Annotated in this window: 90 protein-coding genes and 2 tRNA genes (1 of these 92 cut by a window edge); 49 read left to right on the top strand and 43 right to left on the bottom strand. The window is 70.5% G+C overall.

The genetic code is table 11. From position 1 onward, the window contains the following. Positions 1-127: 127 nt before the first annotated feature. Positions 128-3,076, bottom strand: a complete 2,949-nt coding sequence (afsR, locus tag IE226_RS25215; protein ID WP_190083627.1) for an SARP-family global regulator AfsR — start codon at positions 3,074-3,076, stop codon at positions 128-130. A gap of 335 nt (positions 3,077-3,411) precedes the next feature. On the opposite strand from afsR, the gene IE226_RS25210 reads away from it, so the two are divergent. The 7 genes from IE226_RS25210 to IE226_RS25180 all read left to right on the top strand — a co-directional run bounded on the left by IE226_RS25210 (position 3,412) and on the right by IE226_RS25180 (position 12,940). Next, entirely contained in the window at positions 3,412-4,632 is a 1,221-nt protein-coding gene (locus IE226_RS25210) for an amidohydrolase family protein (protein WP_190083662.1), read from the top strand. Between the two features lie 152 nt (positions 4,633-4,784). After that, on the top strand, positions 4,785-5,744 hold the full coding sequence (locus tag IE226_RS25205; RefSeq protein WP_229871523.1) for a TIGR03619 family F420-dependent LLM class oxidoreductase: 960 nt from the start codon (positions 4,785-4,787) through the stop codon (positions 5,742-5,744). Between the two features lie 37 nt (positions 5,745-5,781). Further along, positions 5,782-6,567, top strand: coding sequence for an SDR family NAD(P)-dependent oxidoreductase (locus IE226_RS25200; RefSeq protein WP_190083626.1), 786 nt, complete (start codon positions 5,782-5,784; stop codon positions 6,565-6,567). A gap of 107 nt (positions 6,568-6,674) precedes the next feature. Beyond that, entirely contained in the window at positions 6,675-7,808 is a 1,134-nt protein-coding gene (locus IE226_RS25195) for an LLM class flavin-dependent oxidoreductase (RefSeq protein WP_190083625.1), read from the top strand. Between the two features lie 110 nt (positions 7,809-7,918). Then, positions 7,919-9,658, top strand: a complete 1,740-nt coding sequence (locus tag IE226_RS25190) for an N-acyl-D-amino-acid deacylase family protein (RefSeq protein WP_190083624.1) — start codon at positions 7,919-7,921, stop codon at positions 9,656-9,658. Further along, positions 9,655-11,133, top strand: coding sequence for an aldehyde dehydrogenase family protein (locus IE226_RS25185; protein WP_190083623.1), 1,479 nt, complete (start codon positions 9,655-9,657; stop codon positions 11,131-11,133). The genes IE226_RS25190 and IE226_RS25185 overlap by 4 nt, the downstream gene beginning before the upstream one ends. 247 nt (positions 11,134-11,380) lie before the next feature. After that, entirely contained in the window at positions 11,381-12,940 is a 1,560-nt protein-coding gene (locus tag IE226_RS25180) for an APC family permease (protein ID WP_190083622.1), read from the top strand. A 28-nt stretch (positions 12,941-12,968) separates the two neighbouring features. Here IE226_RS25180 and IE226_RS25175 read toward each other — a convergent pair whose 3' ends face one another. Together IE226_RS25175 and IE226_RS25170 are read right to left on the bottom strand one after the other, a co-directional pair. After that, positions 12,969-14,510: a CehA/McbA family metallohydrolase gene (locus IE226_RS25175; RefSeq protein WP_190083621.1), complete on the bottom strand. Its 1,542-nt coding sequence runs from the start codon at positions 14,508-14,510 to the stop codon at positions 12,969-12,971. Between the two features lie 132 nt (positions 14,511-14,642). Then, positions 14,643-14,963, bottom strand: a complete 321-nt coding sequence (locus IE226_RS25170; protein WP_190083620.1) for a hypothetical protein — start codon at positions 14,961-14,963, stop codon at positions 14,643-14,645. Positions 14,964-15,146: 183 nt separating this feature from the next. Between IE226_RS25170 and IE226_RS25165 the strand changes: the two genes are divergently transcribed. Together IE226_RS25165 and IE226_RS25160 are read left to right on the top strand one after the other, a co-directional pair. Then, the gene (locus IE226_RS25165) at positions 15,147-16,049 is read left to right on the top strand and encodes an LLM class F420-dependent oxidoreductase (RefSeq protein ID WP_190083619.1); all 903 of its coding nucleotides are present in this window, start codon (positions 15,147-15,149) and stop codon (positions 16,047-16,049) included. A 111-nt stretch (positions 16,050-16,160) separates the two neighbouring features. Then, on the top strand, positions 16,161-18,719 hold the full coding sequence (locus IE226_RS25160; protein ID WP_229871530.1) for a bifunctional FO biosynthesis protein CofGH: 2,559 nt from the start codon (positions 16,161-16,163) through the stop codon (positions 18,717-18,719). A gap of 46 nt (positions 18,720-18,765) precedes the next feature. Here IE226_RS25160 and IE226_RS25155 read toward each other — a convergent pair whose 3' ends face one another. Beyond that, the gene (locus IE226_RS25155; protein ID WP_229871522.1) at positions 18,766-20,169 is read right to left on the bottom strand and encodes an FG-GAP-like repeat-containing protein; all 1,404 of its coding nucleotides are present in this window, start codon (positions 20,167-20,169) and stop codon (positions 18,766-18,768) included. A gap of 380 nt (positions 20,170-20,549) precedes the next feature. Between IE226_RS25155 and IE226_RS25150 the strand changes: the two genes are divergently transcribed. After that, entirely contained in the window at positions 20,550-21,668 is a 1,119-nt protein-coding gene (locus IE226_RS25150; RefSeq protein WP_190083617.1) for an ADP-ribosylglycohydrolase family protein, read from the top strand. A 102-nt stretch (positions 21,669-21,770) separates the two neighbouring features. Here IE226_RS25150 and IE226_RS25145 read toward each other — a convergent pair whose 3' ends face one another. Both IE226_RS25145 and IE226_RS25140 read right to left on the bottom strand, forming a co-directional pair. Then, complete coding sequence (locus tag IE226_RS25145; protein ID WP_190083616.1) at positions 21,771-23,345, bottom strand: sodium:solute symporter family protein; 1,575 nt, start codon at positions 23,343-23,345, stop codon at positions 21,771-21,773. Positions 23,346-23,636: 291 nt separating this feature from the next. Then, positions 23,637-24,425: an SDR family oxidoreductase gene (locus IE226_RS25140; protein WP_190083615.1), complete on the bottom strand. Its 789-nt coding sequence runs from the start codon at positions 24,423-24,425 to the stop codon at positions 23,637-23,639. Positions 24,426-24,500: 75 nt separating this feature from the next. Here IE226_RS25140 and IE226_RS25135 point away from each other — a divergent pair, with 75 nt between their 5' ends. Beyond that, positions 24,501-25,340, top strand: a complete 840-nt coding sequence (locus IE226_RS25135; protein ID WP_190083614.1) for a hypothetical protein — start codon at positions 24,501-24,503, stop codon at positions 25,338-25,340. Positions 25,341-25,510: 170 nt separating this feature from the next. On the opposite strand, the gene IE226_RS25130 is transcribed toward IE226_RS25135, so the two are convergent. The 3 genes from IE226_RS25130 to IE226_RS25120 all read right to left on the bottom strand — a co-directional run bounded on the left by IE226_RS25130 (position 25,511) and on the right by IE226_RS25120 (position 27,995). Further along, complete coding sequence (locus tag IE226_RS25130; protein ID WP_190083613.1) at positions 25,511-25,720, bottom strand: DUF397 domain-containing protein; 210 nt, start codon at positions 25,718-25,720, stop codon at positions 25,511-25,513. A gap of 241 nt (positions 25,721-25,961) precedes the next feature. After that, positions 25,962-26,819 (bottom strand): helix-turn-helix domain-containing protein, encoded by an 858-nt coding sequence (locus IE226_RS25125; protein WP_190083612.1) that lies wholly within the window; start codon positions 26,817-26,819, stop codon positions 25,962-25,964. 384 nt (positions 26,820-27,203) lie between these two features. After that, on the bottom strand, positions 27,204-27,995 hold the full coding sequence (locus IE226_RS25120; protein WP_190083611.1) for a GOLPH3/VPS74 family protein: 792 nt from the start codon (positions 27,993-27,995) through the stop codon (positions 27,204-27,206). A gap of 199 nt (positions 27,996-28,194) precedes the next feature. On the opposite strand from IE226_RS25120, the gene IE226_RS44905 reads away from it, so the two are divergent. After that, complete coding sequence (locus IE226_RS44905) at positions 28,195-31,353, top strand: D-alanyl-D-alanine carboxypeptidase (RefSeq protein ID WP_190083610.1); 3,159 nt, start codon at positions 28,195-28,197, stop codon at positions 31,351-31,353. Positions 31,354-31,652: 299 nt separating this feature from the next. Further along, positions 31,653-33,512: a DUF8823 domain-containing protein gene (locus tag IE226_RS25110; protein ID WP_190083609.1), complete on the top strand. Its 1,860-nt coding sequence runs from the start codon at positions 31,653-31,655 to the stop codon at positions 33,510-33,512. A 123-nt stretch (positions 33,513-33,635) separates the two neighbouring features. Here IE226_RS25110 and IE226_RS25105 read toward each other — a convergent pair whose 3' ends face one another. The 8 genes from IE226_RS25105 to IE226_RS25065 all read right to left on the bottom strand — a co-directional run bounded on the left by IE226_RS25105 (position 33,636) and on the right by IE226_RS25065 (position 45,297). Next, positions 33,636-34,541 carry a MerR family transcriptional regulator gene (locus tag IE226_RS25105; protein WP_190083608.1) on the bottom strand — a complete coding sequence of 302 codons (906 nt, stop codon included), beginning with the start codon at positions 34,539-34,541 and terminating at the stop codon, positions 33,636-33,638. Between the two features lie 89 nt (positions 34,542-34,630). Next, positions 34,631-35,272 (bottom strand): FHA domain-containing protein, encoded by a 642-nt coding sequence (locus tag IE226_RS25100; RefSeq protein ID WP_190083607.1) that lies wholly within the window; start codon positions 35,270-35,272, stop codon positions 34,631-34,633. A gap of 52 nt (positions 35,273-35,324) precedes the next feature. After that, positions 35,325-37,379 (bottom strand): transglycosylase domain-containing protein, encoded by a 2,055-nt coding sequence (locus IE226_RS25095; RefSeq protein WP_190083606.1) that lies wholly within the window; start codon positions 37,377-37,379, stop codon positions 35,325-35,327. A gap of 405 nt (positions 37,380-37,784) precedes the next feature. Further along, positions 37,785-37,857, bottom strand: a tRNA-Arg gene (locus IE226_RS25090). A gap of 184 nt (positions 37,858-38,041) precedes the next feature. Beyond that, a complete protein-coding gene (locus IE226_RS25085; protein ID WP_190083605.1) occupies positions 38,042-40,132 on the bottom strand; it encodes a pectinesterase family protein in 2,091 nt (696 codons plus the stop codon). Between the two features lie 115 nt (positions 40,133-40,247). Further along, a complete protein-coding gene (locus IE226_RS44195; RefSeq protein ID WP_229871521.1) occupies positions 40,248-42,887 on the bottom strand; it encodes a GAF domain-containing protein in 2,640 nt (879 codons plus the stop codon). Positions 42,888-42,962: 75 nt separating this feature from the next. Further along, complete coding sequence (locus IE226_RS25070) at positions 42,963-44,408, bottom strand: MFS transporter (RefSeq protein ID WP_190083604.1); 1,446 nt, start codon at positions 44,406-44,408, stop codon at positions 42,963-42,965. 82 nt (positions 44,409-44,490) lie between these two features. Beyond that, the gene (locus IE226_RS25065; RefSeq protein WP_190083603.1) at positions 44,491-45,297 is read right to left on the bottom strand and encodes a 3-hydroxybutyrate dehydrogenase; all 807 of its coding nucleotides are present in this window, start codon (positions 45,295-45,297) and stop codon (positions 44,491-44,493) included. Positions 45,298-45,655: 358 nt separating this feature from the next. Between IE226_RS25065 and rho the strand changes: the two genes are divergently transcribed. Beyond that, on the top strand, positions 45,656-46,867 hold the full coding sequence (rho, locus tag IE226_RS25060) for a transcription termination factor Rho (protein ID WP_190083602.1): 1,212 nt from the start codon (positions 45,656-45,658) through the stop codon (positions 46,865-46,867). Positions 46,868-46,879: 12 nt separating this feature from the next. Here the strand turns inward: rho and IE226_RS25055 are convergent, their stop codons facing one another. Further along, a complete protein-coding gene (locus IE226_RS25055) occupies positions 46,880-48,163 on the bottom strand; it encodes a M6 family metalloprotease domain-containing protein (RefSeq protein WP_190083601.1) in 1,284 nt (427 codons plus the stop codon). 376 nt (positions 48,164-48,539) lie between these two features. Between IE226_RS25055 and IE226_RS25050 the strand changes: the two genes are divergently transcribed. Together IE226_RS25050 and IE226_RS25045 are read left to right on the top strand one after the other, a co-directional pair. Next, positions 48,540-49,196, top strand: coding sequence for a TetR/AcrR family transcriptional regulator (locus tag IE226_RS25050; protein ID WP_190083600.1), 657 nt, complete (start codon positions 48,540-48,542; stop codon positions 49,194-49,196). A 160-nt stretch (positions 49,197-49,356) separates the two neighbouring features. After that, positions 49,357-50,871 (top strand): MFS transporter, encoded by a 1,515-nt coding sequence (locus IE226_RS25045; RefSeq protein ID WP_190083599.1) that lies wholly within the window; start codon positions 49,357-49,359, stop codon positions 50,869-50,871. Between the two features lie 22 nt (positions 50,872-50,893). Here the strand turns inward: IE226_RS25045 and IE226_RS25040 are convergent, their stop codons facing one another. Beyond that, positions 50,894-51,418: a MarR family winged helix-turn-helix transcriptional regulator gene (locus tag IE226_RS25040; protein WP_190083598.1), complete on the bottom strand. Its 525-nt coding sequence runs from the start codon at positions 51,416-51,418 to the stop codon at positions 50,894-50,896. Positions 51,419-51,555: 137 nt separating this feature from the next. On the opposite strand from IE226_RS25040, the gene IE226_RS25035 reads away from it, so the two are divergent. After that, positions 51,556-52,338 carry a dioxygenase family protein gene (locus IE226_RS25035; protein WP_190083597.1) on the top strand — a complete coding sequence of 261 codons (783 nt, stop codon included), beginning with the start codon at positions 51,556-51,558 and terminating at the stop codon, positions 52,336-52,338. Positions 52,339-52,417: 79 nt separating this feature from the next. On the opposite strand, the gene IE226_RS25030 is transcribed toward IE226_RS25035, so the two are convergent. Further along, a complete protein-coding gene (locus IE226_RS25030; protein ID WP_190083596.1) occupies positions 52,418-53,524 on the bottom strand; it encodes a questin oxidase family protein in 1,107 nt (368 codons plus the stop codon). Positions 53,525-53,618: 94 nt separating this feature from the next. Then, on the bottom strand, positions 53,619-54,149 hold the full coding sequence (locus IE226_RS25025; protein WP_190083595.1) for a GNAT family N-acetyltransferase: 531 nt from the start codon (positions 54,147-54,149) through the stop codon (positions 53,619-53,621). 183 nt (positions 54,150-54,332) lie between these two features. Between IE226_RS25025 and IE226_RS25020 the strand changes: the two genes are divergently transcribed. Continuing rightward, positions 54,333-55,340 (top strand): sigma-70 family RNA polymerase sigma factor, encoded by a 1,008-nt coding sequence (locus IE226_RS25020; RefSeq protein WP_190083594.1) that lies wholly within the window; start codon positions 54,333-54,335, stop codon positions 55,338-55,340. Between the two features lie 242 nt (positions 55,341-55,582). Here the strand turns inward: IE226_RS25020 and IE226_RS25015 are convergent, their stop codons facing one another. Beyond that, positions 55,583-56,647 carry a helix-turn-helix transcriptional regulator gene (locus IE226_RS25015; protein WP_190083593.1) on the bottom strand — a complete coding sequence of 355 codons (1,065 nt, stop codon included), beginning with the start codon at positions 56,645-56,647 and terminating at the stop codon, positions 55,583-55,585. Positions 56,648-56,709: 62 nt separating this feature from the next. On the opposite strand from IE226_RS25015, the gene IE226_RS25010 reads away from it, so the two are divergent. The 5 genes from IE226_RS25010 to IE226_RS24990 all read left to right on the top strand — a co-directional run bounded on the left by IE226_RS25010 (position 56,710) and on the right by IE226_RS24990 (position 62,946). Then, a complete protein-coding gene (locus IE226_RS25010) occupies positions 56,710-58,290 on the top strand; it encodes an MFS transporter (protein WP_190083592.1) in 1,581 nt (526 codons plus the stop codon). A gap of 241 nt (positions 58,291-58,531) precedes the next feature. Next, positions 58,532-59,293, top strand: a complete 762-nt coding sequence (locus tag IE226_RS25005) for a DeoR/GlpR family DNA-binding transcription regulator (RefSeq protein ID WP_190083591.1) — start codon at positions 58,532-58,534, stop codon at positions 59,291-59,293. 71 nt (positions 59,294-59,364) lie between these two features. Then, positions 59,365-60,312, top strand: a complete 948-nt coding sequence (pfkB, locus tag IE226_RS25000) for a 1-phosphofructokinase (RefSeq protein ID WP_190083658.1) — start codon at positions 59,365-59,367, stop codon at positions 60,310-60,312. 127 nt (positions 60,313-60,439) lie between these two features. Continuing rightward, on the top strand, positions 60,440-62,557 hold the full coding sequence (locus IE226_RS24995) for a PTS fructose transporter subunit IIABC (protein WP_190083590.1): 2,118 nt from the start codon (positions 60,440-60,442) through the stop codon (positions 62,555-62,557). 131 nt (positions 62,558-62,688) lie between these two features. Next, a complete protein-coding gene (locus IE226_RS24990; protein WP_190083589.1) occupies positions 62,689-62,946 on the top strand; it encodes a hypothetical protein in 258 nt (85 codons plus the stop codon). A 46-nt stretch (positions 62,947-62,992) separates the two neighbouring features. On the opposite strand, the gene IE226_RS24985 is transcribed toward IE226_RS24990, so the two are convergent. The 4 genes from IE226_RS24985 to IE226_RS24970 form a co-directional block, all read right to left on the bottom strand. Next, a complete protein-coding gene (locus IE226_RS24985; RefSeq protein WP_190083588.1) occupies positions 62,993-63,784 on the bottom strand; it encodes a DUF6227 family protein in 792 nt (263 codons plus the stop codon). Between the two features lie 184 nt (positions 63,785-63,968). Continuing rightward, the gene (locus IE226_RS24980) at positions 63,969-65,198 is read right to left on the bottom strand and encodes a L,D-transpeptidase (protein ID WP_190083587.1); all 1,230 of its coding nucleotides are present in this window, start codon (positions 65,196-65,198) and stop codon (positions 63,969-63,971) included. A gap of 265 nt (positions 65,199-65,463) precedes the next feature. Beyond that, the gene (locus tag IE226_RS24975) at positions 65,464-66,528 is read right to left on the bottom strand and encodes a P1 family peptidase (protein WP_190083586.1); all 1,065 of its coding nucleotides are present in this window, start codon (positions 66,526-66,528) and stop codon (positions 65,464-65,466) included. 118 nt (positions 66,529-66,646) lie between these two features. Then, positions 66,647-66,910 carry a hypothetical protein gene (locus IE226_RS24970; RefSeq protein ID WP_308429529.1) on the bottom strand — a complete coding sequence of 88 codons (264 nt, stop codon included), beginning with the start codon at positions 66,908-66,910 and terminating at the stop codon, positions 66,647-66,649. Positions 66,911-67,117: 207 nt separating this feature from the next. Between IE226_RS24970 and IE226_RS24965 the strand changes: the two genes are divergently transcribed. The 4 genes from IE226_RS24965 (at position 67,118) to IE226_RS24950 (ending at position 72,203) form a co-directional block, all read left to right on the top strand. Further along, on the top strand, positions 67,118-68,551 hold the full coding sequence (locus tag IE226_RS24965; protein WP_190083585.1) for a NarK family nitrate/nitrite MFS transporter: 1,434 nt from the start codon (positions 67,118-67,120) through the stop codon (positions 68,549-68,551). 300 nt (positions 68,552-68,851) lie between these two features. Continuing rightward, entirely contained in the window at positions 68,852-71,119 is a 2,268-nt protein-coding gene (gene pflB, locus IE226_RS24960) for a formate C-acetyltransferase (RefSeq protein ID WP_190083584.1), read from the top strand. Between the two features lie 18 nt (positions 71,120-71,137). Then, positions 71,138-71,920, top strand: a complete 783-nt coding sequence (pflA, locus tag IE226_RS24955) for a pyruvate formate-lyase-activating protein (protein WP_190083583.1) — start codon at positions 71,138-71,140, stop codon at positions 71,918-71,920. A 37-nt stretch (positions 71,921-71,957) separates the two neighbouring features. Next, on the top strand, positions 71,958-72,203 hold the full coding sequence (locus tag IE226_RS24950) for a hypothetical protein (protein WP_190083582.1): 246 nt from the start codon (positions 71,958-71,960) through the stop codon (positions 72,201-72,203). Between the two features lie 7 nt (positions 72,204-72,210). On the opposite strand, the gene mscL is transcribed toward IE226_RS24950, so the two are convergent. From mscL to IE226_RS24920, 6 genes are all read right to left on the bottom strand, one after another. Next, positions 72,211-72,753 carry a large conductance mechanosensitive channel protein MscL gene (gene mscL, locus IE226_RS24945; protein WP_229871520.1) on the bottom strand — a complete coding sequence of 181 codons (543 nt, stop codon included), beginning with the start codon at positions 72,751-72,753 and terminating at the stop codon, positions 72,211-72,213. Positions 72,754-72,903: 150 nt separating this feature from the next. Further along, positions 72,904-73,485, bottom strand: a complete 582-nt coding sequence (locus tag IE226_RS24940) for a hypothetical protein (RefSeq protein ID WP_190083580.1) — start codon at positions 73,483-73,485, stop codon at positions 72,904-72,906. 180 nt (positions 73,486-73,665) lie between these two features. Then, complete coding sequence (locus IE226_RS24935) at positions 73,666-74,496, bottom strand: S-methyl-5'-thioadenosine phosphorylase (protein ID WP_190083657.1); 831 nt, start codon at positions 74,494-74,496, stop codon at positions 73,666-73,668. Positions 74,497-74,629: 133 nt separating this feature from the next. After that, positions 74,630-74,989, bottom strand: coding sequence for an FmdB family zinc ribbon protein (locus tag IE226_RS24930; RefSeq protein WP_190083579.1), 360 nt, complete (start codon positions 74,987-74,989; stop codon positions 74,630-74,632). 67 nt (positions 74,990-75,056) lie between these two features. Continuing rightward, positions 75,057-76,322 carry an MFS transporter gene (locus IE226_RS24925; RefSeq protein WP_190083578.1) on the bottom strand — a complete coding sequence of 422 codons (1,266 nt, stop codon included), beginning with the start codon at positions 76,320-76,322 and terminating at the stop codon, positions 75,057-75,059. A gap of 247 nt (positions 76,323-76,569) precedes the next feature. Then, positions 76,570-78,090: a potassium/proton antiporter gene (locus IE226_RS24920; protein WP_190083656.1), complete on the bottom strand. Its 1,521-nt coding sequence runs from the start codon at positions 78,088-78,090 to the stop codon at positions 76,570-76,572. Between the two features lie 231 nt (positions 78,091-78,321). Here IE226_RS24920 and IE226_RS24915 point away from each other — a divergent pair, with 231 nt between their 5' ends. Next, the gene (locus IE226_RS24915; RefSeq protein WP_190083577.1) at positions 78,322-81,078 is read left to right on the top strand and encodes a penicillin acylase family protein; all 2,757 of its coding nucleotides are present in this window, start codon (positions 78,322-78,324) and stop codon (positions 81,076-81,078) included. 70 nt (positions 81,079-81,148) lie between these two features. Here IE226_RS24915 and IE226_RS24910 read toward each other — a convergent pair whose 3' ends face one another. After that, positions 81,149-81,760 (bottom strand): 5-formyltetrahydrofolate cyclo-ligase, encoded by a 612-nt coding sequence (locus IE226_RS24910; RefSeq protein WP_190083576.1) that lies wholly within the window; start codon positions 81,758-81,760, stop codon positions 81,149-81,151. A gap of 94 nt (positions 81,761-81,854) precedes the next feature. Here IE226_RS24910 and galU point away from each other — a divergent pair, with 94 nt between their 5' ends. From galU to IE226_RS24875, 7 genes are all read left to right on the top strand, one after another. After that, positions 81,855-82,784, top strand: coding sequence for a UTP--glucose-1-phosphate uridylyltransferase GalU (galU, locus tag IE226_RS24905; protein ID WP_190083575.1), 930 nt, complete (start codon positions 81,855-81,857; stop codon positions 82,782-82,784). Between the two features lie 4 nt (positions 82,785-82,788). Beyond that, the gene (gene glp / locus IE226_RS24900) at positions 82,789-84,120 is read left to right on the top strand and encodes a molybdotransferase-like divisome protein Glp (RefSeq protein WP_229871519.1); all 1,332 of its coding nucleotides are present in this window, start codon (positions 82,789-82,791) and stop codon (positions 84,118-84,120) included. 86 nt (positions 84,121-84,206) lie between these two features. Next, complete coding sequence (gene moaC, locus IE226_RS24895; RefSeq protein WP_190083573.1) at positions 84,207-84,698, top strand: cyclic pyranopterin monophosphate synthase MoaC; 492 nt, start codon at positions 84,207-84,209, stop codon at positions 84,696-84,698. Then, entirely contained in the window at positions 84,695-85,195 is a 501-nt protein-coding gene (locus IE226_RS24890) for a MogA/MoaB family molybdenum cofactor biosynthesis protein (protein ID WP_190083572.1), read from the top strand. The genes moaC and IE226_RS24890 overlap by 4 nt, the downstream gene beginning before the upstream one ends. Then, complete coding sequence (locus tag IE226_RS24885; protein WP_268251292.1) at positions 85,192-85,815, top strand: GNAT family N-acetyltransferase; 624 nt, start codon at positions 85,192-85,194, stop codon at positions 85,813-85,815. The genes IE226_RS24890 and IE226_RS24885 overlap by 4 nt, the downstream gene beginning before the upstream one ends. 197 nt (positions 85,816-86,012) lie before the next feature. Next, positions 86,013-87,326: a divisome protein SepX/GlpR gene (sepX, locus tag IE226_RS24880; RefSeq protein WP_190083570.1), complete on the top strand. Its 1,314-nt coding sequence runs from the start codon at positions 86,013-86,015 to the stop codon at positions 87,324-87,326. Positions 87,327-87,393: 67 nt separating this feature from the next. Continuing rightward, a tRNA-Ala gene (locus IE226_RS24875) sits at positions 87,394-87,467 on the top strand. Positions 87,468-87,531: 64 nt separating this feature from the next. On the opposite strand, the gene IE226_RS24870 is transcribed toward IE226_RS24875, so the two are convergent. Further along, positions 87,532-88,044, bottom strand: coding sequence for a GNAT family N-acetyltransferase (locus tag IE226_RS24870; RefSeq protein ID WP_190083569.1), 513 nt, complete (start codon positions 88,042-88,044; stop codon positions 87,532-87,534). A 114-nt stretch (positions 88,045-88,158) separates the two neighbouring features. On the opposite strand from IE226_RS24870, the gene IE226_RS24865 reads away from it, so the two are divergent. Together IE226_RS24865 and IE226_RS24860 are read left to right on the top strand one after the other, a co-directional pair. Then, on the top strand, positions 88,159-88,959 hold the full coding sequence (locus tag IE226_RS24865) for an exodeoxyribonuclease III (protein WP_190083568.1): 801 nt from the start codon (positions 88,159-88,161) through the stop codon (positions 88,957-88,959). Between the two features lie 91 nt (positions 88,960-89,050). Then, positions 89,051-90,082, top strand: coding sequence for a DUF6528 family protein (locus tag IE226_RS24860; RefSeq protein WP_229871518.1), 1,032 nt, complete (start codon positions 89,051-89,053; stop codon positions 90,080-90,082). A 55-nt stretch (positions 90,083-90,137) separates the two neighbouring features. Here the strand turns inward: IE226_RS24860 and IE226_RS24855 are convergent, their stop codons facing one another. Beyond that, positions 90,138-90,782, bottom strand: coding sequence for a MerR family transcriptional regulator (locus IE226_RS24855; RefSeq protein ID WP_190083655.1), 645 nt, complete (start codon positions 90,780-90,782; stop codon positions 90,138-90,140). Between the two features lie 187 nt (positions 90,783-90,969). Here IE226_RS24855 and IE226_RS24850 point away from each other — a divergent pair, with 187 nt between their 5' ends. Genes IE226_RS24850 through IE226_RS24840 form a run of 3 tightly spaced genes read left to right on the top strand, consistent with a single transcriptional unit; the run spans position 90,970 to position 94,378 of the window. Beyond that, positions 90,970-92,553: a flavin-containing monooxygenase gene (locus IE226_RS24850; protein ID WP_190083566.1), complete on the top strand. Its 1,584-nt coding sequence runs from the start codon at positions 90,970-90,972 to the stop codon at positions 92,551-92,553. After that, positions 92,550-93,503 (top strand): alpha/beta fold hydrolase, encoded by a 954-nt coding sequence (locus IE226_RS24845; protein ID WP_190083565.1) that lies wholly within the window; start codon positions 92,550-92,552, stop codon positions 93,501-93,503. Before IE226_RS24850 ends, IE226_RS24845 begins: the two co-directional genes overlap by 4 nt. Beyond that, positions 93,500-94,378: an SDR family oxidoreductase gene (locus tag IE226_RS24840; RefSeq protein WP_190083564.1), complete on the top strand. Its 879-nt coding sequence runs from the start codon at positions 93,500-93,502 to the stop codon at positions 94,376-94,378. Before IE226_RS24845 ends, IE226_RS24840 begins: the two co-directional genes overlap by 4 nt. 84 nt (positions 94,379-94,462) lie before the next feature. Here IE226_RS24840 and IE226_RS24835 read toward each other — a convergent pair whose 3' ends face one another. Then, on the bottom strand, positions 94,463-94,669 hold the full coding sequence (locus IE226_RS24835) for a hypothetical protein (RefSeq protein ID WP_190083563.1): 207 nt from the start codon (positions 94,667-94,669) through the stop codon (positions 94,463-94,465). Between the two features lie 113 nt (positions 94,670-94,782). Continuing rightward, positions 94,783-98,073 (bottom strand): S41 family peptidase, encoded by a 3,291-nt coding sequence (locus tag IE226_RS24830; protein WP_190083562.1) that lies wholly within the window; start codon positions 98,071-98,073, stop codon positions 94,783-94,785. 223 nt (positions 98,074-98,296) lie between these two features. Between IE226_RS24830 and IE226_RS24825 the strand changes: the two genes are divergently transcribed. Both IE226_RS24825 and IE226_RS24820 read left to right on the top strand, forming a co-directional pair. After that, positions 98,297-98,869, top strand: a complete 573-nt coding sequence (locus tag IE226_RS24825) for a TetR/AcrR family transcriptional regulator (RefSeq protein ID WP_190083654.1) — start codon at positions 98,297-98,299, stop codon at positions 98,867-98,869. A 109-nt stretch (positions 98,870-98,978) separates the two neighbouring features. Continuing rightward, positions 98,979-101,225, top strand: a complete 2,247-nt coding sequence (locus IE226_RS24820; RefSeq protein WP_190083561.1) for an MMPL family transporter — start codon at positions 98,979-98,981, stop codon at positions 101,223-101,225. A gap of 33 nt (positions 101,226-101,258) precedes the next feature. On the opposite strand, the gene IE226_RS24815 is transcribed toward IE226_RS24820, so the two are convergent. Beyond that, positions 101,259-101,612, bottom strand: coding sequence for an SsgA family sporulation/cell division regulator (locus IE226_RS24815; protein WP_190083560.1), 354 nt, complete (start codon positions 101,610-101,612; stop codon positions 101,259-101,261). 256 nt (positions 101,613-101,868) lie between these two features. On the opposite strand from IE226_RS24815, the gene IE226_RS24810 reads away from it, so the two are divergent. Genes IE226_RS24810 through IE226_RS24795 form a run of 4 tightly spaced genes read left to right on the top strand, consistent with a single transcriptional unit; the run spans position 101,869 to position 105,656 of the window. Further along, positions 101,869-102,939, top strand: a complete 1,071-nt coding sequence (locus IE226_RS24810; protein WP_190083559.1) for an energy-coupling factor ABC transporter permease — start codon at positions 101,869-101,871, stop codon at positions 102,937-102,939. Position 102,940: 1 nt separating this feature from the next. Then, a complete protein-coding gene (gene cbiQ / locus IE226_RS24805) occupies positions 102,941-103,702 on the top strand; it encodes a cobalt ECF transporter T component CbiQ (protein ID WP_190083558.1) in 762 nt (253 codons plus the stop codon). Further along, complete coding sequence (locus IE226_RS24800; RefSeq protein ID WP_190083557.1) at positions 103,690-104,454, top strand: energy-coupling factor ABC transporter ATP-binding protein; 765 nt, start codon at positions 103,690-103,692, stop codon at positions 104,452-104,454. Before cbiQ ends, IE226_RS24800 begins: the two co-directional genes overlap by 13 nt. A 35-nt stretch (positions 104,455-104,489) precedes the next feature. Beyond that, positions 104,490-105,656: a serine hydrolase domain-containing protein gene (locus IE226_RS24795; RefSeq protein ID WP_190083556.1), complete on the top strand. Its 1,167-nt coding sequence runs from the start codon at positions 104,490-104,492 to the stop codon at positions 105,654-105,656. Between the two features lie 159 nt (positions 105,657-105,815). On the opposite strand, the gene IE226_RS24790 is transcribed toward IE226_RS24795, so the two are convergent. The 5 genes from IE226_RS24790 to IE226_RS24770 all read right to left on the bottom strand — a co-directional run bounded on the left by IE226_RS24790 (position 105,816) and on the right by IE226_RS24770 (position 112,925). Beyond that, positions 105,816-106,667, bottom strand: coding sequence for an EamA family transporter (locus tag IE226_RS24790; RefSeq protein WP_190083555.1), 852 nt, complete (start codon positions 106,665-106,667; stop codon positions 105,816-105,818). Continuing rightward, the gene (locus tag IE226_RS24785) at positions 106,664-107,215 is read right to left on the bottom strand and encodes a YbaK/EbsC family protein (RefSeq protein ID WP_190083554.1); all 552 of its coding nucleotides are present in this window, start codon (positions 107,213-107,215) and stop codon (positions 106,664-106,666) included. The genes IE226_RS24790 and IE226_RS24785 overlap by 4 nt, the downstream gene beginning before the upstream one ends. Before the next feature lie 301 nt (positions 107,216-107,516). Then, a complete protein-coding gene (locus IE226_RS24780; RefSeq protein WP_190083653.1) occupies positions 107,517-109,163 on the bottom strand; it encodes a penicillin-binding transpeptidase domain-containing protein in 1,647 nt (548 codons plus the stop codon). Between the two features lie 219 nt (positions 109,164-109,382). Continuing rightward, positions 109,383-111,023: a penicillin-binding transpeptidase domain-containing protein gene (locus IE226_RS24775; RefSeq protein WP_190083553.1), complete on the bottom strand. Its 1,641-nt coding sequence runs from the start codon at positions 111,021-111,023 to the stop codon at positions 109,383-109,385. Between the two features lie 162 nt (positions 111,024-111,185). Beyond that, positions 111,186-112,925, bottom strand: coding sequence for a dolichyl-phosphate-mannose--protein mannosyltransferase (locus IE226_RS24770; protein WP_190083552.1), 1,740 nt, complete (start codon positions 112,923-112,925; stop codon positions 111,186-111,188). A 62-nt stretch (positions 112,926-112,987) separates the two neighbouring features. Here IE226_RS24770 and rsmI point away from each other — a divergent pair, with 62 nt between their 5' ends. The 3 genes from rsmI to IE226_RS24755 form a co-directional block, all read left to right on the top strand. After that, the gene (rsmI, locus tag IE226_RS24765) at positions 112,988-113,914 is read left to right on the top strand and encodes a 16S rRNA (cytidine(1402)-2'-O)-methyltransferase (RefSeq protein WP_190083551.1); all 927 of its coding nucleotides are present in this window, start codon (positions 112,988-112,990) and stop codon (positions 113,912-113,914) included. 195 nt (positions 113,915-114,109) lie between these two features. Beyond that, positions 114,110-114,517, top strand: coding sequence for a hypothetical protein (locus tag IE226_RS24760; RefSeq protein ID WP_190083550.1), 408 nt, complete (start codon positions 114,110-114,112; stop codon positions 114,515-114,517). Positions 114,518-114,608: 91 nt separating this feature from the next. Further along, positions 114,609-115,343, top strand: the 5' portion of a protein-coding gene (locus IE226_RS24755) for a TatD family hydrolase (protein WP_190083549.1). Its footprint extends 156 nt past the window's final position; the window shows 735 of its 891 coding nt (coding positions 1-735); its start codon is at positions 114,609-114,611; its stop codon lies off the right edge, out of view.

The raw sequence follows: 115,343 nt of genomic DNA, 5'->3' as shown, positions 1-115,343 counted from the left end.
CGGGCGTATTGGGCCGCTTACCTTATCCGTAGGGCCCCTGCGACCCGTCTGCCCCCCGACGCGACGGATCGACTCCATGAGAGTGGCAGCCGCCCATAAACGTTCGATGAACGCCGCTCCGGGAAGTTCAGACAGCGCTGACGGGGGCCAGGAGCTTTCGCACCTGAGAGGCTTCCGGCGCCCCGGCTTCCTCGTGGATGGCGAGCGCCTCGCGCCAGCAGGCCTGTGCGCGGTCGACCTGCCCGAGTGCGACGAGGGACTCTCCCAGCAGGATCAGGACATTGGCCCGCATCCACTCCCCGCCCACGCATCCGATGGCGAGCGCCTGCTCGGAGTGCTGGGCTGCCCGGGCCGGATGACGGTCCGCGAGATACACCTGGGCGATGCGGTAGTGCGTCGTACCCTCCCACAGGCGCTGACGGTTCTCGGCGAAGATCTGCAGGGCGTCGTTCAGCTGATCGAGGGCTTCCGGGTGTCGGTCCGCACCGCTGAGGGCCAGCCCGAGCGTGTACTTCGCGTTGGCCAGGCGGAATGTGACCCCGAGGTCGCTGTAAATGGCGATCCCCTGCTTGGCGAGGTCGATGGACTTTGCGGTACGTCCCATCGCGAGAAGGGCCCGGGACAGGTTGCACAGGGCGCTCGCCTCGCTGGCGCGGTTGCCGTCGGCGCGGAAGACTTCGATCGCCTCGCGCAGGTGGATCTCGCTCACGGCAGGCCGGTTGATGCAGTTGTTGACGATTCCCTGCTCGTTGAGAGCGTTCCCGGTGGTCCACGGATCCCCGGAGTCCGCGGCGAGCGCCGAGGCGCGCTCCAGCTCGACGGCGGCGTCGTCGAAGCGCCCGAGTTTGTTGAGGACTTGGGCAAGGCTCACCCTCGCGCGCCCTTCGGCATGCGCGTCCCGCACGGCGGCGGCGGCATCGCAGGCGGCGCGCGTCGCCATCTCGTATCGGTACGAGATCGCCCCGGACTCCGCGAGATCCTTCGCGGCGAGCAGCATGTCCACCGCGCGTCGCAGACTGTCGGGGCTCAGCGAATGCTGGACGCACGCCAGGATGCAGGCGGCCTCAGCGTGCAACCAGTCGAAGGCCTTGGTGCTGTCCGTGAAGTCCAGGCCGGCCCGTTCGGTGACCTCCAAGTGGTCGGCCGTCCGGTCCCCGGGCCGCTCGATCGCATACACCCGAGCCGCGGATGCCAAGTAAAAGTCCAGCAACCGCGACATCGCCGCTTCCCGCTCACCCGGCGGCAACTCCCTCTCCGCGCACGCACGCGCGTAGAGCCGCACGAGGTCGTGGTAGCGGTAACGGCCAGGAGCCGCCGACTCGACCAGGGACGTGTCGACCAGCATTTCCAGCAGGTCTTCCGTCTCCTCGACCGGCAGGTCGAGGATCGCTGCCGCCGCCGCGAGGGAGAGGTCCGGGCCGTCTGCCAGGCCCAGCAGGCGGAACGCCCTCGCTTGCGCCGGCTCCAGCTGGCCGTAGCCCAGTTCGAACGTGGCCTTGACCGCGAGGTCGCCCGCCTGGAGTTCGTCCAGGCGGCGTCGCTCGTCCGCCAGCTTCGCGGCGAGGGTGGAGACCGTCCACGTGCGGCGCGCCGCCAGGCGCGAGGCCGCGATGCGGATCGCCAGGGGGAGGAAGCCGCACGCCGCGACCACGTCGAGCGCGGCCTTGCGCTCCGATGTCACCCTCTCCTCGCCGACGATCCGCGTGAAGAGAAGGAGGGCCTCCTCCGGCGACATCACGTCCAGGTCCACCAGGTGCGCGCCCGCCAGGTCCACCATCCGGATGCGGCTGGTGACCAGGGCCGCGCAGCCCTCCATGCCGGGGAGCAGCGGACGCACCTGCGCCGCGTCGCGCGCGTTGTCCAGGACCACCAGGACCCTGCGCCCGTCCAGCACGGAGCGGTACAGCGCCGCCCTCTCCTCCAGGGAGTCCGGGATCGCCGAATCGGGAGTTCCCAACGCCCGCAAGAACGCGCCGAGCACCGTTTCCGGCTCCGCCGCCCTCGCGCCCGCACCCTGCAGGTCGACGTACAGTTGACCGTCGGGGAAGTAGGCGCGGGCCACGTGCGCCACGTGGACCGCGAGCGTCGTCTTGCCCACGCCCCCGATGCCCGCGAGCGCCGAGACCGCCATCACGCGGCCCTCCGCCGCCGACAGGATCTCGCTCAGTTCCGATACGAAGGACGCCCGGCCCGTGAAGTCGGGGACTGTCGCCGGGAGCTGGGCAGGGCGTACCACCGCTGCCGCCGGTTCCGGGGCCGCCGCCGAGGGTTCGGCGAGGGCCGGGTCCGCCTGGAGAATCCGGTGCTGGAGTTCCTTCAGGCCGGGGCGCGGGTCCACCCCGAGTTCGTCCGCGAGCAGGCGGCGCGTGTCCGCGTACACCGCGAGGGCCTCCGCCTGGCGCCCGCTGCGGTACAGCGCCAGCATCAGCAGCTCCCGCAACCGCTCCCGCAGGGGGTGCGCCGCCGTGAGGGCCGTCAGCTCCGAGACCGCCTCCGCGTGGCAGCCGACCTCCAGGTCCATGTCAAGGCGGGACTCCAGGAGCTGCAGGCGCCACTCCTCCAGGCGCGTGCGCTCCGTTTCCGCGTACGGACCGGGGACGTTGGCCAGGGGCTCGCCGTCCCACAGGCCGAGCGCCTTGTTGACCAGGGAGCGCGCCTGGCATAGGTCGCCCACGCCGCGCGCCTTCTCCGCCTCCGTCCACAGGTCCTCCGCGAGCGCCAGGTCCAGGGCGCCGTCGGCCACCGCGATGGCGTAGCCGCCCGACTCGCTGACCAGGACACCGGCGGGCAGCACCTTGCGCAGCCGCGACGCGTACGTACGGACCGCGGCGAGCGCCTGCGAGGGCGGTTCGTCGCCCCAGAGGGCGTCGATCAGCTCATGCGCCGTCGCCGTGCGCCCGTCACGCAGCAGGAGCGCCGCCAGGAGCGCGCGCTGCTGCGGAGAGCCCATGGAGAGCTGCTCGGCGCCGTGCCACGCGCGTACGGGGCCGAGCACGCTGAAGTGTGGTCTCAGTTCCTCGGGGGCGTTCCCCGGGGCCGGACGCCGCTGGTCCGGTACTCGCGGTACAACGTCCATCGCTCCCCCTGCTGCCGTGCCCGGCCGTCACCGTGCCTGGTCGTGCGTCGCGGGTCTGCCCTGCCCGCGATTCTCGCTCTTTGCCTCGTTCGGTACTCCACCTGTCTCTTGCTCCCCGCCAGTTTGCCTTGTTCTTGGCGGATGCGTCAGCAGTGGGAGACGGCTCTCACAGGGTCCACGCACCAGTCGCCCGCTGTTGATCTGGGTACGGACGGCCGGCGGATCGCCGACCAGGCGTCGCCGTGCGGCCGGCGGATCGCCGTCGGATCGCCGACAGGGAGCTGACGGGTCGTCAGATCAGCGCTACCGTGGAGCACATGGAGACCACTGAGACCCTGCCGACGTTCCCGAGGATCATCTCGGTGGACGACCACACCGTTGAGCCGGCCAGCGTCTGGCGGGACCGGCTGCCGTCGAAGTACCGGGACAGCGGACCGCGCATCGTCCGGGCGCCCCTGAAGTCCATGAGCTTCATGGGCGGGAAATTCGCCCCGGTGATGGGCGCGAAGGGGGACGACGGGCCCATCGGCGACTGGTGGATCTACGAAGATCTGCACCGGCCCCTCACCCGCCTCGACACCGCCGTCGGGTACGACAGGGACGAGATCAAGCTGGAAGTCATCACGTACGAGCAGATGCGCCCGGGATCCTTCAGCGTGCCCGACCGCCTTGCCGACATGGACGTCAATCACGTCCAGTCCGCCCTCTGTTTCCCCACCTTCCCCCGTTTCTGCGGGCAGACGTTCACCGAGGCCAAGGACCGCGAGCTCGGCCTGCTCGGGGTGCGGGCGTACAACGACTGGATGGTGGAGGAGTGGTGCGGGCCCGAGGCGCGGGGCCGGCTCATCCCGCTCACGCTCATCCCGCTCTGGGACGCCGGACTAGCCGCCGCCGAGGTCCGCCGCAACGCCGCCCGCGGCGTACGCGCAGTCGCCTTCTCCGAGATACCGCCCCACCTGGGCCTCCCCTCCATCCACACGGACGAGTGGGACCCCTTCCTGCGGGCCTGCGACGAGACCGGCACCGTCATCGCCATGCACATCGGGTCGAGCAGCAAGATGCCGAGCACGTCCGCGGACGCGCCGCCCGCCGTGGGGTCCACGATCACCTTCGCCAACTGCTGCTTCTCGATGGTCGACTGGCTGATGAGCGGCAAGTTCGAGCGCTTCCCCCATCTGAAGATCATGTACGCGGAGGGGCAGATCGGCTGGATCCCGTACATCCTGGAGCGCGCCGACGTGGTCTGGGAGGAGAACCGCGGGTGGGGCGGGGTCGCCGACAAGGTGCACCGGCCGCCGTCCGAGCTCTTCGCCGAGCATGTCTACGGGTGCTTCTTCGACGACGCCTTCGGGCTGAAGAACCTCGACTCGATCGGCGTCGGGAACGTCCTGTACGAGACCGACTACCCGCACTCCGACTCGACCTGGCCCAAATCCAGGGAGGTCGGCGAGTCCCAGATGGGGCACCTGGCGCCGGATGTCGTCGACCGGATCGTGCGGGGCAACGCGATCGACCTGCTCGGCCTGACGGACGACGGGCTGTGGGCCGGGGCCTGACGCCACCGGGGAGCCCGGGTGCCCTGGAGGCGCCCGGGGCTCTTCTGTGCCCGACCGCCCCGACCCCTTGCCTGACGGCACGTCAGCTAAGACGATGAACCCCGTCGCCGTATATGACGGGCCGTCAGATCAAGGTGAGGGGTCGGGTTCCCATGGCTGCCAACGCGCTGGCGCACATCTTCCCGCAAGGGCGACTGGTCTACGGGATGCAGCTCCCGATCCAGTCGCAGAGCGTCATGTACGCGGAGGCGTGGGAGGCGGACGCCACCACCGAGGATCTCGCGGAGATCGCCCGCACCGCCGACCGGAGCGGCTTCGCCTACATCGCGAGCTGCGATCACGTGGCCATCCCGCGGCGGCTGGCCGACACCATGAGCACCGTCTGGTACGACCCGGTGGCCACCCTCTCCTTCCTCGCGGGGATCACCGGGAACGTACGGCTGATGAGCCATGTCGCCGTGGTCGGGCTCCGGCATCCGCTCGTCGTCGCCAAGCAGTACGCGACCCTGGACCGGCTCAGCGGCGGACGGTTGATCCTGGGGGTCGGGGCCGGGCACGTGCAGGAGGAGTTCGACGCGGTGGGGGCCGACTTCGAGCGGCGCGGGTCCGTGCTCGACGAGACCATGGACGCGCTCGGGGCCTCGCTCGGACCCGGGGAGTACCCCGAGCACCACGGCAAGCACTTCGACTTCGCGGGACTCGGGCAGAAACCGCGTCCCGCGCAGGAACGCGTGCCCCTCTGGGTGGGCGGATCGTCCCCCGCCGCCGTCCGCAGGGCCGCCGTCCGCGGTGACGGCTGGCTGCCGCAGGGCGACCCGCGCGACAAGCTGCCCGCGCAGATCGCCCGGCTCAAGCGGTTGCGCGAGGAGGCCGGGGTGGCCGAGCCGATCGTCGTGGGGGCGATCGCCGAGCCCCTGTACGTGGGGGAGCCCGGCTGGTCCGTGGGGCGGCGCACCCTCAGCGGTAAGCCGGAGGCCCTCGCGGAGTCGCTGCGCGCGTACGGGGCGATGGGGGTCCAGCAGCTACAGGTGCGCTTCCGCAGCCGCGACCGCGCCGAGCTCACCGATCAGATGGCCGCGTTCGCCGCCGAAGTCGCCCCGCACCTGAACTGACCGACTTCTCCCGGCGCCACCACTCAAGGAGTTTCGTATGGGCAAGCTGGACGGGCGCGTCGTCATCGTCACCGGTGGCGCGCGCGGGCAGGGCGAGCAGGAGGCGCGGCTCTTCGCCGCCGAGGGGGCGCGTGTCGTCATCGGCGACGTGCTCGACGAGCAGGGCGAGACCCTCGCCAAGGAGCTGGGCTCAGACGTGGCGAGGTACGTGCACCTCGACGTGAGCCAGGAGGCCGACTGGGACGCGGCGGTCTCCGCCGCCAAAGACGCTTTCGGGAAGATCGACGGGCTGGTCAACAACGCCGGGATCCTGCGCTTCAACGAGCTCGTCAGCACCCCGCTCGAAGAGTTCCAGAAGATCATCCAGGTCAACCAGGTCGGCTGCTTCCTCGGCATCCGCACCGTCGCGCCCGAGATCGCGGCCGCCGGCGGCGGGACCATCGTGAACACCGCCTCGTACACGGCGATGACGGGCATGGCCTACGTAGGCGCGTACGCAGCGACCAAGCACGCCATTCTCGGGCTCACCCGCGTCGCGGCCCTCGAACTCGCCGCGAAGAACATCCGCGTCAACGCCGTCTGCCCGGGCGCCGTCGACACCCCGATGACCAACCCCGCGCAGCTCGATCCGGGCGCCGATCCCGCCGCGGCGGGGGAGGCCGTCGCCGAGCTCTACAAGAAGCTCGTGCCGCTCGGGCGGATAGGCAGGCCCGAGGAGGTGGCCGCCCTCGCGCTGTTCCTGACCGGGGGCGACTCGGCCTACATCACCGGCCAGCCGTTCGTCATCGACGGTGGCTGGCTGGCGGGGGTCTCCATCGTCTGACGGCGCATCAGGTATTGACGCTCCACCCACCCGGTGGAACAGTCGACCCATCACGATCTGACGGTTCGTCAGAAACTCGCAGATACTCACGAGGATGGTGAACCTCCTTGGAATTCGGTCTCTTTGTACAGGGATACGTGCCCGCCAAGCGGGCCAAGGTCGACCCCGAAGCCGAGCACAAGGCGCTCATCGAGGAGACCGAGTACGTCATCCAGGCCGACAAGTCGGGCTTCAAGTACGCCTGGGCCTCCGAGCACCACTTCCTGGAGGAGTACTCGCACCTCTCCGCCAACGACGTCTTCCTCGGCTACCTCGCCCACGCCACCGACCGCATCCACCTCGGCTCCGGCATCTTCAACCCGCTCGCCCCGGTGAACCACCCGGTCAAGGTCGCCGAGAAGGTCGCCATGCTCGACCATCTCTCCGAAGGCCGCTTCGAGTTCGGGTCGGGACGCGGCGCCGGGTCGCACGAGATCCTGGGCTTCATGCCGGGCATCACCGACATGAACCACACCAAGGAACTCTGGGAAGAGACGATCGCCGAGTTCCCCAAGATGTGGCTCCAGGACGAGTACGTCGGCTTCCAGGGCAAACACTGGTCGCTGCCGCCCCGCAAGGTCCTGCCCAAGCCGTACGGGAAGTCGCACCCGCCGATGTGGTACGCCGCCGGGTCCCCGCCCTCGTACGCGATGGCCGGCAAGAAGGGGCTCGGAGTCCTCGGCTTCAGCGTGCAGAAGGTCTCCGACATGGAATGGGTCCTCGACTCGTACAAGACGGCCGTGAAGGAGGCCGAGCCGGTCGGTGACTTCGTCAACGACAACGTCATGGTGACCTCGACCGCGATCTGTGCCCAGACGCACAAGAAGGCCGTGGAGATAGCCGTCAGCGGCGGGCTCAACTATCTGCAGTCGCTGCTCTTCCGCTACCACGACACCTTCCCGCGCCCCGAGGGCATCCCCGAGTGGCCCGAGCTGCTCCCCGAGTACACCGAGGAGATCATCGAGCTGCTCATCGCCGAGGAGCTGATGATCTGCGGTGACCCGGACGAGGTGCTCACGCAGTGCAAGCGGTGGGAGCAGGCCGGAGCGGATCAGCTCAGCTTCGGTCTGCCGATCGGGGTCTCGCCCGAGGACACGAAGAACACGATCAAGCTGATCGGTGAGCATGTGATTCCGAAGATCGACACCGATCCCGTGCACCGCACCACTCGTATGCGGGGTACGGGGGCCTCCGGCGGTTGAGCCGGCATCTCTGACTGCCCCGGCTTCCTCTCCCGGACGGAAGCCGGGGTGCCCTTCTTCGCCCGATTCCGCGCACCGAAAAACACCGATCAAGGGGGCTGTCCACCGTCATGCTCGACCACCTCATCAAGGGCGCGACCGTAGTCGACGGGACCGGCGCCCCCGCGTACACCGCCGACGTCGGCATCCGGAACGGGCGCATAGCCGTCGTCGCCGAGCCCGGCACCGTCACCGAGTCCGCCGCGACCAGCGAAGACGCCGCGGGGCGCGTCCTCGCCCCCGGTTTCGTCGACCCGCACACGCACTACGACGCCCAGCTCTTCTGGGACCCCTACGCGACCCCGTCCCTGAATCACGGCGTCACCACCGTCGCGGGCGGCAACTGCGGTTTCACGCTCGCCCCGCTGAACCCCGACCGGCCCGAGGACGCCGACTACACGCGCCGGATGATGTCCAAGGTCGAGGGCATGTCCCTGGTGGCGCTCGAAGAGGGCGCGCCCTGGTCGTGGAGTTCGTTCGGCGAGTATCTGGACGCCCTGGAGGGGCGCGTCGCCGTCAACGCGGGCTTCATGGTGGGGCATTGCGCGCTGCGGCGGTACGTCATGGGCGCGGACGCGGTCGGCGGGCAGCCGACCCCCGGGCAGCTCGACGAGATGCTGCGGCTCTTCCACGAGGCGATGGACGCGGGCGCCTGGGGGCTCTCCACCACGCAGTCGTCCACGCACTCGGACGGCGACGGGAAGCCGGTGGCATCGCGGCACGCGAAGCCCGAGGAGCTGCTCGCGCTCAGCCGGGCCGTCGCCGAGCACGAGGGCACGCAGCTCGAAGCCATCGTCGCGGGCTGTCTCGACCAGTTCAGTGACGACGAGATCGACCTGTTCGTGGAGATGAGCGCCGCCGCCGGACGGCCCCTCAACTGGAACGTCCTCACCATCGACTCCGCCGTCCCCGAGCGCGTACCGCGCCAGCTGGTCGCCAGCGAGCGCGCCCGCAAGTCCGGCGGCCGGATCGTGGCCCTGACGATGCCGATCCTCACCCCCATGAACATGTCGCTGGGCACCTTCTGCGCCCTGAACCTGATCCCCGGCTGGGGCGACATCCTCGGCCTGCCCGTCCCCGAGCGCGTCGCCGAGCTGCGCGATCCGGACGTCAGGGCCGGGATGCTGCGGCACGCCGCGAGCAAGGAGGCCGGGGTCTTCAGGCGGCTCGCGAACTTCGACCGGTATGTCATCGGGGACACGTACTCCAAGGAGAACGAGGGCCTCACCGGCCGCGTAGTCGGTGACATCGCCGCCGAGCGCGGCCAGGAAGCCTTCCAGTGCCTCGTCGAGATCTGCGCCAACGACGACCTGCGTACGGTCCTGTGGCCGATGCCCGCCGACAACGACCCCGCCTCGTGGGCCCTGCGCCAGGAGACCTGGCAGCACGAGGACGTCATGCTGGGCGGCTCCGACGCGGGCGCGCACCTGGACCGCATGTGCGGAGCCCCGTACACGACCCGGTTCATCGGGGACTGTCTGCGGGGGCGCAAGCTCGTGGGCCTGGAGCAGGCGGTGAAGATGCTCACCGACGATCCCGCGCAGCTCTTCGGGCTGCGGGGCAGGGGCCGTATCGAGGAGGGCTTCCACGCCGACCTCGTGCTGTTCGACCCCGAGCGCATCGACGCGGGGAAGGCCACGCTGGTGCACGACCTGCCCGGCGACAGCCCGCGCCTGGACTCGAAGGCGATCGGCATCAACGCCGTCTGGGTCAACGGGGTCGAGGCCATCCGCGAGGACCGGGTGACGGGCGCGACGCCCGGTACGGTGCTCCGCTCGGGCCGGGACACCAGGACGGTGAGCACCAAGTGACACGTCAAGCCGACTCGGAACAGCGGCTGTTCATCGGCGGTGAGTGGGCCGTGCCCGACGCCGGCCACTACGAGGTGATCGACCCGGCCACGGAGGAAGTCGTCGGCCTGGCTCCCGAGGCGAGCCGCGAGCAGGTGCACGCGGCGGCCGGCGCCGCCCGCGAGGCCTTCGCCACCTGGTCGCGTACGACACCCGAGGAGCGGGCCACGGTACTGGACCGCGCCGCGTCGATCATGGAGCGGGACTTCTCCTCGTACGCGGAACTCGCGCAGGCCGAGAGCGGCGCGACGACCGGGACGGCGCGGGGCATGCAGGTCGCGGTGTCGGTGGCGCGCTTCAAGCGGTACGCGAAAGGCGCGCTGGAGCCGGTGGAGGCAGGTCTGCCCCCGCAGATCAACGAGGCCGGCCCCATGGGCAAGGCGGGGGTCGTGGGGGCGCTCACCGTCCGCCAGCCGGTGGGCGTGGTCACCTGCGTCACCTCGTACAACAACCCGTGGGCCAACCCGGCGGGCAAGGTGGCGCCCGCTCTGGCCATGGGCAACACGGTCGTCGTGAAGCCCGCCCCGCAGGACCCGCTCTCGGTGTACCGGATGGCGGCGGCCCTTGAGGAGGCCGGGGCGCCGCCGGGTGTGGTGAACGTGGTGAGCGGCGCGCGCCCGGAGGTCGGCGAGGCGGCCGTGGACTCTCCGGACGTCGACATGGTGAGCTTCACCGGCTCGACGGCGGTGGGGCAGCGGATCGCCGAGGTGTGCGGCCGCGGCATGAAACGCCAGCTGATGGAGCTGGGCGGCAAGGGCGCGGCGCTCGTCTTCGAGGACGCGGACCTCGACTCGGCGGTGGCGGGGATCGGGACGACGTACGCCTTCTACAGCGGGCAGATCTGTACGGCCCCGACGCGGGTGATCGCGCACCGCGCGATCTACGACCGGCTGATCGAGAAGCTGACGGGCTACATCGGCTTCATGAAGGTCGGCGATCCGCGGGCGGAAGGGACGGTGGTCGGTCCGGTGATCTCCGCGGCGCACCGGGACCGCGTCGAGTCGTACGTGGAGCTGGGCCGCAAGGAAGGCGCACGGGTCGTCGCGGGCGGCGAGCGCCCGGCAGGGCCCGGCCTCGACCGCGGCTTCTACGTCGCCCCGACGCTGCTCGCCGACTGCACGAACGACATGAGGGTGGTCCGGGAGGAGATCTTCGGCCCCGTCGTGGTGGTGGTCCCCTTCGAGGACGAGGAGGAGGGCATCGCGCTCGCCAATGACAGCGACTACGGCCTCATCGACTACGTCTGGTCGGGCGACGTGGCCCGCGCCTTCCGTGTGGCGCGGCGGCTGCGGGCGGGCGGGGTCGGCGTGAACACGATCGGCCGGAACATGGAGGCGCCGTTCGGCGGGTTCAAGAAGAGCGGGGTCGGGCGGGACGTGGGCTCGTACGCGCTGCACGCGTACAGCGAGGTGCAGTCGATCGTGTGGCCGGGGTGACCTCGCCTTTGTCCGGTATGTGGACTGTGGGAAGCAGCTCGGGAAAATTTTGAAACGGGTTAAAACGGACAGTGCTGCGGTTCTCGCATACCGGACGGTCTGAGTTTTGCCTGGCAATGATGAAGGGGAGTCGTTAATAGATCAAGTAATCGATGGCCGCTGCCCCAATTCCTCCATCGAACGCAAGGCTTGCGATCCGGATGTTCATCCTCCGTATGTGGAAACCGCAGCCCTTAACGTCCTGTTCATGACCCAGTTGGACGTACGGCCCCAGGCCGGAGACACGGTAAACGGCGCCCCGGACGGGGGCGTACGCGCCAAAGGACTCGGCGGCAACTCCGTCGGCCTCATGGGCAGCGCCGTCATCGGCATCTCCACCGTCGCCCCCGTCTACTGCCTGACGTCGACCCTCGGCTCCACGGCCGGCGAGGTCGGCCTGGCCATGCCCGCGGTCTTCCTCGCGGGCTTCCTGCCGATGCTCCTGGTGGCCTTCGCCTATCGCGAGCTCAACAAGGCCATGCCGGACTGCGGCACGTCGTTCACCTGGACGGTCAAGGCCTTCGGGCCCCGGATCGGCTGGATGTGCGGCTGGGGCCTCGTCATCGCCACGATCATCGTCCTTTCGAACCTGGCGGGCGTGGCGACCTCGTACTTCTGGCTCCTGGCCGGCGAGATCACGAGCAGTGACTCCGTGGCGGCCCTCGACGACGACAAAGCCGTCCACATCCTCACGTGCCTGGCCCTGATCGCCGCCGCGACCGCGATCAGCTACCGGGGGATGACGGCGACCAAGGGAGTGCAGTACCTCCTGGTCGGGCTGCAACTCGTGGTCCTCGCGCTCTTCGTCGCGATGGCACTCGGCAAGGCCCGCAGCGGTGACATCGCCGGTTCCATGGACTTCTCCTGGTCCTGGCTGAATCCCTTCTCCGTCCAGTCCTTCGGCGCCTTCACGGCCGGTCTCTCCCTGTCGATCTTCATGTTCTGGGGATGGGACGCGTGCCTGACCGCCAATGAGGAGACCACGGGCAGCGAGAAGACGCCGGGCCGCGCCGCGCTCATCTCGATGGTCGTCCTGATCGGCTCCTACCTCGCCACCGGAATCGCCGCCCAGATGGCCGTCGGCTCCGGCGACACGGGGCTCGGCCTCGCCAACCCGGACACCTCCGACAACGTCTTCGCCGCGCTCGCCGGGCCGATCATGGGCAACGGCCTCGGCATCCTGCTCTTCGTCGCCGTCCTCGCCTCGGCCGCCGCGAGCCTTCAGACCACGTTCATCCCGGTGGCCCGCACGGTCCTCGCGATGGCGGCGTACGAGGCGCTTCCGGCCTCCTACGCGCGCGTGCACCCCCGGTTCAAGACCCCGGGCCGCGCGACGGTCGTGGCCGGTGTCGCGACCGGCGTCTTCTACACGGTCATGACACTGGTCTCCGAGCACGTCCTCGTCGACACGATCTACGCGCTCGGCCTCATGATCTGCTTCTACTACGCACTGACTGCGTTCGCCTGCGCCTGGTACTTCCGCCGCGAACTGTTCTCGTCCGCGCGCGACTTCGCCTTCAAGGGCTTCTTCCCGGTGTTCGGCGGCATCCTGCTCACCGCCGTCTTCGTCAAGACCCTGGTGGACATGTGGAACCCCGCCTACGGCAGCGGCTCCAGCGTCTTCGGCGTCGGCTCGGTCTTCGTGATCGGCGTCGGCCTGCTGCTGCTCGGCGTGGTGATCATGCTGGTGATGGGCCGCAGGAGCCCGGCGTTCTTCCGGGGCGAGGTCCTGAAGCGGGACACTCCGGCGCTGGTCGTCGCGGACTGACCCGCGCCGCGAGTGCCCCGCCGGGGAGCTAGTCCCGGCCCAGGAAGACCGGGTTCGTGAAGGCCGCCAGCGGGCCCGGCAGCCCTGCCGTCACCGGGGCGTGGCGGACCTCGGCCCGTACGTAGGCCGCGTACGAAGGGGTGGTCCGCCACTCCGCCGTGCCGGAGCCTGACGCGGGCAGCGCGGGGCCCGTGAAGAGGATGCCCTGGTCCGTGACGAACCGGATCGTGCAGCCGGGGGCGCCGGTGACGTCGAGGCGGATGGTCACCGGGGCTTCCTGCTCGACGTAGAGGCGGTCGCCGATGCCCGCCTGCTTGCCCTTGCCGCCGGTCGCCGTGAACTTGAGCGCCACGTTCTTGTTCTCGGCGACATAGCTGTGGCCCGCGCGGATGCCCGCCTGGATGGCCTCGCGGGACAGGTCGTCCGCGAGTACCACCGTCTGCGGGGAGCCGACGGGGTCGGGGTCGCGGTGGGCGTCGCTGTTGCCCATTGCGGGAATCCACCGTTTGCGGCCGCGCACCGACGCGACGAGCGTGTTGTCCCACTCGGCGAGGGACACCTCGTCGTCCGGGGTGTACGCGCCGTTCCACACCTCCACCGCGTCCGCTTCCCCGAAGCCGAACTTCCAGTTGCAGCCGATGCAGGTGCCGTGCGGATGGGCGGGGACGACGAGGCCGCCCGCGTCGCGGACCTCGCGGGCGAACTTGCCGAAGCGGTTGTCGCGGGCGCGGTAGCGCCAGTCGACGAACGTGCCGGGGTCCGTGCCGAGGGCGACCACGTGGCCGTTGCGGGTGGTGACCTCCTCGCCCAGCATGATCAGCAGGTCGTCGCCCGCCTGGTCGGCCCAGTGGGCATGCGCGGAGTGCGTGTTGTGCTCGGAGGAGTTGATGAAGTCGAGGCCGGCGGCGCGCGCGAGCGCCGCGATCTCGGCGGGGGTGCGCCTGCCGTCGGAGTACCAGGAGTGCAGGTGGCAGTCGCCGCGGTACCAGGCGCGACCCCGCCCCTTCGCCCGCTCCGGCGGGTAGGACGGCCGGGGCGTCCTGCCGGGCTCCCCATACTTGAGCGTGATCGTGACCTCGTACGGGAGGCCCTGCGGGGCGACGGTGTACGGGCCGAGCGCGATGTTCCAGGTGCCCGCCTTGACCGGGCCGGGGATGTAGCCGGGCGTCGCCTCGTCGGCGCGGATGAAGAACTCCGTGCGCGCGCCGCCCGACCAGCCCCGGAAGCCCTTGCCGCCGAGGGCGGTGCCGCGCTGGTCGAAGATGCCGATGTCGAGCGCGTTGCCCGGCGTGCCCGCCGGGACGGTGACCTTCTCGTAGGTGTACGCGACGTGGATCTCCCGTACGCCTTCGGGAACTTCGACCGGCAGGTACACGAAGTCGGGTGACCCGGTGGGCAGCGTCCCGCGCACCACCTTGGTCTCGTCGCCACTTCCGGGTGCGCGCCCTGCGGCGCTCGCGAAGCTCACGCTGTTCAACGTAAGCGCGGCGGCGGCTCCCGTCACGAGCAGACCGCGCCGCTTGAGGGGCGTGTCGGCGGCTCTGGTCCGGTGATGTTCGTCCTCGCACATGTGTCGGCTCCCAGGGGTGTCGGAAGGGACTGCAGGGCAACCCTGGTATTGAGCCGTGAACTCGGGCGCAAGGGAAGGCGATTGACAGACTTACGGGCGGTGTCGGGCGCGGGACACGCGCCCGGGGTGACGTCAGTGGCCGCCGCGGGCCTTGCGTACACGGCGGACGGCGTACAGGACGATGATGATGACCGCGATGACGGCGATGATCCCGATGATCAGACCGAAGCCCTTGGACTTCTTCTTCTTTTTCTTCTTCGGCTTGGCCTGCGCCTCGTCGGCCGCCTTGGTGACGGTGCCGGTGAACACGGACGCGGAGTCGGCCGAGGCTCCGGTCGTGTGCGCCGCCGGAGCGGCCACGGTCCGCGGAGCGGCCGCGTAGGCCCCCGCGGAAGCCGTGCCCCCCAGCAGCGCCCCGAGCAGCAGCAGAACGGTCGCGAAACGAAGTCGCATGAGGGAAGCCCCCGATTCCGTCGATTGCGGCGGATCCTAGGCCACCGGGAGCCCCGCGCCTAGGCTCGGGCGCGGCATGGACTCCTGCGGCCCTTACGGCTAGTAAGTGAGCCCCGCGCGCGCAGGACGCGTCGAGAGCCGACAACGCGTGCGACGCATCGAGAGACAACAGGAGGCCCTCCCGTGCGAGTTGCCGCCACGCTCTACCTCACCGACGAGACCATCACCCCCCTGCGCCTGGCCCGGGAGCTGGAGCAGCGGGGCTTCGCGGCGCTGTACCTGCCCGAGCACTCCCACATCCCGGTGTCCCGCGAGACCCCGTATCCCGGCGGTGAACTGCCGCCCGAGTGCGCCCGGATGCTGAACCCCTTCGTGGCCCTCGCCCAGGCCGCCGCCGGCACCGATCGGCTCGGCCTCGGCACGAACATCACGCTCGTCGGGCAGCACGACCCCATCGACCTCGCCAAGCAGATCGCGACTCTCGATCATCTCTCCGGCGGGCGCTTCACCCTCGGCGTCGGCTACGGCTGGAACAAGGAGGAGGCCGCCGACCACGGCGTCGAGTGGCGCACGCGGCGCGCGCTCGTACGGGACCGGATGGCGGTCATGCGGGCGCTGTGGGCGGATGCGCCGACGGCGTACGAGGGAGAGTTCGGGAGCGTGCGCGCCAGTGCGGCATATCCGAAGCCGGTCCGCGCCGCCCGCCCGCGCAAAGACGGACCGCTGTACGGGCCCCGCACCCTCATCGGCGGAGCCGCCGGGCCCAAGCTCTTCGCGCACATCGCGGAGTACGCGGACGGCTGGCTGCCCATCGGCGGCGGCGGTCTTCGCGACGCGCTTCCGGAGCTCCGCACCGCCTGGGCCGACGCGGGCCGGGCCCCCGCCGACCTGTATGTGGCGCTCTCCGCCGTCGAGCCGACCGAGGGCAAGCTCGCCCATTACGCGGAGCTCGGCGTCCACGAGGTCATCGTGCAGCTCCCGGCGCTCGGCGAGGCGGGGGTACTGCGCGCGCTCGACGGGCTCCAGCGATACGTGCCCCACACACCTGCCCCCGACGCCCGGTCCGTAACCAGCACTGACCTGTAGCTGTTTCTGCGGGAGGTCGCTCGTATGCTCGGACGCATGACCAACAGCGCGCCGCAGGACAAAGCACCCCAGGGGCCGACCCCAGCGCCGGCACGACCCACCGCGAACGCCATGCGTCGCGCGCTCAAACGCGCCAGGGACGGCGTCGCGCTCGACACCGCCGAAGCCGCCGTGCTGCTCCAGGCGCGCGGCGACGACCTGAAGGACCTCGCCGCGTCCGCGGCGCGGGTGCGGGACGCGGGCCTCGCGGCGGCCGGGCGGCCCGGCGTCATCACGTACTCGAAGAAGGTCTTCATCCCGCTCACGCGCCTGTGCCGGGACAAGTGCCACTACTGCACCTTCGTGACCGTCCCCAGCAAGCTGCGGCGCGAAGGCCACGGCATGTTCCTCTCGCCGGACGAGGTCATCGACATCGCGCGGCGCGGCGCCGAAATGGGCTGCAAGGAAGCCCTGTTCACGCTCGGCGACCGGCCCGAGGACCGCTGGCCCGAGGCGCGCGAGTGGCTGGAGGCGGAGGGGTACGACGACACCCTCGCCTACGTCCGCGCGATGGCGATCCGCGTCCTGGAGGAGACGGGCCTGCTCCCGCACCTCAACCCGGGCGTCATGACCTGGACCGACCTCCAGCGGCTCAAGCCCGTCGCGCCGTCCATGGGCATGATGCTGGAGACGACGGCGACCCGCCTGTGGAGCGAGCCCGGCGGCCCGCACTACGGCTCGCCCGACAAGGAGCCCGCGGTCAGGCTCCGGGTTCTTGAGGACGCGGGCCGGTCGAACGTCCCCTTCACCACCGGTGTCCTGATCGGCATCGGCGAGACGTACGAGGAGCGGGCGGACGCCCTCTTCCGCCTGCGCTCGACGCAGCGTTCGTACCACGGCATCCAGGAAGTCATCGTCCAGAACTTCCGCGCCAAGCCCGACACGGCGATGCGCGGCATGCCGGACGCCGAGCTGGAGGAGCTCGCCGCGTGCATCGCGGTGTCCCGGCACATCCTCGGCCCGAGCGCCCGCATCCAGGCCCCGCCGAATCTCGTGGACGCCGAGTACGCGCTCCTGATCGGCGCCGGCATCGACGACTGGGGCGGCGTCTCCCCGCTCACGCCCGACCACGTGAACCCCGAGCGCCCCTGGCCGCACATCGACGAGCTGGCCGAGAAGACCGCGGACGCGGGCTTCGAGCTGCGCGAACGGCTCACGATCTACCCCGAGTTCATCGAGCGCGGCGAGCCCTGGCTCGACCCGCGCCTGCTCCCGCACGTGCGCGCGCTCGTCGACCCGGAGACAGGCCTCGCGAACCCCGACGCCCGGCCGAGCGGCCTGCCCTGGCAGGAGCCCGACGAGGGATATGTCGCCTCGTCCGGCCGCACGGACCTGCACCGCACGATCGACACGACCGGCCGCACGTCCGACCGGCGCGACGACTTCGACGAGGTGTACGGCGACTGGGAGGCCCTGCGCGAGCAGGCGGCGCCCGGCATGGTCCCCTCGCGCATCGACGGCGACGTACGGGCCGCCCTGAAGACGGCCGCCGACGACCCGACGCGCCTCACGGACGAGCAGGCGCTCGCGCTCCTGCACGCGGACGGGCCCGCGCTCGACGCGCTCTGCGGCATCGCGGACGACCTGCGCAAATCCGTGGTCGGCGACGACGTCACGTACATCGTCACGCGCAACATCAACTTCACGAACGTCTGCTACACCGGCTGCCGCTTCTGCGCCTTCGCCCAGCGCCGCACGGACGCGGACGCCTACACCCTCTCCCTGGACCAGGTCGCCGACCGGGCCGCGCAGGCGTGGGAGGTCGGCGCCACCGAGGTGTGCATGCAGGGCGGCATCCACCCGGACCTGCCCGGCAGCGCGTACTTCGACATCGCGCGGGCCGTGAAGGAGCGCGTCCCCGGCATGCACGTGCACGCCTTCTCGCCGATGGAGGTCGTGAACGGCGCGACCAGGACCGGTCTGTCGATACGGGACTGGCTCGCCGCGGCGAAGGAAGCGGGCCTCGACTCGATCCCCGGCACGGCGGCGGAGATCCTCGACGACGAGGTGCGCTGGGTCCTGACCAAGGGCAAGCTGCCGACGGCGACGTGGATCGAGGTCGTGAGCACGGCCCACGAGCTGGGCATCCGCTCCTCGTCCACGATGATGTACGGGCACGTGGACCAGCCGAGGCACTGGCTCGGGCACTTCCGCACGCTGGCCGGGATGCAGCGGGACGCGCTGGCCAAGGGGGTGGAGGGTTTCACGGAGTTCGTGACGCTGCCCTTCATCCACACGAACGCGCCGGTGTACCTGGCGGGCATCGCGCGTCCGGGCCCGACCACCCGCGACAACCGCGCGGTGGTGGCGATGGCGCGGCTGCTGCTCCACCCGTACATCCCGAACATCCAGACCAGCTGGGTGAAGCTGGGCACGGAGGGCGCGGCGGAGATGCTGCGCTCGGGCGCCAACGACCTGGGCGGCACGCTGATGGAGGAGACCATCTCCCGGATGGCGGGCTCCAGTTACGGCTCGTACCGCTCCGTGAAGGATCTCGTCGCGATCGCGGAGGAGGCGGGGCGTCCGGCGAAGCCGCGCACGACGCTGTACGGGGAGGTGCCCCGGGAGCGCCAGGAGGCGGCCGCCGCTTCGGACGGCCACCTCCCGGAGTTGCTTCCCGTCCTGGACTGACTCAGGGGAAATGCCAGCCCTTCCGGTCAGCCTCTCGGGGGCGGGATCAGCCGGTGAGGTCGGCGCCGAACCGGGCTCCGGCCTCCGGCGTCCCGAGGGAGGACGGGCTGAACGACGTGATGCCGGTCGTCGTCAGGCCGGTCTTGGCACCGCGGAACAGCCAGCCGGCGCCCGAGTTCACGGTCGTGCCGTCCTCCTGGGGCACGCCCACGGTCAGGTCGGCGAGGCCGTCCTTGTTCACGTCGGTGAGCTGGACCGACTCACCGAAGTAGTCGTCCTTCTCCGAGACGCCGGGGACGTTCGCCGTCGTCTGGTTGAAGGCCTGGGAGCCGGTGCCGGTCAGGCCGTTCGCGCCGCCCTTGAGCAGGACGACCGCGCCGGCGTCCTCGACGTTGTCGAGGTCCTCGCCGGGCACGCCGACAACGATGTCCGCGTAGCCGTCACCGGTGACGTCACCGGCGGTGACGGAGTAGCCGAACTGGTCACCCTTGTTGGGGCCGTTGAGTTCGCCCTCCTCACCGGCTCCGGGGACGCCCGCGGTGTCCTGGTCGATCTTCGCGGTGCGGGTGGAGAAGCCGGTCTTGGAGCCGTAGATGACCCGGATCGCGCCGGCGTCGGCCACCTGGTCCTCGGAGACCTCGTTCACCTCGCGGGCCACGAGGTCGCCGTAGCCGTCCTTGTCCACGTCGGCGATGACGCCGTTGGTCGTGAACCTCTTGGTCGGCGTCGACGTCGTGGAGAGGCCGTCCTTGCCGCCCTTCCACAGGCGCGAGGAGTGCTGCATCTCCTCCATGGCGTGGCCGGTCACGAGGTCGTCGGCACCGTCACCGGTGACGTCGCCCACCATGAGGTTCTGCGGGCCGTCGTCGCCGTTCTCGACGGACGAGGTGGAGGCGGGCTTCCCGTCACGGGTGAACGGGCCGTAGTTCACCTGGAGGGTGCGCCAGGAGTTGGCGACGAGGTCGGTCTTGCCGTCGCCGTTGAAGTCGCCGGCCTTCAGCTCGCTCACGTAATCGCCCGGCAGCTCGGTGCCCTCGGTCAGGCCGTCGGCGGAACCCCAGATCACCGCGTCCGTCTTGCCGTTGGTCACGGTGAGGTCGGTGTATCCGTCGCCGTCGAAGTCGCCCGCCTCGGTGCCGGAGCCGAAGCCGCCGTCTTCCTCGGGGTCGCCGGGGACGCCGGCGGTGGCGCGGTTGATCTGCTTGGCGTGCGCGGTGTCGGCGCCCGACGCCGAGCCGTACACGATCGATACGTAGCCGGCGCCGGAGATGCCGTCGACGGCACCGCCCGGGGCGGATATGGCCAGGTCGGCGTAACCGTCGTGGTTGAAGTCGGTGACCGGCTTGCTCGCGGCGGCGGGCGCGGCGGCAGCGGAGCCGGCGGTGGCCACGACGGCGAACGGGGTCGCGAGCGCGGCCACCGCGACGGCGGCCATGAGTGAACGACGCACTGGTCCTCCTATGGGGAAACTGCTGTGACACCAGAGAAGACAGACGCCTGAGGCAAGCGGTTGTACACCGCAGGTTCATCGTTACGACGCCCGGACATTTCCGTTACGGATGTTGCTGTTTCCCTTGGGCAACTCCCGCTCCCCATAGCGCAGTTCACGCGGTGACGAGCCGCTGCGAGCCGCCCGGACATGACCCTTCATGTGGTCATGAGACGGACGTTTCGTGGCCTTGCCGAGAGCGATAAAGAGGCCCGGTGAAGGCCGGTCAAAAGTGATCTCAGGGGTGACTCTTCAGATATCTCTTCGCCACCGAACCGACTGTTCCCGGTCGATTACAGTGCTGCGCAGATGTGCAGGCGGAGAGCAGGGGAGGAGGTGCGATGAGCACCGCAGCAGCCACCGGAGTCTGGGGCCGCGCCGAGCAGCAGGACTTCCGCAGCCGGGTCCGCGGCACGCTGCTCGGCGCCGCCGTCGGGGACGCCCTGGGCGCGCCCGTCGACTCGCTGAGCCTCGACGGGATACGGGAGGCGCACGGCGCCGAAGGGCTCACCGAACCCGCCCCCGCGTACGGCAGGCGCGGCGCCGTCACCGCCGCCACCCAGCTCACCCTCTTCACCGTCGACGGACTCATACGCGCCCAGGTGCGCCGCGACACCGGCGCCTGGCATCCGCCCACCGATCTGCACCGCGCGTACCGCCGCTGGGCGGCCACCCAGAGCGACTGGGGGCCCGACGAGCGGCGCAAGGAGGACGGCTGGCTGGCCCGCGAGGAGTGGCTGTACTCGCGCCGCTCGCCCGCCCGGGCCTGTCTGGCGGGGTTCGGGGACGACAAGATGGGGACGCTCGAAGCCCCCAAGAATCCTGCGGAGAAGGGAGCGGAGGCCGTAACCCGGTCCGCTCCCTTCGGGCTCCTCGTCGGCTGGGAGCCGCAGCTGGTGCTCCAGCTGGCCGTGGAGTGCGCGGTGCAGACCCACGGCCACCCCACCGCCTATCTCGCGGCCGGCGCCCACACCCTCCTCGTACACGGGCTGGCCCGCGGGGAATCCCTGGACGGCGCCATCCAGCGGACGCTCGTCCTGCTGGCCGCCAGGCCCGGTCATCAGCCCGTCACGGATGCGCTCAAGCACGCGCTCGGGGCCGTCCGGCAGGGGATGCCGTCTCCCGCGCGGGTGGAGGAGCTGGTGGGCGAGGGCTCCGCGGAAGGCGTGCTCGCCGGGGCCGTGTACTGCGCTCTGGTGGGCGACGACATCCGCCACGGGCTGCGGCTCGCGGTCAACCACGGGGGCGCGTCGGCAGCCGCGGGCGCCCTGTGCGGGGCGCTCCTCGGCGCGCTGCACGGGGAGACGGCGCTGCCGCCGGGCTGGCTCACCGAGCTGGAGGGCCGGGCGACGATCCTCGAACTGGCCGACGACTTCGCCATGGAGATGACACAGGGACCGGCACTGCACGGGCCCGCGGTGTCGGCGCCGGGGTGGCTGGCGCGGTATCCGCGGGCGTAGGAGCGGAAGGACGAACGCCGGACGGGCTGGGTGAACAGCCTGTCCGGCGTTTGAGGACGAACTCGGCGGAGCCGGTGATTTACGGCACCGCCCCTCGCGGGGTCACCGCCCCTGCGGGGTCACGACGTTGTCCGTCTCTCCCGCCGGAGGCGGAACGGCCGCCGCACCCGCGGAGTCACCGTCGTCGTCGGTATTGATCTTCTCGATGATCGCGTCCCGCTCCGGGGTGTCCTCCGGCTTCAGATAGCCGACGAGGACGTAGAGGATCAGGGAGACCGCCAGCGGGATCGAGACCTGGTACTCCAGGGGCACCCCGCCCTCCACGGCCCAATTGATCGGGTAGTTGACCAGCCAGAAGGCGAACAGACCCATCGACCAACTGGTGAGCGCGGCGGTCGGTCCCGACTTGCGGAACGTGCGAAGCAGACCCAGCATCATCGGGATCGCGATCGGGCCCATCAGACCGGCCACCCACTTGATGACGACCGTGATGATGTCCTTGAACGCGGGCGAGTTGACCTGGGTGGCCACCGCCATCGAGAGGCCCAGGAAGATCACGGTGGTCAGGCGCGCGGCGATCAGGCCCGAGCGTTCGTTCCACCGCTTGGCCTGCGAGGAGATGACCGGCGCCACGTCGCGGGTGAACACCGCCGCGATCGCGTTGGCGTCCGAGGAGCACATGGCCATCGTGTGCGAGAAGAAGCCGACGATGACAAGGCCCAGCAGACCGTGTGGCAGGAGCTGTTCGGTCATCAGGGCGTACGAGTCGGAGCCGTCGGGTTTCTGCGCGTCGACCAGGAGCGGGGACATCCACATGGGGAAGAAGAGGACGAGCGGCCACACCAGCCACAGGATGGCGGAGAGCCGTGCCGAGCGCGCGGCCTCGCGGGGAGTCGCCGTGGCCATGTAGCGCTGGGCCTGGTTGAGCATGCCGCCGTTGTACTCGAAGAGCTTGATGAAGAGGAACGCGAGCAGGAAGATCGTTCCGTACGGTCCGACCAGCGGCTTCCCGTGTCCGGCCAGCTCGGGCTCGTCCCAGACCCCGAAGAACCCTCCGTGGTCGCCGAGCTTGACCACCACGGCCACGAACATCGCGACACCGGCGAAGAGCTGGATGATGAACTGGCCAAGCTCGGTCAGGGCGTCGGCCCACAGGCCGCCGATGGTGCAGTAGACGGCGGTGATCGCGCCGGTGATCAGGATGCCCTGGTTGATCGAGATGCCGGTGAAGACGGAGAGCAGCGTGGCGATGGCGGCCCACTTGGCGGCCACGTCCACGATCTTCAGGAGCATTCCGGACCAGGCGAGCGCCTGCTGGGTCTTCAGGTTGTAGCGGTTCTTGAGGTACTCCAGCGGCGAGGCCACGTGCAGCCGGCCGCGCAGCCGGTTGATGCGGGGCGCGAAGAGCTTCGAGCCGATGGCGATGCCGAGCGCGATCGGGAACGACCAGGTGATGAAGGACGTGACGCCGTACGTGTACGCGATGCCGGCGTACCCGGTGAACATCACCGCGCTGTAGCCGGACATGTGGTGCGAGATGCCGGACAGCCACCAGGGCATCTTGCCGCCCGCGGTGAAGAAGTCGCTGACGTTGTCCACGCGCTTGTGCGACCAGATGCCGATCGCGACCATGATTCCGAAGTAGCCGATGAGCACGGCCCAGTCGAGACTGTTCATGTCCCCCCTCCAGGGGTCCGCCTTGTGAACTGCGCTGAAATGCCGTGCACTTCGCCTGCTTCGTGACATTCGGGACGCGGGCGCCCTTGAAGTGCCCGCTCATGGTGGGTTCGGGCACCCGGTGCGGACAACCGCCCGTATGGTCAAGAGCGAGTAAAATCGTTCGCTTTGCTGACCTGAGTTCACATGCTTGATCCGACGCGGAGGGGTTGAAGAGGGCCGCGAAACGCACAAAACGGCTGTACGGAACCCAAGTTCCGTACAGCCGCCGTCAGTTCCGCCGCGTGCCGCCTACCGCATCAGCTCACCCGCGTTCACCAGGAGCGACTGCCCCGTGATCGCCCGTGCCCGGTCCGAGGCCAGGAACACCGCCGCGTCCGCCACGTCCCCGTCCGTCGCGAGGTCCGGCAGCGCCATCCGCTCCGCGAGCCGCCCCCGCACCTCACTCTCCGGCACCCCCTCGGTGTGCGCGGTGAACTGGACGTACGCCTCGACCGGCGGGCCCCACATCCACCCCGGAAGCACCGTGTTGACCCGGATCCGGTCGGGCCCCACCTCGTGCGCCAGGGAGTACATCGCCGACGTCAGAGCCCCCTTCGACGCCGCGTACGCCGCCTGCCGCACCTGCGAGGGCGCCGCGACGGCCGACTGCGTGCCGATGAACACCACCGATCCGCCCCGCTCCTTCAGCGCGGGCAGGCAGGCCCGCGTCATCCGCAGCGTGCCGAGCAGATTGACGTCGATGACCTGCTGCCAGGTGGCGAAGTCCGCGTCCTGTACGCCCCCGAAGTAGCTGTCCCGGGCGGCCACGTGGACCACCGCGTCGATCCGGCCGAACCGCTCGCGTGCCAGTGCGGCCAGCGCCTCGCACTGGGCCTCGTCGGTGATGTCGGTCGGGCGGTACGCCGTGTGCGTCCCCTCGGGGTCGATCTCCGCGGCCGACTTGGCGAGGTTCGCCTCCGTGCGCGCCCCGAGAACGGCCTGGCCCCCGTCCCGTACGACAGCGGCCGCCACCTGGTGGCCGAGTCCGGCGCCGACTCCCGAGACGACGACGGTCTTTCCTTCGAGGAGCGAGCGCATGGGGCGCCTCCCGGCTCTGGCAGTTTTACTGACGGGGCGTCAGAGTATGGGCGACCACCGGAGGAAGGAAGACTCATGAGCGAGGACACCCGCAGTGAGGTCTACGGCGAGCTGGCCGCCGTCGGCCCGTACGGCGTGCACCCGGGTCACGCCCTGATCACCATGGTCGAGCCGCATCCGGGCCATGAGTACGCGTACAACCGCTGGTACGAGGACGACCACTACTACGCCGGCGCGATGGCGATGCCCTGGATGTACGCGGGCCGCCGCTGGGTCGCTCCCCGCGAGCTCCAGCTCCTGCGCATACCGGAGAAGTCAGCCGTCGCCCAGCCCGTGACCGCCGGCTGCTACCTCTCCACGTACTGGGTCACCGAGGGCCGCTACGACGACCACATGAAGTGGACCGTCGGCATCAACAGGCGCCTGAACCGCGACGGCCGCGTCTATCAGGACCGCACGCACGTGTTCACGGCCTTCCAGGACCACGAGGCGACCGTCTACCGGGACGGCGCGGCAGGACCCCGCGACTTCCACGCGCTCGACCACCCCTACCAGGGCCTGGTGCTCGAAGTCGTGGACGCCGAGTCGCGCGGGCAGCGGGAGGAACTGCTCGAATGGCTGCGGGCCGAGCACCTGCCGCGCACCCTTGCCGGGTCCCCCGCCGCGATGGTGACGATCTTCCGGCCGACTCCGCTGCCGGGGGACCGCATGACGTACGTGAAGCAGGTCGAGGGGGTCGACACGCGGCTCACGCTGCTGTGGTTCCTCCAGGCCGATCCGCGGGAGTGCTGGCAGGAGCACTTCGCCGGACGGGCGGAGGCGGTGGCGGAATCCGGCTCGGGGAGGGTGGAGCTGGTGGCGCCGTTCATCCCCACGGTGCCGGGCACCGACCTGTACGTCGATCAGCTGCGGTAGCCGTGGGACGGGGCGGGCGGCGGCCCCGGCGTGGCCCCGACGTGGCCCCGACATGGGCCGAGCCCTCTCGGCCGGGACGGCGGGCCAGTCGAGAGGGCTCAATCGGTACTGCTTATGCGGTTGTCGGTCTCTCGCTGATCCTGTGGTGCTGGTGCGCAACGGGACGCGTATCAACCGAGGTGTGACGACTCCCGGCCGACCTCGGAGACGAACGCGCTCCACGAAGCGGAGGGAAATGCGAGGACAGGCCCCTCGGTGACCTTCGAGTCCCGCACCGAAATAGCTGCGGAAAGGGGGGACTTGACCTCGACACACGCGCCGTTTCCCGTGGAATACGAGGACTTGACCCACGTATTCGTAGCGCCCTGATGAATTGCCATGGTTACTCCGGTTTGCCCAGTTGTTGAGTTCGGTCACCGCCAAGAGCGGTTGCGGCCAACAGATGTTGCTTGATGGCGTGAATGACGCTACTCGCCAACATCGCCGAGTGAAGGGATCGTTCACTCGACCGGATGGCATATTCCATTGGGGTCTTCCGCACGGCCGAGACTTAGGTGTACCGTGCGGCGTTTCTCCGCGGAGGGCGGTCGGATGCGCGGTTTATGCAGTACCCCGCATACTTTACCGAGCGTACTCTTTCGCGATGTCGGCGATGAGTTGGCGCGATTGGTCCACGTTCAGTGCCTGGGCCCGCAGATGCTCGTACATCACGCTGTACTGCTGGACGTCGTTCGCCTTCTCCAGATAGAGGTCGCTCGTCACGCCCTCGATGTAGACCACGCTGGAATCCGCGGCGTCCGGGAATTCCAGAATCGCGTACTGGCCGTTGAGACCGGGGTGCGCGCCCATCTCGAAGGGGATCACCTGGACCGTCACGTGCGGCAGTTGTGACTGCTCCACGAGATGCTCCAGCTGGTCGCGCATGAGATGCCGGGAGCCGACCACGCGGCGCAGGGCGGACTCGTCGAGGACGGTCCACAGGCGCAGCGGATTCTCCGGGGCGCTGATTCGTTCCTGCCGGCGAACCCGGACCTGGACGCGCTTCTCGATGTCCGTCGGCGTGGTCTCCGGCAGCGCGCCGGTGATGAGGGCTTCCGCGTACGCGCGGGTCTGGAGCAGACCGGGGACGACCTGCGGGTCGTACACGCGCAGGGACGCGGCGTCCGTCTCCAGGCCGATGTAGACGCTGTACGGGATGTCGCCGAAGGAGTGCCACCAGCCCTGCTGGCGGGAGTCCTTGGCCATTTGCATGAGTGAGTCGACGATGCGGTGATCCTCGACCTCGTACACGCCGCAGAGATCACGGACATCGCGCTGGCTGATCGACCGGCGGCCGTTCTCGAGGCGGCTGATCTTCGACTGCGAGACCAGCAGGCGCTCGGCGACCTCCTCGGCCGTCATGCCCTTGAGCTCGCGGAGCCTGCGGAGCTCCTGGCCCAACCGGCGTCGCCTGACGGTGGGATTGACGTTGGACGCCACGGACGTGCACCTCCGACTACATGCCTCTACTTTGCGTATCTGCTGTTCAGCAGATTGCCACCAACGTGTCGCGCACCGCTGGGAAACAGCGGATGTGAAGTGCGAGGCGCACTGCGACAAGAAGACGGACGTGAGGACTGGTGCGCAGGGTGCGGCCCGGCTGCACGGCGCCGGAAAGTGCGGCCGCGCGGGGCGGCGGTACCGGTGTCGTCGTCCGGACGTCCCGGTGCCTGTGCCCCGCGCGGCCCAGCGGCTCCCGTACCGGGTCTGGGGGACTGCGGTGCGGCGTTGCTGTTGCCGGTACTGCGGTGAGTCTTTTGCTGCGGTTGCTGCGGTCGCTCTTTGCTGCCTTACTGCGGTGCGGCGTTGCTGTGGTGACCTGCCTCAGTGAGCCACGGCGCGTGCCATGGAGCCGCGGCGCGGCTGCATCGGAACCCCGCCGGGCTCCGGAGCGGTCCTGGCCGGCTGTCGGCCACCGCCTGGTCCACCATGCCCGCCAGGTCCACCCGGTCCGCCCGGACCCGCTGGGGCCGGACTGCGGCGCGGCTGAGCGGCCACACCGTTCTGGACGTCCATCACGGCGTGCGCCACGAGGCCGCCCATCGGGTCGTGCCTGATCAGGTCCCGGAGACGGGAGCGCGACGAGCGCCCTTCGTTGCCGGGGTAGAGGTGCTTGCCGAGTCCCACTGCGTGAGCGAGCGCGGCGAGCGCCGCGGTCCGCGGGTCCGGCGGGACGCCGGTGCGGATCGCACTGTCCAGCCGTGACCTGATGTCCCGGCTGATTGCCGTGTCCGTCGCTTGGTAGCGAGTCGTCGGCAGTACTCCGCACATCTGGCCCGAAACGGCATGCACCATGCCGCACCGCTCCAGGTGCGCGAGGTAAATCTGGCGCAGCCCCAGTCGGGGCCCGCCGATCCAGTGGACTGCCCGAACCGGGCTGCCGCGCCTGCGCAGCAGTTCCAGTGCGGAGTCCAGAGTCGGATCTCCGGTCGGCCGTGGCATCACCACGGCGATACGATCCCCGTCTGGGGCTATCCGTCCGGCCAGCGCCAGCTCCACTAGCTGTGCTCCGGCCAGACCGAGGTCGAGCGACTGCGGCTGCGCTGTGGTACCCGTGGCCGGGTCCAAAGCGAGCAGCAGAAGCTCCTCCGGAATTGTTCTGCGGCTCCTGCCCATCCATGCCTCCCCGCGTGGATGAATGACAGGGTGACCCCTCTCACATTGGTCTGTCGAGAGTGCGTGACCGGTACGTACGGGAACCAGTAGGTATGTCGTTCTCGTCTACCACGGGGGTTAAGCCCCCACACAGGACACTGGTACATGGTTCGGACAGTGGGTCCGGCCGTGGTTTTGGCGCAACGGCAACGCGAGCGGCATGGCGTACGAGGAGGCATCGGTGGCGGGCGAGACCCCCGACAGGTCGAAGCAGCGGAAGTCGTCGGGGAATCCGACTGGGTCAGAGCCGTCCGTTCCGGCGCAGGCACCGGAGGAACGCGACCCGCGCCTCGCGGTGGCCCGCGAGGTCCCCGCGGCGCGCGAGGACCGGGCGACGGCGGTCTTCTCGACGAAGGCGGTGAAGGACGCGGCGGCGGCGGACTCCGGAGGGTCCGGTGCGTCTGGTGCGTCCGGGGCCTCCGCTGAGGGCGCCAAGGGCGCCGGGAGCGGGTCCAAGGGCGCGGAGAACGGCGACGCGAGGTTGCGGGCCGCTGTGGCGGCGTGGGTGGCGACGGCGGACGAGACTCCGGAGGACGCGGAGAAGGCGCCTGAGCCCGGGGCTTCCGACGAGGACGCCTCGGGCGGGGCTGGGGGCGGGGAGGGTTCTTCCGGGGGCGCCGACGCCGAGTCCGGCTCCGACGCCGGTGACTCCGAGACCGGCTCCGACTCCGGGACCGGCTCCGACTCCGGGACCGGCTCCGACTCCGGGACCGGCTCCGACTCCGGGACCGGCTCCGACTCCGGGACCGGCTCCGACTCCGGGACCGGCTCCGACGCCGGTGACCCCGAGACCGGCGCGGGCGACGCTGGCGCTGGCTCCGACTCCGGGACCGGTGTGGGCGACGCTGGCGCTGGCGCCAAGACCGACTCCGAGACCGGCGCGAACGACGCCACGGACAGCGCTGGCCGGTCGTCTGGCGGGCCTGAGGGTGGCAAGGGCTCCGCCGAGGCCGGCTCCGACGCCGACTCTGACTCCGACGACGGCGCGGACGACGCCACGGACAGCCCTGACCGGTCGTCTGACGGGCCTGGGGGCGCCAAGGGCTCCTCCGGGGACGCCGGGGATGCCGGGGCGACGGACGGCGCCGACAGCGAGCCTGGGGACGGCGAGGGCCCCGCCGAGAAGTCCGACTCCGGTGAGGCCGGTGCGGCCGGCGGGGCTGCGGACGCGGACGTTTCCGCCGGGGACAGCGGGAAGGCGGCTGACGCCGACACCGAGTCCGGCAACTCCGGGGAGGCGGGCAGCACCGGCAGTGCGGCCGACGAGGTCGCGGACGTGGTCGGCCCCTCCAGGGGCGCCGGTGTGGCGAACGCGGCGGACAGCGGCGCGTATGAGCCCGCGAAGGCGGAGGGTTCCGCCGGAGAGGCGGCCGACGCCGCTTCCGGTGAAGCCGGCGCGGCCGACGCGGCAGGCGACGAGCCCGCGGACGCGGAGAACTCCGCCGACGCGGCGGACAGCGTCCAGGACGCCGTCCCCGGCGGCGCCGACAAGCCTGCCGGAGGCAAGACCCCCTCGTGGGCCGCAGGCGCCGCCGACAAGGCCTCCGGAGCCAAGCCCGGCGCCGACAAGCCCGGCGCCGACAAGCCCGGCGCCGACAAGGCCGCAGACGGCAAGACCGGCGCCGACAAGGCCGACGGCAAGGACGCCGAGGACGAGCCCCCGGCCACCGGTGTCGATCAAGCCACCGCTGTTTTCAAGCTGCCCCCGAAGGGCAAGGCCGTTGATCAGCCGACCACCATGCTCAAGGTGGGCGACCACAAGGCGGGGGCCGGCAAGAAGTCCGAGGCCGGCGACAAGGCTGAAGCAAAGCCTGCTGCAAAGCCCGGCGCAAAGTCGGAGGCCGACGCCGAGCGCACCAGCAAGTTCGTCGCGCTCAAGCCCCTGGACGACGCTTCGTCCAGCCGCACGCTGCCCCCCGCCGCACCCGCCCCCGCGACCAAGGCGCCCACGCCCGAGAAGGCGCCCACGCCTGAAAACGGCAACGTAGGCCCCGAGCGCACCACCCAGCAGCCGCTCCCCCCGCGGCCCCCGCTCGACCTCCTCGCCGAGCTGACCAACACCCCGCCGCCGCCCGAGACCCCCGTCCGTACCGTCGTGCGGCGCGTCAAGGTGTGGACGCCGCTCGTACTGCTCCTGCTGATCGTCTTTGCGGTCGTACAGGCAGTACGTCCGCTGCCGACGCCCACCCTGACGCTCACCGCGAAGGAGACCGTCTCCTTCGAGGGAGAGAAGCCGTCCATGCCGTGGCCCGGCGAGGGCCAGGCGGCGATGGACGTCAACGGCATCGGCACGTTCGGTACGTCCGGCGACCAGAAGCCCGTGCCGATCGCGAGCATCGCCAAGGTCATGACGGTCTACCTCGTCCTGCGTGACCACCCGCTGAAGCCGGGCAACAACGGCCCGGACATCCCGGTCGACGCCGCGGCGGAGAAGCACTACGAGACCGGCAAGGCGGAGAACGAGTCGGTCGTCAAGGTCTCTGAGGGCCAGAAGATCAGTCAGTACGAGGCGCTCCAGGCGGTCATGCTGCCGTCCGCGAACAACATCGCCAAGCTCCTCGCCCGCTGGGACAGCAAGAGCGATTCCGAGGACGAGTTCGTCGCGAAGATGAACAAGACGGCCAAGGAACTCGGCATGAAGAACACCCACTACACGGACCCGAGCGGCCTCGACAAGACGACCGTCTCCACCGCCGCGGACCTCGTGAAGCTGGGCCGGGCCGCGATGGAGGACCCGGTCTTCAACGAGATCTCCCGCCAGCCCAGCTACAAGGACCTCAACGGCGACAAGCAGAACAACTTCTTCGGGCTCGTCCCGACGGTCGCCATCGGCATCAAGACCGGCACCACCACCGCGGCGGGCGGCAACATCCTCTTCGCCGCGGAGCAGAAGGTCGGCGGCGAGACCCGCACGATCATCGGTGCCGCCCTCGGCCAGTACGGGGACAACGGCACGGCCAACATCGACGAGGTCACCGGGGTCACCCGCAAGCTCATCGAGGCGGGCCAGGGCGCGCTCAAGGCCAAGACGATCGTGAAGAAGGGCGATGTCGTCGGCGAGGTCGACGACGGTCTGGGCGGCACGACCCCGGTCGTCGCCACCAAGGACGTCTCCGCCGCGGGCTGGTCCGGCCTGACCGTGAAGCTGAAGCTCGGCGACAAGGCCGGGCAGTCGGTTCCGCACTCGGCGAAGGCCGGCACCAAGGTGGGTGTGCTGAGCGTCGGCGACGGCAAGGACGGCGCCGTAGAGGTGCCGGTCGCGCTCCAGAAGGACCTCGCCGAGCCGGGCTTCGGAGCCAAGCTCACGCGCGTCGGCTGAGCACCCGCACCAGCAGCAGCGGTACGCGACAGCAACGGCAGTAGCAATAGCAGTACGAAGGCGTGGGCGGTGGCGCAAGCCGCCGCCCACGCCCGTGCTTTGGCCGCGCTTTGGTCACGCTTCGGCCGTGCTCGGCCGGACCCGCCCGGAGGGACCCACCGCCCCCGGCCCCCGCCGGGCGGTGCGTGCTAGCGTCACAAGTTCGGGGGAGTACGCCGGGGCTGAGCGACGGGGTGTTCCGGGACGGACCTCCTGGCACGGCCCCCCGGACGGACAGAACGACACGGGGAGTGCCGCAAGTGGCCACAGCGGAGCCGACGCGAGCCGACGACGCAGATCCTGATTCCGGCACCGGTGGCGCCACCCGCACCGGGGCGCGAATACACCTGCCCGCCCAGCGCAGCGCCCCCGTCGAACCCGAGGACGCGCCCGCCTGGAAGCGGTTCCTGCGCCACCCCGTGACCATCGCGACCGGTACCGCGGCCGTCCTGCACATCGTGTGGTTCTTCGTCTTCGCCAACAGCGGCGGCGACCTCGCCGCGCAGGACGCCTGGGCCGAGTTCGTCGGCCGGCACCCCGACTCCGCGTACAACCTCGCCTGGTACGGCGGAATGCACCCGGTGTCGTACAGCGTCGTATCGCCGTATCTGATGTCGGTGCTCGGCGTCCGGACCACGATGATGATCGCCGGGACGCTCTCCGCCGCCCTGCTCACGATGATCCTGATCCGCAGCCGCGCGGTGAAGCAGCCGCTGTGGCCCGCGCTCGCGGGTGTCTTCGCCCTGTTCTGCAACGCGGTGTCGGGCCGCGTGACGTACGGCCTCGGCCAGATGTTCGCGCTCATGGCGGTCGCCGCGGTCTTCTGCTGGCCCTACCGCTGGCGCTACAAGCGCTGGGCGAAGGCCCTGGTGGCGGCGCCCTTCGCGGCCCTCGCCACCATGGGAAGCCCGGTGGCCGGGCTCTTCGTGGGCATGGTCGCCGTCGCGCTGTTCCTCAGCAAGCGCTACCCCGGCGCGTACGCGCTCGGCCTCGCGCCCGCCGTCGTCGTCGGCCTGTCCGCGTGGCTCTTCCCCTTCTCCGGCACGCAGCCGATGTCGTTCGGCTCCGCCTCGCTGCCGCTGCTCTACTCCGCGTTCGTCTACTTCGCCGTACCGAAGGAGTGGAAGACGGTACGGATCACCACCGTCGTGTACGCGGCCTTCGTGCTCGGCGTCTGGCTGATCAACTCGCAGATCGGCTCCAACATCACCCGGCTCGCGATGTCCTTCTCGGCCGTCCTGCTGCTCGCCGCCCTGCCGTTCGCCGTACCGAAGACCCGCAAGTGGTACGTGGTCGTCGTGGCGCTCGTCGGCTTCGTCGGCTGGGTCGGATTCAAGGCGGGCGACGACGCGGTGCACACCACGCCCGTTGCCTCCTGGACGCGTGAGCTCGCGCCGCTCGTCAACGAGCTCCAGGAGGTCGGCGCCGAGAAGGGCCGCGTCGAGGTCGTCCCCGCCCGCAGCCACCGAGAGGCCTCCGCCCTCTCCCCGTACGTGAACCTCGCCCGCGGCTGGAACCGCCAGGCGGACATGGAGCGCAACCCCCTCTTCTACGACGACACCCTCAACTCCGCGAACTACCACGAGTGGCTCAAGCGCTGGGCCGTGCACTACGTCGTGGTGCCCAACGGAGAGCCCGACGGCGACGGCGGCAAGCGCGAGGCCGCGCTGATCGAGCGGGGCCTGCCGTATCTGAAGCAGGTGTGGGTGGACTCCAACTGGCAGCTGTACGAGGTCACCGACCCGACGCCGCTCGCCGATCCGCCCGCGGTCGTCGACCGTGCCGAGGCGGGCGGCATGACGATCGAGGTGAAGAAGGCGGGTCGCGTCCTGATCCGCGTCCCGTACTCGCCGTGGCTCAGCATCGTCGACGCCGAGGGCAAGGGCGTGGAGGCGCCGAAGGAGACCGAGGAGTCCAAGTGGCAGGGGGAGCTCGACGAGAACGCCCCCAAGAAGTTCGACAACGTCAACGGCTGCCTGATGGAGGCGGAAGAGGACGCCGAGGGCGACAAGTGGACCGAGCTGATCGCCCCCGGCCCCGGCGTCTACCGTCTCGGCGCGCCCTACCAGCTCCCGCGCGGCACGGCCTGCCCCGAGGAGATGCAGGAGAGCCTGCGATAAGAGGTGCGTGCGGCGGGCAGGGACCGTCTCCCCGTCGCGTGTACGGCGGGCAGGGACCTTCTCCCCGCCCGCCGCACCCTGCTCCCGACGTCCTGCTCCTGACGCCCTGCTCCCGCTACCGGCTCACGCCGTCCCGGCCGCCGCGGTCACCGGGAACGCCACGTCGCACACCTGGTCCTGAGGACCGGCCGCGTCCCACTCCACGAAGTAGATCTCGCGGCACGCCCCCGCGACCCGCAGCCCCTCGCGCGCCACCCACGCCTCCACCGCGTCGAACGCGCCGATGATCTGCGGATAGGAGACCTGCGCCTTGGTGATCCGGGTGTAGGCGAGCCGGTGGGCGGGCTCCACGCGGAAGCCGGTGCCCCGTTCCCGGCCCGCCCGCCGCGCCCACGCCCGCGCCGCCTCCGCGTCCCTGACCGGGACACAGGCCTCCGCGGGGCCGTCGCTGTCCTGGGTCACCTCGGAGTGGTAGACGACGAACGCCGGGGCCGCGACGCCGCCGCACTCGCGCTCGGCCGCCTCCTCCAGACGCTGCGTCGCCGCGCCGATCCAGACGGGCAGCTCCTCCGCGAGCAGGTGCCTGCTCTCGCAGATCACGTACTGCTCCGGCACGTCGACGGTCTTGATCTCGAAATCCTTCTCGTACATCTCACAACCTCTTCCGGACAGTCGTCCACGGAGGTACCCCACGAGCGTGCGCTGCTCGGCGTGCCGCTCCTCGACACCCGCCCAGTACGCGGCGACCGCCTGCCCCGCTCCCTCGCCGTCGAGCCGTACCGTCGCGGCGATGTCCGCGAGCGGCATGCCGAGACGGCGCAGCAGGACGACGGTGCGGGCGTCTTCCACCTGGGCGGGGCGGTAGTGGCGGTAGCCGGTGGACCCGTCGACGTACGCGGGGGTCAGCAGGCCGAGGCGGTCGTACAGGCGCAGGGCCTTGGGCGAGAGCCGCGCCCGGGCGGCGAACTCGCCGATGGTGAGCAGCTGTTCGCCGTCCGCCGAGCCGTCGTGCGGTGCGTGCGCGTCCATGGGGGCATCCTCCGTCACCGGGCCCTTCGCCCGGCACGCGGGACGATGGGCTCTGCCCCTGGGGCAAGGTCAACCGCCCCGGGGCGAGGTCAACCGGTCCCGTTCGTGGCCGGTGGGGCGCCCCGGTGGCCGTAGTACACCTGCGCCTCCAGCCACCGGCGGTGCCTGCCGCGTCGTACCCCGACGATGATCGCGATGCCGGCGCCAGCCAGGAGGCCGAGGAGCGGCACGACCACGGTCACGACTATGCCGCCGACGAAGGAGGCGAAGTCGGCGTCGTCGCCGGGCGCGAAGATGAGGGCGCCCCGCGGGTCGTCGCACGTCACGCCGTACTCCGCGGCCGTGTCCGCCTTGAGCACGAAGACCCGCTGCCACTCGACGCTGCCCTTGGTCACGGTGAAGGTGCTGTCGGGCGTGGTCACGCGCGGCGCGGAGCCGGCAGGCCCGGAGATCACCTCGCAGTGCGCCCGGGCGACGAACGGGCTGCGTACGTAGATGGCGGCGTCGTCGTCGGGTCCGATCCGCAGCGTCACGGACCGCCCGCTCGCGAACGCCCTGTCGTCGTCGACGGAGTCCACCGTCGAGGTCAGCGTCATCACGAAGCTCACGATGCCGATGCCCACGCACACCGCCGCGATAAGACCCGCGAAGACGAACCACCGCCGACGCGGCCGCAGTTCCGCCGAGTCGATGCGGGGCGACGGCCCGGGCGGCGGCCCATAGGGATACATATCGGAACGATGGCAGTGGTTCGGCGGCCAGGGGAAGAGACCTGAGGATGAGCTACGGGGAGCTGCCGCCTTCAGGCGATCCCGTAATCCCGTAATCCCGCCAGATACGTACGGGAAAGACGTTCCCGTGCTGCGACGCGGCCCCGCCCACGCCCGCCATGGGCAGCAGCTGCGGTTCGTCGGGGCTGGTCCGGAACATCGTCACGGACGTCGACAACTCCTCGGTGGCGGCCGTGAACCAGGCCGACCGCAGGCGGTCCTGGTCGCCGGTGCGCCCGGCGACGACCGCCCGGTCGACGGACGCCGTGCCGACACCCCGCATCGCGTCGGCGGTCTCGTCGGCCACGTCCGGATCAAGGGCGCGCCGCGCACCGGGCCGCGCGAGCCCGTCGACGGGCGTGCCGTCCTTGACGACCTTGGTCACGGAGTAGGGCTCGTGGTGGAGGCCGTGATTGACGAAGGTGCCGTAGGCACCGGCCATGCGGATCGCGCTCGGGGTCGACGTACCGATGGGGAAGGTCTTGTCCAGGCGCGCCATGCTCCCTTCGAGCAGCCCGGAGGCGATGGCGGTACGCCGCACCCGCTCCCGCCCGACGTCCTCGCCGAGACGTACGTAGGTGGCGTTGCCGCCTTTCGCCATGGCTTGGCGGAGGGTGGGGTGAGAGGCGTCCGGCCCGTCGATGCCGCTGCCGGCGGCGGCTGGGGCGGCGGGATCCAGGAGGCGGCCGCTGTCGTCGTAGAAGCTCTCGGCCGACACCGCCTGCCAGGGGATGGCGCGCTCCGCAGCCGCACGAGCCCCGCGGGTACTGGGGGTGCCGTGAGTGCCGTGCTCAAGGGCGGAGGCCAGGACGAAGGGCTTGAAGGCGGAGCCGACGGGGACGCCGGAGGTGTCGGCGTTGTTGGTGAAGTGCTTGGTGGCGTCGGCGCCTCCGTACAGGGCGACGATGGCGCCGTCGGCCGGTCGCACGGAGGCGGCGCCCACCTGTACGCCCTTGTCGGCGGCGCGCTTCTCCGGGTCGATGTCACGGTCAAGGACGCGCTCGACCGAGCCCTTCAGGCGCCGCACCTTCTCCTTGTCGAAGGTGGTGTTGATCTTGTAGCCGCCGAGGGCGAGGTCCTTGTCGGTGAGGGAGGTGTGCTGCTTGATGTACTTGTTCGCGACATCGACGAGATAGCCGGTCTGCCCGCCGAGACTGGTGGCCCGGGACTCCTTGTGGGGTTCGGGATAGGTCGTGAACCCGGCGCGCACCGAGGGCTTCATGAGCCCGGCCTTGACCTGCCGGTCGAGTATCCACTCCCAACGCGCCACGGATCGCCGGTGGTTGGCGCGGCTCGCGGCGGGGTCGTACTGCTCGGCGCCCTTCAGGAGGGCGGCGAGGGCGGCACCCTGACTGGCGTCGAGATCCTTGGCGGGGATTCCGTAGTAGGCGTGGGCGGCGGCTTCGATGCCGTAGGCGCCGCGTCCGAACCAGCTGGTGTTGAGGTAGCCCTGCAAGATGTCCCGCTTGCTCTTGCGCTGGTCCACCTTCAACGCGATGACGAACTCCTTCACCTTGCGGGTCACCGTCTGGTCCTGGGAGAGGTAGGTGTTCTTCACGTACTGCTGGGTGATCGTGGACCCGCCCTGCGTCTCCTGGCCGCGGACCATGTTGACGGCGGCGCGGGCCAGGCCCTTGGGCGAGACGCCGGAGTCGCTGTAGAAGGTGTCGTTCTCGGCGGCGATGACGGCGCTCTCGACGGCATCGGGAATCTCCGAGAGCCGGATGTTCTGCCTGTTCACCTCGCCGGTGCTGACCATCTGGGTGCCGTCGGCCCAGTAGTAGACGTTGGCCTCGCGCCGGGCGGCTGCGTTCTCGTCGGGGATGTCGACGGCCGCGTACACGAAGGCGAAAAGGCAGACGCCGCCCGAGACGACGAGGCCGAGCACACCGGCCCACTGCCGCCAGGAGGGCAGCCAGCGCCGGACCCCGCGTCTGCCGTGCCGGGGGTAGTCGATGAGGCGGTGCGGGCGGCGAAGACTCCGGAGGCGGTGACGAGTCGGCTTCCGGCTCCGGGCGCGGGGGTTCCTGGACTTGCGCGCCGGCTTCCGCTGCGTGTGTGTCCCCATGCTGGGGGAGAGGGAGGGGGAGGGTGCGGGGGTTGGCCGGAAGGGTATTAGGGGGTCGTAACAAGGACGGCGGGGGGGATCGGGGGAGTGGGGGGCTGCGCCTTTAGGGGGAGGGGCAGTGCCCGGCCGCGGCGGCTCCCCTCGGCCGCGGCCGGCCCGCCTCAACCACGGCGGCCGAGCCATTCGGGTGTGCCCCGGGCCGCCATGGGAGTCCATGTCACCTCACGTGTTCCCGGGGCGAGGCACTCAACACAGGTTGAATGTGCGAACGCCACAGCGGTGCGCGGGCGCCCTCAGCAGCACGCGGGCTCGCACGACAGGCTCGTACGCCCCGCGGGGCCCGCAACGGGACATACAAAAGGGCCGGCCCAGAGGATCAAACCTCTGGGCCGGCCCTTACCGCTGTGCCCCCGGCAGGATTCGAACCTGCGACACCCGCTTTAGGAGAGCGGTGCTCTATCCCCTGAGCTACGAAGGCGGGGCTGGCTGTTGCCGCCACGGATGGCGGTTTCAGACAGGGTAGCGGATGGGGGCGGCGTGCTGGTGTCCGGCCGGGGCCGTGCTGCTCGGGGAATCAGGGGCCGTGCTGCTCACGGAAGCGGGCGGCGCCTGCTCAGGGGGTCGGAGGTGGCGCCTGCTCAGGGGGGCGGAGGTGGCGCTGCTCAGGGCGTCGGGGTCCAGGTGCCGAGCCAGTCGGTGATCTCCTGGTTTGCTGCCTGCGTGTCCGTCAGGTGCGGGCGGTCGCCGCTTGCCGGGCCCGCGCCCGCGCCCTTGTTCTTGTACTCCGCGAAACGGTCGTCCTTCCAGGAGAAGCCGCCCATGTCCGTCCACGGGGTCGCCTTGATGGCGCCGCTCAGGGTCGAGTCGCGAACCGTCGTCTGCGGGTCCAGCGTCGCGTCGCCGCCCGCGTGCCAGTTGCGGCCCAGGTAGAAGCTGCGTGCCGACACGTCACCGTTCACCGTGGTGTTCGTGATCAGGAAGCCCTTGCGGTCCGGCGCCGTGCTCGGCGCGGTGACGTAACCCTGTGAGGTGCCGTCCCAGCGCTTCTTGAGGGTGATCACCGAGCGGTCCACCACCGCCGTCGCCCGGCCGAAGATGAAGTCCGTGTTGCCCACAATGTACGAATTGCGGATGTAGGCCCTGCCCAGCTTCGCCTTCGATGCCGTGTCCAGGAGCAGCGTGTCCTGGTCGCCCTCCACGATCACGCTGTCCAGGAACGCCTTGTCGGCCGCCGTACGCAGGGCCACCGCCTGGTGGCCGGACAGGTTCTGGTTCGCCTTCTCGTCGAAGTCGTTCGAGATGGTGAGGTTGCGCGCCTGGAAGTCGTCCGCCTCCACGGCTACCGTCGCGCTGCCCGACGTGCCGTACGTGCCCGAGCCGTCCGGCTTCGGGGTGCCCGCCGCGTTGTCGTACACGATGACCGTGTCCTTGCGGCTGCCGCCCGTGCCCCGGAGCGTGACGTGCGGCTTGTCGGAGGGGATCTTGACCGTTTCGCGGTACGTGCCCGGTGCGATGGCGACGGTGACCCGGGAGGCGTTGTTCGCGGGGATCGCGTTTACCGCCGACTGGACCGTCTTGTACTGCGCGTTGCCGTCCTTTCCCACGGTGAGGGTGGTCTCGGCGGCGTTCTTGGCCGGCGTGGCGTTCTTGGCCGGCGTGGCGCCGCCGATCGTCTTGCGCGGGCCCGCGCCCGTCTTCACCTTCGACGGGACGTCCGCACCCTTGTCCGGCGTGTAGTCGTAGAAGCTCTTCGGGTCGAACGCCGTGCCGCCGCTCTCGTTGCGGCCGCTCGTTCCCGCGAAGACATTTCCGCGCTGCACGATCGAGGCCGTGCTGTCCTTGGTGACCGGGTTGTCGATGCCCTCGAAGTAGCTGTTCTCCAGGACCATCCGCGTGTTCCCCCGCGAGTAGTTCCCGTACGAGGACGTGATGTCCGTGCCCGCGACATCCTGCAAGTAGTTGTTGTAGAGGTGCGCGTGGGCGACGTTGTCCGTGGACGGGTTGCGCTGCTCCGTCTCGCGGAACCAGTTGTGGTGGACCGTGATGTCGGCCGTCGTGTTCTCGGTCCAGCCGATGCCGAAGGTCTTGTTGTTGTCGCTCAGTTTGTTCCAGGACACCGTCAGGTAGGTCGTGTCCTTGCGGCTGTCTATCAGGCCGTCCGCCATGTGCCGCAGGTCGTTGTGATCGATCCACACGTGGTGTGCGCCGTCCATCTGTACGGCGTCGAAGTCGTGCTCCTTGTCGTTCCACGTGCCCGCGTACGAGTCCCGGATGGTGAGGTTCCGGATGATCACGTTGTGCACGCCCTGGCCCAGGAAGAAGCCGCCGCCGACGATCTGGCCCGACGTGCCGGAGCCGACGATCGTCTTGTCCGACGCGACCTTGATCTCCTTGCCCTTGGGGTCCACCTTGATCGTCGCGGCCACGACGATGACGTAGGGGTCGGCGGCCGTCGCGTATTTCTCCAGGTCCGCGAGGGTTTTCACGGTGACCGTCTTGCCGTCGCGGCCGCCGTAGGTGCCGTTCTGGCCCAGCGCGTTGACCGAGGCGAAGCCGTCGGCGGCATCGCCGGTGCCGGCCAATGTGGTCGCCGCGGCCTTCGGCTGCGCGTCCTCGCCGAAGATCCCGAAAGCCGTGCCGTACGTCAGACCCGCCGCTGCCGCCATGGCGACCGCGATCCCGACCGTCAGGCCCGGGTGGCGCCTGCGGTGCCTCGCCCTGCGCTCGTGCTGCTTGCGCTTGCTCTCTGACATGTGCCTCATCCGCCCTGGCGGTAGTCGGTGTGCGTTGCGCAGGGCAGTCGCCACCACGGGGCGGAATGGTTGCCCCCGGCGGTTACGGCGGTCACGGATACCGCGGTCACTGCGGCTACGGCGTCCCCGTCGCCCACGTGTAGGCGTGCAGGCGCAGGGCGAGCTGGATCTCCAGGGAGCGTTCCGGGGACTGCCAGTCGGGTCCCAGCAAGTGGCCGATCCTGTCCAGGCGTTGGACCACCGTGTTCACATGGACGTGGAGAGAGTCCTTCGCCTTGGACTGGCTCATTCCGCAGGCGAAGTAGGCCCGCAGGGTGTGGATGAGCTCGGTGCCGCGCTTGGTGTCGTAGTCGAGGACGGGGCCGAGCGTGCGGCGTACGTACGAGTCGAGGTTCGTGTCCTCGCCGAGGAGTACGCCGAGAAAGCCCAGGTCGGGCAGGTCCGCGCCCCGGCCGGTGTGGCCGAGCGCGCGCAGGGCGGAGAGGCAGCGCAGGGCCTCGGCGTGGGCCTGCGAGAGGGCTTCGGGGCCGGTGGCGGGGCCCGCGGCGCCCACCGTGACCGGGGCTGCGGCGGCCTGCGTGAGCTCGGTGGCGAGTGCGCGGGCCCTCGCGCCGGTGTCGTCGGCCGGCATCACCAGGACCACGTGGTCGTGGTGCAGGCCACAGAGGCCGCGGCGGGACCGGGCGGCGCGGGCGGCGGAGGAGAGCAGAAGCCGGCGGGACGCCGCCTCGCTGTGGGCGACGAACACCGAGTGCGGGAACGTCAGGTCGACGTCCAGTCGACGGGCCCGCGCGGTGAGGCGGCCCGGCGTACCGGAGAGGGAGAGCAGGTCGCCCAGGAGCTCGCCGCGTACGCGGTCCTCGGCCTCGGCGGCCGAGCGGCGAAGCAGCAGGAGCAGCGCGGTGACGACCCCGGCACGCTCGAACAGGCGGCGGTCGGCCTCACCCAGGTCCGCCCGGCCGGTGAGCGCGATGCTGCCGAGGAGCTCCGCGCCCGCGAGCACCGCACACACCCAGGTCCCGTCGAGAGGAACGGCCCGCCCACTGGCGCGCGATGCGGCGATGGCCTTGGCCGGGGGTGGTGTGTGGGGGGTGGGCGTGGAGGGGCGCGGGTGGGGGGTGGTCGTGGAGGGGCGCGTACGGGGGTCAGTCTCGGAGGGGTATGCGCCGGGATCAGTCCCGGAGGGGTGCGTACGGGGACTGGGGGCGGTCGAGCGCGTACTTGGGGCGGTTTCGGACGAGGGCGTGCCGGGGCTGGGTTTGGCCGGGTGCGTATCGGGGCTGGGGTCGGCCGAGCGTGTATGGGCGCTGGGGTCGGCCGAGTGCGTACGGGGGGCCGCGGGGGACGTGCGCGTACGGAGGCTGGGGTCGGACGTGTGCGTACCGGGTTCGGCGTCGGAGGTGTGCGTACGGAGGCTGGGGTCGGACGGGTGCATACCGAGGTCGGCGTCGGACGTGTGCGTACCGGAGCCGGCGGGGGACGTGTGCGTACCAGGGCCGGCGGCCGACGTGCGCGCAACGGCACCGGCACCGGCGTCGACGCGGGTCAGGCCCGTGCCGTACGTATCCACGTGCCCCACCCCTGCGCCGTCCGTATCCACGTGCCCCAGCCCCAGGTCGCCGGCGCCCACATGCCCCAGCCCTGCGCTGCCCGCGCCGCCCGCGCCCTCCGCGCCGCCCGCGCCCACGCGGTCCTGCCCCGCCTCGTCCGCGCCCAAGGGCCCCCGCCCCGCCCCCTCCGCGTCCACCCGCGCCAGTTCCGTGCCGTCCGCGTCGTGGATGAGGGTGCCGCCGTGCAGGAGTGCGCCGATGGCGGTGGCGACCTCCGTGAAGTCCCCGCCGCGCAGGACGAGATCGGTCAGGCGGTCGTGCGCGTCCTCCGCCCTGCGCAGTGCCTCGCTGTGCGCGCGGATGGTCTGCGAGGCCGCGTTCAGGTCGACGAGCGCGGCCCTGGTCTCCTCCATCCGGCGCGCGCTGTCGATGGCGATCGCCGCGTGGTCGGCGAGGGACGACAGCAGCGCGCCCTCGTCGGGCGTGAACGTGCGGGCGGTGCGGTCGGCGGCGTAGAGCACTCCGATGACGTGCGTGCCCTGCCGCAGCGGTACGCCGAGGATGGCGTGCAGCCCCTCCTCCAGTACGGCGCTGTCGATGGTGGTGGTGTGCTGGAAACGGGGGTCGACCTCGTAGTCCCCGGTGGCGTACGGACGGGCGGTCTGGGCGACGAGGCCGCCGAGCCCCTCGCCCATGCCGAGCCGCAGATTCTGGAACGCCGCGGAGACCGAGCCGTCCGTCACGCGCATGTATGTGTCGCCCCTGGCCGGGTCGTTGAGGGAGAGGTACGCGACGTCCGTACGGAGCAGGAGCTTGGCCCGGTGCACGATGGCGCGGAGTACGGCGTCCAGGTCGCGCAGCGCCGCGAGGTCGCCCGCGGTGTCGAAGAGGGCGGTGAGTTCGGCCTCCCTGCGCTGGTGCTGGTTGAGGGTGCGGCGTACGCGCAGGGCGGTCTGCGTGGCCTCGTCGATCGCGGTGAGTTCGGCGCCGCTCGCCCCGGCCGCGCGGGCCGTCGCGGCGGGGCGGGCGAACTGCTCGGCCGGCGCGTCCCCGGCCAGGAGGTCGAGCAGCTCGCGCAGGGCAGCGGCGGCGTACGCCTGCTCCGGGCGGGCGTCCGGACCGGATTCCCGGCGGGTCTCTCGGTGGGGCTCTCGGTAGGTCTCCCGATGGGGCTCCCGGTGGGCGGCGTCTGGCGAGCTGGACATACGACGGGTCGCCTCCGGGAGCGGGGTACGCGTGCTGCTGGTGGTGATGAGTGAGGGACGCGTGAGAGGACGCGTTCAGCTTCCGATTGTCGCCGAGGTCGCCCTGTTCGCACCCGTGGAGACCGTTCCCCGTTCGGCGAGGGAACGCCCCCGCGTCTCCTTCGCCACCAGGACCGTGAACGTCGTGACGAGCACCGTCACGCAGACGTAGACGGCCACCGGCGTCGCGGACCCGAAGTCCTTGAGGAGCTCCACCGCGATGATCGGGGCGAGCGCGCCGCCGATGATGGACGCGAGCTGAGAGCCCATCGAGGCACCGGAGTAGCGCACCCTGGTGTCGAACATCTCGGAGATGAAAGCCGCCTGCGGCCCGTACATCGCTCCGTGGAAGAGCAGCCCGACCGTCACCGCCAGGGTGATCACGGTGAAGGACTCGCTGTCGACGAGGGCGAAGAACGCGAACGCCCACACCGCCATGCCGACCGAGCCGATCAATGTGACGGGCCTGCGTCCGATGCGGTCCGAGAGGGCGCCCCACAGCGGGATCGTCACGAAGTGCACGGCGGAGCCGATGAGCACGGCGTTCAGGGCGGTGCTCTTGGGCAGTTCCAGGTGCACGGTGACGTAGACGAGGACGAAGGCCGTGAGGATGTAGTACGAGACGTTCTCGCCGAGCCGGGTGCCGATGGCGGTGAGCACGCCGCGCCAGTTGTGCCGGAAGACCTCGATGACGGGCGCGTCCTGCTTGGCGGCCGTCCCCGGGGCAGCGGCGGCCGACCCCGAGGCAGCGGAGGCCGCCTCGGAGGCAGCGGCGGCCTCCGCGCGGGCCTGCGCCTCGAGGAAGAGCGGGGACTCCGACACCGAGACCCGTATCCACAGACCGATGATCACGAGCACACCGGAGAGCAGGAACGGGATGCGCCAGCCCCAGGCGAGGAACGCCTCGTCGGACTGGACGGCGGCCAGGAGCGCGAGGACGCCGGTGGCCAGGAGGTTGCCGCCGGGGGCACCGGCCTGCGGCCAGGAGGCCCAGAAACCGCGGTTCTTGTCGTCGCCGTGCTCGGAGACGATCAGTACGGCACCGCCCCACTCCCCGCCGAGCGCGAAGCCCTGGATCAGGCGCAACAGCGTGAGCAGGATCGGGGCGCCGACGCCGAGCGTGGCGTGGGTGGGCAGCAGGCCCATCGCGAAGGTGGCCCCGCCCATCAGCATCAGGCTCAGGACGAGCAGCTTCTTGCGGCCGACCTTGTCGCCGAAGTGACCGAAGACGACACCGCCGAGGGGCCGGGCGGCGAAGCCCACCGCGTACGTGAGGAAGGAGAGGAGCGTGCCGACCAGGGGGTCGCTGTCGGGGAAGAAGAGGGTGTTGAAGACGAGGGCCGCGGCGGACCCGTAGAGGAAGAAGTCGTACCACTCGATGGTGGTGCCGATCAGGCTGGCGCTGATGATGCGGGCGATACCCGGCTTGCCCGGGGTTCCGCCGGGGGTCTTGCCCGCGGCGCGCGGCGTTGCGGCTGCCATGGCGTGATCCGTTTCTCGATGGGGACGGGGGTGCGATGGGGGCAGGGGGGAGAGGGAGCGGCAGGGGAGGGAGCGGCAGGGGTCAGCCGGCGGTCCAGCCGCCGTCCAGGGGCAGCGAAGCTCCCGTGACGAAGCCGCTGCTGGGGCCGCAGAGCCACAGCGCGGCGGCGGCGATCTCCTCGGGTTCGATCAGGCGCTTGACCGCGGAACGCCGCAGCAGTACGTCGGTGAGGACCTGCTCGGGAGCGATGCCGTGGGCGTCGGCCTGGGCGCTGATCTGGTCCTCGACGAGGGGCGTACGGGTGTAGCCGGGGCTCAGGCAGTTACTGGTGACGCCGTGCGACGCGCCCTCCAGGGCGGTGACCTTGCTCAGGCCCTCAAGAGCGTGCTTGGCGGCGACGTAAGCGGACTTGAAGGGGCTCGCGCGCAGGCCGTGCACGCTGGAGATGTTCACGACGCGGCCCCAGCCGCCCGCGTACATGTGGGGCAGCGTCCGGCGCAACAGGAGGAACGGTGCGGTGACCATGACCTTCTGGATGAGGTCGAACCGCTCAGGGGGGAACTCCTCGATGGCGGCGACGTGTTGGAGCCCGGCGCTGTTGACGAGGATGTCGACGTGGGTGGGCAGGGTGTTCAGCGCCGCCGGATCGGCGAGGTCCACGGCATGGGCCTCGCCGTCGATCCCGTCCGCCACCTCCTTGGCCGCGTCGGCGTGCAGATCCACGACGTGTACGAAGGCACCGGCACCGGCCAGGGCCACGGCGCAGGCCCGCCCGATGCCGCTCGCACCGCCGGTGACCAGGGCGGTGCGGCCGGAGAGGTCGGTTCCGCCGAGGAGTGCGGGGTCGGTTCCTGCGGGGTCGGCACCGCGGGGAATGGGGCTCGTCATGGCCGGAAACGTAAGGGTGCGCCGGGTGGGGTTCCCATGTGTGCGGCCCACACAACCGGGGGCCGAGTCATGTGGATGGTGCGGCCGTCCGGGTACGATCCCAGTGACCCACGTCACGCTCGGCAGTCCGAAAGCTGTGCTACCTTGCGAACAGCACGTGTGTACGCCGCCTTCTGCGGCGCCGGTGCCAGTCTTCTTTTCTTCCGCCTCGTCGAGGCTCTCGTAGTCCAGCGGCTCCCCGGTTCGCGTCTCTTCGCGAAGCCTTCTGCCGAAGTTCTTCCCTCCGCCCGCCGTACGGGACGTGCACACACCGTTCCGCCGGGCCCCTTCATTCGCATGCCCGCGAAAGGACCCCATCATGAGTACCGCAACCATCACCCGCGAAAAGACCAACACCACGGCCAACACCACGGCCGACACCACGGCCCCCGCCGTCGCCGTCTCCGGCACCCTCGACGTGAGTCACAACGCCAACGGCCATCTGCGTACCGGCGATTGCCTCCCCACCTCGAACGACGTGGCCGTCCCCTCCGCGCTGATCCGCCGGCTCGGCCTGCGCGCCGGTGACCACGTCGAGGGCGTCTGCGGCAAGGCCCGCACCCTCAACGGCGTCGACCGGGTCAACGGCCACTCGGCCGAAGCCCTGGGCAGGCGCGCCCGGTTCGGCGACCTGACCCCGCTGCACCCGCGTGAGCGGCTCCGTCTGGAGACACCGGGCAGCGGTGGCGGCAGCGTCGCGACCCGGCTCATCGATCTCGTCGCCCCTGTCGGCAAGGGCCAGCGCGGGCTCATCGTCGCGCCGCCCCGTACCGGCAAGACCGTCCTGCTCCAGCAGATCGCCGCCGCCGTCAGCGCCAACCATCCCGAGGCGCACCTCATGGTGGTGCTGCTCGACGAACGGCCCGAAGAGGTAACGGACATGAAGCGTTCCGTACGGGGTGAAGTGGTCGCCTCGACCTTCGACCGGCCCGCCAAGCAGCACATCGCCCTCGCCGAACTCGCCGTCGAGCGCGCCAAGCGGCTCACCGAGGAGGGCAGGGACGTCGTCATGCTCTTCGACTCCCTCACCCGGCTCTGCCGCGCGTACAACAACGCGGCATCGAGCGGCGGGCGCACGCTCTCCGGAGGTGTCGACGCCGCCGCCATCCAGGGCCCCAAGCGCCTGTTCGGGGCGGCGCGGTGCGCGGAGGAGGGCGGGTCCCTGACCATGCTCGCCACCGTGCTCGTGGAGACCGGTTCGCGCGCCGACGACTACTACTTCGAGGAGCTCAAGGGCACCGGCAACATGGAGCTCCGCCTCGACCGCGGCATGGCCGAGCGGCGGGTCTTCCCGGCCGTCGACGTCACCCCGTCCGGCACACGCCGCGATGAACTGCTGGTGCCCGCCGACGAGTTGACGGCCGTACGGGGTCTGCGGCGCGCCCTGCACGGCAGGGACGCGCAGAGCAACCTGGAGGCGCTGATCGAGCGCCTGCGCAAGACTCCGGACAACACCGCGTTCCTGCGGCAGGTGCAGCAGACCGTGCCCGGCGCGGGATCCGCCAAGTCCGTCAGCGTCAACGGCGGCTGAGGCGTTCCCGGCTCACGGCCGCGTGACGTGCACCCGGTAGCGACCTTCCGTGTCGATGTCCGACACCGTGAGGCGCACGCCCGACTTCTTGTCCGTGAAGGTCTGGCCGGGCTCGTAGGTCGCGTCGGAGAGTTCCGCGTGGACGTTCGGCCGGCGCGTGCAGCCGCCGCTGTCCTTCGTGGAGTCGGAGACGGTGATCGGGCCGCGGCCCGTGTCGACCTCCGCGTCCACCCGGTAGACGAGCACGCCGGGCTTGCAGATCGCCTCGTCGTTGCCGCCGCGCGTACGCACCTCGAGCGCGTACCCCTTCGTCGAGCTCAGCGGCACGAAGGCGAGCTTGGTGCCGCCGTTCTCGGGCAGCGGGCTCAGTGTGTGTTCGGTGGTGCCCGAGTTCGAGGCGCAGCTGATCTGGTCGTCGCCGATCCAGCCGAGCTTCCACTTGTGCCAGGCGAGCAGGTCGTTGTTGGCGCCCCAGTCCTCGCTCATGATGTCCCAGTGGCCGACCGCGCCGCCGCCGTCCTGCGTGTAGAGGTCGGGCAGGCCGAAGACGTGGCCGTTCTCGTGCGGGAGCACGCGGTAGCCGGTCTCTCCGTAGCTGCCCGAGCCGTCGTCCTGGCGGCTGTAGACGAAGGACGCGTTGGAGACCGGGACGCCGTCCGCGACGGGGGCCTCGGTGTTGCCCGCGAAGGTCACCGAGAGGACCGTGTCGAGCGCGGAAGGGCCGGCGTTCGGGGTGATGAGGATGTTCACCAGGTCGTACTCGCGGAAATCCACGTCCGGGTCGGCTTCCGCCACGATGTCCGTGACCAGCTCGCGGTAGCCGGGGTCGAAGGGGGCGCCGCGCTCTATCCCGTACTCCTTGAAGCTCTTGGGCATCCGCAGCCAGTCCGGGACCGGCGACTCGGGGCGGTAGTCGAGACGTCCGTAGGAACTGGTGCGGAACCAGTCCGACGTCTGCGGGAAGAATTCCGCGAGGCGGTCGAGCGCGCTTCCCTCGCCGGGCGCGTCGGAGAAGTCGACCATGAGATTCAGGGCTTTGACGGTGCCCGTGGAGCGGGAGTAACCGGCGGAGGTGGGGACGCCCTCCGACATCTGGACGCCCATCGTGCCGGTGATCATGCACGGGCTGAGGGTCGTCGCGCGGGCCAGGGACACGGGGCCCGCCGCTTGGGGGGACTCTTCCATCAGGCGGCCGGTGCTCGCCGATGTGGTGACCGTGAGGGCAAGGACGGCGCACGTGGCGAGTGCCGTGCCACGTCGCGCTTCGCGTATCTGCCTCCAGGTCGGCTGCTGCATCCGTGGCCCTTCCCCTAGCGGCAGCCGCCGGTCCTGGCTGCACCCTTTTGATCACCCTCTTCCGGTGTGTGCGCGGGCGCTCGCTGGGTGCGACTGATCGTGTGTTCTTCGCGTCCGGAGCGGTACGCGGGCGGCTTGCGCGGGCGGCACCCCGGCGGAACCCGGGCGGCACGCCAGCCGATCCCGGGCGGAACCCAGGCAATGTGACGCGGGTCACTCGAAGAAAGTCGGGGAGCGGGAAATATCCGGGGAGTCCTTCCCCGTTTAGAGCTGTGTCAGAGCGAAACGGGGAGTGATTCCCCGCATCGCACATCGAGGCTTCCGGACCGACCGACCGTCTGTCCGGTGCCCGACCACGAGCCTGAGGAGAGCCGCCGTGGGAACCGCAACCGCTGAGCAGCGCCGCACGCCCCGCCCGCGGGCCGACGCCCTGCGCAACCGGGAGCGGATCGTCGCCGCCGCACGCGAGATGTTCGTCGAGTTCGGCCCCGACGTGCCGCTCGACGAGGTCGCCCGCCGGGCCGGCGTCGGCAATGCCACGGTCTACCGGCACTTCGCCGACCGTTCCGAACTGGTGCACCAGGTCGTCCTGCTCGTCACCGACCGCGTATCGGCGCACGCCGAGGAGGCGATCGCGGCGGCCGACGCCGACGCGAGCGCTTCGTTCGACGCCCTGCGCCGGTTCGTGCACGCCTCCGCCGACGAGCGGATCGGCGCCCTGTGCCCGGTCCTCCAGGCGGCCTTCGACCCCGATCACCCGGATCTGGTCGATGCCCGGGAGCGGCTCGAAACCGTGATCGAAGGGCTCATGCAAAGGGCGCGGGCGGCCGGACAGCTGCGCACCGACATCGCCGTCGGGGACCTGATGGTCGCCCTCTCGCAGCTCACGAGGCCGCTGCCCGGCACGGCGTGCCCGAACATGGACCGTTTCGTCCACCGCCATCTTCAGCTGTTCCTCGACGGCCTGATGGCACCGGCCCGCTCCGAGCTGCCCGGTGAGGCGGCGACCTTGGAGGACCTCCGCCAGTCCTGAGTCCTGCCTGACCACGCTCGACCTCTACGCCTGACCACGCTCGACTTAGTCGTTCTAGTCGTTCTAGTCGTTCTAGTCGTTCTAGTCGTTTCAGTTGTTCTCAGTTCGCGTCACTTTTTCGTCGTTTTTCACCACTCGTACTCGCTAGGTGGCTACTCCCATGTCAGAAACAGATCCCAGGCGCTGGAAAGCGCTGATTTTCATCGCGCTCGCGCAGCTGATGGTCGTCCTCGACGCGACCATCGTGAACATCGCGCTGCCCTCCGCCCAGCAGGACCTGGGCATCTCGGACGGCAACCGCCAGTGGGTCATCACGGCCTACGCCCTGGCCTTCGGCGGTCTGCTGCTCTTCGGCGGCCGCATAGCCGACCTCTGGGGCCGCAAGCGCACCTTCGTGACCGGCCTGATCGGCTTCGCCGCGGCCTCCGCGCTCGGCGGCGCGGCCACCGGCGAGGCCATGATGCTGGGCGCCCGCGCCCTGCAGGGTGTGTTCGGCGCGCTGCTCGCGCCCGCCGCCCTCTCGCTGCTCGCCGTGATGTTCACCGATGCCAAGGAGCGCGCCAAGGCGTTCGGCATCTACGGTGCGATCGCCGGCGGCGGTGGCGCCGTGGGTCTCATCCTCGGCGGCTTCCTCACCGAGTACCTGAACTGGCGCTGGACGTTCTTCGTGAACATCCCGTTCGCCGTCATCGCCGCACTCGGCGCCTACTTCGTCATCCGTGAGCCGGCCGGCGCCCGCAACCGCTCGCCGCTCGACATCCCCGGCGTGATCCTGTCCACCCTCGGTCTGGTCGCCCTCGTGTACGGCTTCACGCGCGCCGAGTCGGCCGGCTGGTCGGACTCCCTGACCATCGGCATGTTCGTCGGCTCGGCCGTCCTGCTCGCCGCGTTCGTCCTGGTCGAGGCGAAGGTCAAGTCGCCGCTGCTTCCGCTGCGCGTCCTGACCGAGCGCAACCGCGGCGGCGTCTACCTCTCGCTCGGCCTCGCGATCATCGCGATGTTCGGCCTGTTCCTCTTCCTCACGTACTACCTGCAGATCGTCAAGGGCTTCTCGCCGGTGAAGACCGGCTTCGCGTTCCTGCCGATGATCGTCGGCATGATCACGGGCTCCACGCAGATCGGCGCCCGCCTGATGACCCGCGTCGCGCCGCGGCTGCTCATGGGCCCCGGCTTCGTCGTCGCGGCCCTCGGCATGCTGCTCCTGACGCAGCTGGAGATCGGCACCTCGTACGCCGGTCTGATCCTGCCCGCGCAGCTGCTGCTCGGCCTCGGCATGGGTACGGCGTTCATGCCCGCCATGTCCCTGGCCACGCACGGTGTCGAGCCGCGTGACTCCGGTGTCGCCTCCGCGATGGTCAACACCTCGCAGCAGGTCGGCGGCGCCATCGGCACCGCCCTCCTGAACACCATCGCCGCCTCCGCCACCACCGCGTACATCGCGGACCACGCGGCGGGCGCGACGACTCCCGCGGCCCAGAAGCTGGTCCAGGCGCAGGCCATGGTCGAGGGCTACACCAGCGCGATCTGGTGGGCCGTCGGCATCCTGGCCGCCGCCGCCGCGATCGCCTTCGCCCTCATCAACACCGGCGCCCAGAGCGGCTCTCCGGCCGCCTCGGGCTCCGGCGACAGCGAGGGCGTCGAGGACGAGGTGCGGATCCCGGTGGTCGCGCACTGACCCCGGTTCCGCGCGGGGAGGCCTAGCGGAGCCAGGGCAGGTCCGCCCCCGCCCCCTTCGGCTGAAGTCCCTCGGCGACGATCACCATGATCTCGCCGAGGGACTTCTGCTGTTCCGGGGTGAGCCGGTCGAAGAGGGCCTGGCGTACGGCGGCGACATGGCCGGGCGCGGTCCTGCGGAGCACCTCGTACCCGTCGTCGGTGAGGATCGCGAACTGGCCGCGCTTGTCGGAGGGGCAGTCCTCGCGGCGCACCCAGCCGTTCTTCTCCAGGCGGGCGATGGCGTGCGAGAGGCGGGACCGGGTGATCTTGGTGTTCTTGGCAAGCTCCGTCATGCGCAGGCGCCGCCGGGGGGCGACGGACAGCTGGACAAGGAGTCCGTAGTAGATGTGCGGCATGCCGGCGTCGCGCTGCAACTGGCGGTCGAGGTGGTCCTCCAGCAGCGTGGTGGCCTGCAAATACGCGAGCCAGGTGCGCTGTTCCGCGTCGTCGAGCCAGCGCGGTTCCCCGTCCCGGGGAGAAGTGGGTGCCGTATCCATGTACTCCACTGTACGCAGCCCTTCCTTGAAAGTTAAACAATGCAGGAGTAGGGTCGTCGTCGAGCAGAAGCTTGAGAGTTAAAGTAAATCGCCTCTCGTGCGCCCGCCATCCTTCGTACGCCCGCCACCCTTTTGGAGGTGCCGCCATGACCGCCACCCGGGAGCGCATGCCCGCCCTGTACCTCAGCCACGGCGCACCGCCGCTGGCCGACGACGCGCTCTGGCCCGACCAGCTCCGTGCCTGGTCGGCGGAGCTGCCGCGCCCCAAGGCCATCCTCATGATCTCCGCCCACTGGGAGGAGGCCCCGCTCGCCCTCGGCGCGACCGGGACAGCGCCGCTGGTGTACGACTTCTGGGGCTTCCCCGAGCACTACTACCAGGTGACGTACGCCGCCCCGGGCGCCCCTCAACTGGCGGACTCCGTGCGAAAACTGCTGCGCGGAGCCGGTACACCGGTGCAGGACATCCCGGATCGCGGGCTCGACCACGGAGCGTACGTCCCCCTCGTCGAGATGTACCCGGACGCGGACATCCCCGTACTCCAGATCTCCCTGCCGACCCTCGACCCGCGGCGCCTCCTCGACATCGGCCGCAAGCTGGCGCCGCTGCGGGACGAGGGCGTGCTGATCGTCGGGAGCGGCTTCTTCACGCACAACCTGGCGGCGCTGCGACAGGGCGGTACGCCGTCGTGGTCCGCGGAGTTCGACGCGTGGGGGCGCGAGGCGCTCGACGCGGGCGACGTGGACGGGCTCCTCGACTTCCGGCACAAATCGCCGGCGGGCGAGCTCGCGCATCCGCGCACGGAGCACTTCGCGCCCTTGTTCGTGACGCTGGGCGCCGCCGATGCGGCGGGCGATCTCGGCGGGCAGCGGAGTGTGATCGACGGGTTCTGGATGGGGCTCGCGAAGAGGTCGGTGCAGTTCGGCTGAGGGTTCCCTCCCGGTGCGTTCCCTCCTGGTGAGGGTTCTTTCCGTCTCTTCCCGGCTCTCTCCGGCGCTTTTTGCGGCCCTACGTCAGCGGCTCGCTGAGCTCGATCGCGCGCAGGGCGGCCGTCAGGGCCCGTTCGTCGCCCGTCGATGCGGCGACGTCCAGTGCGGTGTCGGTGAACTTGATGACGTGCTCGTCCCCGTGCGCGAGGGCCCGCTCGAAGACTTCCTCCGGGGAGAAGGTGCCGGGCGCGGTGTACGTGACCGGGGCGTCCGGGGCGTACATCGAGGTCACGGCCGCCGATGCCGTCCAGGCCGCGTGCAGGCCGGGCGCCCAGAGTGCGCGGGGCAGCGCGGGCAGGGTGCGCAGCACGGCGTTGGGCGCGGTCGCCGCGTGCACCAGCATCGTCGCCTCGCCGTGGCCGTGCGTGGCATACCGGTGCGTGGCCGCACACACCAGCTCGGTGAGCCTGCGGTGCGCCTCGTCCGGGTCGGTCACCGAGGCGCCCCACGCGGGGAGGCCCGCGATCCGGCCGAGCCTGTCGGGGTAGTTGCCGTTGTCCCTGCCGGGGATCGGCTCCACGGAGTCCAGGGCGGCAGCGGCGGTACCGGTGCTCGCCGGCAGGAGTTCGACGCCGGTGACGGGGTGGTGGCGGGCGGCCCAGTAGCCGAGGCCGGGGGCCAGTTCGGTACGGCGTGGCCGCGTCTCCTCGCCGCTCAGGAGGGCGCGCACCGCGTGGCCGACCCGGATCGCCGGGTGCGTGGCGCCGCCGTAGATGCCGGGCAGCAGGCGGGGCCACCATTCGGCGAGCACGTCGCGCCACGGGCGTCCGCCGGAGTCTCCGGTCTGTTCTTCGAAGTACGCGATCCAGTCCGCCGCGCGGCGCGGATCGCCGAGGGCCTCGCGCCAGTTGTCGCGGGTGATTGATCCGATCGCGCTCGGGTACTCCTCCAACCTCGGCGCGTACAGCTCGAGCCAGCGGTGGACCTCGCCGGACAGGCCGTGCGCGGCGAGCGCCTCGACGGCCATCGGGGCGTGGTTGCTGAGCCGTCCGAGCCGCTCGGGGCCCGAGGCGTGCAGACGCTCCAGGGCTTCGTCGAGGGCGCCGGTGGGCGCACCGGTGAGGGCGGTGGTGGCGGCTGGGGCGGCGGCCGAGGTGCCGGCCGGGGAGTCTGCTCGGGGGTCCATGCGTTGGACCGTAAGCGGGGCGCGGGCGGGGTGTAACGGCCGTGCGCCCTAGGTCAGGGCTTAGGACGGCCCTGGTCAGGACCTAGGACCCGCGTCAGGCGCCGGGGCCCAGGGGACGCTCGTACCAGGCGACGTCCCAGTAGCGGCCGAACTTGCGGCCCACTTCCCGGTACGTGCCGGCGTGCCGGAAGCCGAAACGTTCGTGGAGGCGGACGGAGGCGTCGTTCGGCTGGGCGATACCGGCGTAGGCGCGATGCAGGTCCTCGCCCTCCAGGGCCTCGAAGAGCGCCTTGTAGAGCAGGGTGCCGATGCCGCGCCCCGCGGCGTCCGGCGAGCAGTAGACGCTGACCTCCACGGAGGTCGCGTAAGCGGGCTTGGCCCGGAAAGGAGAACTGGTGGCGTACCCGAGGATCAGCCCGGAATCCCGTTCACGGGCAACCAATAGGCGATACGGGCCGTCTACAGGATGGGAGAGCAGCCAAGGGCGTCGCTCCTCCGGCGAGAAGACGGCCGTGTCGAATGTGAGCGCCGTCTCACGCACGTAGTGGTTGTAGATAGCGGTCAGGGCTTCGAGATCGGCCTCCGTGCCCGGCCTGACCTGCACCTCTGTACGTTCCGGCGACATCTGGCCTCCCTTGTGGCGGCACAGGGTACTGCAACGTCAGGAAAATAGAGGCACGGCTTGGGAATTCTGTCCGGATTCCAGTCGTTGTTTCCATTGGAAGCAGGGCACCCGGAAGGGTGTGGTTTCCACCACCGAGGCCCGTGAAAAGGGCCGACCAGGACCTCCACACGCAAGGGAGCACGCATGGCAACCCGTGCCGTCGCCCGTCGTAAGTCCGCCTCCACCGGCGAGACCGACGCGGCACGCAGTGTTCGCGCCGTAGGCGGGGAGATCGCCGACCGCGACCTGGTCGGCATGTACCTCGACGAGATCGCGCGTACGCCGCTGCTCGACGCCGCCAAGGAAGTCGAGCTGTCCCAGATCATCGAGGCCGGTGTGTATGCCCGGAAGATACTCGACGGCGACGTCGAGGACTCCGTCCCCGGCGCTTCCGCGACCCGCGAGGAGCTGGAGGCGCTGGTCGCCGACAGCGAGCGGGCGAAGGATGTCTTCATCCGGTCCAACCTGCGGCTCGTCGTCGCCGTGGCGCGTCGCTATCCGCGGAGCGGTCTGCCGCTCCTCGACCTCATCCAGGAGGGGAACGCGGGCCTGGTCCGCGCGGTCGAGAAGTTCGACTACGCCAAGGGCTTCAAGTTCTCCACGTACGCCACGTGGTGGATCCGCCAGGCCATCACGCGCTCCATAGCCGACCAGTCCCGCACCATCCGTCTCCCCGTCCACCTGGTGGAGGAGCTCGGACGGATCCGCCGGGTCATGCGCGAGTTCAACCGCAAGCACGGGCGCGACCCCGAGCCCGAGGAGGTCGCGGCCGAGCTCGACACGACGCCCGCGCGCGTCACGGACGTCCTGGACTGGGCACGCGACCCGGTCTCCCTGAACATGGGCGTGGACGACAGCGGAGACACGCAGTTCGGCGACCTCCTCGAGGACACCTCCGCGGTCTCGCCCGAGCAGTCCGTCCTGACCCTGCTGCGCAGCGAGGAGCTCGACGACCTGATCGGCCGCCTCGACCAGCGCACGGCCTCCATCATCAAGATGCGGTACGGCATCGAGGACGGCCGCGAGCGGACCCTCACGGAGGTCGGCAAGCAGCATGGGCTCACGCGCGAGCGGATCCGCCAGATCGAGAAGCACGCGCTCCTTGAGCTGAAGAAGCTGGCCCGCGACACGGGGTTCGACGCGGCGGCCTAGGCCTTGACGGCCCGCGAAGCCGCCCACCAGCCGAGCCCCGGTGCCATCCCCCCCCCGGCACCGGGGCTCACTTTTGCTTTCTGGTGGGGGGCGGTGCGCTCCGCGCGGAGGGTTCTCCCACCCACCTGCCCCCGCCCGGTTGCCCCTGTCCGCCGCCCGCTCGATTGGCCCCCACCGGGCCGCGGAGTCACGCGACGGCGGAGTGGCAAAGTGTTCCCCCGCTCCGCGGCCCGCGGCCCTGCTCACGCCCCTGACGCCCGCGTCAGCCGCGCGCCCAGTTCGCGCAGGGAATCCACCAGTTCCGGGGGCCCGTGGGCGATGAAATCGGAGCCGGTCATGGCAAGGCGCACCGCCAACCAGTCGACCGCGTCCGTCACCGTCGCCCGCAACCGGCACGTCGTGGCCGTCAGCGGCTCCGGCGTGCCCAGGGCCGAGGGGAACGCCCCCGCGACGGCCTCCGCGGACGCCGAGAACGTCACGTCGATCTCGTACGACGGCTGCTCCCGCCACATCGACCGGCGGATGTACTCCGCGGCATCCCCGGTGGGCAACTCCCGCGGCACGAAACGCGCGCCGGTCGCGAAGGGCGACGAGACCCGGTCCACCCGGAACGTGCGCCAGTCGTCGCGGTCGATGTCGTACGCGACCAGGTACCAGCGCCGCCCCGTCGACACCAGCCGATGCGGCTCTGTAAGACGGCGGGACTCCGTGCCGTCGCCGGAGCGGTACGCGAAGCGGAGGCGTTCCTGGCCCGCCGCCGCTGACGCCATGACCGTCAGTGTCTCGGGCGCGATGCTCGCACCGTCCCCGCTGGTCAGCGGGGTCGTGGCGATCTGGAGCGTCTGGACGCGGTGGCGCAGGCGGGAGGGCAGGACCTGTTCGAGTTTCGCCAGTGCCCGTACCGACGCCTCGTCCACCCCCTCCACCGCGTGCCCCGCCCCCGCCCGCAGCCCCACCGCGATCGCCACCGCCTCCTCGTCGTCCAGGACGAGCGGTGGCATCGCCTTGCCCGCGACGAGGCGGTATCCGCCGGTCGCCCCCTGGCTCGCCTGCACCGGATAGCCGAGGTCCCGCAGCCGGTCGATGTCGCGCCGCACGGTGCGCCGGCTCACCCCGAGCCGCTCCGACAGCTCCCCGCCGGGCCACTCGCGCGGGGTCTGGAGGAGGGAGAGGAGTTGGAGAAGCCGAGCCGGGGTGTCGGTACCACCGCCGGACCGTTCAGCAGCCGAGGTCGTGCCTGTGCCTGTATTCGTGCCCGAAGCCGTACCCGTACCCGTGCCCGAAGCCGTGCCCGAAGTCGAAGTCATGTCGCCCAGGATGCCGCGCATCTAGGACATGTACTGGCCTATATGGCTTCTAGCCTCCTTCCATGACTTACAGCAGCCCCGCAACAACCCCGCCCGAGACGGCCGTCGCCGCCGACCGGCGCCGCTGGTTCGCGCTCGCCATCGTGATGACCGCGGCCTTCATGGACCTGGTCGACGTCACGATCGTCAACATCGCGATCCCGTCCATCCAGGAGGACGCCGGCGCCTCGTACAGCCAGATTCAGTGGATCACCGCGGGCTACGCGCTCGCCTTCGCGGCCGGCCTCATCACCGGCGGGCGGCTCGGCGACATCCACGGGCGCAAGCGGATGTTCCTCATAGGGATCGCGGGCTTCACGCTCGCCTCCGCGCTCTGCGGGTTCGCCGCGAACCCGGAGATGCTGGTCGCCTCGCGGATCCTGCAGGGCGGCATGGCCGCGATGATGGTGCCGCAGGTCCTCTCGATCGTGCACGCCACCTTCCCCGCGCACGAGCGCGGCAAGGTCTTCGGGCTCTTCGGAATGATCGTGGGCCTTGGCGCCGTATCGGGACCGCTGCTCGGCGCGCTCCTCACCCAGTGGAACCTCTTCGGGCTCGAATGGCGGCCGATCTTCCTGATCAACCTGCCCGTCGGTATCGCGGGACTGATCCTGGGCGCCAAGTTCATCAGCGAGTCCAAGGCACCCAGGGCCCTCAAGCTCGACCTCGTCGGCGTCGTCCTCGTCACGCTCGGCCTGCTGATGGTGCTCTACCCGCTGACCCGCGGGCGCGAGCTGGACTGGCCGCTGTGGGGCTACGCCATGATGGCCGGCGGCCTCGCCGTCTTCGGCGCGCTGATCGCGTACGAGAAGGCGAAGGCGGCGAAGGACGGTTCGCCGCTCGTGGAACTGTCCCTGTTCAAGGTGAAGAGCTTCGCCGCGGGCATCGCGGTGCAGACCGTGTTCGGTGTCGCGATGGGCATCTTCTTCCTGGTCTGGACGGTGTACATGCAGACGGGGCTCGGCTGGAGCGCGCTGCGGGCGGGCGTGACCGGGGTGCCGTTCTCGATCGCGGTCTCGGTGGCGGCCGGTATGTCCGTGCAGAAGCTCGTGCCGCGGTTCGGGCGGAAGGTGCTTCAGGGCGGTGCGCTCATCATGGCCACCGGCGTACTGCTCTACATCTGGGAGGCGGACCGGTACGGCGCGGGCATCACGTCCTGGCAGATGGCGCTGCCGCTGGTCGTGATGGGCGCCGGCATGGGACTCATTGTCGCTCCCCTGACGGACGCCATCCTCTCGGACGTGCCGCGTGAGCACTCGGGGTCCGCGTCCGGGCTGCTCAACACCGTGCAGCAGATGGGTACGGCGCTCGGGCTCGGCCTGGTCTCCGTCGTCTTCTTCGGCATGATCGACGAGAAGGCGGCGCGGAGTGAGGTGCCGGCGGAGATCGTGGGCGCGTTCCAGAACTCGCTGTGGTGGGTCGTCGGCGTACTCGTCGCCATCTTCCTGCTGATGTTCGCCCTGCCGGGCAAGCCGCGTCAGCACGTCGAGGGCGGCGGCGACGATGACGACGAGAACGCGACCGAGACCGAGACCGCGATCCCGGCCCGGGGCGCGGATGAGGCCGCCGAACCCGCCGAACGGGAACCCGCGTTGACCTCCTGAGCGGTGGCGGTGGCGGCGGGCGCGGGCGTGTCGCGCGCGGCCCGGGCGGAGCCTAGAGCTCTGCCCGGGCCGCCGTCGCGTCCAGCGATTCCAGTACGCACGGCCCCCGGCCATGGCAACGCCGCTCGTGCCGAAGCCCGTTTGTGTCTGAGTGGGGTCCGACCCTGTTTACTTTGCGGAAATTCGGCCGTAGTCTGCGAGTGAACCCACATACTCGGGCATCAGGCGGAGGCAAACGGACATGTACGCACCGGAGCGCCAGCAGGAGATCCTGCGGCTCGCGCGCGACGGCGGGCGAGTCGACGTGCTGTCGCTGGCCGAGGAGTTCAAGGTCACCGCCGAGACCATCCGGCGCGACCTCAAGGCCCTCGACCGCGCCGGCCTCGTACGCCGTGTGCACGGCGGCGCCATACCGGCCGGCCGCCTCGACTTCGAGCCCGACCTCGCCGAGCGCGAGGGAACGGCCGCCGACGAGAAGGACCGCATCGCCCGCGCCGCCCTCGCCGAGCTGCCGATCGAAGGCAGCGTCATCCTCGACGCGGGCTCAACGGTCGCCCGCCTCGCCGCCTCGCTCCCGCTGGAATCGACGTTCACCGTCGTCACGCACGGCCTGCCCACCGCCGCCCGCCTCGCCGACCACCCCGGCATCCAGCTCCACCTCATCGGGGGCCGCGTCCGCAGCCGTACGCGCGCCGCCGTCGACGCATGGGCGCTGCGGGCGTACGCGGAGATCCGCGCCGACGTCCTGTTCGTCGCGGCGAACGGCTTCTCCGCCGAAGCCGGCCTGACCACCCCCGACCTCGCCGAAGCGGCCGTCAAGCGCGCGGCGATCGGCGCGGCCCGCCGCGTGGTGCTCCTCGCGGACTCCGCCAAGCACGGGCAGGAGCACTTCGCGCGCTTCGGCGATCTGGACGACGTGGACCTCCTGATCACCGACACCGGACTCGACCCCGAGGACGCCGCCGCGATCGAGAGCGGCGGCACGGAGGTGATCCGGGCATGAGCGGCGCGGGCCCGAACACGGCCGACAGCAGCGGCAACTCGCAGGTCAGCAACGAAATGGTACGTACGCGCATGATCCTCACCGTCACCCCCAACCCCTCCCTCGACCGCACCTACGAGGTCCCCTCGCTGGACCGAGGCGAGGTCATCCGGGCCACCGGCGACCGGATGGACCCGGGAGGCAAGGGTGTCAACGTATCGAGGGCGGTCGCGGCGGCGGGAGCGCAGACGCTGGCCGTGCTGCCCCTCGGCGGCGCGCCCGGCGCGCTCGTTGACCAGCTCCTCGACGAGCAGGGCATCAAGGTCGCCCCGGTGTGGGTCGCGGGCCAGACCCGGTCCAACATCGCGGTGGCCGAACCGGACGGCACCCTCACCAAGATCAACGCGGCTGGGCCCGAACTGACGCCGGACGAGGCCGAGTTGCTTCTCTCCGCCGTGCGTGAGCGGTCCGCGGGCGCCGACTGGATCGCCTGCTGCGGCAGCCTCCCGCGCGGCCTCGCCCCCTCCTGGTACGCCGACCTCGTGGCCCGCGCGCACGCCGCGGGCGCCCGTATCGCCCTGGACACATCGGGCCCTGCGCTGCTCGCCGCGCTTGCCGAGCGCCCCGACGTCGTCAAGCCGAACGCGCAGGAGCTCGCCGAAGCGGTGGGCCGCCCCCTTTCGACGGTCGGCGACGCGGTCAAGGCGGCGGAAGAGCTGCGGGCCTCGGGGGCGCGGGCCGTGCTCGCCAGCCTCGGCGCGGACGGCCAGATTCTGGTGGACGACTCGGGCACGTACTTCGGCAGCGCTCCGGTCGACGCCGTACGCAGCAACGTCGGCGCCGGTGACTCCTCCCTGGCCGGTTTCCTCATCGCGGGCGGCACCGGCCGCGCCGCCCTCGCCTCGGCCGTGGCGCACGGAGCGGCAGCGGTGCAACTCCCCGGCAGCGCGATGCCGACCCCCGCGGACCTCGCGCCCGACGCGGTCACCGTCACCTCCGAGGTCCCCCTGGACCGCGTACTGACGGAGCCGGCGTCATGACTCCCCACCCCGCCCATACCTGCTCACCCCCCGTCCCCACTCCCGTCCCCACTGCCGTCCCCACTCCTGTCTCCACCCCCGTCCCCACCCCAGCCCTCCGGGCGATACGCGTGCGAAGGAGCCCGCGATGAGCGAGATGATCACCGCGGAACTGGTCGACCTCGAAATCGACCGGTCCGCCGGAACCAAGGAAGCGGCGGCCCGTGCCCTCGCCGAACGCATGGTGGCCCTCGGCCGGGTGACGGACCTGGACGGGTTCCTCGCCGATGTGGCGGCGCGCGAGGCGCAGATGCCGACCGGACTCGACGGCGGCATCGGCATCCCGCACTGCCGCAGCGCCCACGTCACCGAGCCGACCCTGGCCTTCGGCCGCTCGGCGGACGGCATCGACTTCGGGGCGCCGGACGGGCCGGCCGACCTGATCTTCCTGATCGCCGCTCCGGCGGGCGCCGACGACGCCCACCTGACCATCCTGTCGTCGCTCGCACGGCAGTTGATGGACACGGAGTTCACCGACGCCTTGCGGGCCGCGTCCGATCCGGCTTCGGCGGCGGCGCTGATCACCGGCGACACGGCGGCCACCCCCGGCGCCGGGCAGCCGTCCCAAGAGGCGCCCGGCGAAGAGGCCCCTGCGTCCGGAGGCGAAGAGCCTCCTGCGTCCGGCGGTGCAGAGACCCCGGCGTCCTCCGGCGGTGCAGAGACCCCTGCGTCCTCCGGCGGTGAAGAGACCCCTGCGTCCTCCGGAGGCGAAGAGACCCCCGCGTTCAGAATCGTCGCCGTCACCTCCTGCCCCACCGGCATCGCGCACACCTACATGGCCGCCGAGTCCCTCGAGAACGCCGCCCGCGAGGCGGACGTAGAGCTGACGGTGGAGACCCAGGGGTCCGCGGGCTTCACCCGCGTCGACCCGGCGGTGATCGCCGCCGCGGACGCGGTCATCTTCGCGCACGACGTTCCCGTACGGGAGAAGGACCGTTTCGCCGGTAAGCCCACCGTCGATGTCGGCGTGAAGGCCGGCATCAGCAGGCCCGCGGAGCTCATCGCGGAGGTCCGGGCGAAGGCGGCCCGCGGCGAGACGACCGCGGACGCCGGGCCCAGTCCCGTCGACAACGCCGGGGACAGCGAGGACGGCTACGGCACCAAGCTGCGCAAGTGGCTGATGTCCGGCGTCAGTTACATGGTCCCGTTCGTCGCCGCGGGCGGCCTCCTCATCGCGCTCGGCTTCGCCATCGGCGGCTGGAAGATCGACAAGGCGCCGTCGGTCGCCGAGCACTTCGTGTGGACGGACACCACCAGCTGGGCCGCGCTCCTCTTCCAGATCGGCGGGCTCGCCTTCGCCTTCCTGGTGCCGGTCCTCGCGGGCTACATCGCGTACGGAATGGCCGACCGGCCCGGTCTCGTACCCGGCTTCGTCGGCGGCTCCGTCGCCGTCACCATCAATGCGGGCTTCCTCGGCGGCCTCGCGGCGGGCCTGATCGCGGGCGCGGTCGTCATGGGCATCCAGCGCGTGAAGATTCCGGCCGTGCTCCGCGGCATCATGCCGGTGGTCGTGATCCCGCTGATCTCGTCCGCGGTCGTCGGCTTCCTGATGTTCCTCGTCGTCGGAAAGCCCATCGCCGAGCTGCAGAGCGCGCTCACCGACTGGCTGGAGGGCCTGTCCGGCGCCAACGCCGTCATTCTCGGCGTCATCCTCGGCCTGATGATGTGCTTCGACCTCGGCGGACCGCTGAACAAGGTCGCGTACGCCTTTGCCGTCGGCGGCCTCGCCAACCCCACCGAGGGCAGCCTCAAGGTCATGGCCGCGGTGATGGCGGCCGGTATGGTCCCGCCGCTGGCCATGGCTCTGGCCACCACGGTCCGCGGCCGGCTGTTCACCAAGACCGAGCGTGAGAACGGCAAGGCGGCCTGGTTCCTCGGCGCCTCCTTCATCACAGAGGGCGCGATTCCGTTCGCCGCGGCGGACCCGTTGCGGGTGATCCCCGCGTCGATGGCGGGCGGCGCGGTCACCGGTGCCCTGTCGATGGCCTTCGACTGCACGCTGCGGGCCCCGCACGGCGGCATCTTCGTGGTGCCGCTCATCGGGCAGCCGCTGCTCTACCTGGTGGCGATCGTCGCCGGTGTCGCGGTCTCGACCGTGGCGGTCATCCTGCTCAAGGGGACCCGGAAGACGGGCTCTTCGCAGGACAGCGCCCCGGCCGGCGAGACGGTGACGGACAAGGACAAGCGCGTGCCGGCAGCTGTCTGAGCCGCCGGCCCGACCAGGCCTCTCGGCTCTTCGGGCCCTATGAGGGGGGTTGTGCGACATACGTCACTTCGGTACGTAAGTCCCACAACCCCCCTGTTGTAGGGCCTGTGTCGTGTTGTCTACTGTGCGGCATGTTCCAGAATGTCTCGATCCTCCAGCAGGCAGGCGTTGCCGTACTGGCTGTGGCGACCGCCGCCTGGTCCGTGGGCCTGGTGCGGATGCTGCGGCGCGACCGGGCCGACGCGGACGTCCGGCGCCGCCGGCCCGGGGCGCTGACCGCGCTGCCCGTGCAGTCGGGGCCGCCGCGCGCGGAGACGGTCGAACTGACGCCGGACGAGCGGGCCGCCTTCGCCGGTCTCGTACGCCAGTTCGGTGACGGCCGCTCCTGATACGCCGTACCCCTGCACCCCCGCACCCCTGTACAGCGCCCGGCGCCTACTTCGCGCGCTGCTGCGGAATGCTCCTGGCGCGCTGCTCCATCGCCGTGCGTGCGGCGTCCTCGCTGGCGTACACCTCGCAGCGGTGCCGTTTGTCGGGCGTGACCGTGTGCTCGACCTCCCAGAGGCTGAGCTCGCTGCCGTCGAAGAGCAGGAAGGCGTGTTCGTAGAGCGAGAAGCTGAGTCGCGCCTCGCCCGGCAGGCAGGGACGGCCGAACGCCTGCGTGATCTGGTGCGCGAACGCCGAGCGCAGTAACCGCTCGATCTCCTGGCCGGGCCGCCCCTCGTCCGCGAGGTTCTCCGCACGGCGCAGCAGCCGGCGCGCGTGGTCGGCGGAGTCGTCGGGCGCGTACGTATGGCGGGGTTCTTCGGTGACCGGGAGCTGGAGCACGACGGTCTGCTCGCAAACGGTGGCGGGGGTGTCGGGCGGGAGCGGCAGACGCGAGGTGGCGACTCCCGCGTCCTCCTCGTCCGCGTACAACTCGTGCTGGGGGTGGCCGCCGGGGCCCGTGTTGTGGACGAGCTCCCAGAGGGTGAGCGAGGTCGCGTCGGCGAGCAGCCACGTATGCCGGTACGTCTCGCGATGGAGGCCCGCGCTGTGGTGTGCGGAGTGCAGCGAACTGTCGTACGCGAGAGCTGAGTCCAGGCGCCTTATCGTGTCGTCCGGCAGGTCGAAGGAGTTCAGGGCGCGGCCAAGAAGCTGCTCGAGTCGCTCCTGCGGAGAGTGCGGGGACTTCTGCTCGGCAGACTGTGGCTCGTACGCCGTCTCGTACTCGTACGGAACGCTCAAGGTCTCTCCCGGCGTTGCTGCATGTCACGTTGTGAGTGCATACCGTAGCCCCTGGGTCGGACATCATGTCCGGGAACGGGAAAACGAACGAGCCGCACGGCAAGTTCCCGTGCGGCTCGGGGCGTTGGGCCTGGTGAGAGGCGCGTGCCGAGGTGCGTGCCGAGGAGGGCCGAGGCGGGCGGGGTCAGCCCGCGCTGCCCGCCGTCCACTCGCTCCAGGACATGTTCCAGCCGTTGAGGCCGTTGTCCGGGGCGATGGTCTCGTCCGGGGAGCCCTTGACCGTCACGACGTCCCCGATGAGGGAGTTGTCGTAGAACCACGCGCCCGGCGTGCTGGAGTCGCCCGCGCCCTGCGCGTCCTGGAGGCCGACGCAGCCGTGGCTGGTGTTGGAGCTGCCGAAGATCGAGGGCGAGCCCCAGTAGTTGCCGTGGATGAAGGTGCCGGAGGACGACAGGCGCATCGCGTGCGGGACGTCCTTGATGTCGTACTCACCGCCGAAGCCGACCGTGTCGCCGTTCATCCGGGTCTGGGTGAACTTCTCGGAGATCACCATCTTGCCGTTGTACGTGGGGTTCGCCGGGCTGCCCGCGGAGATCGGGATGGTCTTGATGACCTTGCCGTCGCGCTCGACCGTCATCTTCTTGGCCTTCACGTCGACCGTGGAGACCTGCGCGCGGCCGATGGTGAAGGTGACCGTCTTGTTCTGCACGCCGGTGGCGCCGTCCGCGCCCTTCACGCCCTCCAGGTCGATCTTCATCGTGACCTTGGAGCCGGCCTTCCAGTACTCCTCGGGCCTGAAGTCGAGCCGCTGGTTGCCGAACCAGTGGCCCACGATTTTCTGGCCGCTGTCGGAGGTGACCTTGATGTGCGACTGGACCGACTGCTTCTCGGTGATCGCCTTGTCGAAGTTGAAGGAGACCGGCATGCCGACGCCGACCTTCGTGCCGCCGTCCGGGGTGTAACTCCCGATGAAGCTGTTGTCCTTCGAGACGGTGGTGAAGATCGAGTTCTCGGTCGCTTCCTTGCCCTTGGAGTCCTTCGCGTCAGCCGTGATCTTGTACTTCATGCCGCGCTCGAGCTGGGCCTTGGGCTTCCAGCTGGTGCCGCCGTCGGAAAGCGTGCCGTCGACCGTCGCCCCGGTGGAGACCAGGGTCATCTTCACCTCGGTCAGCTTGCCGTTCTCGACCTTGACGCCGGTGGCGTTGATGGAGGCGCCGGTGGAGCCGTCCTTCGCCGAGATGGTGATCTCGGCGCCCTGAGACTTGGACTTGCCGTCCTTGTTGTCGCCGTTGCTGTCCCCGTCGCCGCCGCAGGCCGTGAGGGCGAGAGCACCGGCGGCGGCGAGCGCGGTGGCCGCCAGAAGGGTGCGTCGCCGGGGCTGGGCTATGTGCGGCGTTGTCACGGGCTGCTCCATCTTTTTGCGAAGTGCGCGTTCTGACCAGGTAGGAGACCAGGTAGGAGATAAGAGCGGCCCCCGGCCGGAAAGGTTCCGTCCGCTTGGTGTGAGGACGGGCACAGAGATATGGCCCTACGGCGGCCCGACGGCGTCCCAACGGGCGGCGCTCCGGGCCTATTTGTGTGTAGGCGTTCTGTGTTCTCTCTGGGAATTCCCTTGGGCGGCGCTATGGGATACCTGGGATACCTGAGAGCGCTACCGGGGTTGAGCGGTTGAGCCCGGGTTACTTGCCGTGAGGTCCGCCGAGGTCGTACAGGTCGGTGAACGAGGGGAATTCGCCGCCCGGCGTCCGCACGGACTCCGCCGCCAGGAGCGCCCGTACGATCGCCGCCGTCACCACGTCCGCGCCCGCCGCGAGGATTTCGTTCAGGGCGAGCGGGTTCTCCGCGGCCCCCGGCAGCGGGCGCTCGCCGGTCGCGAGGGCGAATACGGTGTCCCCGTCGTTGAGGAGATGGACGGGGCGCACTGCGCGCGCGATGCCGTCGTGCGACGTACCGGCGAGCTTCTGGGCCTGTGCCTTGGTGAGTTCGGCATCCGTGGCGACCACGGCGAGGGTGGTGTTCAGCGGGGGCGGCCCGTTCTTCGCGGCGGCTTCGGCGAGGCGGCGCGTGGCCTCGTCGTGGGCCTCCGGGGCCGGGTACTCCACCCGCTCTCCCTCGAAGTACCGCCCGTACAGCGCCCCCGTCCGCGGATCGACCCCCGAGCCCGCCGCGTTCGCGACCACCAGGGCGGCGACCGTGACCCCCGAGTCCAGCCTGACGCTCGCGCTTCCGATACCGCCCTTCACCTTGCCGACCAGGGCGCCGGTGCCCGCGCCGACGTTCCCCTCCTCGACCGGCGTGAACGGCTCGGTGCCCGCGGCGGCCTCCACGGCGGCGCGTCCGGTCGAGGCGTCGGGACGTGCCGTGAACTCGCCGCCGCGGCCGAGGTCGAAAACGCAGGCGGCCGGGACCACGGGCACGACGTGGGCGGGATCGGGGCCGACCCGCACGCCGCGGCCCTGTTTCTCCAGCCACGCCATCACCCCGGCCGCGGAGTCCAGGCCGTACGCGCTGCCGCCGGTCAGCACGACGGCCTCCACGCGCTGCACGAGGTTGCGGGGGTCGAGGGCGTCCGTCTCGCGGGTGCCGGGGCCGCCGCCCCGTACATCCACGGCCGTGACGGCGCCGCCCTCCGGCGCGAGCACGACGGTCGTGCCGGTGAGGTGGCCCGGGTACGCCGGGGCGGTGCGGGTGGCATGCCCTACGCGCAGGCCGGGGACATCGGTGAGGGAGTTTGTGGAAGCCATGCCGACCTGCGTATCACGCGCGGGAGTTGCGCGGTGGCCCCGCAGGGGACGGCCACGGGGCGAGCTACGTGGTTGCCTCCTTTCGGCTGGTGGTCTCCCTTCGGCTGGTTGTCTCCCTTCAGGGGGTCGCCTCCCTTCGGGCCGTACGGGCGGTGAGCGTCACGCCGGTCGCGACGGTGGCCGTCGCCACGAGCCCCGCGACCAGGACGGCCCAGCTGCCGGCGAACGTACTGGCGAGGGTCGCCGCGGCGCTGACGGGCAGGACGAGTTGCTGGGCGGGGCCGACCTTGAAGTAGCGGGAGGCCTCGGAGGCCCCTGCCGGATCGGGGGCCGGTGTTGGCTCGGGGGCCGGTGTCGGCTCGGAGGGCGGTGCTGACGTCACGGGGCCAGCGCGGCAGAAGCCTTCCGCCGGAGCGGGCTGTGGGGCGCGCCCCGGCGGCCCCGCGCGGCCCGAAGGGCCCCTGACTCTCGTGCCTTTGGGCTGGTCAGAGCGTGCCCTACGACTCTGCTCGCACGTTCCCGCGCGCGGGAACGTGGAGATGTCAGGCCCCGGAGCAAGGTCGGGACCCGTAGCGAACTGGGAACCAACATGACATCGCCTGCCGCCCAAGAAACGCGGACCGCGCCATCGGGCCGTACGTACGACCCCGCGCAGTACCGCCCCGGCAAGACCATCACCGACTGGGAGCCGGAGAACGAACTCTTCTGGAAGTCCATCGGCAAGAAGGTCGCTTCCCGCAACCTGTGGATCGCCGTCCCCGCGCTCCTGGTCGCGTTCGTCGTCTGGCAGGTGTGGTCGGTCACCGCGACCAACCTCGAGGACGTCGGCTTCGGCTTCTCCACCTCGCAGCTGTTCTGGCTCACCGCCGTCCCCGGCATCACCGGCGGCACGGCACGCGTCTTCTACACCTTCCTCGGCCCGATGATCGGCCAGCGCCGCTTCACCGCGCTCTCCACGGTCGTCCTTGTCGTCCCGCTGATCTGGCTCGGCATCGCGGTCCAGGACCCGGACACCTCGTACGGCGTGATGGTCGCCATCGCCGCCCTCTGCGGCGTCGGCGGCGCGAACTTCGCTTCCTCCCTCGCCAACATCGGCTTCTTCTTCCCCAAGCGCGACAAGGGCAACGCCACCGGCATCAACGGCGGCCTCGGCAACCTCGGTGTCTCCGTCGTCCAGCTGGTCACCCCGATCGTCATCACCAGCTCGGTCCTCGCGGTCGGCTCGGCCCAGCACAAGGCCGACGGCACGTCCGTGTGGCTGCAGAACGCCGCGTTCCTGTGGGTGCCCGTCCTGGTGATCCTGGCCGTCGTCGCGTGGTTCGGCCAGAACGACCTGAAGGTCGCGTCGACCCCCTTCAGCCAGCAGAAGATCATCTTCAAGCGCAAGCACAACTGGCTGATGACCTGGCTCTACGTCGGCACGTTCGGTTCCTTCATCGGGTTCGCGGCAGCGCTGCCGATGCTCATCAAGACCACGTTCACGCCGATCGACGCGGCCTACTCCGCGGCGACGTACGCCTGGATGGGCCCGGCCGTGGGCGCGCTCGCCCGCTGGGCCGGCGGTTGGATCGCCGACAAGATCGGCGGCGCCAGGGTCACCATCATCTCGTTCGCCGGCATGGCGGTCTCGATCATCGGCGTCATCGGCTTCCTTCCCTCCGGTGGCGACAACGGCAACTTCTGGGGCTTCCTCGCCTGCTTCCTGGCCGCGTTCTTCTTCTCGGGCATCGGCAACGGCTCGACGTTCCGCCAGATTCCGGTGATCTTCCGCGAGCAGCACCTGAAGGGCCTGACGGAGGGCACCCCCGCCTACACGAAGGCGCTGAAGCAGTCCGAGATGGAGGCGGGTGCGGTCACCGGCTTCACCTCCGCCGTCGCGGCGTACGGCTTCTTCTTCATCCCGGCGATGTTCGCCAACTTCGCGGTCACCAGCGCGATGTGGGGCTTCGTGGCCTTCTACGCCAGCTGTATCGCGATCTGCTGGTGGTTCTACGCCCGCAAGGGCGCGGAATCGCCGAGCTGACGCCCTGAGCTGCGTCGGCGGGGCGGTCCGGGCGTGGGCCGGGTGTGGGAGCACCCGGCCCCTTCGCATGTTCGGGGCCCGTACCGCAGGACGCCCCCGCACATTCTTGTGAATGCATTCACAAGCGAACTTGGGTCCAAGGTCCCGAAAGAATCTCCAGGTCAGGGCGGGTGTGCTGGGTTCTCGATGCGGCGAGAAGGGACCTCCGGTCCCGAAATGGGGTCCATTGCGGAGCCCCTGCTCGATCACATCGCAGTGCAATGGAAGTACAGCGAAACGGCGATTCGGAAGGTGCCGGCGATGACTGCCACTCCTACGGAAACGACAGTGCACGGCGAGGCATGGGACGGCTTCAAGGGCGGTCTGTGGCGGGACGCGGTCGACGTCCGCGACTTCGTGCAGCAGAACTACACCCCGTACGAGGGCGACGCCTCCTTCCTGGCAGGACCGACCGAACGCACCACGCGGGTCTGGCAGAAGCTCCTGTCGATGTTCCCCTCGGAGAACGAACGCGGCATCCACGACGTCGACGCGAAGACCCCGTCCCGCATCGACGCCTTCCGGCCCGGCTACGTCGACGCCGACCTGGACCTCATCGTCGGCCTCCAGACCGACGCCCCGCTGAAGCGCGCCATCATGCCCAACGGCGGCTGGCGGATGGTCGAAGGCGCACTCAACGCCTATGGCTACGAGGCAGACCCCGAGGTCAAGGAGGTCTACACGCACCTCCGCAAGACCCACAACGAAGGTGTCTTCGACGCCTACACCCCCGAAATCCGCGCCTGCCGCTCCTCCGGCATCATCACCGGCCTGCCCGACGCCTACGGCCGCGGCCGCATCATCGGCGACTACCGCCGCGTCGCCCTCTACGGAGTGGACCGCCTCATCGCCGAGAAGGAAGCCGACAAGGCACGGCTCGGCCAGGAGTGGCCCACCGAGGACGTCATCCGCGCCCGCGAGGAGACCTCCGAGCAGATCAAGGCCCTCGGCGAACTGAAGGCCATGGCGATGGCGTACGGCCACGACATCTCCGGCCCCGCCACCACCGGCCGCGAGGCTGTCCAGTGGCTCTACTTCGCCTACCTGGCCGCCGTGAAGGAGCAGAACGGCGCGGCCATGTCGATCGGCCGCATCGACAACTTCCTCGACATCTACCTCCAGCGCGACATCGAGTCCGGCCGCATCACCGAGACCGAGGCCCAGGAATTCATCGACGACTTCGTCATCAAGCTCCGCATCGTCCGCTTCCTGCGCACCCCCGAGTACAACGAGCTCTACTCCGGCGACCCGACCTGGGTCACCTGGTCGATGGCCGGCATCGGCGATGACGGCCGTCCGCTGGTATCCCGCACCACCTTCCGCGCCCTGCAGACCCTCTACAACCTGGGCCCGGCCCCCGAGCCGAACCTGACGGTCTTCTGGTCGCGGGGCCTTCCCAAGGGTTTCAAGGACTTCGCCGCCAAGGTCGCCATCGACACCTCGGCCATCCAGTTCGAGTCCGACGACCTGATGCGCCCCAAGTACGGCGACGACACGGCGATCGCCTGCTGTGTGTCGGCGATGGCGGTCGGCAAGCAGATGCAGTTCTTCGGCGCCCGTGTCAACGTCGCCAAGGCCCTGCTCTACGCCATCAACGGCGGCCGGGACGAGAAGACCGGCAAGCGCGTCGTCGAGGGCTTCGAGCCCATCGAGGGCGAGTACCTGGACCACGACAACTACGACACCCTCGTCGAGCGCTACGACGCGATGCTCGGCTGGCTCGCCAAGACGTACGTCCACGCCCTGAACGTCATCCACTACATGCACGACAAGTACGCCTACGAGCGCATCGAGATGGCGCTGCACGACCAGGACATCCTGCGCACGATGGCATGCGGCATCGCGGGCCTCTCGGTCGCCGCCGACTCGCTCTCCGCCGTCAAGCACGCCAGGGTCAGGGTCATCCGCGACGAGACGGGACTCGCCGTCGACTACGAGATCGAGGGCGACTACCCCGCCTACGGCAACAACGACGAGCGGGCCGACCACATCGCCCGCCGGATCGTCTCGGACTTCATGGGCAAGATCCGGCAGCACCCGACCTACCGCAACGCGGTGCACACCCAGTCCGTCCTGACGATCACCTCGAACGTCGTCTACGGCAAGAAGACCGGCAACACCCCCGACGGCCGCCGCTCGGGCGAGCCGTTCGCCCCTGGCGCCAACCCGATGAACGGCCGTGACGAGCACGGCTACATCGCCTCCGCGCTGTCGGTCGCCAAGCTCGACTACGACGACGCCGAGGACGGCATCTCGCTCACCAACACCATCACGCCCGACGCCCTGGGCCGCACCCCCGGCGAGCGGATCCAGAACCTCTCCGGAGTCCTCGACGGCTTCACGGCCAGCGACGGCTTCCACATGAACGTCAACGTGCTCGACAAGGCGACCCTGGAGGACGCCATGGAGCACCCGGAGAACTATCCGCAGCTGACCATCCGGGTCTCCGGCTACGCGGTCAACTTCATCCGCCTGACCCGCGACCAGCAGCTCGACGTCATCAACCGCACCTTCCACGGCTCCCTCTGAGCCACCCGGAGTCCTGCCATGACGACCCTGACCGACACCGCGACCCCGGCGGCCGCCGTCACCCGGCGCCCCGTCACCGGATTCCTCCACTCCTGGGACCTGTCCACCGGAGTCGACGGCCCCGGCACCCGCTTCGTCACGTTCCTCTCGGGCTGCCCGCTGACCTGCCTCTACTGCCACAACCCCGACACCTGGCGGATGCGCGACGGGAAGCGGACCACCGCTGACGACGTGCTCGCGGAAGCCGCCAAGTACACGAAGTTCATCTCGGCGGCGGGTGGCGGAGCCACCGTCAGCGGCGGGGAACCCCTGCTGCAGCCCGTGTTCACCGGCGAACTGCTGCACCGCCTCAAGCACGATCTCGGCCTGCACACCGCCCTCGACACCAGCGGATTCCTCGGCGTACGCGCCACCGACGCCCTGCTCCGGGACGCCGACCTGGTGCTCCTCGACATCAAGTCCCGGGACCGCGACACGTACAAGAAAGTCACCGGGCGCCCGCTGCGGCCCACTCTTGACTTCGCCCGGCGCCTCGCCGACGGCGGCAAGGACGTCTGGGTGCGCTTCGTCCTCGTCCCCGGCCTGACCGACGACCCGGACAACATCGAGGGCGTCGCCCGCTTCGCCGCCTCGCTCGGCAACGTCTCCCGCGTCGACGTGCTGCCCTTCCACAAGCTGGGCGAGGGGAAATGGGCCGCTCTCGGCAAGGACTTCACCCTGCGCGACACCCCCTCGCCCACAGCGCGGCAGGTGGCCACCGCCAGGGAGATCTTCGCAGCTCAGGGGCTCAATGCCGTCTGACGGCCGCCGCTCTGCCGCACGGCCGTACCCTGGATGCATGAGCACAGCCCCCGCCCCCGAGCCGCGCGACCCGAAGCAGTCGAAGACCCCGGAGGACTCCTCGGCGGCGAAGAAGGCCAAGAAGCCGAAGAAGCCGAAGAACGCCCTGGTCTTCGACGACCCCCTGTCGCAGCAGTCCTCGGACGACACCGACCGCGGGTGGGGCGAGCGGCCGTCGGCAGGCAGCGACAGCGCCGCCGACCTGGCGCGCTTCCTCGACGAGAAGCCGCCCCACCACCTCTGAGCCCTCTCTACCGCGCGTCGGGCCCCGAACCAAGCCCACCGGGCCCCGAACCAAGCCCATCCGGCCCAGCGCCGGGCTCGCCGGGACCAGAGCCGCGCTGCGCCACCAGGGCGTCGCGGATCTCCTTGAGGACCTCCAGCTCCGAGACCTCGATGACCTCCTGCGTGCCCTCCTTCTCGGCCTTCCGCGCGGCCTGGCGCGCGAGGTACTTGGCCATGGGCAGCACCATGAGGAAGTAGACGACGGCCGCGGTGATCAGGAAGCTGAGGGTGGCGCTGAGGACCGAGCCCCACATGATCGGGATGCCGCTCTCGACCGTCCCGTCGGCCGCCGTCTTGCACGGGGCCTTCAGACACGAGCTGTAGTGATTGAGGTCCTTCGTACCGAAGGCACCGACCAGCGGGTTGATGACACCCTTGACGACGGAGTTCACGATGTTCGTGAACGCGGCGCCGATGACCACCGCGACCGCAAGGTCGATGACATTCCCGCGCATCAGGAAGGCCTTGAAGCCGTCCCAGAGACTCGGTTCGCTCTTCTCGCTCACCACGAGGCCTTTCGTTGCAAGTGCAGTTCGTGAAACAAACAGCTTCGCAAACTACGTCAGGGCCTGGTAGGACTGTCCAATTGGACAACACGAATGAGCGACTTGACAGGATGTCAGTGCAGTTGCACACGCTGTGAATCGGCCCAACGTCGATCAGCACAGCGTCACCGCCAGACGCATGCTCGCTCCCGCTCCGGCGAGCTTTGCCGCCGTCGCCCGCGGCACGGAGAGTACGACCAGCGCCCCCGCCTCGGCCGCGCCTGCGTCCGCGCCCTCCTGAGGCTCCGGCACGTCGACGACCCGGGCGCCGGCTGCCACCACCCGTGACACCGAGCCGTCGGCGCCGACGACATCGACCCGGTCGCCCCGGTGCAGCAGCCGCACCGTCTCCGCGTCCGCGATCCGCACCGGCGCAGTCACCGCGGCGGCCGGCCGACGCCTCTGCTCCGACTCCGGCGAGGGTGTCGCGGCCACTGCAGGACGCTCCCGAGGCCCCGCCCGCTCGGCGTCCCGCGGCCCGGCGGCCACGAGCCCGGCCGCCGTCACCGCGAGCCCCACGGCCACGGCCCGCCGCTTGTGCCGCAGCAGCCTTCGCAGCCGGTGCCGCCCGCCCCGCACACGCACGGGGGAGAAGTGCGGCACGGGGCACGGCGGGGGAGCGTCCCGCGCGGGAGGGGAAGCGGGAGAGGAAGCGGGAGACGTAAAGGGGGTCGGGGGAGAGGGAACGTGCGTCACGACGGCCACCACCTGCGGAGAGTCGGAGGAGCTGAGGATCTTGCCTTCCGCTCTCACGATGCAGGCCCGCACCGAATCCCGCTGAGCCCCGTGCACTACTCGCCGGTTGTGGACAACTCCCTCACCCGAAGGCGAAGTTCCGACCGGCTCCAGACGTGCGCCGAGCGCTCTCCAAACGCCTCACGGCAGCCGGATCCCCGGCTCCATCCCGCCCAGCGCCCCCGCACAAGAACAGTCCCGCTCGCTCTCCGCCGGCAGCCCCGCCACCGCGTCGAACAGCACCGCCCGCAGCCGGTCCACGTTCGCCGCGAACACCTGGAGCACTTCCTCGTGCGAGACGCCCTCCCCGCTCTCCGCACCCGCGTCCAGGTCCGTGACCAGCGTCAATGACGTGTAGCAGAGTTCCAGTTCACGGGCGAGCACGGCCTCGGGATGCCCGGTCATGCCCACCACCGACCAGCCCTGCGCCGCGTGCCACACCGATTCGGCCCGCGTCGAGAACCGCGGCCCTTCGATCACCACGAGGGTTCCGCCGTCCACCGGCTCCCACTCCCGCCCGCGCGCCGCCTTCAGCGCCGCGCCGCGCCCGACGGGGCAGTACGGGTCGGCCAGCGACACGTGCACGACGTTCGGAATGCTTCCGTCCGGCAGCGGCACCCCGTCGAAGTACGTCTGCGTACGCGTCTTCGTACGGTCCACGAGCTGATCGGGCACCAGCAGCGTGCCCGGCCCGAACTCGGGCCGCAGCCCGCCCACCGCACAGGGGCCGAGGACCTGCCGTACGCCCACGGAGCGCAGCGCCCAGAGGTTGGCGCGGTAGTTGATGCGATGCGGCGGCAGATGGTGGCCGCGGCCGTGCCGGGGCAGGAACGCGACTCGTCGGCCGGCGAGCTCGCCGACGAAGAGGGAGTCGCTCGGCGCTCCGTAGGGGGTGTCGACCTGGAGCTCGGTCACGTTGTCGAGGAAGGAGTAGAAGCCGGAACCGCCGATGACGCCGATCTCGGCCCGCATCGCGTCCCCCGCACCAGCACTCGCCGTATTCACCATGCCGAGCACATTAACCGGGCGAAGGGACGGGCGAGAGCACGCCGAAGTCCCCGCTGTCGTACGACAGCGGGGACTTGGAGCAAGAACTGAGAAGGACCTAGGCGGCCGAGGAGCTGGACGTGCTCGACGAACCGGCCGACGAGCCCGAGGACTTCGAGTCCGAGCCCGACGAACTCGACGAGGAGGACGACGAAGCGCTCGCGGAGGTCTTGGAGTCCGACGACTTGGAGTCCGAGGACTTCGAGGCGGACGCCGGCGACGGCGTGCTGCTCGACGACGAGCCGCGGCTGTCGTTGCGGTAGAAACCGGAGCCCTTGAATACGATGCCGACGGCCGAGAACACCTTCTTGAGGCGTCCGTCGCAGCTGGGGCACACGGTCAAGGCGTCATCAGTGAACTTCTGCACCGCCTCGAGGCCTTCGCCGCATTCGGTGCACTGGTACTGGTACGTCGGCACTTGCTTCCTCCTGGCACTCTCACTCATTGAGTGCTAACGACGGTCCATAGTGACCTATTCCGCGGGATCAGTCCACCGCGACCGGCTCGCGGTGACCGACGCCACGTGCCACGGTGCGTCCGGCGGACCGCGGGACGAGCCGCGAGCGCAGCGTCACGAGCACCGCGAGCGCCAGCGCCGTACCGCCGAGCGGCACCAGGAACCCGGCGCCGTCCCAGAGCCGGTCCTCCAGCTGTCCGGCGACCGTGACGGCGGCCGCCTGGCCGAGCGCGACGGCACCGGTGAGCCAGGTGAACGCCTCGGTACGGCCGCTCGGGGCGACGAGCCGGTCCACCAGCGTGTAGCCGGTGATCAGCGCGGGCGCGATGCAGACGCCGACCAGGAGACCGAGCCCGGCGAGCAGCAGCACGGAGTGCGCGGCCCACAGCCCGGACGCCATCAGGGTCAGGGCCGTGTACGCGACGACGAGCCGCCGCTGCGGGGCGATCTTCCAGGCGATGGCGCCGCAGACGAGGCCGGAGAGCATGTTGCCCGCGGCGAACGTGCCGTACAGGACGCCGTTCAGGCCGGGTTCGCCGATCGACTCGGTGAAGGCGGCCAGTGAGACCTGCATGCCGCCGAAGACGGCGCCGATGCCCAGGAAGGTCACGATGAGGACCCGCACACCGGGGATGCGCAGCGCGGAGACGTGCTCCACGCGCGCGTGCTCCTCGCGGGTGGCGGGCTTCGGCTGGGTGCTCTTCTGTGCGGCGAACAGCAGGCCGCCCACCAGGGTGAGTCCGGCCTCAGTGAAGAGTCCGGCCGCCGGGTCGATGGTGGTGCACAGCGCGGTCGCGAAGAGCGGGCCGAGGACGAACGTCAGCTCGTCCGTGACCGACTCGAAGGCGGCCGCCGTGTTCGCCAGCGGGGAGTCCTGGAGCTTGACGCCCCAGCGGGCCCGCACCATGGGGCTGATCTGCGGCTGCGAGGCGCCGGTGGGCACCGCCGCCACGAAAAGCGCCCACAAGGGGGCATCGGAGAGCGCGAGCACCGTCAGCGTGAGCACCGAAGCGGTGTGGACGAGCACGCCGGGCACCAGGACGGCGCGCTGCCCGAACCGGTCGGCGAGCTTGCCGCCGAAGGGGGCGAACACCGCCATGGACACGCCGGTGACGGCGGATACGGCGCCGGCGGCGCCGTACGACCCGGTGGTGTGCTGCACCAGCAGGACGATGGAGATGGTCAGCATCGCGAAGGGCTGTCGCGCCGCGAAGCCGGGCAGGAGAAACGTCCAGGCGCCGCGGGTGCGCAGCAGCTGTCCGTATCCGGGGCGGGAGGTGACCGTGGATGCCACGGCCCGTGCCTTTCTGCTGCCTGGTAGCGCGGCCCCCTGGTCAGGGCGGCGGCGCCGAGAGCTGTCCTCTAGCGCAGGACTGCGGTAGATGCCGGTTGCCCACTGCGGGGGCACGCGGCCGCCATACGGTCGGCGCCAGCTCTGCTTCAGACAGAGTTGGTTCGATCATTCGGTACAGAAGAAGTGTGCCTTCATCGTACAGGGAGTTGCCTCTATCGACCTGTGAATACCGAGATTGAGGCGCCCGTCACCTGCGATTGCCCCGCCCTTCCGGCTCCTGACCAGCGGTTCCCAGCCATCCGGCCAGCTTTCCGCCTTGTCCGACCGCCCGCAGCCGCTTCTCCGCCGCGTCCCGCACCGGGTCGGTCGCGACCACCAGAAGCTCGTCACCGCGCTGCAGCACGGTCGTGGGCTGCGGCACGAACGATTCGCCGTTGCGAACGACGAGGGTGACCGCCGCCCCCGCGGGCATCCGCAGCTCGCCCACCTCGACGCCGTGCATCCGTGACCCCTTCGGGATGCCCACCGAGAGCAGATGTCCGCGAAGGCGCTCCAGGGGAGCCGACTCGATGCCCAGGTCGGCGGCGCCGGAGGAGTCGCCGAGGCGCAGCTTCTTGGCCAGCCAGGGCAGCGTGGGCCCCTGGATGAGGGTGTAGACGACGACCAGTACGAAGACGATGTTGAAGATCCGCTGGCTGTCGTCGACGCCGTTCACCATCGGGATCGTGGCCAGGATGATGGGCACGGCTCCGCGCAGCCCCGCCCAGGACATCAGGGCCTTCTCCTGCCAGGGCATGCGGAACGGCAGCAGGCTGGCGATGACCCCCAGTGGTCTGGCCACCATGGTCAGGATCAAGCCGATGATGATCGCGGGCCAGGTGTCGTCGAGCAGGTCGTGCGGGGTGACCAGGAGGCCGAGCAGGACGAACATGCCGATCTGCGCGATCCAGCCGAGCCCTTCGGCGAAGCCGCGCGTCGCGGGCCAGTGCGGCAGCTTGGCGTTGCCGAGGACCATCGAGGCGAGGTAGACGGCGAGGAATCCACTGCCGTGCGCCATGGCTCCGGCGGCGTAGGCGGCGACCGCGATGGCCATCACGGCGATGGGGTAGAGGCCGGACGCGGGCAGTGCCACGTGCCGCAGGCCGTAGGCGCCGAGCCAGCCCACCGCGATGCCGATCGCGGCACCGATCGCCAGCTCCAGGGCGATCTCGGCGACGAGGATGTACCAGTGCTCCACGGGACCCGCCGCGGAGAAGGCCACGACCAGGATCACCACGGGGGCGTCGTTGAACCCGGATTCAGCTTCCAGGATGCCCGTCACGCGCGAGGGCAGCGGTACCTTGCGCAGCACGGAGAAGACCGCCGCCGCGTCCGTCGAGGAGACCACCGCGCCGATGATGAGCGCCTGTCGCCACTCCAGGCCGACCAGGTAGTGGGCGCCCGCCGCGGTCACGCCGACGCTCACCGCGATGCCGGCGAGCGAGAGGACGGCGGCCGCGGGCAGAGCGGGTTTGATCTCTTTCCACTTCGTGCCGAGGCCGCCCTCGGCCAGGATCACGACGAGCGCCGCATAGCCTATGACCTGCGTCAGTTCGGCATTGTTGAAGCTCAGGTTGCCGACGCCGTCCTGGCCCATGGCAACGCCGATGCCGAGATACAGAAGCAGGCTCGGGAGACCGCTGCGCGACGAGATGCGGACCGCCGCCACGGCGACGAGCAGGACGAGCGAGCAGATGAGCAGAAGCTGGTTGAGGTCGTGGACAGTCAGGGGCCGTTCCTTCCAGCGCGCGAGCCAAGTACTTCGTTACCTTACCTAATTGTTAACGCTTCCTTGATGCCTTCGAACGCTCATGCGATACGCCGCCATGTAGTTTCCTGACGCCGTGTAGGTTCCAGACTCCGCGTCCGAGGCCACAGTGCCCTGCGCCTACAGTTGCTCCAGCGCTCCCACCACCGCCCAGCCAGCCCTGCCGCTCGCGTAAGGACAGCAAGGACAGCGATGCCCTCGAATACCACCGCCTCTTCCGGTCATAAGTCCGGCAAGAAGAAGGGGCGCCGAGCCCGCCTCATCGTGATCGTCCTGGTCCTGGCCATCGTGGCGGGCATCGGTTACGGCGCCTACTGGAGCGTCGACACGGTGCGCGCCTCCTTCCCGCAGACGAAGGGGACGATCAAGCTCGACGGTCTCTCCGGCCCCGTGGACGTGAAGCGCGACGGCAACGGCATCCCGCAGATCTACGCCGAGTCCGACGCCGACCTCTTCATGGCACAGGGCTTCGTCCAGGCCCAGGACCGCTTCTGGGAGATGGACGTCCGCCGTCATACGACCTCCGGCCGCCTCTCCGAGATGTTCGGCAAGAGCCAGGTGAAGACCGACGAGTTCCTGCGGACGCTCGGCTGGCACCGGGTGGCGCAGAAGGAGTACGACTCCAAACTCTCGCCGAAGACGAAGAAGTACCTCCAGGCGTACTCCAAGGGAGTCAACGCCTACTTGAAGGGCAAGAGCGGCAAGGACATCTCCCTGGAGTACGCCGCGCTCGGCTTCACCAACGACTACGCGCCGCAGGAGTGGACCCCCGTCGACTCGGTGGCGTGGCTCAAGGCCATGGCCTGGGACCTGCGCGGCAACATGCAGGACGAGATCGACCGCTCCCTGATGACCAGCCGCCTTGGCCCGTCGCAGATCAAGGACCTCTACCCGGCTTACCCGTACGCCCGGAACAAGCCCATCGTCCAGGAGGGCGCCCTCAACAGCGCCACCGATGAGTACGACGGCAAGGGCAGCGCGGGCAGCCAGTCGCAGTCGCAGACCGACGGCGCGGCCGGCACGGGCCTCGCGGGCAACGCCCAGGCCCCCGACGGACTCCAGTCCCAGCTGTCGGGCCTCTCCGACATCCTGGACAGCGTCCCGGACGCGGGCCTCGGCCCGAACGGCAACGGCATCGGCTCCAACTCCTGGGTGGTCTCCGGTGACCACACGATCACCGGAAAGCCCCTCCTGGCCAACGACCCGCACCTGTCGCCCCAGCTGCCCTCCACCTGGTACCAGATGGGCCTGCACTGCCGGTCGCTCTCCAAGGACTGCCAGTACGACGTCTCGGGCTACACCTTCGCGGGGATGCCCGGCGTGGTCATCGGCCACAACAAGGACATCGCCTGGGGCATGACGAACCTCGGCGCCGACGTCACCGACCTCTACCTCGAGAAGTTCGAGGGCGACGGCTACGCGTACGACGACAAGGTGCTGCCCTTCAAGACCCGGGTGGAGACCATCAAGGTCGCCGGCGGCAAGCCGAAGAAGATCACCGTCCGGGAGACCGACAACGGCCCCCTGCTCTCCGACCGCGACGACGAACTGGTGAAGGTCGGCAAGAAGGCCACCGTCGACAGCGCCGCCCCCGACCGGGGCGACGGCTACGGAGTCTCGCTGCGCTGGACCGCGCTGAAGCCCGGCAAGTCGATGGACGCTGTCTTCGAGCTCAACAAGGCGAAGGACTTCGCGGGCTTCCGCAAGGCGGCCGCTTCTTTTGAAGTGCCCTCGCAGAACCTGATCTACGCGGACCGCGACGGCCACATCGGCTACCAGGCACCGGGCAAGATCCCGGTCCGGGGCAAGGGCGACGGCGCGCTGCCCGCGCCCGGCTGGGACTCCGACTACCGCTGGACCGGCTACATCCCGCAGTCCGCGCTGCCCTACGAGTACGACCCCGAGCGGGGTTACATCGTGACCGCCAACCAGGCCGTCATCGGCAAGGACTACCCGTACAAGCTCACGGCGGACTGGGGCTACGGGGCGCGCAGCCAGCGCATCACCGATCTGATCCAGTCGAAGATCAAGAACGGTGGGAAGGTCTCCACCGAGGACATGCGCACGATGCAGATGGACAACAGCAGCGAGATCGCCAAGCTGCTCGTGCCCAAGCTGCTCAAGATCGACGTCAAGGACAGCTACGTCCGCGAGGCGCAGAAGCTCCTGGAGGGCTGGGACTACACCCAGGACGCCGACTCGGCGGCAGCCGCGTACTTCAACTCGGTCTGGCGCAACATCCTCAAGCTCTCCATCGGCAACAAGCTGCCCAAGGAGCTGCGGGTCAAGGGCCAGTGCCTGAACGTCGAGCCGGCCGGCAACACGGGCCCGGCCGACGAGGCCGAGCCGGTGCGCGAGTGCGGCCAGCGGGACGCGGAATCCGCGCAGCCCGACGGCGGCGACCGCTACTACGAAGTGATCCGGTCGATCCTCGACGACGAGGACAACGACTGGTGGAAGTCGCCCAAGACCCGCACGGACTCCGCCACCAAGACCCGCGACCAGCTCTTCGGCCGGGCCATGGAGGACGCGCGCTGGGACCTGACGGCCAAGCTCGGCAAGGACGTCGACACCTGGAGCTGGGGCCGCCTGCACCGGCTGACCCTGAAGAACCAGACCCTGGGCGTCGAAGGCCCCGGCTGGCTCCAGTTCATGCTCAACCGCGGCCCGTTCAAGCTGGGCGGCGGCGAGGCGGCGGTCAACGCCACCGGCTGGAACGCGGCGGGCGGCTACGGCGTGCAGTGGGTGCCGTCGATGCGCATGGTGGTGAACCTCGACGACTTCGACAAGTCCAAGTGGATCAACCTCACCGGGGCTTCGGGGCACGCCTACAGCGCGCACTACACCGACCAGACCAACAAGTGGGTCAAGGGCGAGCTGCTGCCGTGGTCCTACTCGGAGGACGCCGTCAAGAACAGCACGAACGACACGCTGGTGCTGCGGCCGTGAGCTGACACCCGCACCACCGAAAAGGGCCCTCCACGCGCGCGTGGAGGGCCCTTTTCGGTACTGCGTGACCTCAACGGAAGCGGCGGGCTCCCGACGGGGTCACCACCGCGTGCACGGGCTTGTCGTGCGGCTCCCGGGGGACGCGGGCGACGACCTCCGTGTCGTACAGGAGCACCACCAGGGCGGGATCGGCCCCGGCCCGCCCGAGCCGGGCGAGCACCCTGTCGTACGACCCGCCGCCGCGCCCGAGCCGCATGCCGCCCTCGTCCACGGCCAGGCCCGGCAGCAGCACGGCGTCCGCCGCCACGACGGCATCGGGGCCGAGCCGCGCCCCGGAGGGCTCCAAGAGCTCGATCTTTCCGGGGTGTTGTACGCGGGCCAGCGAGTCCGCGCCCGCATAGGCCGCCCAGTCCAGGTCGTTGTCCTCCATGAGCACCGGCAGCAGGACCCGCGTCCCGCGCGCGTGGAGCGCGTCCAGGAGCGCGCGCGTCCCCGGTTCGCTCCCCACGGAGACGTACGCCGCGACCGTGCGCGCTCCGGAGAGCTCCGGCAGATCCAGTGCGCGGTCGGCGAGAACCGCGGCGGCCTTCTGCGCGTCATCCCTAGTCAACCGGCGTCTCACCGCGAGGATTTCTCCGCGCAACGTGCGCTTGGTTGGCTCGGCGGGGCCGGTTTCTTGCATGGTGCGCTCACAAATCCTTCCAGGTGCGCTCATATGAGAACAAAATGTCCTGAGACACAGATTTCGCACATACTCACCGGTTATGGTTACGGACATGACTGAGTCTCACCCCCCGCGGATCAGCAAGGCTGTCATCCCCGCAGCAGGTCTCGGCACCCGGTTCCTGCCGGCCACCAAGGCCACTCCGAAGGAGATGCTGCCGGTCGTCGACAAGCCGGCGATCCAGTACGTGGTCGAGGAGGCCGCCTCCGCCGGCCTCGACGACGTCCTCATGATCACGGGCCGCAACAAGCGGCCCCTCGAGGACCACTTCGACCGCAACTACGAACTGGAGTCCGCCCTCCTGAAGAAGGGCGACGAGGCGCGTCTCGCGAAGGTCCAGGAGTCCAGCGACCTCGCGACCATGCACTACGTACGCCAGGGCGACCCCAGGGGACTCGGTCACGCCGTCCTGTGCGCCGCCCCGCACGTCGGCAACGAACCCTTCGCGGTGCTCCTCGGCGACGACCTGATCGACCCGCGCGACCCGCTGCTCGCCCGCATGGTCGACGTCCAGGAGCGGCACGGCGGCAGCGTCATCGCCCTCATGGAGGTGGCCCCGGAGCAGATCCACCTCTACGGCTGCGCGGCGGTGAAGCCGACCGACGACAGCGACGTCGTCGAGATCACCGGTCTGGTCGAGAAGCCCGACGCCGCGGACGCCCCCAGCAACTACGCCATCATCGGCCGGTACGTCCTTGACCCGCACGTCTTCGACATACTGCGCAAGACCGAGCCGGGCCGAGGCGGCGAGATCCAGCTCACCGACGCCCTCCAGCAGCTCGCGGCGCAGTATCAATCAGCGGATGATGTCGCGGGGAAGGCCGGCGGCCCCGTGCACGGCGTCGTCTTCAAGGGCCGCCGCTATGACACCGGCGACCGGGGCGACTATCTGCGTGCCATTGTCAGACTCGCGTGCGAACGTGAAGACCTGGGCCCGGACTTCCAGGCCTGGCTTCGCAGTTACGTGTCCGAGGAGATGTAGCACTTTGAGCAGCAGCGCGACGACCGAAGTCACCGGCCAGGACCACGTCTGGTCGGTGAGCGAGCACCTGGACGACATCCTCGGATCCGTCCGGCCCCTGGAGCCCATCGAGCTCCAACTCCTCGACGCCCAGGGCTGCGTCCTCGTCGAGGACGTCACGGTGCCCGTCTCGCTGCCGCCCTTCGACAACAGCTCCATGGACGGTTACGCGGTCCGGGTCGCCGACATCGCGGGCGCGAGCGAGGAGTTCCCCGCCGTCCTCACCGTCATCGGTGACGTGGCCGCCGGCCAGGGCGAGCAGCCGGAAGTCGGCGCGGGCCAGGCCGCACGCATCATGACCGGCGCCCCGCTCCCGCCCGGCGCCGAGGCGGTCGTCCCCGTGGAGTGGACCGACGGAGGCCTCGGCGAAGGCCCCGTCTCCGGGATGCGCGCGCACAGCGCCGCCCCCGAGGGAGCTTCCGGCGAGGTCCGCGTGCACCGCCCCGCGGAGGCACGCGCGCACGTGCGGGCGCGTGGCAGCGACGTCCGGGCCGGCGACCGCGCCCTGACCGCGGGCACGGTCCTCGGCGCCCCGCAGATCGGCCTGCTCGCCGCGATCGGCCGCGGCACGGTCAAGGTGCGCCCGCGCCCCCGCGTGGTCGTCATGTCCACCGGCAGCGAACTGGTCCAGCCCGGCGAGGAATTGGCCGAGGGGCAGATCTTCGACTCCAACAGCTTCGCCCTCACCGCGGCGGCCCGCGAGGCCGGAGCGATCGCCTACCGCGTCGGCGCGGTCGCCGACGACGCCGAGACACTGCGCTCCACCATCGAGGACCAGCTGATCCGCGCCGACCTCGTCGTCACCACGGGCGGCGTCAGCGTCGGCGCGTACGACGTCGTGAAGGAAGCCCTCTCCTCGGTCGGCGACGAGGACGAGGACGGCAGCGGCATCGAGTTCCGCAAGCTCGCCATGCAGCCGGGCAAGCCGCAGGGCTTCGGCTCCATCGGCCCCGACCACACCCCGCTGCTCGCGCTGCCGGGCAACCCCGTGTCGTCGTACGTCTCCTTCGAGATCTTCGTGCGTCCCGCGGTGCGCGCCCTGATGGGCCTCCCCGACGTCCACCGGCCCACCGCGCGCGCGGAGCTCGCCGCCGACAAGGCGCTGACGTCGCCCGCGGGAAAGCGGCAGTTCCTGCGCGGTCAGTACGACGCGGAGGCGGGCACCGTGCGCCCCGTGGGCGGCGCGGGCTCCCACCTCGTCGCGGCCCTGGCGCACGCGAACGCGCTGATCGTCGTCCCGGAGGACACCGCGTCGGTGGAGCCGGGCGCCGACGTCGAAGTGGTCCTGCTCGGCTGAGAGTGCCCTTCGCGCGGTACGGTGTCGCGCACATAGGCCCCCCGCGCCGCACCGCGAGAGGGCCCGGACCGGGAGCGCCACAGCACATGAGTACGGATCAGGGACTGACGCACATCGACGAGGCGGGCGCCGCCCGCATGGTCGACGTATCCGCGAAGGACGTGACCGCGCGCACCGCGAGCGCCAGTGGCCGCGTCCTGGTCTCGCCCCGCGTGATCGAACTGCTGCGCGGGGAAGGCGTCCCCAAGGGCGACGCCCTGGCCACCGCGCGGATCGCGGGCATCATGGGCGCCAAGCGCACGCCCGACCTGATCCCGCTCTGCCACCCGCTGGCCGTCTCCGGCGTGAAAGTCGACCTCTCCGTGGCGGACGACGCCGTGGAGATCCTGGCCACGGTGAAGACGACGGACCGCACCGGCGTCGAGATGGAGGCCCTCACCGCGGTGAGCGTCGCCGCCCTCACGGTGATCGACATGGTCAAGGCGGTCGACAAGGGCGCGGTCATCACGGACGTACGCGTCGAGGAGAAGTCCGGCGGCAAATCCGGGGACTGGAGCCGCGAAGGAGCGGGCGCATGACGGCCTACCGCGCTCTCGTCGTCACGGCCTCCAACCGCGCGGCCGCCGGGGTATACGCCGACCGGGGCGGACCGCTCATCGCCGAGGCACTGACCGCACTCGGCTTCGAGGTCGAGGGCCCCCGGGTGGTCCCTGACGGCGACCCCGTCGAGCAGGCCCTGCGCGAGGGCGCCGAAGCCGGATACGACGTGATCCTCACCACAGGCGGCACCGGCATCTCGCCCACCGACCGCACCCCCGAGGCCACCCGCGCCGTCATCGACCACGAAGTGCCGGGCATCCCGGAGGCCATCCGCGCCTACGGCAGGGAGAAGATCCCCACGGCGTCGCTGTCCCGCGGTCTCGCCGGCGTCGCCGGTCGCACCCTCATCGTGAACCTGCCGGGCTCCACCGGCGGAGTACGGGACGGCCTGGCCGTCCTCGAGCCCCTGCTGACGCACGCCGTCGAGCAGCTCCGGGGCGGCGACCATCCCAGACCCCAGGGTGGTGCGAGCTGAACAGCCCTTCCTGGCCCGTCGAGCTGACGGACGGCGATGTCGCCCTCCGTCCGATAAAGATGCGCGACCAGCGGCCCTGGCGTGAGGTCAACCGCCGCAACCGGGACTGGCTGCGCCCCTGGGAGGCGACGATCCCGCCGCCCGGGCCCAGCGGCCCGATCGTGCACCGCCCGACGTACCGCCAGATGGTCCGGCATCTGCGCGCCGAGGCGCACGCCGGGCGCATGCTGCCTTTCGTGATCGAGTACCAAGGGCGGCTCGTGGGGCAGTTGACGGTCGCCGGGATCACCTGGGGATCGATGTGCTCGGGCCATGTCGGCTACTGGGTCGACCAGTCCGTGGCGGGCCGCGGCGTGATGCCGACCGCCGTCGCCCTCGCGGTCGACCATTGCTTCCGGTCGGTCGGGCTGCACCGTATCGAGGTGTGTATTCGCCCCGAGAACGGGCCGAGTCGCCGGGTCGTGGAGAAACTCGGATTCCGCGAGGAGGGTCTTCGTCCACGCTATCTCCACATCGACGGCGCCTGGCGCGACCATCTTGTCTTCGCGCTCACCGCGGAAGAGGTACCGGAAGGGTTGCTGCGGCGCTGGCACCAGGCAAGACCCCGGAAGACCGCGTAAATAGAATAAGTGTTTGAAAATGATCGGTGATCGACCGTCTGGGGCCTGACTTGATCCCCCCGGAGTATTAATTTCACGGTCTCGGTGGCCTGTTGATCGCATCAGTCACAAAAAAAGTTCGAGATATCAGCCAGATCGTGCGACACACCGGCGCAATTGGCAGATGGCCTCAAGCAAACCCCTCTACCGTGTGAGGCGTGAGCAGCAGCGGCCTCATCTACGCAGTCATCGTCGGGGCCTGGGCCGCCTACTTGGTGCCGATGTGGCTCCGTAGGCAGGACGAGCTCAATGAAGCCCGTCCGACGGAACGCTTCAGCACCGCCATCCGGCTCCTGTCCGGACGGGCGGGGATGGAGCGCCGATACGCCAAGGACCTGCAAGCGCGCTCGCCTGAAGAGGAGGAGTCGCGCGACCCGGACGACATCACCGGCTCGGTGGACGTCCGGGCCTTCGTCGCGCCTCCGCGCAGGCAGGACGGGCAGGTCGGGCAGGTCGGGGAGGGGGAGCGGTCCGAGCCGCAGGGCAAGGCGCCGAAACCACGGGCGCAGCAGGCCTCGGACAAGGAGTCCTTGCCCCATCAGTCCTCGGCGCGGCACCAGGCGCGGCCCGCGGCGAAACCGCCGGCCAAGCCCTCCGTGCAGGCCCGCGTCGACGCCCCGGAGCCGACCCCGGCCCCGACCGGCGCCGCGTCCCGGCAGTCGGCCGCCCGGCGGGCCGCGTCGGCGGAAGCCGCCGCGCGCGCCCGGCGCACGAAGGTGCTCGCCCGTCGTCGGCGTACGACAGTGATGCTGTTCGTCGCCTTCACGCTCGGCACGGTCGTCGCCGCGGTGGGCGGTCTCGCGTTCCTCTGGGCACCCGCCGTACCGGCCGCGCTCCTGAGCGCGTACATCGTGTACCTGCGGGGCCAGGAGCGGCGCCGCTTCACCTACACCATGGACCGGCGCCGGGCCGAGGTCGCGGCGCAGCAGCTGCGGGAGCGCCAGCCGCGCAGGCGTGCGGCGGGCGGCGGCGCGGAAGCGGTCGCCGACGACGCGGAGGAAGGATCCGGGCCGGAAACCGGGACCGGGCTCTCCGCACTCGCCGCGGACCGCCGCGCCCTGGTCGAACAGACCGACCACGCGGAGTGGGTGGACCAGCAGCGCGAGCGGCAGCGCCGCCCCGGTCACGGCGACAGCTGGGAGCCGGTGCCGGTGCCCCTGCCGACGTACGTGACCGCGCCGGTCGCCCCGCGGGCCACCGGTGACGTCGACCTGAGCGCGCCCGACTCCTGGAGCTCGGCACGGTCGAGCTCCGTGGGGCCCGCGGCCGACGAGGCGCACGCGGAGGCGCACGGCGAGGCGGAGACGGGCGAGTACGGCGAGGGCGCGGCAGGTGCCGAGGGCGCGGACGGAACCGATGGCCGCAGTGACGCGCGCCGGGCCGCGTCCGCCCGCCGGGCCCGCGAACGGGGGCGTACGCCGCTCTTCGACCAGTTCGAAGAAGGGGAGCGGCCGCGTGCCGCCAACGAGTGAGGCCTGACCAGCCAGGAACGGATTTCCGAGCACCCCAATCGGGATGCTAGAGTTTCACTCGTTGCAAGGGCCTGTGGCGCAGTCTGGTAGCGCACCTCGTTCGCATCGAGGGGGTCTGGGGTTCAAATCCCCACAGGTCCACTGCACATGAGATCCCGTCCGGTTCATCGAACCGGGCGGGATCTTTGCGTGTGGCCGGCGAGGGCTACAGCGGCTTCACGTAGCAGCGGCTCAGGTTCTCGAAGCGGTAGTGGCCGAACTTGGCGGGGGCGGGGGTGTAGCCCGTCGACGTGTAGAGGGCTATCGCCTCCGGCTGCTTCGTGCCCGTCTCCAGGACCATGCGCGTACGGCCCGCGGACCTCGCGTCGTCCTCGAGGACCGCAAGGATGCGCCGGGCCAGGCCGAGGCCGCGCGCCTCCGGGGTGACGTACATGCGCTTGATCTCGGCGTCGCCGATTCCGTAGCCCTCGTCGTTCTCCTCGTGACCGCGCCAGCCGCCGGTGGCCACCGGGGTGCCGTTCTCGTCGTACGCGACGATGTACAGCCCTCGCGGGTGCGCGAACATGGCCGGGTCGAGGGGTGTGACGTCGCCCTCATCGCCGTACCGCTCCGCGTACTCGAGCTGGACGCGGTCGTTGAGCTTGATCGCGTCGGGGTGGTCGAAGGGGGTGGGGCGTAGCTCTACGGCGGGCCGCTGCGGCGAGGGCTGAATATTCATGCGGGACATCGTACTTCTATGCGTGAGAAGGTGGGCGCCCATTTTCCGGGTGCCCCTGCCGGGGCCCGCACGGGGTGTGCGGGTCTCCGTCAAGTGTGCCGGTATCGTTCCCGGATGCTCACCGTGACCAGTGTGAATGTGAATGGGCTGCGCGCCGCGGCCAAGAAGGGCTTCGTGGAGTGGCTCGCCGGGACCTCGGCCGACGTGCTCTGCCTCCAGGAGGTGCGGGCCGAGCCGCAGCAGCTGCCCGAGGAGGTGCGGGCCCCCGAGGGGTGGCACGTCACGCACGCGCCGGCCGCGGCCAAGGGGCGCGCGGGTGTCTCCCTCTATACGCGCCGCGAGCCTGACCGGGTGCAGGTCGGGTTCGGGTCGCAGGAGTTCGACGGCAGCGGGCGCTACGTGGAGGCCGATCTGCCCGGTGTCACGGTCGCGAGCCTCTATCTGCCCTCCGGCGAGGTCGGCACGGAGCGGCAGGACGAGAAGATCCGCTTCATGGGGGAGTTCCTCACGTACCTGAAGGGGCTCAGGCAGCGGGCCGCCGCCGAGGGGCGCCAGGTCGTGGTCTGCGGTGACTGGAACATCGCGCACCAGGAGCCCGACCTCAAGAACTGGAAGGGCAACAAGAAGAACTCGGGCTTCCTGCCCGAGGAGCGTGCCTGGCTCAGCGAGGTCTTCGAGGAGGAGGCCGGGTACGTCGACGTGGTGCGCAAGCTGCATCCCGACGTCGAGGGGCCCTACTCCTGGTGGTCCTACCGGGGGCGCGCCTTCGACAACGACACGGGCTGGCGGATCGACTACCACGTGGCGACGCCGGGGCTCGCGGAGCGCGCGGTCAAGGGGACCGTGGAGCGGGCCGCAAGCCACGGCGAGCGGTGGTCGGATCACGCGCCCGTCACGGTGGTCTACGACATGTGAGTCCGCGCGGCGCCATGGCATGTTGCGAGCGCGTACCTGACAATGACTCAACTGCCAGCCGTGTGGGGGAGACTTCATGTCCGGTGCGTCGATGCCGTCTCGTCGGGGTGTGCTGCTCGGGGCGCTGGTCGCCGGGGTCGGGGCGGGGCTGCCGCTGGCCGCGGGATCGCCCGCGGGGGCCTCGGCCGGTACTCCGGGCGGGGTGCCACGCCGTACGCCGCCCGTGCTCCTCACCGAGCAGGCGTCCCGGCGGATTCTCGTGCTCGACCCGCGGCGCAGGGTGTGGGACGTGCGGCGTGATCCGTCCGTCGTGCGGTGGGCGTTCTCGCCGACGCGGCACGAGGGGTACGAGGATCTGCGGCCGGACGTCAGCTGGGTGTATCCGAACGAGTCGAAGGTGCGCCGGGTCAAGGGGCGTACGTACGTCCTGACCTCCGCGTCCTTCGGGTTCGTCGCCGTCGTCGGCTATCCCTCGGGCGAGCGCTACTGGGGTGCGGCGCTCGGTCCCGGCGACGATCTCTTCAATCCGCACAGCGCAGAGATCCTGCCGGACGGCAATGTCGCGGTGGCGTGCAGTACGGGCGCGCTGGTGAGGCTGTACGCGGCGTCGCAGGGGCCGCGGGCCGCGCGGTATGCCGAGGCGGAGCTCAAGGGGGCGCACGGGCTGCACTGGGACGGTGTGCGCGAGGTGCTGTGGGCCCTCGGCGACGACGAGTTGGTCACGTACGAGGTGGGCGGGACGCGGGCTCGGCCCGCGCTGACGCGGCGGTCCTCCGTCGGGCTTCCGGTCGGGACGCCGGGGAAGACGCCCGGCGGGCATGATCTCTTTCCCGTCGCCGGGCGGCCGGGGCGGCTCTGGGTGACCACGAACGCGGCCGTCTTCCAGTACGACATCAAGAGCGGGGCCTTCGTGCGGGACTTCGCCGGGGCCGGGGAGATCTCCCGGAAGTCCGTGAAGGCGGTCGGGGACGATCCGCGGACGGGGCAGGTGCTTTCCACCGTGCCGGAGGCCGGGCTCGAAGAGACCTGGTGGACCACCAAGGTGAGCGTCCACCGGCCCCGGGGGGAGTACGAGCTGGTCGACGGGGGGATCTACAAGGCCCGGTGGTTCTTGCCGCGGTAGGGGCGGGGGACCTTTCGGGCGGCGTTCCGGGCGGCCTTGATACGGCCAGGCCCGGCTAGTGTTCTTCCGGCTTCTCCGACGCCAGCCTGCGGTCCAGCGCCATCGACAGTTCCGCCTCCACCACGCTCTTCGCCAGCGGGCGCAGGCGTTCGATGCTTACGTTGCCCGCCTCGGGCGGTGTGTGGGTGCGGATGATGGTGATGAACAACTCCGCGAGCGCGTCCGCGTGTTCGCGTACGCGCTGGCCCGCTTCCAGGACCGCCGCCAGCGGGATGCCCTCGCGGACCAGTGCCGACGAGACGTCCAGGAGGCGGCGGCTCACGTGGACGATCTCGTCGCCGTCCGTGCCGAGGTAGCCGAGGTCCATGGCCGCGGCGAGGTTCTCGGGGGTGACCTCGCCCGCGAAGCGGTCGGCCAGTTCCTCGGGAGTGAGGCGGACCGGGGTCTCCTCCGTGGGTTCGCCCATGCCGAGGAGCTCGCCGACGTCCCGGCCGTTCTCGAAGGCCTCCGCCAGTTCCGCGATGCCGCTCAGGGTGTGGCCGCGCTCCAGGAGTGCGGCGATCGTGCGCAGTCTGGCCAGGTGGTGGTCGTCGTACCAGGCGATACGGCCCTCGCGGCGGGGCGGCGGGATCAGACCGCGCTCACGGTAGAAGCGCACGGTGCGCACTGTGATGCCGGCGACCTTGGCCAGCTCCTCCATGCGGTACTCGCGTGTCTCTGCCACGGCAGCAGCCTATGTGCTGCCGGATCGCGCGTGCGTTCGGTCGAGCTCTACCGGCGGTAACTCGGTACGCCAGACCCCTACCCATCAGTAGGCAGGTGTTCTACTCTCCCAATTGCGCCAGTGGTCACTGGCAGAGTCGTGATGCAGTTCGGGAGGCGGCGGCATGACCGAGGACGAGCGCCAGCAGGAGCGCGAGCAGGGGCGCGAAGGTGGTCGCGCACACGAACATGTGCGGGTTGCGGTGATCGGGTCGGGGTTCGGCGGGCTCGGGGCCGCGGTCCGGCTGCGCCGCGAAGGCATCACCGACTTCGTCGTCCTCGAACGGGCCGGCGCGGTGGGCGGCACCTGGCGTGACAACAGCTATCCGGGCTGCGCGTGCGACGTGCCTTCACACCTGTACTCGTTCTCCTTCGCGCCCAACCCCGACTGGCCGCGCACCTTCTCGGGCCAGGAGCGCATCAGGGAGTACCTGGAGCACGTCGCCGACACCTTCCGGCTGCGCTCGCACATCCGCCTGAACACCGAGGTCGAGCTGATGCGCTGGGACGCGGACCGGCTCTGGTGGGAGATCGAGACCAGCAACGGCACCCTCACCGCCGACGTCGTCGTCTCCGCCACCGGGCCGCTCTCCGACCCGAAGCTGCCGGACATCCCCGGCCTCGACACCTTCGAGGGCAAGGTCTTCCACTCCGCCCGCTGGGACCACGACTACGACCTGCGCGGCAAGCGCGTCGCGATGATCGGCACCGGCGCCTCCGCCATCCAGATCGTGCCCGCCATCCAGCCCGAGGTCGGCAAGCTCACGCTCTTCCAGCGCACCCCGCCCTGGGTGATGCCGCGCATGGACCGCGCCATCAGCAAGGCCGAGCGCTGGCTGCACCGCCGGCTGCCGTTCACCACGCAGGCAAGGCGCGGCATCCTGTGGGGCATAAGGGAGTTGCAGGTCCAGGCGTTCACCAAGCGGCCGAACGAGCTCGGCGCGGTCGAGCAGCTCGCCAAGCGGAACATCGCCCGCGCCATCAAGGACCCGGCGCTGAGGGCCAAGCTGACCCCCTCGTACCGCATCGGGTGCAAGCGGATCCTGCTGTCCAACACCTATTACCCGGCGCTCGCGCAGCCCAATGTGGACGTCGTCGCCAGCGGGCTCAGCGAGGTCCGCGGCAACACCGTCGTCGCCGCGGACGGCACCGAGACCGAGGTCGACGCGATCATCTTCGGTACGGGCTTCCATGTGACGGACATGCCGATCGCCAACCGCGTGGTGGGTCCCGACGGCGTGACGATGATGGAGACCTGGAAGGACGGGATGAAGTCGCTGCGCGGCGCGACCGCGGCCGGCTTCCCCAACTTCATGACGGTCATCGGGCCGAACACCGGTCTCGGCAACTCCTCGATGATCCTGATGATCGAGTCCCAGCTGAACTATCTCGCCGACTACATGCGGCAGTTGGACGTACTGGGCGACCGGGCCGCGCTCGCCGTGCGGACGAGCGCCGTGAACGCCTGGAACGACAAGGTCCAGGAGCGGATGAAGCGCACCGTGTGGAACACCGGCGGCTGCAACAGCTGGTACCTCGACGAGAACGGCGTGAACACCACGATCTGGCCGGGCACGACGAGCGAGTTCCGTAATGCCACGCGGCGGGTGGATCTCGCCGAGTACGAGGTGGTCCGGCCGCCCCGGGTGAGTGCGGACGCGGCGGCGCCGAAGTCCCGTAAGACGAAGAAGGTCGAGGCAGGGGCATGAGCAGGCTGACGCATGTGACGAGCGGCCCGTTCGCGCCGCCGCCCGCCGCCGGGGAGCTGACCGTCGTGTCGGCGGACGGCGCGCGGCTGCACGCCGAGGTGCACGGCCCCGAGGGGGCGCCCGCGGTGGTGCTCGTGCACGGGTGGACGTGCTCGACCGCCTTCTGGGCGGCGCAGATACGTGACCTCGCCGTCGATCACCGTGTGATCGCGTACGACCAGCGGGGGCACGGGCGCAGTGCGGCGCCGGACGGCGTGGAGGGCTACAGCACCACCGCCCTCGCGGACGACCTCGAAGCCGTCCTCGCGGCGACGCTCGCTCCGGGCGAGCAGGCGGTGCTCGTCGGGCACTCCATGGGCGGCATGACGATCATGGCCGCGAGCACGCGGCCAGGGTTCCGGGAGCACGCGGCGGCGGTTCTGCTGTGCAGCACGGGAAGTTCGCGGCTCGTCGCCGAGTCGCTCGTGGTGCCACTGCGGGCCGGGTGGCTGCGGACGCGGCTGACGCGGTCGGTCCTCGGTGCGAAGGCGCCGCTGGGTCCGGTGACGCCGATGGCCCGAAAGCTCCTCAAGTACGCGACGATGGGGCCGGGTTCGGCGCCCGAGCGGGTCGAGGTGTGCGCCCGGATCGTGCACGGATGCCCGCGGGTGGTGCGCTACCGCTGGTCGCACGTGCTCGACGAGCTCGCACTCGACGCGGGCGTCCTTGAGCTGACGGTGCCGACCGCGGTCATCGCGGGCACGGCCGACCGGATGACGCCCGTCGCGGGCGCGCGCCGGATAGCCGGGATGCTGCCGGACTCCCTCGGTATCACCGAGCTGCCGGGCCTTGGCCACATGACGCCCGTCGAGGCGCCGGAAGCGATCACGGACAAGATCAGGGACCTCGTGAAGAGGTACGCGGGAGCCGGCGAGCAGCGGGTTCAGGGGCTAGAGGGGAGCAGCGCATGAGCAAGGTCAGCCTGGAGGGTCAGGTCGCGGTCGTCACCGGGGCGGCGCGGGGCGTGGGTGAGCTGCTCGCGCGCAAGCTCTCGGCGCGGGGCGCGAAGATCGCGCTCGTCGGTCTCGAACCGGACGAGCTGAAGCAGGTGGCGGGGCGGCTGCACACCGAGGCCGAGGCCTGGCACGCGGATGTCACCGACCATGTCGCGATGGCCCGGGTCGCGCAGGAGGTCAAGGAGCGGTTCGGCAAGGTCGACATCGTCGTCGCCAACGCGGGCGTCGCCAACGGCGGACCGTTCACCGAGTCCGACCCCGTGGCCTGGCGCCGGGTGATCGAGGTCAACCTCATCGGCAGCGCGGTGACGGGACGGGCGTTCCTGCCGGTCCTTACGGAGAGCCGGGGCTATCTGCTCCAGATCGCCTCGCTCGCGGCGATCACTCCGGCGCCGATGATGTCGGCGTACTGCGCGTCGAAGTCGGGCGTCGAGGCGTACGCGCACTGCCTGCGGGCCGAGGTCGGCTACAAGGGCGTGAAGGTGGGCGTCGGTTACCTGTCCTGGACGGACACCGACATGGTGCGGGGCGCCGACCAGGACGACGTGATGCGGGAGTTGCGCCAGCGCCTGCCGTGGCCGTCCAATAAGACCTACCCGCTGGGTCCGGCCGTCGACCGGATCGTCGCCGGCATCGAGCGCAGGTCCAGCCACGTGTACGCGCAGTGGTGGCTGCGGGGCATGCAGGGCATCCGGGGTTACCTGCCGGCACTCATCGGCACGGTCGGCCAGCGCGAGATGCGGCGGTTCGAACCCCGGCTCGGGTCGGTCTCCACGGGGCTGGTGGGCGCGGGGGGTTCCGCCGACGAACAGGCCCGTACCGGGCGGTAGTCGAGACCCGGCGTCCGCGCCGCACGCAGCGATGAGGCCCCCCGGCGTCCCGGGGGGCCTCATCCGTTCAAGCTCGGCTCGACGTCAGGCGTCGTAGTCCCGGTTGAACTTGTCCTGCTGCTCCTGCGCGGCGTCGCGGGCCCGGTCCTGGCCCTGCGAGCTGCGCTCGCCCGTCTCGTCCTGCGCCTGCGAAGCCCGCTCGCTCGCCTCGTCCTTCGCGCCGCCCATGGAGTCCTTCGCCTTGTTGGCGAGCTCGTCGGCCTTGTCCTGGAACTGGTCCTTGATGCCCATGCTTGTTCACTCCTAGAGGGTGAGGTTGGAGGGGCCTCGACCAGACTTACACGGTGGGTCATACCTCGCATTTCGATCATTGACGGGCAGTGACCGACCGGGAAAAGCCCACGTCAGCCGTCGCGCGGCGGCAGCTTCGGGCGCCGGCGGTCCGGTACGTCGTCGAGGCTCGGCGGAGTCGCCGCCGGCTGTTGTTCCAGGAGGTCGAGCGCCAGCCGCACCGCGTCGTCGAGCTGGGCGTGCCGCCCCTCCGCCCAGTCCAGGGGCGTGCGAAGCACCTCAAGATCCGGGGCCACGCCGTGGTTCTCCACGGACCAGCCGTACTCGTCGAACCACCCCGCGTTCATCGGCACCGTGATCACCGTGCCGTCTCCGAGCACGTGCCGCCCGGTCATGCCCACCACGCCGCCCCACGTGCGCTGGCCCACCACGGGGCCGAGGCCGAGCAGCTTGAAGGCCGCCGTGATCATGTCGCCGTCCGACGACGTGGCCTCGTCGGCAAGGGCCACCACGGGTCCGCGCGGCGCGGCCGACGCGTACGACACCGGCTGGGCGTTGCGCGTCAGGTCCCAGCCCAGGATCTTCCGCGTCAGCTTCTCGACCACCAGCTCGCTGATGTGGCCGCCCGCGTTGCCGCGCACGTCCACGATCAGCGCCGGGCGCGAGACCTCCATGCGCAGGTCCCGGTTGAACTGGGCCCAGCCCGAGCCGCCCATGTCGGGGATGTGCAGGTAGCCGCACTTCCCGTCGCTCAACTCCCGTACGACCTCACGTCGTTTGGCCACCCAGTCCTGATAGCGCAGGGGGCGTTCGTTGATGAGGGGGACGATCGCGACCCTGCGTGGCCTGCCTTCCGCCTCGGCCGCCTCGAACGTCAGCTCCACCGTCGTGCCGCCCGCCGCCGCGAGCAGCGGGAAGGGGCCCGTGACCGGGTCCACCGGGCGGCCGTCGATGTGCGTGAGGACCGCGCCCTCGCGGATGCCCGCGCCCGCGAGCGGCGAGCGTGCCTTGGAGTCGGACGATTCGCCGGGCAGGATCCGCTTGACCAGCCATTTGTTGTCCCGGCAGACCAGGTTGGCGCCGAGCAGTCCCATCGCACGCTGGTAGTGCGGCGGTCCTTCGTTGCGGCGGGCGGCGGAGACGTACGCGTGGGAGGTGCCCAGTTCGCCGAGGACCTCGCGGAGCAGGTCGGCGAACTCGTCGGGGGACGCGACCCGGTCCACCAGGGGCCGGTACTGGTCGAGGACCGCGGGCCAGTCGATGCCGCACATGTGCGGCTCCCAGAAGTAGGCGCGGATGAGGCGGCCCGCCTCGTCGTAGGCCTGGCGCCACTCGGCCGCCGGGTCGACCTCGTGCAGGATGCGGCGCAGGTCGATCCAGACGGTCGTGTCGCCGTCGCCGACCTCCGTCGAGGGGACCGCGCTCAGGTCGCCCTCGTCGACGACCACGAGCCGTGTGCCGTCGCCGCTGAGCGCGAACCAGTCGAGATGGTCGACCAGGGCGGACTTCTTGGCCTTGGTGATGTTGAAGTACTCCAGGGTGGGGCGGCCCGAGGTGTCCGCCGGGTTGACGAACGTCTCGCCCAGGGCGCCCGAGATCGGCCAGCGCAGCCAGACCAGGCCGCCGCCGCTGACGGGCTGGAGGGCGGAGTACTTGGACGCCGAGACCGGGAACGGCGTCACCCTGCTCTCCAGGCCCTCCACCTCCACGATCACGGTGCCGTCCTGCGCCCTGCCGTCGGCCGGATCGAGCCCGCCCGCGGCCGGGCGGCCGTCGGGGGAGAGGGCGAAGGGCGACGGAGTGGCCGATGACAGCGGCACCAGGTAGGGGCGGCACCCGAGCGGGAAGGAGAGGTCGCCGGTGTGCACGTCGTAGACCGGGTCGAAGCCGCGCCAGGACAGGAAGGCGAGATAGCGGCCGTCCCGCGTGAAGACCGGGTTCTCGTCCTCGAAGCGGCCGTTGGTGACGTCGACGATGATGCGGCAGCCGGGCCCTTCGATGCGGGCCATCTTGATCTGGCGGAGGGAGCGGCCGATGCCGGGATGCGACCACGTCAGCCACGCCCCGTCCGGCGAGAACGCCAGGTCGCGCACCGGGCCGTTGGTGGAGACGATCAGCTCCGTCACCTCGCCGTCGGACTCCTCGGTCGCGTCGACCAGGAGGAGCCTGCCGTCGTTCGACGCGATCGCGAGCCGTTCGCCCTCGGGGTCGGAGACCAGTTCGAGGACCCGGCCGAGCTTCCCCTGCGCCAGCCTGCGCGGCAGACGCGCACCGCTGGCGCGCGGCAGATAGGCGATCTCGACGGCGTCCTCGCCCTCCGCGTCGGTGACGTAGGCGACCTGCCCGCCCTTTCCGAGCATCTCCGGGAGCCGCACGCGCACGCCGGGGGTGTCCGTGATGGTGCGGGCGGGCCCGTCCCGGTGCGTGAGCCAGTACAGGCTGCCGCGTACGACGACGGCGCTGGCCCGGCCCGTCGCGTCCACGGAGAGCGAGTCGACGTGCTGCGCGGCCGGCACCTGGTAGATCCGCCGCCCGGCGCGCGGCCCGCCGAGGCGCACGTCGAGGCGGCGCGGCGCGGAGCCCGGGGACAGGTCGTCCACCAGCCAGACCTCGCCCGCGCACTGGTAGACGACGCGGGCGCCGTCGCTGGACGCGTGCCGGGCGTAGAAGGTGTCGTGGTCGGTGTGCCGCCGCAGGTCGGAGCCGTCCGGCAGGCAGGAGTAGAGGTTGCCGACGCCCTCGTGGTCGGAGAGGAAGGCGATCCTGCCGTCCACGAACATCGGGGCGTCCAGATGCCCGTCGAGGTCGGGCAGGATCTGCACGCCGTGCATCCACAGGCGGCCCATGGCCCCGCCCCGGTAGCGCTTCCAGGCTGCGGGCTCGTGCGGAGGCTTACCGGTGAGCAGGAGCGTCTTGCGTTCGCCGTCGATGTCGTTGACCGCGATGTCGTACACCGGACCCCAGGGCAGCTTGCCGCCGGGCGAGCCGTCGGTCGGCACGCTGTAGGCCCAGCAGAAGTACGAGAAGGGCTGGTTGTGCGAGGAGACGGCGAGGATGTCGCCGTCGGGGGACCAGCCGCAGACGCGGGTGTCCGTGCTGCCCCAGTAGGTGAGACGCCGGGCGGGACCGCCGGCCACCGGGGCGAGGTGGATCTCCGGGTCGAGACTGCGCCATGTCGTGTACGCGATGTGGCGGCCGTCCGGCGAGAAGCGCGGGTGGCTCACCTTGGTCCGGTCGACGGTCAGCCGCCAGGCCCGGCCCGCGGGCTCGCCGTCCCCGCTCAGCGGGGCCACCCAGAGATCGTCCTCGGCCGCGAAACAGAGGCGGTCGCCGCTGAGGTGCGGAAATCGCAGGTAGGCCTGGTCGGCGTGGTCAGCATGGGCTTCATCGCGCGCGTCGGTCACTTCACCATGCTTTTCCGGTGCGGAGGGCCCGGCAACTCGTACATGGGGTCGGACGGGTGGGTACGCGTGTGCGGAGGGGGGCGGGCCGCCGTGACGCAGCACACGTACGAAACGGTTTCGTTTCGTTAAGTCGCCGGGTACAGTCATGGCGTACGGAACGGGTTCGACCCCGGCCCGCAAGGGTCCGACAGGGAGCGGAGGGATCATGGCTGAGGCGGCAACGGTGCGGCGCAGCCGGATCACGCCCGAGCGCGAGACCGAGCTCTACGCGGCCGTGCTCGATCTGCTCCGCGAGGTCGGCTATGAAGCGCTCACGATGGACGCCATCGCGGCCCGCACGAAATCCAGCAAGGCCACCCTCTACCGCCAGTGGGGGAGCAAGCCCGAGCTGATCGCCAGGGCGCTGCGGCACAACAAGCCGGTGTCCATCGCGGACATCGACACCGGGTCCCTGCGCGGGGACCTGATGGAGAGCGTGGACCGTTCGGACGACTGCCAGATGGAGCGGGACGCCGCGCTGATGCGGAGCCTGTTCCACGTCATCCACGAGAACCCCGAACTCCACCACGCGCTGCGACAGGTGCTCATCGAGCCGGAGATCACCGGCCTGAACGCACTGCTGCGCAGGGCCGTGGAGCGCGGCGAAGTGTCCTCGGCCAATCCCGCGCTGGATTACGTCGTCCACATGATGGTCGGCGCCTTCGTCGCCCGTGACCTGATCGAGGACCGCACGGTCGACCGTGAGTTCCTCCGTTCCTACGTCGACGCCGTGATCCTCCCCGCTCTCGGCGTCTGACCGACCGACCACCCCAAGTACGTACGTCCCACCTGACGCGACCGCTCACGTCGTCGGGCTGATCCCCCCTGCCCTGTAGACACCACGACCTGACCGGGAGTACGCCCTCGTGGCCACTTTCCTCTACAAACTCGGCCGACTCGCCTTCAGGCGGCGGCACTTCGTCGCCCTGATATGGGTGGCGCTCCTGACCCTCGCCGGAGTCGGCGCGGCGTCCGCGCCCACCGCCGCCTCCAGCTCCTTCTCCATTCCGGGTACGGAGGCCCAGAAGGCCTTCGACCTGCTCGAAGAGCGGGTGCCCGAAGCCAGTGCCGACGGTGCGAGCGCCAAGGTCGTCTTCAAGGCGCCGGACGGCGAGAAGGTCACCGACCCGGCCAACAAGGCCGACATCGAGAAGACCGTCGCCGCCCTCAAGTCCGGTTCGGACGAGGTCGCGAGGGCCGACAGCCCCTTCGCGGCCAAGACGGTCAGCAAGGACGGCTCCACCGCGTACGCGACGGTCTCGTACAAGGTCACCTCGATGGAGCTGACCGAGGACAGCCGTGACGCCCTGGAGAAGACGACCGACGAGGCGCGGGAGTCCGGGCTGACGGTCGAGGTCGGCGGCGACGCGTTGCAGGCGATGCCCGAGACCGGGGCCACCGAGGTCATCGGCATCGCGGTCGCGGCCGTCGTCCTCGTCATCACCTTCGGTTCGCTGATCGCGGCGGGTCTTCCGCTGCTCACCGCGCTGATCGGCGTGGGTATCGGCGTCTCCACGATCACCGCCCTGGCCAGCGCGCTCGACCTGGGCACGACGACCTCGACCCTCGCCATGATGATCGGCCTCGCGGTCGGCATCGACTACGCGCTCTTCATCGTCTCCCGCTACCGCGGCGAACTCGCCGACGGGCGTGACCGCGAGGAGGCCGCGGGGCGTGCGGTGGGGACCGCGGGTTCGGCCGTGGTCTTCGCCGGCCTCACCGTCGTCATCGCCCTGGTCGGCCTCGCCGTGGTGAACATCCCGATGCTCACCAAGATGGGCTTCGCGGCGGCGGGCACGGTGGTCATCGCCGTACTCATCGCGCTCACCCTGATTCCGGCGCTGCTCGGTTACGCGGGCAAGAAGGTCAAGCCCACGGGCGAGAAGAGCAAGGTGCTCGGCGGCGGCAGGAAGAAGGACGCCGCAGCCGCTGCCGCGGACGCCGAGCCGAAGGACAACCTCGGCACGCGCTGGGCGCGCTTCGTCGTCCGTCGCCCGCTGACCGTCCTGCTCGTCGGCGTGATCGGCCTCGGCGCCGCGGCGCTGCCCGTCTCCTCCCTCGAACTGGGTCTCCCCGACGACGGCTCGCAGCCGACGTCCACGACCCAGCGCAAGGCGTACGACCTGGTCTCCGAAGGATTCGGGCCCGGCTTCAACGGCCCGCTGATGACGGTCGCCGACCTTGAGGGTTCCGACGACCCGAAGGCCGCCGCCGGTCAGATCAGCAAGACGATCTCCGGGCTCGACGACGTCCTCTCGGTCGCCCCGCCGATGATCAACAAGGCGGGTGACACGGCGATCATCAGCGTCGTCCCGTCCTCCAAGCCCAGCGGCATCGAGACCGAGAACCTCGTGCACGCGATCCGTGACGCGGGCGCCGACATCAAGTCCGACACCGGCGCGAGCGTCATGGTCACCGGTACGACGGCCATGAACATCGACGTCTCCGAGAAGCTGAACGACGCCCTGCTGCCCTACCTGGCACTCGTCGTCGGCCTCGCCTTCCTCCTCCTGATCGTCGTCTTCCGCTCCATCCTGGTCCCGCTCAAGGCGGCACTCGGCTTCCTGCTCTCGGTCCTCGCGGCCCTGGGCGCGGTCGTCGCGGTCTTCCAGTGGGGCTGGCTCGGCTCGCTCTTCGGCGTCGAGCAGACCGGCCCGATCATGAGCATGATGCCGATCTTCATGGTGGGCGTCGTCTTCGGCCTCGCGATGGACTACGAGGTCTTCCTCGTGACGCGCATGCGAGAGGCGTACGTCCACGGGGAGCGGCCCGGCCAGGCGATCGTGACCGGCTTCCGGCACGGGGCGCGGGTGGTGTCCGCGGCTGCCGTGATCATGATCGCGGTGTTCGCCGGATTCATCGGATCCACCGAGCAGATGGTCAAGATGATCGGCTTCGGTCTCGCGATCGCCGTCTTCTTCGACGCGTTCATCGTGCGCATGGCGCTGGTCCCCGCGGTGCTCGCGCTGCTCGGCAAGAAGGCGTGGTGGCTGCCGAAGTGGCTGGACCGCGCGCTGCCGAACGTGGACGTCGAGGGCGAGGGCCTGCGTGACCTCGACGCGGCGGGCAAGCGTGACCGCGGCGACGACGACCGGGAGCTGGAGCGCGTCTGACGTGACCCGCGTGTGCGTCTGAGGGCGCGCGCGTCAGTGCGGGACGGGGGCGGCCGCGTATGTGCGGCGCAGAAAGCGGATCAGCGCCGAAGCGTCGAACTGCACGACCGCCACCCCCTGCGCCGAGTGGAACTCCATGACCGTCTGGACCCGCCCACAGGGCCAGATGTGAACGTCGCCGCTGGTGGCGGGGGCCCGGAGCCCTTGCTCAAGCAGTTGCCGGGCGAAAGCCCATTCGTGGGAACCCCCAGGGGAACCAGGGAGGCCGATCCGCACGGAGAGCGGGTCGGCCTCCGGGTCGTAGCGCAGGACGGCGGGGACGGCAAGCTGGTCGTCGGGTGAGTCCGAGACGACGTGGACGCGTGCGTACTGTTCTACTGCGGGCATCGCCGACTCCTCACCATCACGGCCTTCTCGGGCCTTATGTCCTCTAATGTCCCATATATTCGGATTCTCGCTCCAGGTGTGACCGAGTGTGACGGGGATAACTGGGTAGACATCGCTCTTGCAAGCCGTTCGCAACAGAGCCCTATCATTGAACGGTTCACGAGCGATCCGCTCTGCCCGTCTGCCTGTCCGTGTCTGTCTCCCCGGCCGACCGCGACCGACCGTCTTTCTCCCTGTCCTGCCCAGGAGCGCGCGCATGCATGTCCCCGACGGATTCATCGACGCACCCGTCTCCGCGGCCACCGGGGTCATCGCCGCCGGCGCGGTCGCCGTCAGCCTCCGCGGCGCCCGGCGTGAACTCGACGAACGGACCGCGCCGCTCGCCGGGCTCGTGGCCGCGTTCATCTTCGCCGTGCAGATGCTGAACTTCCCGGTCGCGGCCGGGACCAGCGGACATCTGCTCGGCGGGGCGCTCGCCGCGATACTCGTCGGCCCCTACACGGGCGTCCTGTGCGTGTCCGTCGTACTGCTCATGCAGGGCGTCCTCTTCGCGGACGGCGGCCTCACCGCGCTCGGCGTGAACATCACGGACATGGCGATCGTCACGACGGTCGTGGCCTATCTCACCTTCCGCGGCCTGGTGAAGGTGCTCCCGCGCAGCCGCCGTTCGATCACCGCATCCTCGTTCGTCGCCGCGCTGCTCTCCGTGCCCGCCGCCGCGGTCGCCTTCACGTTCCTCTACGCCCTCGGCGGCACCACCGACGTCTCCATCGGCAAGGTCGCCACGGCGATGGTCGGCGTGCACGTCCTGATCGGCATCGGCGAGGCGGCCATCACCGCGCTCACCGTCGGCGCCGTCATCGCGGTCCGGCCCGACCTCGTGTACGGGGCGCGCGGCCTGACCCAGAAGCTCAAGCTCCGGGTGGGCGGCGAACTGGTCGACGTTCCGGAGACGGCCGAGGAGCCGGCCCTCGTAACCACCCGCTCCCACCGCAAGGTCTGGATCGCGGGCCTGGTCACCTCCCTCGTCCTCGCCGGCTTCGTCAGCTTCTACGCCTCCGCGAACCCCGACGGCCTGGAGAAGGTCGCCGCCGACAAGGGCATCGACAAGAAGGCCGAGGAGCACGCCAACGCGGACTCCCCGCTCGCCGACTACGGCGTCAAGGACATCACCGACTCCCGCCTCTCCGGCGGTCTCGCGGGCGTGATCGGCGTCGGCGTCACGGTCGTGGCCGGCTCGGCGGTCTTCTGGGCGCTGCGCCGCCGCCGTACGACCGACGCGGACCCGGCGTCCACGTCGGCCGCCGTCCCGTCCGAGAACGCCTGACATGGGCGCGGGCCACGCCCACCGGCTCTACCGGCACGGCCACTCCCCGGTGCACGCCCTGCCCCCGCACACCAAACTGGCGGCGGTCTTCTGCTTCGTGGTCGTCGTGGTCTCCACGCCGCGCGAGGCGATGTGGGCGTTCGGCGGCTACGCGGTGCTGCTCGGCGCGGTGGCGTACGCGTCCCGCGTCCCGCTCCCCTTCCTCCTCAAGCGGCTGCTCATCGAGGTCCCGTTCGTGGCGTTCGCGGTGCTCATGCCGTTCGTCGCGGAGGGCGAGCGCGTCGACGTGCTCGGCATGTCCCTGAGCGTGAACGGCCTCTGGGGCGCCTGGAACGTCCTGGCCAAGGGCACGCTGGGCGTCGCGGCCTCCGTACTCCTTGCCTCCACGACCGAACTGCGCGCCCTGCTCCTCGGCCTCCAGCGCCTGAAGCTGCCGCCGCTGCTCGTCCAGATCGCCTCGTTCATGATCCGGTACGGCGACGTGATCACGGACGAGATGCGCCGCATGAAGATCGCCCGCGAGTCGCGCGGCTTCGAGGCGCGGGGCGTACGTCAGTGGGGCGTCCTCGCGAAGTCCGCGGGCGCGCTCTTCATCCGCTCGTACGAGAGGGGCGAGCGCGTGCATCTGGCCATGGTCAGCCGGGGGTACGCCGGTTCGATGCCGGTGATCGACGAGGTCACCGCCTCGCGCGCACAGTGGACCTACGCACTGGCCCTCCCGTCCGCCGCTCTCGTCGTCTGCCTGCTGGGATGGACCCTGTGACTGCTGCACCCTCACTCGAAGTGGCCGGCCTCGCCTTCGCCTACCCCGACGGGCACCAGGCGCTGTTCGGCGTCGACATGACCATCGGCCGCGGCGAGCGGGTCGCGCTGCTCGGCCCGAACGGCGCGGGCAAGACGACGCTGGTCCTGCACCTGAACGGCATCCTGACCGGCGGCGCGGGCACGGTCACCGTCGCCGGTCTGCCGGTCGGCAAGAAGCACATGGCGGAGATCAGGCGCCGGGTCGGCATCGTCTTCCAGGACCCGGACGACCAGCTGTTCATGCCGACGGTCCGCGAGGACGTGGCGTTCGGCCCAGCGGCGGCGGGGATGCGGGGCCCGGAACTGGAAGCCCGCGTCCACAAGGCCCTCTCCCTGGTCGGCATGGCGGAATTCGCCGACCGCCCGCCGCACCACCTCTCCTTCGGCCAGCGCAGGCGGGTCGCGGTGGCGACGGTCCTCGCGATGGAACCGGAGATCCTGGTCCTCGACGAGCCCTCGTCGAACCTGGACCCGGCATCGCGCCGCGAACTGGCGGACATCCTGCGCTCGCTGGACGTCACGGTCCTGATGGTCACCCACGACCTCCCGTACGCCCTCGAACTCTGCCCCCGCGCCCTGATTCTCAGCGAGGGCGTCATCGCGGCGGACGGCCCCACGGGTGAACTCCTGGGCGACGAGGACCTGATGGCTGCACACCGGCTTGAGCTGCCGTTCGGCTTCGATCCGAAGACCGTCAAGGCGAACCGGTAGGGAATCCTTGGCGCGGGGCGGCTGTTGGGCCTGTCATGGACGTTGATGTGCACGGGACAGTCGCCGAGGGATACGAACCCGTGCGGGACGCCTTCGTACGGAACTTCACTGCCCTCGGCGAGCGGGGAGCGGCCGTCACCGTGTACCGCGACGGGCGTCCGGTCGTGGAACTGTGGGGCGGCACGAAGGATGCCGGCGGGGACGAGGACTGGGAGCACGGAACGGCTCAGGTGGTGCGCTCGGCCACCAAAGGCGTGGCCGCCGCCGCCCTGCTCCTCCTCCACCAGCGCGGCGAGTTGGACCTGGACGCGCCCGTCGGTTCGTACTGGCCGGAGTTCAAGGCACGCGGCAAGGAGCGGGTCCTTGTCCGGCATGTGCTCGCGCATCGCGCGGGGGTGCCCGCCCTCGACCGCCCGCTGACCCCCGCGGAGGCGCTCGACCCGGATCTCGCCGCTGCGGTGGTCGCGGCCCGGGTCCCGTTCTGGGAGCCGGGCGAGGACCACGGCTACCACGCCTACACCTACGGCTGGCTCACCGGTGAGTTGGTGCGGCGGGTGTCCGGCCGGTCCATCGGGGAGTTCGTGGCCTCGGAGATCGCCGGGCCGCTCGGCCTCGACCTGTGGATCGGCCTTCCGGAGGCGGAGGCGGGCCGTGTCGGTCGCCTCGGCCGGATCGAGGAGGGCCCCGCCCCCGCCGGAGGCCTCAGGGTGCGGCCCAAGCGGAACGTGGCGGAGGCCTACGCCGACCCCGCCTCGCTCACCCGCCGCGCGTTCGGCGCGATCACCCCGGCACCGGACGAGAACGACCCGGCGTACCGCGCGGCCGTCCTCCCCGCGTCCAACGGCATCGCCACGGCCGACGGCCTGGCCCGCTTCTACGCCGCGCTGATCGGCGAAGTGGGCGGCGCCCCACGCCTGTTCACGCCGTCCACGGTCGCGTCGGCCCGCACCGAGGCCTCCTCGGGCCCCGACCGCGTCCTGATCGTGAACACCCGCTTCGGCCTCGGCTACATGCTGCACGGCGGCGCGTCCCCGCTCCTGGGCCCTGGCTCGTTCGGCCACCCCGGCCGAGGCGGCGCACTCGGCTTCGCCGATCCGGAGTCGGGGGTGGGGTTCGGGTACGTAACCAACGGGATGGCGAAGGGGGTCACGGCGGACCCGCGGGCGCAGGCATTGGTACGGGCGGTGCGGGCGGCGCTGTGAGGGTCTTCGGCTGACGCGCTACCTGCGGATGGCCTACCCGGCGCTGGGGCGCAGGAGGCCCGCCAGACTGAGCCAATTGCAGGAAAGTCCCGCCGCCGCACCACGGATCACGGTGCGGCGGCGGGACTTTCCTGCAACCGGCGCCCCTGGGCAGCCGCCTCACCCCGCGTGCAGCATCAGACCGATCCCCGCCACCATCAGCCCCGCCGCCACCAGCCTCGGCGCCCCGAACTTCTCCTTGAAGAAGATCGCGCCTATGGCCGCCCCGACGATGATCGAGGACTCCCTCAGTGCCGAGATGGGGGCCAGGTCCGCCTTCGTCTGGGCCCATAGGACCAAGCCGTACGCCGCCACCGACAGGGCCGCTCCCAGCAGGCCCACCTTCGCGAACGGGCGGAGCTTGCCGGCCAGTTCGCCGCGCCAGCGGTACGCCGCGTACAGCGGGATCGCCAGGCCCTCCAGGATCATCAGCCACGCGATGTAGCCCATGGAGGAACCGGAGGCGCGCACGCCCAGGCCGTCCACCACCGTGTACGCCGCGATCGAGACGCCCGTCGCCAGTGCCGCGCCGATCGCCGCCCAGTCCGGGCGGCGGCCCGAGCCGCGGATGCCCCACAGGGCCAGTCCCGTCAGGCCCGCGCAGGAGACCGCGACCCCCGCCGCCTGCCAGCCGTCCGGGATCTCGCCCGCGAAGACCGCGGCCAGGACGGTGACCACCAGCGGCGCCGTGCCCCGCGCGATCGGATACGCCTGGCCGAAGTCACCGAGCTTGAACGACTTCATGAGCAGGGCGTAGTAGCCGACGTGGATCGCCGCCGAGACGATCAGGTACGGCCATGCGCCCGCCGCCGGTATCGCCGCGAACGGGGCGATCAGCAGGCCGATCAGCAGGCCGCCGCCCGATATGAGCGTAAAGCCGACCAGCTTGTCCGTGATGTGGTGCGCGATCGCGTTCCAGCTCGCGTGCGTGACGGCGGCAAGGAGCACCGCCGACGCGACCAGCGGCGTCACTTGGCGGACTCGCGCACGTCCACCAGGGTGCCGTTCGCGTGGTGGATCAGGTCCCCGGGCGCCATGGGGAAGACCGCGTACGGGGTGCCCGCCGCCGCCCACACCACGTCGTGGTCGAGCAGCGAGCGGTCCGCGAGGACCCGCGTCTTCGTCACGTGACCGAAGGGCGGTACGCCGCCGATCGCGTACCCCGTGGTCTGCCGGACGACGTCCGCCTTCGCGCGCGTCACCTCCGCCGCGCACAGCTCCCACCGCACGCGCTCCGGATCCACCCGCGACGCGCCGTCCATCAGGACCAGGACCGGGACGCCGTCCGCCGCGAAGATCAGGGACTTGCAGATCTGGCTCAGCTCGCAGCCGATGGCGTCGGCCGCCTCCCGGGCGGTGCGCGTCGCCTCCGGGAAGCGGCGGACCTCGCCGACCAGTTCGGCGAGGCCCAGCTCGCTCAGGGCCGCGGCGAAACGCGGGTGGGCGGGGGACGACGGGGAAGCGGGGGAAGCCGGGGAAGCCGGGGAAGCGGGGGAAGCGGGCGAATCCGTAGCGCTCATGCCCGGCACGCTAGCGGTCCGTGTACCGGGCACGCGACCACGTATCCGCATGACGGACAGCCGGTCCCGCCCAGCGGGACATGGGCCCTGCCCGGCGGGACATCGGCCGCCCGGCGGCCACCAGCCCCGCCCGGCGGGACATCGGCCGCCCGGCGGCCACCAGCCCCGCCCGGCGGGACATCGGCCGCCCGGCGGCCACCAGCCCCGCCCGGCGGGACATCGGCCGCCCGGCGGCCACCAGCCCCGCCCGGCAGGACATCGGCCGCCCGGCGGCCACCGATGCCGCCGAGCGGGACCTCGGCTACTTCGCCGCCAGGAACATCGCCCGCACCAGCGGACCCGCCGACTCCCCGCCGTGGCCGCCCTCCTGCACCACCGCTCCCGCGGCCAGATCGCCGCGGTACGCCGTGAACCAGCCGTTGGGCTTCTTCTGGCCGTCGACCTCCGCGGAGCCGGTCTTCGCGCCCATGTCAGCGCCGAGCCCCGACATGGGTTCCATCGCCGTGCCCGAGGTCGCCGTGTAGTGCATCAGGTCCCGCAGCGCCGAGACCGTCGCGCCCGACATCTTCCGGGGAGCCGTCGCGAGCGTGCGCTTGTCGACGTCCGGCGAGACGAGGTACGGCTGCTTGAACGTGCCCGACTTCACCGTGGCCGCCACCGACGCCATGTTCAGCGGGTTCATCCGCACCCCGCCCTGACCGATCAGCGAGGCCGCCATCTGCGCGTCGCTCTGCACGGGGATCGCGCCGTCGAAGGTGGGGGCGCCGATCGACCAGTTGTCGCGGCCGAGGCCGAAGACCTCCTGGGCCTGCTTGGTCAGGGAGTCGTCCTGCAGCTTCTCGGCCTGGCTGATGAAGGCCGTGTTGCAGGACCGGGCGAAGCTCGCGCGGAACGTGCCGTCCTTGATCTGGAACTTGTCGTCGTTCTGGAACTTCCAGCCGCCGTACGTCACGTACTTCGGGCAGGGGTGCTTCTTGTCGACCCCCGCGAGATCCTTCTCCAGGAGCAGCGACGACGTGATGACCTTCATCGTCGAACCGGGTGCCAGCGAACCCTGGAAGGCCGTGTTGAAGCCGCCGGGGTTGGAGTTGGCCGCCGCCAGGATCTCGCCCGTGCTGGGCTTCACCAGGACCACCGACGCCTGCTTGCGCTTGCCCGTCTCCTTCTCCGCCGCCGCCTGGAGCTTGGCGTCGAAGGTCGTCTTGAGGGTGCCGGGCGTGCCGGGGGAGAGTGTGAGCAGCGTCTTGTCGGGCGTCGCCTTGGCGTCGTCCTTCGTCGTCGCCGACTTCTCTGCGTCCTTCGCGCTGTCCTTGCGCACGACGCGCAGCTCCACGCCCGCCTTGCCGCCCGCCTTGTCGCCGAACTTCTCGCGCAGGCTGTCCAGGACCGTGCCGAGGGAGGGGTACTTCGCCTTGGTCAGCTCGCCGCCGTCCCGGTCCACCGCCTTGATGGGCGGGTCCCCGGCCTCGCCGGTGACCAGGCGGTCGCCGGCCTTCAGGTCCGGGTGGACGACGGAGGGCTGCCAGCCGACCAGCGTCTTGCCGTCGTGCTTTCTTCGCACGACGGTGAGCTCGGACTCGTACGCGAACGGCTTGCTCTGTCCCTCGTACGAGACCGTGGAGGCGACGGAGAACGGCACCTTCGCGCCGGTCCGCTTGCCCGGCGTCAGCTTCACCTCGGTCAGGTGGGAGTCCTTGGCGTACGCGGTGAGGGCGGTCTTCGCGGTCGCGCTGTCGTCCGTGAGCGCCGCGGCCTCCTTGACGTCGCCCTTCTCCCAGGCGGCGAGGAAGTCCCGCGTGGTGGCACGGACCTCGGCGGCCGTCGGCGGGCCCGCGGCCACCGGCTTCTCGTCGACCGTGCCCTCGCCGTCACCGGACGAGCCGCCGATCAGGCTGTACGCGGCGATGCCCACGCCGCACACGACCACGGCGGCGGCACCGCCGAGCACACCTGGATGCACCTTGGCGCTCTTCGCGCCGGATGCGCCCGGCGCCTCCGATGCGCCGGAAGCACCGACCGCACCCGTGATGTTCCGGATGCCCTTGCGCTCACTGGCGCGCCCTCGCTTACCCACTGACCCTCCGCAGATCCCAGATCACAGAGCCCCCAAGCTCCGCACCGGAAGGCTCACACTAGGGGGCTTTCATGAAGCCCCCGACCAATCACCTCAACTGCCTGCGGCAAGCACCGCCGCCACGATAGGACCGGCGGCGTCGCCGCCATGGCCGCCCTCCTCCACCACGGCCGCCGCCGCCACGTCACCGCGGTACCCGGTGAACCAGCTGTTGGGCTTCTCCTGACCCTGCACCTCGGCCGAACCGGTCTTCGCGCCGATGCTGCCGCCGAGCCCGGACATGGCGGCGGCGCCGGTGCCGCTGACCGCCGTGCGGTTCATCATCTGGGTCAGCTGCCGGACGGTGGAGGCGGGCAGACCGCGCGCCTGCGCCAGCTCACGATCGTCCGTGCCCCTGGCCTCCCCGGGCACGATGACCGGCTGCCGGAAGGCCCCCGTCATCGCGGTCGCCGTCACCGACGCCATGTTGAGCGGGTTCATCAGGACCTTGCCCTGGCCGATGATGGCCTCGGCGCGCTCGCCGCCCGAGGTCGCGGGGACGGAGCCGTCGTACGTGGTGACGCCCGTCTTCCAGTCGAGGCCGAGACCGAAGCCGTTCTGCGCCTCCTCGGTGAGGGACTCGTCCGTGACGCCGTCCTCGTCGACCAGCTTCACGAACGCGGTGTTGCAGGACCGCGCGAAGCTGTCCGCCAGGGTCGCGCCCTCGTTCGGGGCCAGGCCCGGCAGGTTGTCGATCCGCCTGCCCTGCCAGAGCGCGGTGTCGGGGCAGGGCGCGGGGCCGTTGGCCTTCGTCACGCCCTTGTCGATGAACATCGCCGCCGAGACGATCTTCATCGTCGAGCCGGGGGCCAGCCTGCCCTCGAAGGCCGCGTTGAAGCCGTCCTCGCGGTGGTTGGCGACCGCGAGGATCTCGCCGGAACTCGGCTGCACGGCGACCAGGGACGACTCCGCGTGCCGCGCCACCGCCTTCTCGGCGGCCCGTTGCGCGGTCGCGCTCAGGGTCGTCTTCAGCTGCCCCGCCTTGCCCTTGGCGAGGGTGAGGAGCGTCTTGGTGCCCGCGTTCTCGTCCGCGTGCCGGACGTAGAGCTCGACGCCGGGTGTGCCGCCCGCGTCGTCGCCGTACTTCGCCCGCAGCTGGTCGAGGACCGGGCCGAGCGACGGGTAGTCCTTCTTGTCCAGGACCGCGCCGTGCCGGTCGACGGCCTGGATGGGCGGCGCCGCGGCCTCGCCGGTCCGGAGGGTGTCGTCCCGCTCCAGGTCCGGGTGCACGACCGAGGGCTGCCAGTCGACGAGCGCGCGGCCGGTGGTCTTGCCGCGGACGACGGTCAGTTCGGAGTCGTACGCGAAGGGCTTGGTCTTCCCCTTGTACGACAGCGTGGCGTCGACCGAGAACGGAACGACCGGCCCCTTGGCCTTGCCCGGCGTGAGCTTCACCTTCGTCAGGTGGGCGTCCTCGCGGAAGCCGGTCAGGAGCGTCGCGGCGGCGTCCGCGTTGTTCGTGTAGTGCGAGGCCTCCTCGGCGTCGCCCTTCGCCCACGCGGCGAGGAACTTCTTCGTGGCCTCGCCGATCTCGCCGCTCGTCGGCGGCCCCGCCTTCACCGTCGACGGGCCCGGCCCCGGCGAACCGCCGCCCCCGGTCACGCCGTTCACCAGGTTGTACGCGCCATATCCGGCGCCCCCCACCATGACGGCGAACACCCCGCCGACCAGAGTGACCTTTACCCCTTTACGCATGCCGCGTCCCCTCCCCAGGAGCCTCCCCGAATGAATTCGGGAAGGTCGCACGCCCCGAACCTTAAGCGGCGGAAGTGACGCGGGAGGAAGCTGTTATCCGAAGGTGTCCAAGGCGGCACCCTCAGTGAGATGTCCGGTCAGATGTGCAGAGGTCTAGACCGTCTAGACCCATGTGTCGAGCAGCATCCGGGCCCGCCACGAGTCGATGGGGATGGCCTGACCTGTGTAGATCGGCCAGAACCAGACGAAGTTCCAGATGATCAGGAGCACCAGGACACCCGAGGCCGCCGCACCCACGACCCGCCGCCGCTCGGTGGACCCGGGCGGGCCCAGGATCGCGCCGATCATCATGGCCACGGCCAGGCACAGGAACGGCACGAAGACCACGGCGTAGAAGAAGAAGATCGTCCGTTCCTGGTACATGAACCACGGCAGATAGCCCGCCGCGATCCCGCACACGATCGCGCCCGCCCGCCAGTCCCTGCGGAACACCCACCGCCACAGCACGTAGAGCAGCGCGAACGCCCCCGCCCACCACAGCATCGGCGTGCCGAGCGCGAGGACCTCGCGGGCGCACTTCTCGGCGGTGCCCGAGGGGCAGCCGTCCTTGCCGGGCAGCGGCGACTCGTAGAAGTACGAGACGGGGCGCCCGTCGACGATCCAGCTCCACGGGTTCGACTGATAGGTGTGCGGCGAGGAGAGCCCCACGTGGAAGTCGTACACCGCGTGCTCGTAGTGCCACAGGCTGCGCAGCCAGTCCGGCAGGAACGTCCAGGAGCCGCCCTTGCCGTCCGTCACGGCCCAGTTGCGGTAGTAGCCGCCCGAGCCGTCCGTCGGCGAGAGGATCCAGCCGAGCCAGGACAGGACGTACGTGCCGATCGCGACCGGCACCGTCGAGACGAACGCCGGGAACACGTCCCGCTTCAGGACCGCGAGGTAGGGGCGCGCGGCGCCCGCGACCCGGCGGCTGCCCACGTCCCAGAAAACGGTCATCAGGCAGAAGAAGACCATGATGTACAGGCCGTTCCACTTGGTCCCGAACGCGAGACCGAGGCAGAGACCGGCCGCCCAGCGCCACGGCCGCCACCCGAGGCGCAGCGTCTGCGCGACATACGCGTCCGGGCGCGCGATCCCGTCCTCGTCCACCGGCAGCGCCGCCGCGAGCTTCTCACGCGCCTTGTCCCGGTCGATGAGGAAGCAGCCGAACGCGGCGAGCACGAAGAACATCAGGACCTGGTCGAGCAGCGCGGTGCGGCTCATCACGAAGTGCAGCCCGTCCACCGCGAGCAGCCCGCCCGCGAGACACCCCAGGAACGTGGAGCGGAAGAGCCGCCGTCCGATCCGGCACAGCATCAGGACCGACAGGGTGCCGAGCAGCGCCGTCATGAAGCGCCAGCCGAACGGATCGAAACCGAAGATCCACTCGCCGATGCCGATGACGTACTTGCCGACCGGCGGATGCACGACGTACGCCGCGTCCGTGGGGATCGTGACGTTCGAGCCCTGCTCAAGGACGGTGTCGTTGATCTTGTCGGGCCAGTTGACCTCGAAGCCCCGGTGGATCAGCGCCCAGGCGTCCTTGGCGTAGTACGTCTCGTCGAATATCACGGCCTTCGGGCTGCCGAGATTCCAGAACCGGGTGAGCCCCGCGACGAGCGTGATCAGCAGCGGGCCGATCCAGCCCGACCACCGCACCAGTCGCCCGGCCTGACTCTTGGACATGCCGAGCGACGCCCACAGCCGCGGGCTCGGTGCGGTGTACGCGGGCACGAGCCGGGCCCGGACATCGGTGGCGGGCCGCGCCACGTAACCGAAGCGGCGCAGCCTGTGCTGCCACGACGGCTGCTGCTCCTCGGCTGCCTGGCCCTGGCGGGTGTCCGGGGAAGACGCGGTACTGGTCACCGCGCCATCGTAGGGAACCCGACTGTGTGAGTCCCGCTCCCGGCCCCTGCGAGGATGGAACAGTGACAGGAAGCGCTGATTCCCCCGGAAACCCGTCCCCCGGAAACCCGCCCGCGGGGACCCTCGTCCTCGCCGGCACGCCCATCGGCGACGTCGCGGACGCGCCGCCGCGCCTCGCCGCCGAGCTGGAGTCGGCCGATGTCGTGGCCGCCGAGGACACCCGGCGGCTGCGCAGGCTCACCCAGGCGCTCGGCGTGCAGGTGGGCGGGCGGGTCGTCTCGTACTTCGAGGGCAACGAGAGCGCGCGCACGCCCGATCTCGTCGAGGCGCTGGTCGGCGGCGCGCGGGTGCTGCTCGTGACCGACGCCGGGATGCCCTCGGTGTCCGACCCCGGCTACCGGCTCGTCGCGGCGGCCGTGGAGAAGGACATCCGGGTCACCGCGGTGCCCGGCCCTTCCGCGGTGCTCACCGCGCTCGCGCTCTCCGGGCTTCCGGTGGACCGCTTCTGCTTCGAGGGCTTCCTGCCGCGCAAGGCCGGCGAACGGCTCTCGCGGCTGCGCGAGGTGGCCGGCGACCGTCGCACTCTCGTCTACTTCGAGGCACCGCACCGTATCGACGACACCCTCGCCGCGATGGCCGAGGCGTTCGGCGAAGAGCGCAGGGCGGCCGTCTGCCGCGAACTGACCAAGACGTACGAAGAGGTCAAGCGCGGTTCGCTGAAGGAGCTGGCCGAGTGGGCGGCCGACGGCGTACGCGGCGAGATCACCGTCGTCGTCGAGGGCGCACCCGAGAAGAACCCCGCCGAGCTGGGCCCGGACGAGCTGGTGCGCAGGGTGCGGGTGCGCGAGGAGGCGGGGGAGCGGCGCAAGGAGGCGATCGCCGCCGTCGCGGCCGAAGCGGGGCTACCCAAGCGCGAGGTTTTCGATGCGGTGGTGGCGGCAAAGAATGCGGCTCAAAGCGCCCCATCGGAGGGCAAAGGACTATCGTGAAAAGCAAAGTGCGGGCCCCGCACCGGCCCTGAAGGCCATGGAAAGGCCAAATCGCCTTCAACTGTCGACAGGTCCGATGCGCTCGCTCCGGGAAAGGCGTCCACTGGTCAAAGGGGACGCACCCGTCCCCACGCTTCCGGTCGGGAGGGAAGCCCCGGCCCGGCAGCGCTTGTCCAGCGGACAAGAGGAGCTGGCATGAGTGATATCGCCGACACTGTTCACGAGTCCTATGCCTTCGCCTGCATGAGGTGCGGGCACGGCTGGGAGCAGTCGTACGAGATCGAGCATCACACGGACGGCGAGGGCAAGGAATTCGTGATGTACCGGGCGGACGGCCTCCATGTGCCCTCGCCCTTGTCCCGGCCGACGTGCCTGAACTGCGACGGGCATGTCGTACGCATCATGCGGGCCGGACAGGTGTCGTCGGTGCTCGATCTGATGCAGCGGCATCACGCGCCGCGGGGCGCGACGAAGGCGGCGTCCGCGCCCGCGGGTGACTCCGGGGTGCCAGAAGCGCGGCTCCCCGAAGCGCGTGAGCCCGGTCAGCACCACTGGCATCTGTCGGCGCTGCTGCATCCCTTCCAGCACCGCAAGGCGGGCTGACCTTCCTCCCTTACGGCCGTCCTTTCCGGGGCCCTGACGTCCCCTCGGCCGTCCTTTCCGGCGGGAAGCCGTCCCTTCGTAGGATCGGGGCATGCCTTCCTCTTCCAAAGACGCCGACGCCAAGAACGCCGCGCCGCCGCTGCCCGAACCTCTTCGGGTGGCGGTCGCCGACTCCCACACCCACCTCGACATGCAGTCGGGGACGGTGGACGAGGGGCTCGCCAAGGCGGCGTCCGTGGGCGTGACGACGGTCGTGCAGGTGGGCTGCGACGTCGCGGGCTCGCGCTGGGCCGCGCAGACGGCCGCCGCGTACGACAGCGTGCACGCCACCGTCGCCCTGCACCCCAACGAGGCGCCGCGCATCGTGCACGGCGACCCCGACGGCTGGTCCCGGCAGGGGGCGCGTAAGGCGGGCGGCGAGGGCGCGCTGGACGCCGCCCTCGCCGAGATCGACGCGCTTGCCGCCCTCGATCACGTCAAGGGCGTGGGCGAGACGGGGCTCGACTACTTCCGCACCGGGCCCGAGGGCAAGGCCGCCCAGGAGCGCTCCTTCCGCGCCCACATCGAGATCGCCAAGCGGCACGGCAAGGCCCTGGTGATCCACGATCGCGAGGCGCACGAAGATGTGCTGCGGGTCCTGAAGGAGGAGGGGGCTCCGGAGCGCACCGTCTTCCACTGCTACTCGGGCGACGCGGCGATGGCCCAAGTGTGCGCGGAGAACGGCTACTTCATGTCCTTCGCGGGCAACATGACGTTCAAGAACGCGCAGGGTCTGCGCGACGCGCTGGCCGTGGCACCCCTCGAACTGGTGCTCGTGGAGACCGAC

Origin of the sequence: Streptomyces longisporoflavus (assembly GCF_014649775.1) — a bacterium.
In the GTDB taxonomy this organism is placed as follows: domain Bacteria; phylum Actinomycetota; class Actinomycetes; order Streptomycetales; family Streptomycetaceae; genus Streptomyces; species Streptomyces longisporoflavus.
This window is presented reverse-complemented; position numbering and strand designations above follow the sequence as displayed.

Bases quoted from the DNA above. Each gene is read 5' to 3' on its own strand.
- afsR (WP_190083627.1), bottom strand. From the start codon at position 3,076: ATGGACGTTGTACCGCGAGTACCGGACCAGCGGCGTCCGGCCCCGGGG.
- IE226_RS25205 (WP_229871523.1), top strand. From the start codon at position 4,785: ATGGCTGCCAACGCGCTGGCGCACATCTTCCCGCAAGGGCGACTGGTC.
- IE226_RS25200 (WP_190083626.1), top strand. From the start codon at position 5,782: ATGGGCAAGCTGGACGGGCGCGTCGTCATCGTCACCGGTGGCGCGCGC.
- IE226_RS25190 (WP_190083624.1), top strand. From the start codon at position 7,919: ATGCTCGACCACCTCATCAAGGGCGCGACCGTAGTCGACGGGACCGGC.
- IE226_RS25180 (WP_190083622.1), top strand. From the start codon at position 11,381: ATGACCCAGTTGGACGTACGGCCCCAGGCCGGAGACACGGTAAACGGC.
- IE226_RS25175 (WP_190083621.1), bottom strand. From the start codon at position 14,510: ATGTGCGAGGACGAACATCACCGGACCAGAGCCGCCGACACGCCCCTC.
- IE226_RS25170 (WP_190083620.1), bottom strand. From the start codon at position 14,963: ATGCGACTTCGTTTCGCGACCGTTCTGCTGCTGCTCGGGGCGCTGCTG.
- IE226_RS25160 (WP_229871530.1), top strand. From the start codon at position 16,161: ATGCGTCGCGCGCTCAAACGCGCCAGGGACGGCGTCGCGCTCGACACC.
- IE226_RS25150 (WP_190083617.1), top strand. From the start codon at position 20,550: ATGAGCACCGCAGCAGCCACCGGAGTCTGGGGCCGCGCCGAGCAGCAG.
- IE226_RS25145 (WP_190083616.1), bottom strand. From the start codon at position 23,345: ATGAACAGTCTCGACTGGGCCGTGCTCATCGGCTACTTCGGAATCATG.
- IE226_RS25140 (WP_190083615.1), bottom strand. From the start codon at position 24,425: ATGCGCTCGCTCCTCGAAGGAAAGACCGTCGTCGTCTCGGGAGTCGGC.
- IE226_RS25135 (WP_190083614.1), top strand. From the start codon at position 24,501: ATGAGCGAGGACACCCGCAGTGAGGTCTACGGCGAGCTGGCCGCCGTC.
- IE226_RS25130 (WP_190083613.1), bottom strand. From the start codon at position 25,720: ATGGCAATTCATCAGGGCGCTACGAATACGTGGGTCAAGTCCTCGTAT.
- IE226_RS25120 (WP_190083611.1), bottom strand. From the start codon at position 27,995: ATGGGCAGGAGCCGCAGAACAATTCCGGAGGAGCTTCTGCTGCTCGCT.
- IE226_RS44905 (WP_190083610.1), top strand. From the start codon at position 28,195: ATGGCGTACGAGGAGGCATCGGTGGCGGGCGAGACCCCCGACAGGTCG.
- IE226_RS25105 (WP_190083608.1), bottom strand. From the start codon at position 34,541: ATGGACGCGCACGCACCGCACGACGGCTCGGCGGACGGCGAACAGCTG.
- IE226_RS25100 (WP_190083607.1), bottom strand. From the start codon at position 35,272: ATGTATCCCTATGGGCCGCCGCCCGGGCCGTCGCCCCGCATCGACTCG.
- IE226_RS25095 (WP_190083606.1), bottom strand. From the start codon at position 37,379: ATGGGGACACACACGCAGCGGAAGCCGGCGCGCAAGTCCAGGAACCCC.
- IE226_RS25085 (WP_190083605.1), bottom strand. From the start codon at position 40,132: ATGTCAGAGAGCAAGCGCAAGCAGCACGAGCGCAGGGCGAGGCACCGC.
- IE226_RS44195 (WP_229871521.1), bottom strand. From the start codon at position 42,887: ATGTCCAGCTCGCCAGACGCCGCCCACCGGGAGCCCCATCGGGAGACC.
- IE226_RS25070 (WP_190083604.1), bottom strand. From the start codon at position 44,408: ATGGCAGCCGCAACGCCGCGCGCCGCGGGCAAGACCCCCGGCGGAACC.
- IE226_RS25065 (WP_190083603.1), bottom strand. From the start codon at position 45,297: ATGACGAGCCCCATTCCCCGCGGTGCCGACCCCGCAGGAACCGACCCC.
- rho (WP_190083602.1), top strand. From the start codon at position 45,656: ATGAGTACCGCAACCATCACCCGCGAAAAGACCAACACCACGGCCAAC.
- IE226_RS25055 (WP_190083601.1), bottom strand. From the start codon at position 48,163: ATGCAGCAGCCGACCTGGAGGCAGATACGCGAAGCGCGACGTGGCACG.
- IE226_RS25045 (WP_190083599.1), top strand. From the start codon at position 49,357: ATGTCAGAAACAGATCCCAGGCGCTGGAAAGCGCTGATTTTCATCGCG.
- IE226_RS25035 (WP_190083597.1), top strand. From the start codon at position 51,556: ATGACCGCCACCCGGGAGCGCATGCCCGCCCTGTACCTCAGCCACGGC.
- IE226_RS25030 (WP_190083596.1), bottom strand. From the start codon at position 53,524: ATGGACCCCCGAGCAGACTCCCCGGCCGGCACCTCGGCCGCCGCCCCA.
- IE226_RS25025 (WP_190083595.1), bottom strand. From the start codon at position 54,149: ATGTCGCCGGAACGTACAGAGGTGCAGGTCAGGCCGGGCACGGAGGCC.
- IE226_RS25020 (WP_190083594.1), top strand. From the start codon at position 54,333: ATGGCAACCCGTGCCGTCGCCCGTCGTAAGTCCGCCTCCACCGGCGAG.
- IE226_RS25015 (WP_190083593.1), bottom strand. From the start codon at position 56,647: ATGACTTCGACTTCGGGCACGGCTTCGGGCACGGGTACGGGTACGGCT.
- IE226_RS25010 (WP_190083592.1), top strand. From the start codon at position 56,710: ATGACTTACAGCAGCCCCGCAACAACCCCGCCCGAGACGGCCGTCGCC.
- IE226_RS25005 (WP_190083591.1), top strand. From the start codon at position 58,532: ATGTACGCACCGGAGCGCCAGCAGGAGATCCTGCGGCTCGCGCGCGAC.
- pfkB (WP_190083658.1), top strand. From the start codon at position 59,365: ATGATCCTCACCGTCACCCCCAACCCCTCCCTCGACCGCACCTACGAG.
- IE226_RS24995 (WP_190083590.1), top strand. From the start codon at position 60,440: ATGAGCGAGATGATCACCGCGGAACTGGTCGACCTCGAAATCGACCGG.
- IE226_RS24990 (WP_190083589.1), top strand. From the start codon at position 62,689: ATGTTCCAGAATGTCTCGATCCTCCAGCAGGCAGGCGTTGCCGTACTG.
- IE226_RS24980 (WP_190083587.1), bottom strand. From the start codon at position 65,198: ATGGAGCAGCCCGTGACAACGCCGCACATAGCCCAGCCCCGGCGACGC.
- IE226_RS24975 (WP_190083586.1), bottom strand. From the start codon at position 66,528: ATGGCTTCCACAAACTCCCTCACCGATGTCCCCGGCCTGCGCGTAGGG.
- IE226_RS24965 (WP_190083585.1), top strand. From the start codon at position 67,118: ATGACATCGCCTGCCGCCCAAGAAACGCGGACCGCGCCATCGGGCCGT.
- pflB (WP_190083584.1), top strand. From the start codon at position 68,852: ATGACTGCCACTCCTACGGAAACGACAGTGCACGGCGAGGCATGGGAC.
- pflA (WP_190083583.1), top strand. From the start codon at position 71,138: ATGACGACCCTGACCGACACCGCGACCCCGGCGGCCGCCGTCACCCGG.
- IE226_RS24950 (WP_190083582.1), top strand. From the start codon at position 71,958: ATGAGCACAGCCCCCGCCCCCGAGCCGCGCGACCCGAAGCAGTCGAAG.
- IE226_RS24935 (WP_190083657.1), bottom strand. From the start codon at position 74,496: ATGCGGGCCGAGATCGGCGTCATCGGCGGTTCCGGCTTCTACTCCTTC.
- IE226_RS24915 (WP_190083577.1), top strand. From the start codon at position 78,322: ATGCCCTCGAATACCACCGCCTCTTCCGGTCATAAGTCCGGCAAGAAG.
- IE226_RS24910 (WP_190083576.1), bottom strand. From the start codon at position 81,760: ATGCAAGAAACCGGCCCCGCCGAGCCAACCAAGCGCACGTTGCGCGGA.
- galU (WP_190083575.1), top strand. From the start codon at position 81,855: ATGACTGAGTCTCACCCCCCGCGGATCAGCAAGGCTGTCATCCCCGCA.
- moaC (WP_190083573.1), top strand. From the start codon at position 84,207: ATGAGTACGGATCAGGGACTGACGCACATCGACGAGGCGGGCGCCGCC.
- IE226_RS24890 (WP_190083572.1), top strand. From the start codon at position 84,695: ATGACGGCCTACCGCGCTCTCGTCGTCACGGCCTCCAACCGCGCGGCC.
- IE226_RS24870 (WP_190083569.1), bottom strand. From the start codon at position 88,044: ATGAATATTCAGCCCTCGCCGCAGCGGCCCGCCGTAGAGCTACGCCCC.
- IE226_RS24865 (WP_190083568.1), top strand. From the start codon at position 88,159: ATGCTCACCGTGACCAGTGTGAATGTGAATGGGCTGCGCGCCGCGGCC.
- IE226_RS24860 (WP_229871518.1), top strand. From the start codon at position 89,051: ATGCCGTCTCGTCGGGGTGTGCTGCTCGGGGCGCTGGTCGCCGGGGTC.
- IE226_RS24855 (WP_190083655.1), bottom strand. From the start codon at position 90,782: ATGGAGGAGCTGGCCAAGGTCGCCGGCATCACAGTGCGCACCGTGCGC.
- IE226_RS24850 (WP_190083566.1), top strand. From the start codon at position 90,970: ATGACCGAGGACGAGCGCCAGCAGGAGCGCGAGCAGGGGCGCGAAGGT.
- IE226_RS24845 (WP_190083565.1), top strand. From the start codon at position 92,550: ATGAGCAGGCTGACGCATGTGACGAGCGGCCCGTTCGCGCCGCCGCCC.
- IE226_RS24840 (WP_190083564.1), top strand. From the start codon at position 93,500: ATGAGCAAGGTCAGCCTGGAGGGTCAGGTCGCGGTCGTCACCGGGGCG.
- IE226_RS24835 (WP_190083563.1), bottom strand. From the start codon at position 94,669: ATGGGCATCAAGGACCAGTTCCAGGACAAGGCCGACGAGCTCGCCAAC.
- IE226_RS24815 (WP_190083560.1), bottom strand. From the start codon at position 101,612: ATGCCCGCAGTAGAACAGTACGCACGCGTCCACGTCGTCTCGGACTCA.
- IE226_RS24810 (WP_190083559.1), top strand. From the start codon at position 101,869: ATGCATGTCCCCGACGGATTCATCGACGCACCCGTCTCCGCGGCCACC.
- cbiQ (WP_190083558.1), top strand. From the start codon at position 102,941: ATGGGCGCGGGCCACGCCCACCGGCTCTACCGGCACGGCCACTCCCCG.
- IE226_RS24800 (WP_190083557.1), top strand. From the start codon at position 103,690: ATGGACCCTGTGACTGCTGCACCCTCACTCGAAGTGGCCGGCCTCGCC.
- IE226_RS24795 (WP_190083556.1), top strand. From the start codon at position 104,490: ATGGACGTTGATGTGCACGGGACAGTCGCCGAGGGATACGAACCCGTG.
- IE226_RS24785 (WP_190083554.1), bottom strand. From the start codon at position 107,215: ATGAGCGCTACGGATTCGCCCGCTTCCCCCGCTTCCCCGGCTTCCCCG.
- IE226_RS24775 (WP_190083553.1), bottom strand. From the start codon at position 111,023: ATGCGTAAAGGGGTAAAGGTCACTCTGGTCGGCGGGGTGTTCGCCGTC.
- IE226_RS24760 (WP_190083550.1), top strand. From the start codon at position 114,110: ATGAGTGATATCGCCGACACTGTTCACGAGTCCTATGCCTTCGCCTGC.